Origin of the sequence: Vreelandella titanicae BH1, assembly GCF_000336575.1 — a bacterium.
GTDB lineage: Bacteria > Pseudomonadota > Gammaproteobacteria > Pseudomonadales > Halomonadaceae > Vreelandella > Vreelandella titanicae.
This window is the reverse complement of the sequence record NZ_AOPO01000001.1, coordinates 344724-460066: the sequence shown is the minus strand read 5'-3', so window position 1 is coordinate 460066 and position 115343 is coordinate 344724. Positions and strand designations below refer to the sequence as shown.

The following is a 115343-nucleotide window of genomic DNA, read 5'->3' as shown; positions in this document are numbered from 1 at the left end:
GATGCCATGGTGAATGCTGAACAGCTATCAAGCTTCACCCTTACCGGCATGGTCATCAAGGAGTTGCTGATTGGCGTTGTCATCGGGCTTGTCTTTGGTGTTCCGTTCTGGGCCGCGGAAGTGGCTGGCGAACTGATCGACTTACAGCGCGGCTCAACCATGGCGCAGATACTCGATCCCATGGGCTCGACTGAATCCGGCGTTACCGCAACGTTGCTGACCGTGACTTTGCTAGCGCTGTTCTTCATTACCGGCGGCTTCATGCTGCTACTTGATGGCTTTTATCGCAGCTACTCGTTGTGGCCGGCGGTGAATTTCACGCCACTCATGACCAAAGCATCGGCGATGGCGCTACTTGGCCTGCTCGACCAGGTGATGCAGATTGGTGTGTTGATGATAGCGCCGCTGGTCATCGCGCTTCTGGTCGCAGATTTGATGCTCGCCTACCTCGCGCGTATGGCGCCCAACCTACACGTCTTTGACCTGTCACTCCCTATCAAGAACCTGTTGTTTGCATTCTTGATGCTGGTCTACGTCATTTTTCTGATCCCCTTTATGCTGGAGCACCTCGATGCCGCCAATCTCTATATGGAACGCCTGGAAGCCATATTGGGCGCTATGGTGGGAACGCGGTAACAACAGGGGACGCGGGGTACTTTGAAAAGAGGGTATCAAAGCAGCATCACAAAGTTGCCATTAGAGTGTCACGCAGTCTCTTCAGACTGGTTTTCCGTCAGTGAAATTGGGCTTCTCGTTGCCTGCCCCATCAGCTTGCGCTAACCGTGGAGGAGTATTCGATGCGTGTCGATCCAAAAACCAACCCCAAAGCAACACCGTTGACCAGCGCCTTTGGAAATTTTGGCTTTGTCCTCGACCTGGCAAAAAAGGCGGAAGCGGGCAAAGATACTGTGGAAGCGGGCAAAACGCCGTTGATGCCGGGCAGCCAGGATTATGAGGACACGCTGAATTCACTGGCAGTGGATATGGCGGATGGCATCGATATCGACAACCGCAAGGTGTCCGCCCTGAAGGGAGACGCTGCGGATAAGTTCGAGGCGCTGGTCACCGCCGAGCTCAATGCGCAGCGCGCCGATGGCAAAAGCGCTGATCTGTCCAAGGCGATCGACAGCGCCAAGGACGCGCTGTTTGACCGCATCGGGCATGCCCTGGACAACGCAGATCGAAACGCCGACAAGGGCCTCGATGTCTTCGAGGGTTACTGGAAGCGCCATGGTGGTGAAGAGGCTGCGATCAACGCGGGCTATGACGCCTATGATGACTTTCTGGCCGATACCACGCTGACCGACAAACCTAGCTACGAAGATAACCTCAACGCTCTCGCTTCCGGGTTGGCTGGCGGCACGCTGACCGATCAACGCAAGATACTACATCTGGACTCCTCCGATACACTGTCCCAGCTCTATAAGAATCTGATCAAGAGCAAACTGGATGAAGGTGCCACTACTGAGGAAGCGCTGAGCGAGGTCAATGATGAGCTGCGTGACCGTCTCGAAAACGCTGGCGGTAAGAGTGTGGTCAACGTCTTCGATGGCTACTTCAAACGTCACGGTGGTGAAGAGGATACCAAAGCGCTGGCCGAAGAGACTTACCTGACCAATCGCGACGAAGGTGACATCGCCTACGACGATACCCTGGATTCGCTTGCCAGCGATATGGCTGAAGGCATCGACATCGACAACCGCAAGGTGCGACCGCTGACAGGAGACGCCAGCGATCAGTTCAGCCAACTGGTGGAGTACCAGCTTAACCAACAGCGTGAGCGGGGCGAGGCGCCGGATCTACAGGCAGCCATCGACGAAGCCAAGGATGCCCTCTTTGACCGTACCGGCAACGCGCTGACCGATGCTGATAAGGACAGCAAGGACGGGCTCGATGTGCTCAATGGTTATTGGGAGCGTCATGGTGGCAAGGATGCTGCCACCTCCGCTGGCTTCGAGGCCTACGACGACTTTCTCGCCGACACCACCGTGACGGATAACCCGAGTTATGAGGATAACCTCAACGCACTGGCCTCTGGCTTGGCGGGCAGCACGCTGACGGGGTCGCGCCAGATTCTGCATATCGAAAGCTCCGAAACGTTGTCGCAGCTCTATCAGAACCTGATCGACAGCAAGATGAGCGACGGTGCCTCCCTCGAGGACGCCACTGCCCAGGTTAACGATGACCTGCGCGAGCGGATCAGGCACGCTGCCGGAGACGACGGCAAGGCGGTTCAGAATATCTTCGACGGTTATTGGTCGAGGCACGGTGGGGAGACCAACACCCAGCGCCTCGCCGACAATGCGGAGCTGGACACAGCCCGGCGCGATCATGATCTACCGGCCTTCAGCGATGTCGATATTCAGTCAATGGAAACCAGCGAGACAGATCCGGACGACAGCTCACGCAAGCTGACCGTCAGCGAGCTGACCTGGCAGAACCTGATCGAAGAGTGGAAGACGGGGATAGAGGACGGCAGTATCGATAAAAACGATGAGCGCGCCCAGTTCTACCGTGCGCTGCGAGCCCAGGGCGCGCTTGAAAACGGCCTGGATCTGGTCGGTCTCGATATGTCGGAAGGCTTGAGTCTTGACAACGTCACCGGCGAGGATCTCTCATCCATCATCGACGGTGAGAAGCTCGATGAAAGCCTCGGCGAGCTATTCGCCTCCGAGGCGGTGCAGGAGGATTATCAGGCGACCCAGGCAGACGCGATCGACAAAGTCGCCAACAAGGACGCGATCGCTTCGCAACTGGAGGAGACCGCCTTCAGCGAGGAGTACATCAACTACATCAACGACCTGCGCGAGAGCGGCCAGGGGGAACTCGCCGAGCAGGATATCTCGCGAACCTACAATGCACTTTCGGCGCTGTTCCCGGCAACGGAAGAGAGTGACAAGGCAGCCGAGTTCGCCCAGAGCCTGCAGCTCGACTCAATGATCACCGATCTCGACGATCTGATCGCCAATCCCGACAACATCAACGATGCTAACTTGGCCGCTGGCACCCAGGACGTGGTCAAAACGGTGCTGACGGCGCTCAAGCGTGCAGGTATCGATCTCCCGAGACGTACCGTCGAAAGCATTGATAAGTTCGTGCATGAGTTCATGAACAATGAGCAGTCGGCGAAGACTTTCGGCAAGGCACTGCAGGAACTCGGCAACAAGTTCGAGAAAAATGGCAGCCTCACCGAGGCGGATATTAAGAAGACGCTGAGCAAGGATGCCTATACGGCGCTCAACGAGAAGACCAACGGCGGCATGATGTCGCTGATCTCTCACCTCAACGGCAATGGCGCGCTGGGTACCGTTGGCGGTCTGATTTCACTCACTTCCGGCGTCTACCAGCTTGCAGGTGGCCGTGTCGCCGACGAGGCGGAAGCTGGAATCGCCATTACCAAAGAGCTGGTCAGCTTTCTTGGCGCGAGCCAGCATTACGTCAATCTCGGCAGCAATATCAGTGACACTCTCTTCGGCACGAAGGCCAACGAGATGCTGGGGCTGGACAAGACTCTGGACGGCATCTGGAGCACCGACAAGCCAACCCCGGGCGGTAAGGAACCGGATCGCTTTCTGCGCTTGAGCGAGAATTTCCAGAGCATCGTCGATTCGGCGTCCGTCGATGATCAGGGCAAACTCAACAAGATACTGAATCTCACGCCCGAGGAAGCAGAAGCGGTAGTCAAAGGTGTCGACAAAGGCTTCACTCCCAACCCCGAGTTGCCAAAGGCAACGACTACGACACGCAGTGTCAGCTCATTTCTTCGCGTGCTCGATGGTGCTGCCAACTCTGCAACCGGTGCGATGGACATCGCCCTCGGCGGACTGATGATCAAGCGCGGCGTGGACAGTGGTGAGGGCGCTACCATCGCTCAGGGCGCCGTTACCGTCGCGGCGGGTGCCTTCGGTCTTGCCGGTGGAGCGTCATCGCTGGCGGCGCTCAAGGGCCTTGCCGTCGCCCGTGCCGTCACCGGGCCGCTGTTCTGGATATCCGCCGGTCTGACGGTGGCGACGCTGCCGTTCACTATTGTCGAGGACATCAAGCGCACCAACGCGCTGGAGGGTCATAAGGCTGACCTCAAGGAACTCTTCACGTCGCTCGATGAGGATGGCCTACTAACCGAAGATGGCCTGACCCGTTATGAGTTTCTCGAAGCGTACGTCCGTAGCTACGGCCAGCGCGATGCGCCGGACGACGAGAGCATTTTCGACTACCGTAGCAACGAGTATGAGTTCTACGTAGAGGAAGGGCATCTACCTGACTCGACCTGGGACGATTTCGAGCACGAAGATTACGCAGGTGATGGCAACAATCTCGATACGCAAATGGATAAAGGCTCGACAGTAGGTTCATAGGTTCATAGGGTCACAGCAGCGCCATGAGCCAACAGCCCTCTGAAGAGAAATCGCTGCCGCCATCGTCGAAAAAACTTCGCGATGCGCGCAAGAAAGGCCAGGTCGCCAAGAGTGCTGACCTGGTCACCGCGATGGTGATGTTGGCCTGCACGCTTTATATCGCTATCAGCGTGAATGACATCATTGCCCGCGTGCAGGGGTTGATCGACTCAACCGCGCGACTCTATACCGAGCCGTTCGATACGCTGTGGCCACAGTTGATGACCCAGGCAGGCGAAGTACTGCTGCTGTCGGTGCTGCCGCTGGTCGGCCTAACGCTGTTGGTGATCGTGCTGACCAACATTGTGGTATTGCAGGGTTTTGTATTCTCCACCGAACCGGTTCAGCCTAAGCCGGAGAATATTGATCCGGTTCAGGGGGTCAAGCGCATCTTTTCGGTACGCGGGCTGGTCGAGTTTCTTAAGTCACTGTTCAAGATGGTGGCATTGGCCGTCGCGCTGGTGATTGTCTATCGCCTGGGCCTACAGTCGCTGATGGAGTCCTCACGCTGCGGCTACCCCTGCGTTCAAGGTACTTTTCTCGCCTTACTCCAGCCGCTGGTCATCACTGCACTGATTGCCTTCTTACTGGTTGGTGCTTTCGATGTGCTGCTCCAACGCTGGCTATTCGAGCGCGACCAGCGCATGACAAAGACCGAACAGAAGCGTGAGCGCAAGGATCAGGAAGGCGATCCGACAATGAATCAGGCGCGCCGCAAACAGCGGCGCGAAATGCATGAGCTGAACGCCAAGATCGGTGTTCAGTATAGCTCGCTGATGATCGGCACCGCAGACGGTTGGCTGGTCGGCATTCGCTACATTCGCGGCGAAACGCCAGTGCCGTTGGTGACCTGCAAGGCCTCACCCGATCAGGCCGCTAGCTTGTTGGCAAGTGCTGCGCCTCGCCGAGTCCCGAGAGTCGCCGACCCGAGGCTGGCCGAACTCATCGCCAAACGCGCTGGCAATGGCGATCCGGTTCCTGATGGTACCTTTCAGGCGGTCGCCGATATGCTGGTGGCGGCCAAGCTGATTTAGCCATCACTCGGTTGCAATCGTTTGCCATGCCACATGATTCATACGAATGACATTAAACCGAGCAACAATAAACAGGCTGTCCAACCAAACCTCTGCTTGGGAGATATCCGATGTCTACTACAGTGTCACCTACAAGCGTAAACGCCCCCACTCAAAAAACCTCCACCTCATCCTTCGACGACCAGTTGAATATTGCCAAATCCAGTCAGGTTCTAGTGGATTATTTGAAGCAGCAGGGCAAGTCGGCGATCAATGCCGATGAGCTCGCTCAGCTTGCCAACAATTCGTCAGGCAGTGTCCCTGCTGAAGTTTCGGCAGCTGCCTCCTATATGACGCGCCACACCAGTGTTTATACGGCCATCGAGACTCATGATGTCCAGGGTCAAGATGGCCTTTCTGGCGTCTGGAATTTCGAGTGGGCGGCAGACGGTGGCCTCGAAGGCACATCGGTAGAGGCGATGGCGAACATGCAGGATGTCTTTGATCGTGCGATCGCTAAGTCTGCAGAAATTACCAAGTTGACCACAGAGAGCAAAACTGGATTGGATGCCACCAAACAGCGTCCGAGCAACTGAGTTTGCTTGCACGATGAACAACTAGACGCATTAAATCGTTTGTCGAGTGGCGGATAATAAAGGCCTAGGCCTAATAAACCATCGGCGACGTAGCTGCATAAAAAAGCTCTGGTGGGTATACAGTCCTGGTAGGTATAAACCTAGCGGGTATATAGAATACCGTTAGTGATGCTTACCCTGTTCCTGGAGCTGCCTTGGATAGATTCGAAGAGATGCGCGTGTTTGCAGCGGTGGCGCAACTGGAAAGCTTTGCGGACGCCGCACGGCAGCTTGCGCTGTCGCCGCCTCGGGTTACCCGGGCGGTGGCAGCGCTTGAGGCGCGCTTGGGCGTTGCCTTGTTACAGCGCACCACAAGGCAGGTGCGCGTGACGGAGGCGGGGCGCCGGTATCTGGAGGATGCCCAGCAGGTGCTTGCTCAGCTTGTGGAGGCCGAGGCCGCTGCGACCGGCAGTTACCTTACCCCACGTGGCCTGTTGCAGGTGACCGCGCCGGTGCTGTTCGGCGAGTACTTCGTTACCCCGCAGATCGTCGATTATCTGGAGCAATACCCTGACGTGCAGGTGCGCGCTGAACTGATCGATCGACCGGTCAACCTGCAGGAGGAGGGCATCGATGTGGCGGTGCGCATCGGCCATGTGCCCCAGGATTGTCAGCACTTGACCGTGCCAGTCGGTGAGGTGCGGCAGGTAGTTTGTGCAAGCCCCGCGTGGCTGGCCGAGCACAATGAGCCAACGCACCCGCAAGAACTGGAAGCATTGCCTACCGTGGTGGCCGAAGGCGGCAACTTGAGCGGCCACTGGTGGTTCGAGGAGGAGGGCAAACGCATTGAAGTAACGCCCTCGCCACGGCTGCGCATCAGCGCTATTCATGCGGCGTTAACGGCGGTCGAGGCAGGTGCCGGGCTTACTCGGCTGCTGTCTTACCAGGTGGCTGCCAGTGAAGCCGAAGGTCGAGTACGGCGCGTGTTAACGCGTTTCGAACCAGTGGCCATTCCCATCAATATCTGGGTGACAGCGGGCCGTGGGCGTGCCGCCAGTGTGCGTACCTTCGTTGATTTTCTTGCCGAGCGGCTACGTGCCGACCCGGCGCTCGCCTACCGCAGTTAACCATGGCACTCTCCCCTGAATCACCGCTACGCTTTGAGGCCTTAAAGGCGCTTTCCGCCGTTGCCAGGCACGGCAGCGTGCAAGCCGCGGCTGAAGCGTGCAGCCAGTCGGCGGCGAAGCTCCACCGTCTGCTGCGTGCTCAGGAGCAGCATCTGGGGGTTGCTTTGGTCACTACCTCTGCCAGAGGCAGCACGTTGACGGCGGCGGGCGAGCGATTGCGCGCCTACGCCGATACGCTGATCCACGCAGTCTCCGACGCCGACACCAGTGCGCGCCAGGAGCACCGCGAGCTCAACGGCACGCTACGTTTGCAGGCGCCCCAGGCGTTGATGGAGCCACTGCTGGTGCCGTTAGTGTTGCGGCTGCAAGAGCAGCATCCTGCGCTGAAGATCTGCCTGCTGGCTGATGAATATCCCATCCGTATAGAAAGCGATGCACCGGCGCACCTACGTCTGATGCGTGGGCCGCTGCCTGCCTCCGCTTATGCCAGGCCCCTGGGTGATTTGCGCGTTGGTCTGTTTGCTAGCCCCCGTTACTTGGACAAGACCGGGCGCCCCGGTAGCCTGCAAGGCTTGGCCCGTCATGCGCTTATTCACTGCTCCAGTGAAGGACAAGCGCCTGTCTGGCGCTTGGCTGAAGACTACCCGCTCCGTTTTGAGCCCAGGCTTGCCATCAGTACCAGTGCTGCTGCGCTGCGGGCTGCCATTGGAGGTGCGGGTGTCGTGTGTTGCTACCAACTGCAGGCGCGTCGCGCCTGCGAGCAGGGGCTGCTTGAACCCGTTGCTGAACCCCTTTGGCCTGCGGGACACCCTCTGGCGCTCACCTATACCCTTGGCATCCGGGCGCCTGCCAGCGTTATGGCCTTCCTGGAACTGGCAACACCCTGGTTGCGAACGCAGTTGGTCGGCTGATTATTTCATTCAGCGCAATTTTGTATTGTTCAGTATCGCTATTCTTGCACTCCTTGATTTGGCGCAGGATGGGTGATGTCGCTTAACACCTGTGACGTTCATCTATCGAGGCGCTCACTCAAGGAGATAATTACATGCCACACGCTATCAAGGTTTACCGCCACGCTCTTTCCGGCCACTGCCATCGCATTGAGCTGATGCTTTCGCTGCTCGGTTTGCCTGCCACTTTTATCGATGTCGATCTTGCCGCGGGCGAACACAAAGCGTCGCCTTTCCTGAACCTGAACGCCTTCGCGCAGGTGCCGGTGCTCGATGACCAAGGGGTTATCCTGGCGGATTCCAATGCCATTCTGGTCTATCTGGAACGCCGCTATGGTTCTGGGCAGGGTGCTGGTCGCTGGCTACCGGACGACCCGTTGATTCAAGCCCAAGTGCAACGCTGGCTGTCCGTGGCGGCAGGGCCTTTGGCGAACTCCGCGATGAAGGCCAGGCTGGTGACGGTCTTTAATGCCCCTTTCGACCCTGAACCGCTGATTGCCGATGCCCATGAGCTGTTCGCGATTGTCGATGCCCACTTGGCGCATCAGCCCTTCCTGGCGGGTGAGCACGCCACGCTGGCGGAGATTTCGCTCTACAGCTACATCGCCCATGCGCCTGAAGGGAATGTCTCGCTGGAACCCTACCCGCATATCCGCACCTGGCTGCAGCGTATCGAGGCGCTGGAAGGGTTTGTACCCATGAAGGTGACCAAGGTGGGGCTGGTGCGCTAGGCCAGCCGATGCAGCATTTCAAATCGGTGCGGGCGACCTGCTCGCGAGGAGTCGAGGGTGAATAACGACGTCACCAGCAGCCCATGGCATGAAGGCGAGCTTGCCTTGCAGCGCGTGGTCGGCGTGGAAAAACAGATGGTGGAGGTGGGCCGCAAGGTGATGCGCCCCTTTCTAACGCCGCAGCTGCAACACTTCTTTCCCCAGTTGCCCTTTGTGGCAGCAGCAGCGGTGGATCATGACGGTTGGCCTTGGGTCACGCTGCTGGAGGGCGCGCCGGGGTTTGTTCATGCGCCGGACGAGTCACGGCTCGATTTAGCATTAACGCCGCCTGTGGATGACCCTCTTGCACCGCTACTTAACAGCGGCACCAGCATTGGCCTATTGGGCATTGAGCTGCACACGCGCCGTCGTAACAGGGTCAACGGTGTATTGCGGGGCTCAGCAAGCCAATGGCAGTTGGAAGTGACTCACGCCTTCGGTAATTGCCCCCAATACATTCACGACTGGTCGGCGATGAGGCCGGTGCAGCCCCAGACGGGCCCCGTGCTAAGCAAGCGCGACGCGACCCTCGACCAGTTGCCAGAGCCGGTGCTGGCACATATCGACCGGGCGATCACCGCCTTCGTGGGTAGTTACGCGCATACCGACCAGGGCGCCCAGGTGGATGCCTCTCATCGCGGAGGGCAACCGGGGTTCATTCGGCGTCAGGGAAGTGATCTGATTCTGCCTGATTTTGCAGGCAATCGATTCTTCAACACCTTGGGCAACGTGCTGGCCAGCGGACGCGCGGCCCTGGTGATACCGGATTTCACCAGCGGGAATGTGCTGCATCTGACCGGGGAAGCGCGGCTGGTGGACGAGGAGGCCGCTGGGGCGCGTTATCCTGGCGCTGAACGCTACTGGTGCCTAACCCCACGGCATATCGTTTGGCGACCAAGGGCCTTGCGCTGGCGTAGCCATGCCAGTGCAGTGGCCGTTGAGGCGGCGCCCCATGGGCCCTGGCAAGTGCTTGCGCCTTCCTCTCAACAGCGTGTTCAGGTGGCCGCCGTGGTGCAGGAGACACCCGAGATCCGCTCTTTCTATTTGAAGAGTGCCCGACAAGACAAGGCGCTGACGCCCTTTAACGCGGGCCAGTTCATTACGTTACACGTGCCGCGCCTGGATGGCACGGCGCTGGTACGCAGCTATACGCTTTCGGGTGACAGCCAGCAGGCCGGCTATCGCATCAGTATTAAGGCCGATGGTGAGGGCTCGCACTACGTGCACAGCGCGCTTCAGGTGGGTACTGAACTAGCTGTGAGTATGCCAATGGGGTCATTCACGGCAGAGGCTAGCGGCTCAGAGCGTGCCCACTGGGTACTGCTGGGTGGCGGTATCGGTATTACGCCCATATTGAGCCTGGCACATGAATTGACCGGGGCAGGCCGTGGCCCGGTAACGTTAGTGCAGAGCGTGCGCGATGTGGCCGAAGCCCCTTTCGGTGCAGAGCTACTCGACCTTGAGGCGCGAGGGCTGCGTTTGCAGCGGCATGTCACCAGAACTACAACTGCCCTCAATGGATGGATGGCAGGCCGGGTTTCACTGGGGCAGGTGTTTACCGATCAGGTGCTATCAGAAGTACAGCTCTACCTATGCGGCCCCGCCGCCTTTGTAGAGCGCTACCACCAGGAGGCGCTGGAGCTCGGACTTATGCCCGCGCAGATACACACAGAAGCGTTTGGCCCCTCGGCGCTGGCGCAAACATATACAGCCCCCACCGCCGAACAACCGGTAGAAGTCAGCTTTGCCAACCCCAGCGCGGTGGCCCACTGGCAGCCGGGTGAAAGCCTGTTGGAAACCGCTGAAAAAGCGGGGCTTCAACCTGCCTATGGGTGCCGCAGCGGTAGCTGTGGCGAGTGCGCCTGCACGTTGGTGCAGGGGGAGGTTACCTACCCAGATGGCATATCCGCGCCAGAGGGGGAGATTCTGCTGTGCAGCGCTCGCCCAGCGGTAAACTCGGGGAGGGTAGAGATTACGCTGCCTAACGGTTAATCGCGCCTCAATCGATTAGAAGGTTCCTGGGTAGGCACCGCCGTCGAGCAGGATGTTCTGCCCTGTTAGATAACCTGCATGCTCGCTGCACATAAAGGCGCAGAAGGCGCCAAACTCCTCGGCGGTGCCGAATCGTCGGGTCGGTACGCCTTGGGCTCGCTGCTCGCGTACCTGTTCGATAGTTTGCTGACTCTTCTCGGCGACATTTTTGAAGTTGCCGCGCAGGCGGTCGGTATCAAAGGAGCCGGGTAATAGGTTATTGATCGTGACGTTGTGCGAGGCAAGTTGCGGCTGGCGAGCAAGCCCCGCGACGAAGCCGGTTAGCCCACTGCGCGCGCCGTTGGATAACCCGAGAATGTCGATGGGGGCTTTTACGGCGCCCGAGGTAATATTGACCACACGTCCAAAGCCGTTGGCGGCCATACGGTCTACCGTGGCCTTGATCAGCTCAATAGGCGTGATCATGTTGGCATCCACGGCCTGTATCCACTCCTCCCGACTCCAGTCGCGAAAATCACCCGGCGGCGGCCCGCCATTATTGTTGATCAGAATATCGACCTGCGGGCAGGCGGCCAGCAGCGCCTCGCGTACCTCCTCGCGCCCGATATCCCCAGCCACAGGGCGAACCTCGATGGCTGGATTAAGGGCCCGCAACGCGTCGGCGGTCTTGTCGAGCACCTCGGCATTGCGTGAATTAATGGCTAGATTGACACCCTCTTTGGCCAGCGCTTCGGCGCAGCCTCGCCCCAACCCTTTGCTCGCTGCGCATACCACGGCCCAGCGTCCCGCGATTCCAAGATCCATACCATGTACTCCTGTGTGTTCGATATTTGGGCTCAACGTGACGAATAGCCACCGTCTAGCGGTAATAGTACGCCCGTTATAAAATTAGCGCCCGGTGAAGCCAAGAACAGCGCCGGCCCAGCGAGGTCGTCGGGTTTGCCCCAGCGGCCCATGGGCGTGCGCCCGACGAGTTCCGCCGAGCGTTCGCTGTTCTGGGTGAGTGCTGCCGTCAAGTCGGTGGCAATCCAGCCTGGCGCAAGGGCATTGACGCGAATACCATCGCTGGCCCAGGCGATCGCCAACGACCGCGTGAGTTGGGCCACGCCGTCCTCGACGAAGCCACCCGTGAGCAGTATCTGGCTCAATTGACCTTAGAGCCTGTCACACATCTCACCTGCACGACGCTTGAGGCGTTGCGCAATGAACTCACGCTGACGCGAGAACGTGGTTACGCAATCGATGACGAGGAAAATGAACTAGGCATTATCTGTTTCGGTCAGGCAGTTCGCGGCGCCGATGGTCGCGTTGAAGGGGCTATCAGCGTCAGCGTGCCACGCTATCGACCGCCTGATGATGGGCATCAACGTATATTGGAGTGTATCCGTTCGCTATGCAGTGACGCTGGCTTGGTGTAGTGCCTTGGCCTAAGGCGTAATGCGCATTAATTAAATAGAGTGTAGTGCTGTAGGCAAGTCGTGATTAGCTAATTTTATTGCGAAATACCTAAGTCTCTTCTGTAATGGCACTCGCGTAAGCAGTGCCCTCCCAGCGGCGCACTCGGGGAGGTTAAATATCATGATTGCGTAGTCGGTAGCTATGGGGGATAAAAATTCGATTAGCTAGCTAACGTCAGTCTATCATGCTGATTCAATTTTTCGATCCTTACGGCTAGCCCATGGATATACTGGATAAACGTGCTTTCTATTTGTTGGAGGTGAGCAGCTGTGGCGGTATTCGCGCAGCGGCAGAGCATCTGCATATCAACCCTTCCGTGGTGAGCCGTCAAGTACGAGGCCTCGAACGAGACTTGGGTATGGCGCTGCTAGAACGGCAGGGGCGTCATGTCATGCTGACGGAAGCGGGCCAATTGGTGGTGGATAGTTTTCTAGCTCAGCGGCGGTTGAACTCAGAGCTGGGGGATACGCTGTCTCGTCTGCGTAACATGCAGGCGGGGAAAGTGGTGGTATCTGTAGGTGATGGCTTTGTGGATAGCTTCATCAATTACGTGATGCGACGGGTTTCGAAGCAGTATCCAGATGTGCTGATCGAGATAAAAACTGGTATTTACTATCCACGCGAACCCCATGAAATGGTGGCTAACGACGAGGTTGATATTGCTATTACCTATGGTCCAGTTTCTGATCCGAGGCTCATTGTGCACTCTTTTGAGCGAGGGCCGCTGTGTGCTCTGGTTGCACTGTTTCATCCCCTCGCCAGTCAGGAAAGTGTTTCGGTAGCAGAGCTATTAAAGCATAAGCTAATTTTTCTACCGGACGTGTCGGGTTCGCAGCAATTTGTCAATTCACTGTTTAGCGCCGCCGGGCAACCGGCAACGCCCAGCTATCGCTGCAACTTACATTCCGTTTCACGGAGAATGGCGAGTGCGGGTGTTGGGGTGTCATTTATGACGGCGGCGGCTGCGCGCAATGAAATAGAGTCTGGGTTACTTAAAGCGGTTCCCATTCAGCATCCTATGGCTGCCAGCAGTCAGGGCAACCTAGTGCGCCGAGTCGGCAGAAGGCTGTCGCCTGCTGCCGACTATCTGTGGAAACTTATGCTGACAATGCAGTGATGCTTAGCGGCATCAGTTAGCCATCATGTAAACGCCGGGGCCAATCGGCCATCCCATGGCTAGCCAGAACATCAGAAACGCAGACCAGGCGATCAAGAAGCTCAAGGCCAATGGCAGCATGGTGGCGATGAGACTACCTAATCCCATATCAGGTTTGTAGCGCTGCATGTACACCAGGGCGACCGAGAAGTAGGGGCTCATTGGGGAGATGATGTTGGTACTAGAGTCACCGATGCGGAACATCGCCAATACAAAGGCGGGGTCAAAGTCGATCATCATTAGCATGGGCACGAAGACCGGCGCCATTAATGCCCACTGTGCCGAGCCACTGGTCATAAAGACGTTAAGTACCGCGCTCATCGCAATAAACGCACCTACTAGCGGGAGCCCAGTAAACCCGGTGCTTTGCAGAATGTTTGAGCCTTCAATGGCAATGTACTGACCAAGCTCCGACCAACGGAAGTAGGCAATAAATTGCGAAATGGCAAAGAACAGCACGAGGGTGGGTGCCAGATCGCTAGCTGACTCGGCCATGTGTTTGGGCACGTCACGGCTACTGGTGATCTTGCTGGTAGTGATGCCATAAACCAGCCCAATAGTGACGAAGTAGATAAACATAAGCGGCACCAGCGAGCGTAGGAACGGCGATGGAATCAGGCCGCCCTCTTCATTACGCAGTGGAGATGCCTCCGGTACCACGGCTATTAACACCAGCGCGAGATAAAGCAAAGTGGCAATGCCGACACGCTTGAGGCCTCGCTTTTCTGCCTCGGTCAATTCTGGTTTGACGATATCAGTTTTAAAGTCCTTGCCCATCGGCAGTGTACGTTGAAGTCTGGGTTCCACTATTTTATCGACAATCAAGGTGCCCACAGTCGCAAGTACAAATACTGAGCAGGCCACGAAATAGTAGTTATCGATCGGTGACACATAGGCTTCAGGGTCAACTAAACGCGCAGCGTCAGTGGTAATGCCGGCAAACAGTGCGTCCCCTACGGTAATGAAGAGGCTAGCATCAAACCCCGCTCCAGCGGCAGCGTAGGCAGCTGCTGCACCGGCAATCGGATGTCGCCCAACCGAGTAGTACACCATAGCCGCTAAGGGAATTAAGATTAGATAGTTGGCGTCTGATGCGATGCTGCCGCAAATACCGGCCATAAATACACAGAAGGTAAGCAGAGAGGGCGGCGCTTTCGCCACACTGACCTGCATCAACGTTGACATCAGGCCGACCTTATCCGCCAAGCCAATGCCAAACATGACGACTAGAATCAGTCCCAGTGGGGGGAAGTTGACAAAGTTACTGACCACACTGGTCAGCATGAACTCGATCCCATCCGATGAAAGCAGGCTGCGAACGTAAACCTCTGCATCGGTTTGGGGATTAATTGCAGAAACACCCAAGGTAGCGAGTATGGTGGAAATCACCACGACAATAGCCGCTAGAATGGTAAACAAAATAAAAGGGTGGGGCAGCTTATTGCCCACTCGTTCTATAGAAGAGAGTACGCCTTGCATAGTTTTGATCCTTATTTTTAAACGTTATTTTTAAACCTAATGGCTTAGTAAAGGACTATTGGTAAGGGGGTTTTTAGTACTTTGTTAGCAGTTCTTTGACTAGGGCTACGAACATTCCGCCTGCCACTGGTAGGATTTGATCATTGAAGTCATAACGCTCGTTGTGCAGGTAAGCACCTTCGCCGTTGCCGACAAAAAAGAAGCAGCCAGGTACTTCCTGGAGGTAAAAAGCAAAGTCCTCCGCGCCCATGGTGGGCATATAGTCCAACTGCTGAATATCATTGCTAACGGTGTGCTTGGTGGCTATAGACAGCACTAGTTCAGACCAGCCTTGATCATTGACTAGCGGGGGGACTTGGTGCAGGTGCTCCATATGGTAATAAGCACCATGCGCTGCACAAACACCTTGGGTCACTTGCTCAAGTTTTCCCGCCAGTGCTTCTCGGGAAGAGGGTCGGTCGCTACGAATATTAACCAGTAGCTCGGCGTGGCCGGGAATAACGTTGGCAGCATCGCCAGCATGGAAGGAAGCTACTGTAATAACGCCCGCTTCCAGTGGCGATTTATGACGTCCTGCCAGCCCCTGCAACTGTTGCACCAGCGATGAACCTATATAAATAGGATCTACCGCCAGGTGCGGCATGGCTGCGTGGCCAGAGACGCCTTCTATAGTGACTTTATAAGTGTCGTTTCCTCCCATCGCGGGGCCAGGCTTAACGAACAGCTGACCAGCGGGAAAGCCAGGGCGATTATGATAGCCAAACACTGCGTCCACTTTCGGATTCTGTAGCACACCCGCTTTGACCATTAAATCGGCACCGTTTCCACCTTCTTCGCCCGGCTGAAACAGCAGTTTGATATGGCCGCACAGCTCGTCCCGCATTGCCATAATAGCTTCTGCGGCAAGCAGCAGTGTGGCGGTATGTCCATCGTGGCCGCAGGCGTGCATTAGACCTTCTCGCTGGGAACGGTGGGCAAAGGCGTTGGTTTCATTAATCGGCAGTGCGTCCATATCGGCGCGAAAAGCAAGCACGGGTCCTTCCCGACCTGTATCCAGTTCCGCCATGACACCAGTGGTGGCGATGCCTTCCGTTACTTGATAACCAAGTTCGCTAAGCCGCTTGGCAACGAGTCTCGCAGTATCGTTTTCTTGGAATTTAAGCTCTGGGTTCTGGTGAAGCTTATGCCGCAGTTCGGTGGCTTCATGCAGTTGCTGTTTTGAAAATACTTGCTCTGAAAACATGTCCTGTCCTTGCCGTTATCGATGTATTTTTTGGCGCTTTTACGTTAAGCGACTTGGCAGGCAGAAAAGAGGCAGTTGAGTAACGAGTTTGTTGCTTTGAAAGCAACAGTGGCGGTATTTCACAACCAAAAAATTGAATTTAGGTAGGCAGTGCCTGAAATGGCGCAAGGTATGCCGAGCCAGTTCAGATAGGACTAGGACGTGTCACGTAACCAGCATTCCCGAAGCAATACCGACGACAAGGCGACCACCTTGTCGCTGGCTCATTCATTATCGCTATTAAATGGCGAGTGAATCATCGAGCAATTAGCTCGGCAATTCGCTGGGCAGCTGCTTTTACTTCCGTGATAGCGGTCTCTTTATCTAGATCCTCCATGGCCACCACGCCCACACAGGCCTCAATGGTAGGGCGAAACGATGTGGACGAGATAGCGCTGGCCACGCCTACTGCCCCGCGTTGTAGCTGCCCATGAGTCAGGCTGTAGCCGTCGAGTCGTGCCTGCTTTATCGCCTCACCTTCTTCCGGGTGAGAGGGCCGTTCGGCAAGGATGGCAATACCGGCAGCGCCCAACGTCAACGGATGGCGGCTACCCACTCGGTAGCCGATTTGCAGAGGCATTTCTCCTGACTCTGCCACCATTAACACAACGCATTCCTCCCCCTGAGCGACAGAGATGAAAGCGGTGGCGCGGGTGGCTCTGGCTAGTGCTTGCAAGAGTGGCTGGGCAATAGCGCGTAGATGAGGTTCAAAGCGAGACGCAAGCAGTGCCGTACCAGCACCCAGGCGAATGGGGCCTTCGGGGCTGCGCGTAATCAGCCCATGGCTGGCCAGAGTGGTCACGATGCGGTAGGCAATGGCTCGATGAATATCGAGGCGTTCAGCTAGATCGGCAATGGAAATGCCATCGCTATGCTCGGAGACAATTTCCAGTGCCTTGAGTCCGCGATCAAGCGTTTGCAACGTGTTGTTAGCCATAGAAAGGCACCTCGGTATTAGGGTTCGGTAAGTGGGCGCGATAACAGGACTCAATAGTTAGCCAAGCGATACAGACTAACGCAGCTACGCTGAGGAGTTGACTCGCCGACAGAAACTGCCTACCTTCATTGTGCATTAAAAGAAACTAAGTGTTCGATAAAAGTAAAACAAATACGAGCCACTTAATTTTACGGAGCCCTTCATGGCATCAGTGTCTCACCGTTCTGGTAGTGCATCAGGCGAGTGCCCTTTTCAACCATCACAGGCGTCCGTGGCATTATCGCCTACCGGTTGCCCAGTCTCCCCTGAAGCGGCCGAATTCGATCCCTTCGATGCGCCTTATCAGCTTGACCCCGCTGAGGCGCTGCGTTGGTTCCGCGAACAGGAGCCGGTGTTCTACAGTCCCAAACTCGACTACTGGGTCGTGAGCCGCTATGAAGATGTAAAGGCGGTTTTCCGTGACAACGTCACCTTCTCGCCCTCTATCGCGTTGGAGAAACTAACCCCCGCACCGCCCGAGGCGACGAAAATTCTCGAGGGCTACGGTTTCGCAATGCGTCGTACCATGGTCAACGAGGATGAACCGGATCACATGGAACGCCGCCGCCTACTGATGGATGCCTTCCTGCCCGAGAACCTTGAGAAGCATGAAGCGTGGGTACGTGAGTTGGTGCGTGACTATATGGATTGCTTCATCGACAAGGGGCGTGCGGATCTGGTGGGCGAGATGTTTCGGGAAATTCCCATGACCGTCGCACTGCGCTTCCTGGGTGTTCCCAATGAGGATGCCAAGGAACTTCGCAAGTTCTCGGTTGCCCACACGCTGAATACCTGGGGCCGCCCATCCCCGGAGCAGCAACTGCAGATTGCCGAGGATGTGGGTCAATTCTGGAAAACCGCACAAACTATCCTCGACCGCATGTGTGCCGACCCCAGCGGCGAGGGATGGATGTACGACTCAATCCGCATGCACAACCGGCATCCTGACATTGTGCCGGAGAGCTATTTGCGCTCGATGATGATGGCCATTCTGGTGGCGGCCCATGAGACCACCGCGTTCGCCACCACCAATGCCTTTCTTACTCTGCTATCAAACCGGGAGTCATGGAACGACATCTGCGAGAACCCTGCTTTGATCCCCAGCGCCATCGAGGAGTGCCTGCGCGCCGCTGGTTCGGTCGTGGCCTGGCGGCGTATCGCTACCGAAGACACTCTGGTAGGGGGCAAGAAGATTCCGAAGGGGGGTAAGTTGTTAATCGTGCAGGCGTCGGCCAACCGCGATCCGAGACACTTTGAAAATCCTGACGAGTTCGATATCTACCGCCATAACTCAGCGGAGCACTTTACTTTCGGCTACGGTGCGCATCAGTGCATGGGGAAAAACATTGCCCGCATGGAGATGCGCATCATCCTTGATGAATTTGTCCGTCGGTTACCCCATATACGCCTGGTCGAGGATCAATCGTTTGAGTATCTGCCCAACACCTCTTTTCGTGGGCCCACGTCGCTATGGGTGGAGTGGGAGCCTGCGCAGAATCCTGAACGGCGACACCACGCTGTGTTGGAGAACCCTACGCTTTTCCATATTGGTGCACCTATCAAGGAGGATATCGTGCGTCGGGTCGTGGTCGCCGAGGTGAAGCGTGAAGCTGAGTCGGTGATCCGTGTTGGTTTGGTGGATCCCCATGGGCGTGAGTTACCCGACTGGACCCCCGGTTCGCATATAGAACTGGTATCGGGAGAGTGGCGCCGCTACTACTCACTGTGCGGGACACGCGATGACCGTAACCGTCTTTCCATCGCCATCCTACGAGAACCCGAGGGGCGCGGCGGCTCGGTGCACTTCCACGACACGGTCAAGCCGGGGGATGTACTGCATATCGCTGGTCCCAAGAACCATTTCCACCTGGACGAGACGGCAACGCGCTATACCCTGATAGCCGGTGGTATTGGCATCACGCCGATTATTGCCATGGCGGATCGACTCAAGGCTCTCGGCAAGCCCTATGTACTCCACTACTGCGGTGCCGGACGGCGAACCATGGCCTTTTTGGAGAGAGTCGAACGTGACCATAGCGCCGCGCTAACCCTCCATGCCGGTGATGAAGGGTGTCGCCTTGATCTACCGAGTGCACTTAGCAGCCTAGCCGAAGGTGAACAGGTCTACGCCTGCGGCCCTGAGCGCCTGCTGGAGGCGCTTGGGTCGCTGGCGGAGAAGTGGCCCGAGGGTACCTTGCACGTTGAGCACTTCACCGCCCGCTCCAACATCCTCGATCCTGAGAACGAGCACGCCTTCGAAGTAGTGCTGGCGGACTCCGACCTGACGCTGCAGGTCGGTAACCACCAGACCCTGCTTGAGGCGCTAACCTCGGCGGGGGTGGATGTACCGAGCGACTGCTGCGAAGGCCTGTGTGGTACCTGCGAAGTGGCTGTGATCGAGGGGCATATCGATCACCGAGACCTAGTGCTCAGCCGTACTGAGCGCGACGCCAATGATCGCATGATGGCCTGCTGCTCGCGGGCAGCGGGCAAGCGCCTGACTCTGGCGCTCTAAACGCTAACACCCTTAAAAGAACCTCTGTTTTACACTGGCACCATCGGGTACATGAACCATCAAAAAGGATAATCACAATGAAAAAAATGGCGACTTTGACCACCTTTTCAGCCCTGATGCTCTTGAGCTCTTTTCAAGGCGCGGCAGCGGCCGATACCGTGCTTCAAGTGAGTACCTGGGCGGGCCCTAACCACGGCGTTAATACCATCGTCTGGCCCACATGGGGGAAATGGGTTGAAGAGGCGACCGATGGTCGCGTCAGTGTCAATGTGACCCACGACCTTGGGCCGCCTAACGCGCAAATGGAGTTGGTGGCAGACGGTGTCGCCGATGTCACCTGGCTCTTCCACGGTTTAATGCCAGGGCGCTTTGAGCTGACCAAACTACCGGAATTCCCCACCTTTGAAGACTTTTCATCAGAAAATGCCTCCGTGGCTTACTGGCGTACTCACCAAGAATACCTAAGCGATGCCGGAGAGCATCGCGGCGTAGAAGTCCTGGGTTTGGGAGTGCATGGCCCTGGGGCGCTCTTCCTGGCTGAACCGATCGAAAGCCTTGACGATTTGCAAGGTAGACGGGCGCGTATAGGGGGCGGCGTGATGGCAGATATTTCCAGCGCGCTAAGCCTCACCGGTGTCGCACTACCGCCAGGTGGGACATACGAAGCAGCCACGCAAGGAGTGATCGACGGTGCAATGCTAACCCTTGAGGGACTTAAGAGCTTTCGATTAGCCGAGGTATTGCCCTACACGGTACAAATGCCGGGCGGCTTCTATCGTGGCAGCTTTTCCCTGGTCATCAATCCCGATACCTGGCAGTCGCTTTCCGAGCAAGACCGTAACGCCATTATGGATGTCTCAGGCGAAAAGTTGTCCCGCCTGTTTGGTTTCATGATGGATACCGTCGATGTGCGTGGCGTTGAGTTTGCCAAGGAGGAGGGCAACACCTTTATCGAGTTGCCTTCTGAAGAGGTCGAAAACTTCATGCAATTGGCGGCCAGCCTCCCCAGCGACTGGTTTGAAGTGGCCGCTGCGAAAGATGTTGATGGAGAGGCCGCCCGCGCATTCTTTCTCGAACAATTGCAGGTTGTCGCAGGCGACGATGAAGGCCTGAGCGCTGACGATGTGGTTGATCCTGACGCCTAAACTACGTGTTTTAATGTGCTAACTCGTATTCAGTCAATGCTGCCTCGCTTAGAGAAAGAGATATTGGCAAAACGTATCGGAATGAGGGAGTCTTGATCTAGGCAGTAATAGGCTTTTGGTGAGTATAGCGTTTCTGAGGAGCTGTATTGCTCATAAGCGAACTCGTTGAGTTCGCTTATGATGTGGCTGAATAATTGTGGGTTATTTATTCGATCTGGCCATGGTTGTCAGGTTTTTAACTAGAGATAAAAATAAGTTAGAACTTATGAAGTGATACTGTTAAGGCTCTCTATGCTTTATGCATAAGTTGCCTGCTAAGTCTTCAACGACAGGTATGGCGTCAAGTTTGTCACAGTCGCCTGTTAAGCAGTCTCCCGTTTTAATGTCAAACGCCGCCCCATGCGCACTGCATAGAAAACGGTGGCCATCTGATGAAATGATACTGTCCGACCGATAGTTTAAAGGTAAATATTGGTGAGGGCAGGCATTAACGTAGCAATAAATCGTGCCATTTATGCGTGTTGCAATAACCGGGAAAGATCCATTGCTGCTCATTACTTCCACGCAGCGTGCTTTGCCTTCTGGTATAGCGCTAGAAGGGCAAATAACAGCCCCCTCTTGGGGGGCATTTTCATAGTTACGCCAAGCGTCATGCACGGTGTGCCCTTTTACTATTCAGCGGTACTTTGCAACACGCCGCGGTTAATCTGATCCTCTTCGATGGACTCGAAAAGTGCTTTAAAATTGCCCTCTCCAAAACCATCATCGCCTTTACGCTGGATGAACTCGAAAAAGATGGGGCCAATCACCGTTTTGGAGAAGATTTGTAGCAAAATTCGGGTTTCACCGCCGCCCACGACACCTTCGCCGTCAATCAAAATGCCACGGCTGCGCAGTTTATCGAGAGGCTCCTGGTGGTCTTTAACACGCTCTAGCGACTTTTCGTAGTAGATGCTCGGCGGGCCAGGCATAAATTCGAGACCTGCATCAGCGATTAAGTCAGTACCGGAGTAGATGTCGTTTGTGGCAATGGCGATATGCTGAATGCCTTCGCCGTTATATTCGCGCAAGTACTCTTCAATCTGACTGTGATCGTCGGCACTTTCGTTAATGGGTATGCGAATTTTACCATCTGGAGAAGTCAATGCACGGCTGGTAAGACCTGTCATTTTACCGGTGATATCAAAGTAGCGTATTTCGCGGAAGTTAAAGGTGTCATGGTAAAACTTATACCATGTGTCCATATTGCCGCGAATAACGTTATGAGTGAGGTGATCAAGATAGTAAAAACCAAACCCCTTAGGATTAGGATCTACCTCATCGAACCACTCAAATTCGTTTGAATAACAGCTGCCTTTTTCGCCATACGTATCAATAAAGTAAAGCAGCGAACCGCCTATGCCAATAACCGCAGGCGCATCGATGGACTTATTACCTGTGAACTCTTCTGCACCCAAGTCGACGGCACGTTTTAGCGCATGCTGAGCATCAACGACGCGCCAAGCCATTGCTGGAGCACAGGGGCCGTGCGCCTCAATAAATGCTGACGCATGCGAGTTAGGCTCACTGTTAAGAAGGTAGTTGATATCGCCTTGTCGATAAACGGTGATCGACTTGTCACGATGTTTTGCAACGGGAACGAAACCCATTTGCCGAAATAAACTATCTAGTTTTTCCGGCTCGGGGTGTGCAAATTCAACAAACTCGAAGCCATCTGTGCCCGCTGGGTTTGCATCATTTATGGTTGCTTTGGGTGCGTCATGAGGGAAGGGGCCCATCGTTGTCTCTCCTTTATTGTCTTGTTGGGTGACAAGTTCAGTATAGGGAAGAGCCGGTACAATTAGGTTGCAAACTAACCTAAGATGCAGCCAAATAGTGCATAGAATGTGCGCAAAAGGAGTGCTGTATGCACGGAATTTCATTGGATCGTTATGATCTTGCAATTTTGTCAGCATTGCAAAAGAACTCAGCCCTCACCAATTCAGAGCTGGGTGAGCGAGTCAGCCTGTCTCCCTCTCAGTGCTCCCGACGCAAAGCGCGGCTAGAAGCCGAAGGTGTGATTAAGGGCTATTCGGCTAGGCTTGATGCTACTAGCCTAGGGTTTGGGCTGCGCGCTATCACCAGGGTTAATCTCAAAGCTCATGGTGAAAGCATGGATGATGATTTTGTGACATTACTGACGAAGCACGCCATGGTTCGTGAGGCCTATTCTGTGTCGGGAGACGCAGACTATGTGTTACATATCATCGCCAAGGATCTAACAGCGTTTTCGGACTTTATTCATCATCATTTATTACCTCATCCTAATGTCACCCAGGTTCGCTCTGAAATAATACTGCGTAGTATGAAAGAGGAGCAGGGGTTGCCGGTGGAAGGTGGCTAAGTAACTGCGTTTGTTTTGTGCTGTGAGGGTTCTATGCGTCTTAAATTTCACTGTCAGAATCGAATCGGCATTCTTCGCGATATTGTGGCCCAATTTGCTGACTACAGAATTAATGTCGCGCGAGGTGAAGTGGGGGGCGATCACGGCAGTACCATCTATCTACATGTCCCACAATTACTTAATGCTCAGTTGAGTACGCTTAAACCAGTATTGGAAGGCATTCCCGGTGTGTTTGGCGTTAAGCGCGCCAGCTTGATGCCCAGCGAACGGCGCCATTTGGAGTTGGATGCGCTGCTATCCTCGCTTTCTGACCCAGTGATGTCGATAGATATGCAGGGTCGGATTGTGGCGGCCAACCGTATTGCTGTCCAGGTATTGGGGGTGCGTGTTCAAGAAGTACCAGGGCTCTCGCTGGATCGTTACCTTGATGAGGTAGATCTTCCCGATTTAATTCGCCGTAACAACTCACGCATCAATGGGCTGCGAATCAAGCTGAAAGGCGATACCTATCTTGCTGATATAGCTCCCCTGCACACCGAAGACACGAATGTAGATTCATTAGCCGGAGCGGTTGTGACGTTACATCGTGCTGACCGCATCGGTGCCCGTATTTATCAAGTACAGCGCCAAGAGCTGCGTGGCTTTGAAGCCATCTTTCAATCGAGTTCGCGATTGGAGGCCGTGATCAACGAAGCGCGTCGCATGGCGCCATTGGATGCACCGCTACTGATTATGGGTGAAACGGGAACCGGGAAAGAGCTGGTGGCCAGGGCCTGTCATTTGGCCAGCCCCCGTGGGCAAGCGCCGTTTGTGGTGCTTAATTGTGCTGGGCTTCCTGAGTCGATGGCCGAAACAGAGCTTTTCGGTTACGCACCCGGTGCCTTCGAGGGCGCTCGCCCGGAAGGAAAGCTTGGCCTTCTGGAGCTTAATGCAGGCGGTACGGTCTTTCTTGATGAAGTCGGTGAAATGAGCCCTCGGCTGCAGACGAAACTGTTACGCTTCCTTCAGGATGGCGGATTCCGTCGAGTTGGGAGCGACGAAGAAACCTTTCTTGATGTGCGGGTGATCTGCGCCACTCAGCAAAACCTACCTCAGCTATGTAGTGAAGGTCTGTTTCGGCTAGATCTTTATCACCGTCTCAATGTGCTCTCTCTACAGGTGCCCCCTTTGCGTGAATGCCTGGACGGCATCGAAGACTTGGCGGCCTATGTGCTTGATCGTGCGGCGCGTCAGATAGGCTGTCCTTTACCGGAGCTTTCGACTGCTGCGTTGGAAAAGATAACCGGCTACGACTGGCCGGGTAATGTGCGTCAGTTGGAAAATGTGCTGTTTCAGGCGGTGTCATTATGCGAAGAGACGGCCATTCAGCCAGCGCATTTGCGCCTTCCGCCGAGCGAAGTGTCGCCTGCGCTTACTGGCATTCCCTTAGAGGGAAGCTTGAGCGACATGTTAGGGGAGGTGGAAAGAAATATCTTAAGTACGTTGTATCAACAGTATCCTTCCAGCCGCCAGTTAGGAAAGCGGTTGGGCGTTTCGCACACCACTATTGCCAATAAGCTCAAGCGTTACGGCATTGGTGCTCAAGAAGATTCTTAAAAAGTCCCATGGCAGGTGAATTAACTGTCACGATTTGTTTACGGGGTGTCAGAAAAACGCAACGGCAAGACCCCTGCCCTCGGCATATCCTCTTAAGCGTAACGATTAGTTTACAGTTGCACCTCTCTTATGTGGGTAGCATCGCGCCCAATGCGATGTGACCCCATTCCTGCCCTATCGCTATCCCCATAGACTCTTTATAGATTGCTCTTGATGACTGGTTGATCACAGTTGGTTGGCTTTTATAAGTAGCTAATCGCTCTTAAGTAGCTGTTCTAGCTGCTCATAAATAAATAGCCTAAAAACAATATAAATTTATAAGGTTTCCCAATGACAACGACAAATACGCCTCCCAATACGCTGTGGCTGGGCCGCTGGGGATTTGTACTGGCAGCCACTGGTTCTGCAGTGGGACTCGGTAATATCTGGAAGTTTCCTTACATCACGGGCGAGTTCGGGGGTGGCGCTTTCGTGCTGGTCTACCTGGCCTGCATATTGGCGGTAGGCGTCCCCATCATGATGGCTGAAATCAGTTTTGGCCGCCGCGGGCGAGGAAGCCCGGTTGACGCTATCCGTCGGGTGGTGCATGAGTCGGGCCATGGTAGTTTTTGGTCGATCTTTGGCTGGATGGCCATGCTCTGTGGTTTCATGATTCTGTCGTTCTACGTCGTAGTCGCTGGCTGGTCATTTTCCTATCTGTGGAAAATGCTGAGCGGCGGACTGGCCGGTAATAGCGTCGATGACATGGCGGCAATTTTCGCCGCTAATAATGCCAACCCTTTCACGCTAGGTGCTTGGAGTACGCTAGTGACGGTGCTGACCATGTTCATCGTCGGCAAAGGCGTACAGGCTGGCATTGAAAAGAGTGTCAGCTGGATGATGCCAGGCATGGTGATCATGCTGGGTATATTGATCGGCTACGGTGCTTTTTCCGGTGGCTTTGCTGAAGCATGGTCTTTCCTGTTCTCTTTCAATACCGAAGGGTTAAGCAGTGAAGGATTATTAGCAGCGCTGGGGCATGCCTTCTTTACCTTGTCGCTCGCATCGGGTGCGATTCTTACCTACGGCTCTTACCTGCCAGAAGGGCACTCCATCGCGCGCACGACATTCAGCGTGGCCATTGCCGATACCGTTGTTGCACTAATGGCAGGCTTGGCTATTTTCCCGATTATTTTCGCAAACGGAATGAATCCCGGCCAAGGGCCAGGATTGATCTTCATGAGCTTGCCATTGGCCTTCCAAGCGATGCCGTTTGGTACGCTGTTTGGCGTTCTGTTCTTTGTCATGCTGTCGATGGCTGCGCTTACGTCGTCGATTTCGATGATTGAGGCGACAGTCGCCTGGCTTGTTGCAAGCAAAGGGCTGACGCGTAAACGAGCATCGTGGGGTGTGGGTATCGTGCTGTGGTTGGTGAGTACCTTGGCAATGCTGTCATTCAACATGGGCGCGGATTGGACGTTTGCAGGTCGCACTTTCTTCGATTGGCTGGACTACTTGACCTCCCGCTGGATGATGCCGTTAGGCGGTTTGGGTATGGCGCTAATGGCAGGTTTCCTGCTGCGTACTGAAATATTCAGGGCGGAGCTAGGGCTCTCCCGTACCCAGCATGCACTGTGGCTATTTATGGTGCGTTACGTCAGCCCATTAGGCATCGTGTTAATTTTCATTGATACGCTGGGCCTAGCGACACTCCAGATAGGTACTCAGTGGCCGTGGTTGCTAGCACTGCTGGTGCTGATCACCGTGGTAGGAGAGTTCGCTAGCCCGCGATTACGTCAACCGGCTTCCTGAAGCTTTTCAGGAACAAGTGCTCAATAGATCTGAATAGAGAGATTGAAGCGCTCCCATCCACAGATGGGGGCGCTTTACGTTAGAGGGATACAATGAGCCGGTTTGCCTGCTGCAAGTTGCCTTGCCACTTCCTGCTCAAAGTGTGGTTCTAGCGGTTTCTCCAGGTCATTGACGAGTGCATTGAGCGTAGCGCCTGCTTCCTGCTTTAAGTTGTGGGCTAACGTTGCGGTTGACGTTACATAGCAGCGTTTTGTTAGCGAATCGGAATAGCGGTCTCTTCTTTGATATTACGTAGCACGAAATTGGAATTGACCTGGGAAATGCCATCCAAGGTGAAGAGTTTCTCATTCAGAAAGCGGTCATAAGCCGCCATGTCTTCGATAACCACTCGAAGCACGAAATCCGCGTTGCCGGTAGTGGCATAGCACTGCAGCACTTCTGGGTATTGCAGGATGCGGTTTTCGAACTCGACGGTGTTGTCGATGTGGTGGCGAACCAACGTCACCATCACCAATGCCGACAGTGGCTGGCCCACCAGGCTGGGTTCCACCAACGCCGCAAAGCGGCGGATCACGCCACTATCTTCCAAAGCCTTTACACGTCGCCAGCAGGCGGCGGGGGATAGCCCGATCTGTTCGGCGAGCTCATTGTTGGTAATGCGCCCCTGTTGCTGAAGCAGGGTAAGAATGCGCTGATCATGCCTGTCTAAGGTGATTAGTTTGGTCGCTTCTTTCATAGTGCCATTTCATTTGTTTGTGGTTTGTTGAATATCATTGCGTTAAATCTCAAAAAATGAAAGTAATGATCAATAACCAGGCTTTTGAAGAGTGAATTAGCAAGCACCTTTAGTGCGCTCTTGGCTAGACTCAAGCGTATTACAACCATAACTCTTCAACCGTACTGGTGAACTCCCATGACAACCCCCTCGATCGCTGAGCAGGCGGGTTCTATTGCCCAGCCTCTCGATATTGCACTCGATGACAATCTTCTCGATGACTATGCGCTGGCCGATCGCTATACCCGCGGAGAAGGCCGTGTCTTTCTCACCGGCACCCAGGCATTGGTGCGTATCGCCTTACGCCAAGCCGAGCTTGATTGCCACAATGGCCGCCACACGGCAGGACTCATCAGCGGCTATCGAGGCTCGCCCTTAGGCGGTGTAGACCAAGAGATTTGGCGGGCGAAAGCCGCCATGGAAGAGCACCGCATCGATTTTGTCCCTGCGATCAACGAAGACCTGGCCGCCACCATGATGCTGGGCTGCCAGCAAGTCGAGACAGACCCCGATAAGCAAGTAGATGGCGTGTTTGGCATGTGGTACGGCAAGGGGCCTGGCGTTGATCGCGCGGGCGATGCCTTAAAGCACGGTAATGCCTACGGTAGCTCGCCGACTGGCGGTGTGCTGGTGGTCGCCGGGGATGACCATGGGTGTGTGTCGTCCTCCATGCCACACCAGTCTGATGTCGCCTTTATGGCGTGGTTCATGCCGGTAGTGAGCCCTGCATCATTGGCGGAATACGAGCGCTTTGGGCTGTGGGGCTATGCTCTTTCACGCTTCTCGGGTTGCTGGGTGGGTTTCAAAGCCGTTTCTGAAACCGTAGAGAGTGGCGCGTCGGTGGACGTGCCTCCCTTGCCAGAATATGTAACGCCCGATTTCGATATGCCGGAAGGCGGGCTGCACTACCGCTGGCCCGACTTACCTGGGCCCCAGCTTGAGACTCGCCTTGAGCACAAGCTGGCCGCCGTTCAGGCGTTTGCCACGGCCAACCCGATTGATCAGTATTTATTTCGCCAAGAACAGGCGACGTTTGGGCTGGTGACCACAGGCAAGGGACACCTGGATTTACTTGAATCGCTGCGTTTATTGGGGCTGGATGAAGCGAAGCTGCGTGAGCTGGGAATCGAAATATACAAAGTCGGGATGGTGTGGCCTCTCCATCGCCCCAGCATTCTTGAGTTTATTCATGGCAAGCGCGAGGTGCTGGTCATTGAAGAGAAGCGCGGCATCATCGAAAGCCAGTTGAAGGAGTACATGTCGGAACCCGATCATCCAGGCGAGGTCATCGTTACCGGCAAGCAGGATGAAACCGGCAAACCCTTGATTCCCTTTGTTGGAGAGCTGAGCCCGCGTCTCTTGGCAGGCTTCGTGGCAGAGCGTTTAGAGCGCTTTTTCAAGATCGATTTTAGCGACAAGCTGGCAACTGTTGATGCCTGCCGCGCTGGTGTTAAAGAGCTCGGGGGTGTACGCCGCATGCCCTATTTCTGCTCCGGTTGCCCACACAACAGCTCGACCAAGGTGCCTGAAGGCAGTAAAGCCCTGGCGGGGATCGGTTGCCACTTTATGGCTTCGTGGATGGATCGCAGCACTGAATCGCTAATTCAGATGGGTGGCGAAGGTGTTAACTGGGTGGGCAAGAGCCGCTTTACCGGCAATGGCCATATTTTCCAGAACTTAGGCGAAGGCACCTGGTTTCACTCGGGCTCAATGGCCGTGCGCCAGGCAGTGGCTGCCAACGTTAATATTACCTATAAAATTCTGTTCAACGACGCGGTTGCCATGACGGGCGGCCAACCTGTAGATGGGCAAATCAACGTGCCCATGATTGCCCGGCAATCGCTGGATGAGGGCGTTCGCCGAGTCATGGTGGTCAGTGACGAACCGGAGAAGTACCGGGGGCATGAAAAGGAATTCCCTAAAGAGGTTACCTTCCATAGCCGCGAAGAGATGGATACGCTGCAGCGTGAGCTGCGCGAAATTCCAGGCTGTACGGTGTTGATTTATGATCAGGCATGCGCGGCTGAGAAACGTCGTCGGCGCAAGCGCGGTCAGTTGGAAGACCCTGCCCGCCGGGTGTTTATCAACCACCATGTTTGCGAAGGCTGTGGTGATTGTTCCGTACAGTCCAACTGTTTATCGGTGGTGCCTCGCGAGACCGAGCTAGGTCGCAAGCGCAAAATCGACCAGTCCTCCTGTAACAAGGACATGTCCTGCGTCAGTGGTTTTTGTCCCAGCTTTGTCACTGTAGAAGGTGGCGGGCTGCGTAAAGGCCAGGGCGTTGCGGCAGATAATGCCTTTTGGAAACGTATAGCGCATTTGCCTAGTCCTGCTATCGCCCCTTTGAATGCTCCTTATGACCTGCTGGTAGGGGGCGTTGGTGGCACGGGGGTGGTGACCGTCGGGCAACTGATCACCATGGCGGCACACCTGGAAGGCAAGGGCTCCAGCGTGCTCGACTTTATGGGGTTTGCGCAAAAAGGTGGGGCAGTACTGAGCTATGTGCGCTTGGCATCTCAGCCCAGTGAGCTTAATCAGGTACGTATCGAAGCGGGGCAGGCCGATGCGATGATCGCTTGCGATATGGTGGTGGCGAGTTCTCAGAAAGCGCTGAATGTGCTGCAGCCGACCACGCGTATTGTGGCGAATCTGGCCGAGCTAGCCACAGCGGATTATGTGCTTTATCGCGATGCGGATATGCAGCCCAGCAAGCGTCTTAACATGTTGCGTGAAGCGGTAGGAGATGAACGCTTTGCTTCTCTAGATGCCAATCGCCTAGCTGAACAGCTGCTAGGGGATACCGTATTCTCCAATATGATGATGCTCGGGTTTGCCTGGCAGCAAGGGCTGGTGCCGCTTTCTGAGCCTGCGCTGCAGCGTGCTCTAGAACTCAATGGCGTCGCAGTGGAAAAGAACCGCCAAGCATTTGCCTGGGGGCGCTTGGCAGCGGTGGAACCCGATTACCTCCAGCAGCACCTGGATAAGATGCCACTGTCCGCGAATGCCACACTGGACGAAGTGGTAGCGCGTAATCGTCGCCACCTGGAGCGCTATCAGAACCGAGCCTGGGCTGAACGTTACGTGACCCAGGTGACTAAAGTGCGTGAAGCAGAAACAGCGCTAAAATGTGGCCAATCACTGAGTGAGGCCGTTGCTCATCAGCTCTATCGTTTGATGGCGTATAAAGATGAGTATGAAGTGGCACGACTTTACACCCAGAGCGATTTTCTGGATGAGATCAAAGCAACGTTTTCTGGTGATTACCAGTTAACCTTCCACTTGGCGCCGCCGCTTATAGGTGGTCGTAAGGATGCTCAGGGGCGTCCAGTGAAGCGCCGCTTCGGCCCCTGGATGCTGAAGGCAATGGGCGCGTTGGCAAAGATGCGCGGTTTGCGCAACACGGCTCTCGATCCTTTCCGCTTCAGCGCCGACCGCAAGCTCGACCGCGCCTTATTGGCTGATTACGAGCAGCTTATCGATGAGTTAGTGGCTCGTCTTGATGGCACTAATCATGGGACTGCCTTGGCGCTGGCTAAGCTGCCGGAAGAGATTCGTGGTTTCGGGCCAGTCCGCGAAGCTGCCGCCGAGAAAGCCAATGAGCGCCGTGAGACGTTGCTGGTGGAGCTACGCGAAGGTCACTCGAAGACCATCGCTGTCGAAGCCGCTTGAGTTGACTCATATAGGTAAGAACAGGCCACGTAATGCGTGGCCTTTTGCTATGCATCTATACAACGACCCACTAAGCCTCTTTTCGGCGGCGTACCAGCAGCCAGTGGCTTAGCAAGGCGAGTAGCCCCATCAGCCCGATCGTCAAGGCCATGGTGCGCGAGCTGCCGTCGTGGAATTGCCCGACTAATCCACCTACCACAGCGGCAATTGTCATTTGCAGAAAACCAAACAAGGAAGATGCCGCGCCTGCACATTGAGGGTTGGGCGCCAGTGCGCCGGCCATTGTTTGTGGCATCAAAATGCCCACCCCCAGCATAAACACTATATGGGGGCCCACCACCGCCCAGGGGTGATGGACGCCAACGGCAGCCAAGCCCGCCATGACGACACCCCCAGTTGCGCAGATTACGGTGCCTAGGGTAATGAGGCGATCACGACCCAAGCGGTGGCTATATCGGCCGCTGACCAGCGTCCCGACGAAGAAGCCCGCGACAATCAGCGTGAACAGCACGCCATACAGGGTAGGTGCGGCGCCCATGTACTCGATGAGCACAAAAGATGAGCCAGAAAGGTACGCGAATAACCCGGAGAACGCGGCAGCATTCACCAAGGTGTAGCCAATAAAGGCACGCTGAGTCAGTAGTAAGCGAAAGTTAGCCAGTACGGATTTCGGGTGGATCGATTGCCGCCGCTCCTTCGCCAACGGCTCGGGCAGCATAAGTATCAGCACCGCCAGCATCACTGCCGCGTAGAGCGCCAGCACCACGAACACCGATTCCCAGCCAAAAAACAGCAGTAACCCCGCGCCTACCACAGGGGCCAGAGCAGGGGCGAGCGCCATGGTACTTGCCATATAGGCGAGGATACGTCCGGCCTCGATGGGGCCATGAATATCACGTACCGCTGCCCGTGCTAATACCGGTCCAGCAGCACCGCCGAAGGCCTGCAAAAAGCGGCCTGCCAGTAACCACTCGACGCTAGGCGCCCAGGCACACAGTAGGCTCGCAGCGAGAAACAGCGATAACCCTGCGATCATCACCGGGCGGCGGCCAAAGCGATCAGAGATTGGCCCGCACAATAGTTGGGCCAGAGCGAATCCAGCCATATAGAGGCTAAGGGTCAGCTGTATTCGGTCTGGGCCAGTATTCAGTGCTTCTGCCATGGCGGGCATGGCTGGCAAGTACATATCCGTCGCCAGCGGGCCGAGTGCAGTCACCGCGGCTAGGGCCACGACGGTGGCGGTAGAGGGCAGCTTTAGCACCCCTTAACTCCTTATGGTTGGACGTGATGCCCCTTCGGACACGAGGCGGGCGCCTTCCCGAATGGAAAGACGCCCGCTTATGTTAGCCTGCTTAGTATAGCTTGACTTAGCTGGCGTCAGGCTGCACCTCTGGTGCTGCCTTTTCGAAGGCTGGCAGTGAACGACAATTGGCAGCGATACGCTGAATCGTCGGATAGGCTGACAAATCACACTCGAAACGTTCCGCGTTGTACACCTGGGGAATCAGGCATATATCCGCAAGCGTTGGGGTGTCACCATGGCAAAAATCTCCGCTGCTGGGGGCATTGGAGAGCGTTGCTTCCAGGGCGGTGAAACCCTGGGCAATCCAGTGGTGGTACCAGGCTAGCTTAGCCGCTTCATCCGCTCCCATTCCTCTCACTAGATACTTGAGTACCCTCAGATTGTTGAGTGGGTGAATCTCGCAGGCCACCGACTGAGCGAGCGCACGAACCCGAGCCCGCTCTAACGCGTTAATCGGCAGCAGGGCGGGCTCTGGGTGCACTTCATCGAGATACTCGCAGATCGCCAGTGATTGGTTAATCACCGAGCTATCGTCCAACACCAGGCTAGGCACTAGCCCCTGAGGGTTGCGCATCAGGTGGTCGTCACCCCGTTGCTCACCTTTCACCAGGTTGACCGGGATCTGGTCATAATCCAGTCCCTTAAGGTTTAAGGCAATACGCACCCGGTAAGCAGCCGACGAGCGGAAATAGCCGTAAAGCGTCGTCATGTTGCCATCCTTTATTTGGGCTGGTACTGCACTACTTGCTGATCGATCGTACCAAATATGTTGTTGCCATTGCGGTCAAACATCTCGATACGAACCCGGTCGCCAAAGCGCATAAAGGGAGTTTTTACCTGGCCGTACAGTATCTGCTCCACCATGCGCACTTCGGCTAGACAGCTATAGCCAACGCCACCGTCAGCCACCGGCTTTCCAGGGCCGCCGTCGGGGTCTGGGTTGGAAACGGTGCCTGAACCAATGACAGCGCCGGCACCGAGATAGCGGGTCTTAGCCGCATGGGCCACCAGCTGTGGAAAGTTAAAAATCATATCTGGCCCGGCTTCAGGCTCGCCAAACTTCTCGCCATTCAAGTGCACGGTCAGTGGCAGGTTCACTTTACCATCCTGCCAGGCATCGCCCAGTTCATCCGGGGTCACCGCAATGGGCGAGAAAGAAGAGGCGGGCTTTGCTTGGAAAAAGCCGAAGCCCTTTGCGAGTTCACCTGGAATCAGACCACGCAGACTCACGTCGTTGACCAGCATCACTAGCTTAATGTGCTTGGCGGCTTCCACGGGGGATACTGCCATCGGTACGTCACCCGTAATGACCGCGATCTCGCCTTCAAAGTCGATGCCATGCTCTTCACTAACCGCCTCGATATCGTCGGTGGGTGCCAAGAAGCAGTCGCTACCGCCCTGATACATGAGCGGGTCTGTCCAGAAGGTGTCAGGCATCTCGGCATTGCGCGCCTGGCGTACCAGCTGGACATGGTTCAGATAGGCGGAGCCGTCAGCCCACTGATAGGCACGCGGTAAAGGGGAGTGCAGCGCACTCTGATCAAGCTTAAACGCGTTTTCAGCACCACCTTTATTAAGCTGAGCATAGCGCTCTTCAAGCTGAGGGCTAACCGCTTCCCAGTTCTCGAGGGCAGCCTGAAGTGTGGGAGCAATATCAACGGCGCTCACAGCGCGGGAGAGGTCACGCGAGACGATGATGAGTTCTCCGTCGCGGCCCTTCTTAAGTGTTGCCAGTTTCATAGTGATTCAATCCTTGTCGTCAGGGTGGTATAGGGTTCAGGGCTGGCTTGGGTTGAAGTGGGAGCGCAGCGTCGACCAAACATCCACATAATCACGTTGACGGAAGTCAGCATTCAGTGCCGCAGGGGTCGGGTGAAAGAAGTAGCGGCTTTCAAACATGAAGGCCAGTGTATCGCCTATGAAGTGGGGCTTAAGCTCCGCGTTGGAGGCCTTTTCAAAGGTCTCAGCATCGGGGCCGTGGGGCGACATTGAGTTATGTAGACTGGCGCCACCAGGGGTGAAACCTTCCGCTTTTGCATCGTACTCGCCATGAATAAGCCCCATAAACTCGCTCATTAGATTGCGATGGAACCAGGGTGGCCTAAAGGTATTCTCGGCAACCATCCAGCGTGGCGGAAAAATCACAAAATCAATATTAGCCATTCCCAGTGTATCGGAGGGTGATGTCAATACGGTGAAGATTGACGGATCCGGATGGTCGAAGCTCACCGTATTGATGGTGTTAAAGTTGGCGAGATTATATTTATAAGGCGCGCAGTTGCCGTGCCACGCCACCACATCTAACGGTGAGTGGTCGAGTTTGCTCTCCCAGAAACGACCAGAGAACTTAGCCACTAGGCGGTAGTCGCCCTCCAGGTCTTCATAGGCCGCCACAGGGGTTTGGAAGTCACGCGGGTTTGCTAGGCCGTTAGCCCCGATAGGGCCGAGGCCGGGCAGCTCTAAAGGACTACCGTAGTTCTCGCAAATATACCCCCGTGCAGCCTCAACACCCTGAGCTTTACGCACTTGGAATTTCACACCGCGAGGAATGACGGCAATTTCACCGTTATCGATCTCAATGTCACCAAATTCGGTACGTAGACGAATGGCCCCCATTTGCGGAACGAAAAGCAGTTCTCCATCGGCGTTGTAAAAAAACCGCTCGGTCATGTCCTTATTAAAGGTGTAGACATGCACGCCCACGCCCGCTTGAGTACCCGCATCGCCGTTCACCGCAATGGTAAACAAGCCATCGATAAAATCAGTCGGTTCATTAGGTAATGAAACGGGATCCCAGCGCATCTGGTTAGGATCCGCCGCTGGCTTGTCTAACGGGGCCGTGTGTACGTTGTTATTTTCTAGTGGCTGGTAAGCGCTCTGAACGACAGAAGGGCGAATGCGGTAAAGCCAACTGCGAAAGTTTTGATGACGTGGCGCTGTGAATGCGGAACCGGTTAGTTGTTCAGCGTACAAGCCATAAGCACAGCGTTGAGGTGAGTTTTGCCCAATCGGCAGTGCACCCGGCAGCGCTTCGGTTGAAAAGTGATTATGAAATCCATTTTGATATTTCAATTGTTCATTCATTGTTAAGACCTGCTTTATTGGAACGTTATTTTGATAAAGCTATATTTTGATAAAACTGTATGTTGATAAACCAAGGGGCGCGGCTATTGATCGCCATCACCAACCGCATGGGAAATCGCTTCTTCAAGCACGGTTTGATCGCCGATGTGATTAGCAAGTAAGAGAATCAGGCGTGCATTGATGCGCTCGCTCTCTGTTTCGCTGCGGTCGCGATGTAGCGCCGTGAGCGCAGCGTAAAAGGCGTCTGGATCAGTGAAGTTCGAATTCAGCTCAAGCCTTGGCATGGCAGCTTTCCTGGAAGGTAGTGTCAGCGGCACCCGCAAGATAAACGCCCAGCGCGCGGTCTAATGCGTCTTCAACCCTGCGGGCCATGATGGCGTGCCAGCGGGCAGCAACGTGTTGATCAGGGCGAATAAGGTACCCGCCACCTGCTTTCAGGCCATATCGTTGTGTCACTAGCCCCTCGGAATCGTCTACGATGGTTGTGCGCGGTAGAGCGCTAAGCTCATCCGTTGCTGGGCCAACGACCACCAGGCTTAAATCAGTGCGACGGCCTAACAGCTCTTTCAACGGCGCGGCAAGCGTGTCGGTGTGTCCATCCTCAAAGCGGCCGTCGAGTAACAACACAAAGCCATCGCCAAATTGATTGAGTAGCCAGGCGTTCTCTTCTCTCAATCGAATGGGAGCGTCCTTGGCCGGGCTGCCGGGGCGCAGTTCTCTCGGGCCACCATTAACATCGGGTGTATTGAGCGGTGAGGTGTCATAGCGGCAGGGCATGGAAAGGCGACCGCTGTTGACCAGGCTACGTGCGAAGGCATGTTTCTCAGCCAGCTCCAGCGTCACATCTCGGAACACTTGGCTGATATGGCTCTTCGGGGTAATAAAATCAGTGGCGCGGGTCGAGTTAAGGATGTTCTCTGCCGCGCCATGCTGGCGCTCAGTGTTGTAGGTGGACAAAAGCGTTTTTGGCGCCTGCTGTTTGAGAACGCGGGCTAGTTTCCACACTAAATTATCCACACCCTGTAGGGCACCATTGGCGCCCCTGGCGCCAAAGGGGGATACCTGATGAGCCGCGTCACCTATGAATATCACGCTATGGTGAATGAAATTATCCATCTTACGGCAGCGGAAGGTGTAGACACTGGCCCACTCAAGCTCGAACTCCACGTCTTGGCCAAGCATTGCCTGAACTCGTGGGCGAATGTTCTCTTCTTTCTTTTCTTCTTCCGGGTCAGCATCACATCCTAATTGAAAGTCGATACGCCACACATTGTCCGGTTCTTTGTGCAGCAGGACTGACTGATTGGGATGAAAGGGCGGGTCAAACCAAAACCAGCGTTCTGTAGGGAAGTCGGCCTTCATCACCACATCAGCAATCAGGAATCTGTCCTGAAATACTTGGCCTTTGCACTCAAGGCCCAGTATGTCTCGGATTCGGCTGTTAGCTCCATCCGAGACGAGGAGGTAGTCACAAGTCAGCTGGTAATCACCGTCTTGGGTAGAGACCTTGATGGCGGAGCACTCAGGCTGAGCATCGACATCAATGACCTTATGTTTCCAACGAAGGTCAATTTGCTCTGGAAAGTCGTGAGTGCGGTTGACCAGAAACTCTTCAAAGTAATACTGCTGTAAGTTAATAAAGGCGGACATACGGTGGCCGTCTTCTGGCAGCAGGTTGAAGTCATAGACCTCGCGATCCTGGAAGAAGACGCGACCGTGCTGCCAGGTGACGCCTTTTGCAAGCATCGGCTCGACGCAACCCAGGCGGTCTACAATTTCCAGCGAACGTTTAGCAAAACACAGGGCCCGCGACCCCACGCTAACGGTGTTGTTATCGTCCAGAAGAATCGAATTAACGCCTTGGTGAGCCAAGTCGATGGCGGCGGCGAGGCCGCTAGGTCCCGCTCCGACAATCACTACCGGATAGTGGCGAACTTCTTGAATATCGAGTTCAGGCGGGCGCCGATAAGGATAGACAGGATTTTTATAGGTTGTTGGCATCTATTTGCTCCCGTTCAGCGTCGGGTGCGTGACACCCGACTGCTGGGCATGATCAGTGGGTGTCACTGGTGGCACTTACTGATTTTCGACGGCGTCCTGTAGCGAGTGCCACATAGCGGTATCGCGTTCTGCCGTCCAGATGCGGGGATCCGGGTACTCGCCGCCTGCTTCGTCGTAGCAGCGAGTGATATCGAAAGGCACACAGTGATCGAAGATGACCCAGTGACCATACTTCAGCTTAAGTACCGCGTAGGTCTCGGCGTAACACTCGGAGAGAGACTTGCCCGCCGCCTTGCCCGCTTTAACACTTCCATACATATCATTTAGGAAGTCGCGAGTGCCCTGAATGGCTTCCTGGCACTGTTCGGCAGTTTGCAGTGCATCACCGCGGCCGGGCACCAGCTTTTGGGGCTGCATGGATTGCAGGCGATCAAGCGTGGCAGGCCAGTCCTCGTGGTAAGCGTCACCGGTGTAAGGGGTGGCGCCATACTCAACGAGGTCACCGGAGAACATTACTTTTTCCTGAGGTAACCAAACGATGGTATCGCCCTTGGTATGTCCGCGGCCTAGGTGAATGATTTGTACCTCACGCTCACCCATGTAAACCGTCAGCTTTTCTTGAAAAACTATGTTTGGCCAGGTTAAGCCAGGCACAGAATCCACACCCTTGAACAGGCGAGGGAAACGACCGACTTCTGACTCATAGTCTTGCTGACCACGCTCGTTGATCAGGTCATAGGTGTTCTGGCTAGCGTAGATATTCTCTGCATCGTATGCGGAAGCGCCGAGAACACGCACGGCATGGTAATGGGTCATTACCACATGCTTAATCGGTAGGTCAGTCACTTCGCGGATACGGCGGATGACATCCTGAGCCATGACGGGCGTTGCCTGGGTGTCGATAACCATCACGCTGTCATCGCCAATCACGATGCCCGTATTGGGGTCACCTTCAGCAGTGTAAGCATAGAGCCCTTCTGCCAGCTTGGTGAAGCTGATCTTCTTCTCTTCGGTATCGGCATGGGACGCGAATTTCTTGCTCATGATATCTCCGGTGCTATCAGGGTGATTCAGGTATTCATTGAATTGTTGTGTGCTTGAAGGATAGTTTCTAATGAAACTAAATGTCCAATGTTTCATGGACGAATCACTCTGTCTTTTGCATCGTATTGACGATAATTCTTAATAAATCAGGTGATTATTGCAAATTAATACTTAAGTATAATAAATAAAATCGTTAAATTAGTTGCAAGGGAGAGTATCTGTCGGCACTGTTCCACCTTATGATAGGTGCATTGCTGGAGCCTACATTCCCAGCTATCGTGCGGATTTTGGTCATCACCACTTCTGATAAACGGTGGCTTTAGGAGAAACAAAATGACGATGGATAAAGCAGACGGCGATGTGTCACTGGAATCTTCAGCCAGGGTAGAGCTGGATCTCAACCAATTTTTACCCTATCAGCTTAACCGTTTAGCTGACCGAATCAGCCAGGCGTTAGAGAAGCTTTATGCCGAGTCTTATGAACTCAATATTGCCCAGTGGCGTGTGCTTGCCTGGCTTAGCCACTGTGATGATTTAACCGCTAAGAAGGTCTGCGCTTACACCAATATGGATAAGGCTCGCGTGTCTCGCGCTATTCAGTCACTGGAAGACCGTGGACTGATAAGCCGCACGCCCTCACAGCAGGATCAGCGACTACATGACTTGCAACTGACGGACGCCGGACAAGCGCTACTCAATAAGTTAGTGCCCGAAGCCCAGGCGTGGGAGGCCGGCCTGGTGTCGACCCTGAGCGTTGGTGAATATCGTGATCTGCTTAATACAATGCGCAAGCTTGAACGGCAACTGGAGAGAATTGGCTAGAGGCTTGATGCTGGGAAGTCGAGCCCAGGTGACAAATCGCATTTTTGCCGGTGGTGTGTCGTTAGTGTATTGATAGATAAGATTTGTGTAACAAAAGAATGGGCGAAAAATAGCCCCATATAGCCATTGATAGTCACTCGAAGAAACAATGCTTTTGGTGTAAGTGGTTGTAGTTTAAGTTAATAATGTAAATTAATACTTAAGTATTAGAATCTATTAGTTGATGGATCGTTGCATGATCCACGTATCTAAAGGCATTGTGATAAATAACGTGATTCGTATAATTTCTATATTTTAATAATAAAGTATCACGTTAGGCGCAATGAGTGATTAACTAGCAATCTCACCCACCGCACGCATGGCTTATCAACATCATTCAACAAAAACGATGAGCGCTTTACCCAGTTCGTGACGACCAGAGGAAAGAGAAGTGAATAAAACAACAAACCTGATGATCGGCGCTATTGCCGCCGCAACGCTGAGCACCTCCGCCTTTGCACAAACGACAATCACCGTGAGTACCTGGGCTGGTCCCAATCACGGCATCAACACCATGGTATGGCCAACGTGGAAAGCGTGGATTGAAGAAGCCACTGACGGGCGCGTGACCGTTGACGTTGTGCACGACCTCGGACCTCCCGCCTCCCAGATGGAGATGGTCGCCGACGGCATTGCTGATGCTACTTGGGTATTCCATGGCTATAACGCAGGGCGTTTTCTGGCCACTCAGTTACCCGAATTTCCTACCTTTGAAGACTTCTCCTCGGAGAACGCCTCTGCTGCTTATTGGCATACGCATCAGGAGCATTTAGCCCAAGCTGATGAGCATCGCGGCGTTGATGTGGTGGCTGCGGGGGTACATGGCCCGGGTTGGATCTTTAGTCGTGAGCAGTACCAAACTCTTGCTGATTTAGAGAACGAGCGCATTCGCGTCGGCGGCGGGGTCATGGGAGATCTCTCTAATGCCCTTAATCTGACCGGCGTGGCTTTGCCGCCAACCGGGGTCTATGAAGCTGGCTCTCAGGGCGTTATTGATGGCGCTATGCTGGTGCCGGAAGGCCTTAGAAGCTTTCGGGTAGCCGAGGTATTTCCCTATACCTTGACGGTGGATGGGGGCTTTTATCGAGGCAGCTTCACCATTGTAGTGAATCCGAGTATCTGGGATGAGATGTCTGCAGAAGATCGTGCCGCTGTGGAAGACGTCTCGGGTGAGCGGTTATCGCGACTGTTTGGCTACATGATGGATGTATCCGATGAGCGGGGCGTCGAGTTCGCCGAAGAGCAGGGCCATACCTTTACAGCCCTCGGCGACGAAGATCTTGAGACGCTGCGCGGTATCAGTAGTGATCTGGTTGACACCTGGTCCGAGAACGTAAGTGAACGGGGTGTCGATGCGCAGGCGGCGCTCGATTACTTCCACCAACAGCTTGAAGAAGCTGCTACACAAGAGAGCGTGGCATCCTTAGTGCCACAATCATAATTACCCTTCGCCAAGTGGAGGGCGACTATGCAGATCCTGACGTCTCGCTGGTCAAATGTCGGTAGGGTCATGCAGCTGGCGCTGGAGGGGGTGGCGGGTGCCACCCTCTTTGCCTTGATGCTGCTGACGACTGCTGATGTAGTAGGCCGTTATTTCTTTAATTTACCTATCCTTGGAACCGTCGAGTTGACCCAGCAGATGCTGGCCGCTGTGGTGTTCTTGTCACTGCCAGTAGCATGCTGGCGTGAAGAGCACGTTAGCGTGGATCTCTTGGATGCCATATTCCCTGTGCGCTGGATATGGCTGCGCCAGATGATCGTCAACTTAATTATCGCCGTGGCTTTATGGGTGATCGCTACACGGGTTTGGGCACTGGGCGTGCGTGCTTTCGAGTGGGGCGATGTCACTGAGTTTCTACGCATTCCCGATGGTTACCTTATTTACCTGATTGCCATCATGCTGTTTCTTTCCGCTCTACTCACCCTCGGTCGAGCGGTGAGTTACCTCCTAGAAGGCGTGGGTGTGATTAAGTGCGGTGGCCCAGTCAGCCAGGGAGATAAGCATGATTGAAGCACTTTATGGGTTTGCAGCGCTGTTGATATTGGTATTCCTGCGCATGCCTCTGGCTTTTGCCATGGGGATCGTGGGTTTTGTGGGCTTCTACTACCTGACCGGTAACTGGAACGCGGCTGAAGCCATGGCGTCGCGCCGGGTAGTCGACACCGCTAGGGACTACGGTCTATCGGTGATACCACTGTTTATCTTGATGGGTAACTTGGTGTCCCATGCTGGGCTCTCTGATGCGCTATTCCGGGCCTCCAATGGTTTTCTTGGACACCGTAAGGGCGGTCAGGCGATGGCCACCATCGTGGCTTGTGGTGGTTTTAGTGCTATTTGTGGGTCGAGTCTTGCGACCTGCGCCACTATGGGGCGTGTTGCCATGCCCCAGATGCGCAAGTACGGCTACAAGGACTCGCTGGCGGCAGCCTCCATTGCAGCGGGCGGAACCCTTGGGATACTGATTCCTCCCAGCGTGATGCTGGTGATCTACGGCATCATTACTGAGACCAGTATCCGTGAACTGTTTGCAGCGGGCTTTATTCCCGGCATATTGGGCATTGTGATGTATCTCGGCGCGGTTAAGTGGGTTCTGTGGCGTGATCCCAGCGCTGGGCCAGCGGCCGAAAAAGTACCCTGGAACGAGCGCCTTGCGGCCCTAAAAAATGTGGGGAGTACCCTGGCGCTGTTCGTATTGGTTATCGGCGGCATCTATTTGGGTATATTCACCCCAACGGAAGCGGCGGGTATTGGCGCAATGGGTGCCTTTGTGATTGCGCTGCTCAAGCGTGCTTTGACGTCGACTATACTCATGAATGTCCTGATGGACACTGTGCGAACAACAGCGATGCTGTTTGCGGTGGTGTTGACGGCGCTAATCTTTGCTAATTTCATTAACCGCGCGGGGCTTCCCAATGACCTCCTGGCGTTAGTCACCGGGCTGAACGTGGCCCCCTTCGTGGTTATTCTCGTCATCTTGGCCATTTACGTACTGCTAGGCTGTGTATTCGAAAGCATGTCCATGATGCTGCTGACCGTGCCAGTCTTCTTCCCGGTCGTGGCGGGGCTTGGCTATGATTTGGTGTGGTTCGGTATTCTGGTGGTTATCGTCATTGAGATCAGTTTGATAACGCCTCCTGTCGGTATGAACGTGTTCGTACTGCGTGCCGTATTACCGGACGTATCGACAGGCACTATCTTCCGCGGCGTCACCCCTTTCTGGGTCGCCGGTACCATACGCGCACTACTGGTGCTTATATTCCCAGCGATCGTGCTTTTCCTGCCGCAGTTACTGTATTAAAACTACGCTATTAATACGGTTCTATTAACGTCCTTGCTAAACAAACGGATGACAGGGTTAAGTGCCTTGTCATCCGTTTTTTTGTATTACATTTTTGTCTGGTTGTATCGGCTGGGGCGTTACTGCCGCTTCGCGACCAGCGTTAAAATGTCGTAGCTGGCGACCAGTTCATCATGTTGATTGGTCACCGCTACGTCCCACATCACCACGCCTTGTGGGTGCCCATCGGGAGAAGTTCGGCCCTGATCAATCTTGCGCTTGCAGGTTAGGCGGGCGCGGATAGTGTCGCCGACCAACACAGGTGTAATAAAGCGCAGTGTATCCAGGCCGTAGTTAGCCAGTACGGGGCCTTCGCCTGGGTAAACGAATAGACCCGCAGCGGCAGACAGCACAAAGTAGCCGTGGGCAATGCGCTGGCCGAACTGGGTCTCTTTGGCGGCAATGTCGTCGAAGTGCATATAGAAGTGGTCGCCGGAAAGGCAGCCAAAATTGACGATGTCGGCTTCAGTGACGGTGCGGCGGTGGGTTAACAGTGACTCCCCAACCTGCAGGTCGTCGAAATGGCGGCGGAACGGGTGGACGTCAGTCTCGATCACCTTGGCGCCACGCACATATTCCTTTGTGACTGCCGCGAGCATGCTCGGAGAGCCCTGGATGGCGGTGCGCTGTAGATAGTGGTGAACCGCACGAATGCCGCCGAGTTCCTCGCCACCGCCTGCGCGGCCGGGCCCGCCATGCTTGAGCATCGGTAGCGGAGAGCCGTGGCCAGTGGATTCCTTTGACGCCTGAGCATCCAGAATCTGCAGGCGGCCGTGATGGGCGGCCAGAATGGGGATCATTTCAGCCGCAATGGCAGGGTCTTTCGTGGTCAGCGTGGTCACTAAGCTGCCCTTGCCCTTGGCGGCGATGGTCAGGGCTTCGTCGATGCCGCTGTAGGGCATTAGCGTCGCGACGGGGCCAAAGGCTTCAATGTCGTGAGCGCCGCCGTCGTTCAACGGGTTACGATTGATCAGCAAGTGGGGAGTAATGAAGGCGCCGTTTTCAACACCCTGGCCGACAGGCTTAAAGCTGCCGTCTCTGCCGAAGACGCACTCACTAGTCTCTAGCAGTTGTTCAATTGCGTGGTTAACGTCTCTCAATTGGTCACGGGAAGAGAGCGCGCCCATGCGTACGCCTTCTTCATGAGGATCACCGACCACAATGTTGGCAAGCCGCGACTTAAGTGTGTTCGCCAATGCATCCAGATGCTCGGCAGGCACTAAAATTCGGCGGATCGCGGTACATTTCTGACCTGCCTTGGCGGTCATCTCCTTGACCACTTCTTTGGCAAAGATTTCGAACTCTTCGTCTTCCGGGCTAACATCCGGGGCCATGATGGCGCTGTTGAGCGAGTCCGCCTCGGCGTTGAACGGGATGCTCTTCGCCATGATGTTAGGGTGGCTTTTTAATTTGAGAGCGGTGTTTGCCGAGCCGGTAAAGGTGACAAAGTCCTGCTCTTCCAGGTGATCCAGTAAATCACCGGCCCCGCCGATAACCAGTTGCAGCGCCCCTTCCGGCAGAAGGCCTGAGTCGTTGATGACACGCACGGCTGCTTCGGTCAGGTAGCTAGTGGCGGTTGCCGGTTTGAAGATACACGGCATGCCTGCCAAAAAGGCAGGCGCGAACTTCTCCAGCATGCCCCATATGGGAAAGTTAAACGCATTGATGTGCACAGAGACGCCGCGGCGGGGCACCAGAATATGGGTGCCATTGAAGTGGTTATCCTTACCTAGTTGGGTCACCGGGCCTTCATGGGCCACATTGCCGGAGGGCAGTTCTTTGCGGCCCGTGGAGGCGTAGGTAAATAGGGTGCCGAAACCGCCGTCGATGTCGATCCAGGAGTCGGCCTTGGTGCAGCCAGTGTGGTGAGAGATGGCATACAGCTCACGCTTACGCTCTTGGATATAGGCGGCCAGCGCTTTAAGAATGGCGGCCCGCTGCTGGAAATCCAATGCCAGCATATTTCTCACACCGGTGTTGCGGGCATACGCCACCGCTTCACGGAAGTTGATCTCTTCTTGGTGAGTATGCGCAACGGTTGTGCCGTTAATGGCGCTAATCAGTGCTTTGGACTCGGTCTTTCCGAACCACTGGCCTGCGATGTAACTCTGTAAAACTGGCATTGAGCGTTCTCCCGCAAAACATAGACTAAGCCGACGCGGTCGCCGGCCTGGAAGTAGGTGGGTTAGGGTTTATACCTCGTCATAGTCAAGCACCACCCTGTCGCTGATCGGATAGCACTGGCAGGACAGCACGTAGCCGGCATCGATTTCGTAATCTTCCAGGGCGTAATTGGCGTCCATTTCCACCTCGCCTTCGATGACCTTTGATTTACAGGTAGAGCACACCCCAGCCTTGCATGAGAAAGGGATATCCGCGCCGTGCTCGTTACCTGCGTCCAGAATGCTCTGGGTATTGCGGGGCAGCTCGTATTCAATGGTGCGGCCGTCGATGATCACTTTGATATGCGAGGTTTCTGCTTTCACCTGGGCCGCTTTCGTCGCCTGGCGGCGCTTGGCGCCTGCTGTCGGTAGCCCGGTAGTAAACAGCTCGAAGTGCACTTTTTCCTTCGGCATTCCATGTTGGGTCAGAACACCACGCACGATCTCGGTCATTTCTTGCGGGCCACAGATAAACGCGGCGTCGAGCTTGGATACGTCTACCCAGCGGTCAAACAGGGCGTTGCATTTGTCGGCGTCGATCCGGCCGTTGTAAAGATCGATTTCCTGTTGTTCGCGGCTGAACACATAAATGATGTTGAGGCGTTCCAGGTAGCGATCCTTGAGATCCTGAAGGCGTTCGCGAAACAGCGTCCCCGTGGTAGAACGGTTGCCATAGATTACGGTAAAGCGGCTCTTTGGCTCGCTTTCCAGGGTGGTGGAAACAATCGACATGATCGGTGTGACGCCACTGCCAGCGGTCACCGCCAAATAGTGTCCTTCACGGCTGGGGTCGAGAGGCACGAAGAACTTGCCCTGGGGCGGCATCACTTCCAGGCTGTCGCCGGGCTGCAAGTGCTGGTTGGCAAAGGTGGAGAAACTGCCGCTCGGCACCAGCTTGACGGCGACTCTCAGCTCATGTTCGTGGACACCGGTGCAAATCGAGTAGGAACGACGGACATCCTCACCTTCGATGTCGCGACGTAGAGTCAGGTACTGCCCTTGGGTAAAGCGAAAGGCGTCCAGCAGGTCATCGGGAACGTCGAAAGCAATGGAAACGGCATCATGGGTTTCCTTGCGAACATCCTTGACGGTCAGGGCGTGAAATCGGCTCATGGGAAATGGTCTCGTCGTTTTACAGACACTTGAAATAATCGAAAGGCTCCAGGCAATCGCGACAGCGGTAGAGCGCCTTGCAAGCCGTAGAGCCGAATTCGCTGACGCGTTCGGTCGCGTTGCTGCCACATAAAGGGCAGGGCACTACCGGGTCAGACTGGCCGGTCAGGCTGCGCTTGCTAGCACTTCCTACAGGTGGCGCGATGCCGTAAGCACGCAGGTTTTCGCGACCGGCGTCCGTCAACCAGTCGGTAGTCCAGGCGGGTGATAGGCGGCGCTGGATCAGCGGGTCTGCGTAGCCAGCGGCCACCAACGCTTCATGGATATGCTGTTCGATAACTTCTGTGGCCGGGCAGCCGGAGTATGTTGGGGTTACATTGACCACCAGCCGTCCATCAAGCCAAGTGATATCGCGCACAATGCCCAGCTCAACCACACTGACCACAGGCACTTCTGGGTCGGGCACTTCCTGTAGTACAGCCAGCACGGCGTTGACATCGCCTTCGTCACCGGCGGGCGGCAGCCCGCTGCGGTCGCTGCCGATCAAGTCGCTGGAAGGCCAGTCATCGGTAAGCCTGTCATCGCTAGACGCAGACGGATGGTTACCAGACGGTCGCATCGGGATATGCCCTCGGCAGATATTGCATTTCCGCCAACAGAAAGCCCAGGTGCTCGGTGTGATGTCCGACTTTGCCGCCGGTATACATCCAGGCGTCGTAAGAAGGCCGCTCCAGCGTGGCTTCTTCAAGCACCTCTTCCACGGTGGCTTTCCAGCGAGTGGCAACGGTTTCCAGGTCAGGCGCGATGCCAGCTTCTAACATGGCCTGATCAATCTCGTCGCCCTGCAGTAGCTCACCGGTGAACTGCCAGAGGTTGTCGAGCGCTCGCTGCATGCGGGTGTGGCTCTCTTCCGTGCCATCGCCCAGGCGAATCACCCATTCAGAGGAGCGACGTAGGTGGTACGTTGCTTCCTTAAGCGACTTGGCGGCCACTTCAGCAATGCGTGGGTCGCTGGCGTGAGTCAGCCCATCAAGCAGGTGTACGTGCCAGGCATCGAACAGGAACTGGCGCCCCATGATGTCGGCGAAGTCACCGTTGGGCTGTTCGACGAGCAACAGGTTACGGAAGTCCTGAGCGTCGCGGCGAAAGGCCAGGTGGTCGGCATCGATCTTGTCAGCCACTAGTTCAGATGCCATCAGTTCAGCAGCCAGCAGTTCAGACACATAGCCCAGCCAGTTGCGTGCCTGACCGAAGAGGTCGAGACCCACGTTCATTAAGGCCAGCTCCTCTTCCAGCGCTGGTGCCTTGCCACACAGTTGTGCGTGGCGCTGGCCGAGTACCAAGGCGTTGTCGCCAAGGCGCAGCAGGTAATCGATCAACGGGGGTTGTTTCTTTTGAGCCATGTTTTGCATCACAGCCTCCCTTACATGTGGCCGACTTCTTTCGGAAGTTTGTAGAAGGATGCGTGGCGATAGACCTTATCGTTAGACGGGTCGAACAGCGGCTCTTTCTCATCGGGAGACGAGGCGGTGATTTCGCTGGCCGGAACCACCCAGATGCTCACCCCTTCATTGCGACGGGTGTACAGCTCACGGGCGTTTTCGATTGCCATGCGGCGGTCGGCTGCATGCACACTGCCGACGTGCTTGTGGTTAAGGCCGTGTTTGCTGCGTATAAAAACTTCAAAGAGGGGCCAGTCAGCCATGAGAAAAGCCTCAGTGGTCAGAGGAGTCTCGTCTCGCAAGACTCCATGTTGTTTTAAAAGATAGCGTTTTAAAAATAGGGTTCTAAAAATTGAGTTATTGCTTTTCATTGGTGCCCAAGCAGGCGAGGCCGGTTCAGGCTGCTCGGTGCTGACGCTTGGCTGCGTGGGCCACGGCGGCTTCACGTACCCAGGCGCCGTTATCGATGGCGCTGCGGCGTGCTTCGATGCGCTCGCGGTTGCAGGGGCCGTTGCCCTTGACCACATCGAAGAACTCTTGCCAATCGATTTCACCGAACTCGTAGTGGCCGGTCTCTTGGTTATATTTGAGATCCGGATCAGGAGCGGTGCAGCCCAGCAGCTCTAGCTGCGGTACGGTTTGGTCGAGGAAGCGCTGGCGCAGCTCATCGTTGCTGTGGCGCTTGATCTTCCAGGCCATCGACTGGGCACTGTTAGGAGAGTTTTCGTCGGACGGGCCGAACATCATCAGTGCTGGCCACCAGAAGCGGTTAATAGAGTCCTGCACCATGGCTTTCTGGTCGTCGGTGCCCTCTTGCATCATGGTCAGCAGAATCTGATACCCCTGGCGCTGGTGGAAGCTCTCTTCCTTACACACGCGAATCATGGCGCGTGCATAGGGCCCGTAAGAGGTGCGCTGTAGCGGTACCTGATTGACGATGGCAGCGCCATCGACCAGCCAACCTATGGTGCCCATATCAGCCCAATTGAGTGTTGGGTAGTTGAAGATGCTGGAGTACTTGGCGCGGCCATCGTGGAGTTTGTCGATCTCTTCGTCGCGGTCGGCACCCAGGGTTTCCATAGAGCTATAGAGGTACAGGCCGTGCCCTGCCTCATCCTGAATTTTGGCCATTAGCTGCAGCTTGCGCTTGAGGGTTGGCGCCCGTGTCAGCCAGTTACCTTCCGGCAGCATACCGACGATTTCTGAGTGGGCGTGTTGCGAGATCTGGCGGATCAAGGTCTTGCGGTAGGCGTCCGGCATCCAGTTCTTGGGTTCTATTTTAATTTCATCATTGATGCGCTCCTGGAACTGGCGTTCCTCAGGGCTCATCTCATCGAGCGTTTTGAGTTTGTTAGAACCGGTTTCAACGAGCTGCGCGTACATAGAGACCTCCGCGGCGTCGATATATCAGGGAGTGTGGCTTATTTTTCCTAAAGTATAGTGATACGAAATATTTTATCAATAGGTATTTTTATGTATCACTTTAATACTTTGTGATAATAGATGTAGATAGGGCTTGGCCTTAAAAGGAAAAAAATAGCTAAAAAAAGTGATTCAAAAATGCCTGCAGAGGGAAAAATTATTTACGCTAATATGCAGAACCTCTTTTGTGGACGCTAGGTGCGGCCTGAACAGTCGGATCGAAAGTAAGGCTCTAACAAGGGCTGGCGCTGCCGTTACTTGTGGCGCTAAATTTCAGTGGAATACTTGCCTGGCTGCTTTGAATTTCCAGCCCTTTAACGTGGGGGACGGCGTAGACTCGTGATCAATTCACGGCGGTGGGAGCCTGGTATCGTCAGGTCTATAGTGGTTGCCAGGATGTTGCATGCTGTGTCACTTCTGTTGGTAAAACAGAAAGTGAGTCAGCGCTGCTAACCTGTTGTGAAATGCTCTTCGCCGATGCGGGTCATTGCAATGAGAAAAACAAGGTAGCTGTATGCTCGAAACACAACAAGATATTAAGAAATTCTTTAAACATGATTTGAAGCTCAGACACCTCCGGATCATTGCCATGCTTGCCCAGTTGGGGCAGGTCAGTCATGTGGCGAAAGCAATGAACGTGACTCAACCGGCGATTTCTAAGCAAATCGGTGAGATTGAGCGTTCCCTGAACAGCCCAATCATTCAAAGGCAAGGTAACCGCGTTGTTTTCACCCCTATCGGCGAAAGGTTGGCAGCCCATGCGACTGAAATCGTACAATTAATTGAAAGGGCTGAATTTGATGTCGATGCTGTCCACCGGGGGTTAGGAGGCCACGTTGTAGTGGGTGTGGTCGCCTCACTTGCACCGACACTGTTGCCAGAGGCCATTAAGCGGCTCAAGGTAATTGCTCCTTCTGCAGTCGTTTCTATCACTGAAGGCCACTTTAATCAGCTATTACCTCTGCTGGAAAATGGCAATCTAGATATCTTGATAGCTCGGGCATGGGAGCCTTTCTTTCGCGAGGGTATCAGTAAAACCTCGATATTAAAGGAACCTATCCTGGTGGTAGCCGGCTCTCAGCACCCGCTTGCGGTGCGAGCAACAATCGAATGGAAAGACGTTGTAGCTTGGCCATGGATTAGCCCCGCAGAAGGGTCATTAGCGAGGCAGGCCGTTGACACATGCCTTGCCAAAGCCGGTTTAGCATTCCCTTCCAGTTATATCGAATCTACATCACTACTGCTCAACTTTGAGCTGATGCGGATCGCTCCGTTCATCAGCCTCATGCCTGAGTGGTTGGCCAGACATCATGCGGGAAAGGGAGATCTAAGTATCCTGCCGTTGCAATTTGATGAAATTCTTTCGGAAGCCTACTGCTATTGGAGAAGCAATTCCTCTAATGCAACTAGCAAGCTATTTCAAGAATGCCTGGAGCAGGCAAGCCACCAGTCTCGTTTTACTTCCCATTGAGTCAGAATAAAGTGAAGCGCTCTCTTCGTATTACTGTTTGGTTATACGAAGAGAGTAATTTGTCATTTGTCTGCCTTCACATCACTGAGTATTCTCAAATAAAGACAAGTATAAGTTCTGTTAGTAGCAACGCCTTCGGAGCCTTGTATGGCCTATGCTATCGTAGCTTTTTGTGTATTCCTGTTTTCGGGTACAGCATTCGCTTATCTAGTAGGTGCCACTGCGGTCATCGCATTTTTGACGACTGGCTATCCGCAATACATAGCGATACTTCCTCAACGTATCTTTGCTCAGTTAGATGTCTTTGCTTTTATGGCTATGCCCTTGTTCATACTCACCGGAGAGCTGATGAATCGTGCTGGTGTGATGGGGTCTCTGATCGATTTTGCTATGGCTCTGCTTGGTCGTTTCAAAGGTGGTCTGGGGCATGTCAATATTATGACGAGCCTATTCTTTTCTGGTATATCAGGTTCCGCGGTGGCCGATTCAGCAGCTGTATCCAACTCTTTGATTCCAGCTATGCGCGAACGTGGTTATCCACCATATTATGCAGGAGCACTAACCGCCGCTTCATCAATGATTGGGCCGATTATTCCGCCTAGCATCATTATGATCATTTACGGAGGGCTAACAGGCACCTCCGTAGCAGCGCTTTTTGTGGCTGGCATTTTGCCTGGTTTGCTACTGGCCTGTTTGCTCTTCGCATTTAATGCCTGGATAGCACATCGAGACGATCATCCCGGTGGTAGCACTATTGATATTCCTCCACTGTTCGCTAGCTTTAAAAGAGCGTGGCCTGCTTTATCTATACCCATCATTATCCTTGGCAGTATCGTCTTTGGGCTTACAACTCCAACTGAAGGCGCAGCACTTGCTGTTATTGCGGCTATATTAGTAGGTTGGTCGATGGGAGGGATGTCTTGGAAAGTGCTCTATTCAGCCGTGGAGGCGACAGCACGTTTAACAGGCTCTATCTTTATTATCATTTGCTCTATCGCAGTACTTAGTTATCTTGCAGGACTGCTGGGTTGGCCTCAATTATTGGCAGGCTGGATAGCCTCAATGGGGCTTGCCGGAAATAATTACCTTTTGTTACTTATTTTTGTGCTTCTTGTTGCCGGTATGTTCATGGACACACCTGTGGCACTCACATTACTCGTACCATTGCTTGTGCCTACAGCGCTGTTACAAGGTTTCAATCCGGTACATCTAGGTATTATGGTTTGCTTCAACCTTTGTATTGGATTGATAACACCTCCTTTTGGGAAATGTTTAATTGTGGTTTCGGGGATTGCGAAAATAAATTACTGGAACCTTGCTAAAGCAACACTACCCTTTATTGGAATACAGTTAGTAATATTGTTGATAATTGCCTTTTTTCCGAATATTAGTCTCTTGCTTCCACGGATATTCGGGTTCAACGTGCTCTAGATTAAAAAAATCACAACTTCTATCGATAACAAGCATAATGGAGACACTGTATGAAATTGCTAAAGATTCTCGCAATGGCGTCAGCCCTAATTGCATTTCCTATGTCGGTTCTTGGTAGCGAAATCAAGGTTGCTCTGGATAGTCCAACGGACTTAGAAAGGTCAGGCTCCTATGTTTGGGCACATAATTTTACTGAAGCTCTCAAAGAGCGCGGCTTAAATGCTCGAGAAATACCTCGAGATGCTATGGGGGGAGAGGCAGAAAAACTCGACCAACTTTCAATGGGCCTGCTAGAAGTATCTTTGTCGGACGTAAATTCAGTCGCACGCATCGATCCGTTTATTTTCGGCGTACGTTTGCCTTATCTTTTTGATGGAGTGAGCCACATGGATCGAGCTCTCACTGAAGGTGATGTTCTGTCACGCATCAATGAAAATATTAAGCATGCTGGGGTTCGTTTATTGACGCTCGCACCGCTTGGCCCTCCCTCCGGTATTATCACAACACGCAAGGCTGTCACTCAGCCTGAAGACATGGCCGACCTGCGGATGCGTGCCATCGACGATGTACAAAACGCGCTCTATAGAGCTTGGGGCGGAAGCGGAACAATTGTTGCCTGGGGAGAGGTGGCGGCAGCAATGCAGACAGGTATTGTCGATGGCTATATTAATACTTCACTTGTCCCAATTATGTTTGGACAAACGGACATCATAAGCTATTACACTGATACTAATGTTATGAACGCTTTACGTGCGGTTCTGGTTTCTGACGACTGGTACCAGGGTCTGAGTGAGCAGGAAAGAAGTATTGTCGATGAATCCGTTGGTATTGCTAATCAGGCCAACCGGGCATGGCTTCAAGATATTACACCCAAGGTTTTAAACGAGCTTAGGGAAAATGGTGTGGAAGTAACAAAATTGTCGGCAGAATCGCGTGATAGATTTCGTGAGTTATCTCGCTCGGTTTACGATCAGACGGAGCTGACACCCGCACAAGTCGAGACGTGGACTGATCTTGCCGAAAAGACGCGCTAAATCCAGCTGTTAGTTGCCCTATCCAGTTATATTAACCTGGATGCAGGGGGGCTTTTCTAGTGATTATGCTGAGCGTAAGGTGTATACAATATGTGCCGTTCAATAGTTATCCTCAGTGATTGTCTAGATTGGCTTGCTCGCCGAGTATCAGTATTGTGCTTAGTGTTGATGCTGCTATTCGTAGCAATCCAAGTGGTGGCTCGATACGCTTTTAACGCACCGCCATCATGGACAGAAGAAATGGCTCGTTACATGATGGTGTGGGGCGGGCTGCTCGGCGCTACGCTTTCTTTTAAGTCGAAAGATGACCCTGCGCTTTTTCAGGGGGCCATGCACTTTAAGAGCTTTTCATTGAGGCTTTTTTCGGCACTGTTGCGCGGTGTGGCAGTGCTCATCTTTTTTGTTCCTATTATCTATTTCAGTATCTTGGGGTCTGGAATGGATCCGTCACGTGGTTTTATCGCACGTCAGTCACAGATTAGTGCAGATACGTTGGGATTTCCGATGTCATGGGTGGTGTTATCTGTGCCAATTTGTGCAGCTATTATTTTGGTGCATCTGCTTGCTCGTGCTTGTGAATCGAAAATCAGCAAGGAAGGATCTACTTTCTATCATTAATGATTTTCTATTAATTGTTAAGTGGAAATGTGGTTTTTTTAACTTTCTTACCCATGTTTTAAATGATCGTTGAGATAGTATTTTGATGTCAGTCATGCTGAAAAAGATAAAAGTGACGTTCTATTGGTGATTGTTTTATGTATCGTAAAGATTTTTGTCATTGTTAATGATGGTGGCTATTGTTTTTAATAAAAACCTGGTTTTAGTGGGTATGTCTTTTAATAAATTACATAAAGGAAGATGTTTGAATGATACCTTGTGATTTGAGTGCTACTCAGGCTCGTCGCCTGCTTTCTTCAAAACAGCTCTCTGCTGTCGAACTTGCTGAGAGCTGTATCGCCCGAGCGGAAGCTGTGAACCCGGCAGTAAATGCTTTAGTTAGCTATAATCACGACTTAATGCTTACTCAAGCTCGCGATGCTCAAAGGGAAATCGACCAAGGTAAGCCTCTTGGTGTACTGCACGGTCTGCCATTGTGTGTAAAGGATATGGTCGATGTAGTTGGTTTTCCTACAACTTATGGTAGTGAGTTATATGCCGATAATATAGCTACGTCAGATGACCCGATGATCACCCAGCTACGCCAAGCAGGTGTCGTCATTATGGGTAAGACAAATAACCCTGAGTGGAGTGCTGGAGGAAATACTCGAAATGCGGTGTATGGCGTCACTGCGAATCCCTTTGATTTATCTCGTTCTGCAGGTGGTTCATCGGGAGGCTCGGCCGTGGCTGTTGCCTGCGGCATGGCACCTTTGGCGACTGGTTCGGATACCGGCGGTAGCCTGCGAAGCCCAGCGGCATTCAATGGTGTTGTTGGCTTTCGTCCCTCGCCTGGCGTAGTTCCTGGATCGCAGCGTTCATTAGCACTGCTTCCTTTATCTACCAGCGGGCCAATGGCACGGACTGTAGCTGACACCGCACTCATGCTATCAGCCATGATTAGACCTGACCGAAGAGATCCATGGGTATCGGTAGTTGAGGAAAAAAGCCACCATAACCCTGACTCTTACACGCATTTACCCTCTTCTGATCTGAGTAGTGCTAGAGTTGCGGTTACCCATGATTTTGGTTTTGCGATAACAGAGTCGCTTATTGCTGAAACCTTCCTTGATAAATTACATCGGTTCGGTCATGTATTTGCTTCCTTAGAGCACACCCACCCGGATTGCCATGGTGCAGATAGGGCTTTTTCAGTTTTAAGAGGATTGTTGTTTTCCGGCCATCATCGTGAGTTGGTTAGAAACCATCCAAGTAAGGTGGGCCCGAATATCAAGGCCAATGTTAAAGAGGGGGCTTCATTCTCTGCGTTAGATGTCGTGGAGGCCATGAATTTGCAGACCCAAATATACCGGCGCTGGCAAACATTTTTCGAACGGCATGATTTTATTATTGCGCCGACTACGACTATTAGTCCACGAAACTGGCATGAGCTTTACCCCAGTGAGATAGACGGAAAACCGATGGAAAGCTATTACCATTGGCTTTCAATGGCTTATGCGTCGACGTTGGTTGGCCACCCATCTATTACGTTACCTGCCGGACGGGATCTAAATGGTCTTCCTTTTGGTTTGCAGATCATTGGCCGCCGTGGCGAAGACCTGGCTACGCTTGCTTTTGCTCAGGAACTAGAAGCCTTGTTCAATACTGTTCCAGAGCTCTCACGTCCTCAGGTCGATACTAAATCGCTTTGCAATGCCCAGCCACTGAGCTTCTCTGAAGGCTTCCTCGGCTTCGGTTAATTGATTTTCAATAAGTATCAGGAGATACGCTATGAACATGCCATTTTCTAAGTTTCGCGAAGTCAATGATCTGGTCATGCTTTCCGGAGAAGTTCCTTTAGATGAAGAAGGAAGAATTCCGGAGGGAATTGTTGCGCAAACTGATCTAGTAATGAAGCGCATTTCTTCAACACTGGCCCAGAGTGGTCTGGGGTTAAGTGAGATTGTATCAGTCACTGCCTATCTCACTGATAAAAGTGATTTTGAGCTTTTCAACAGTACTTATAAGAACTATTTTTCTGCGCCTCTGCCGGTTCGCACTACTATAGGTTGTGAGCTTTTTATCGATGCTAAGGTAGAGCTAACAGTGGTAGCCGCTCGTTCACTTTCAGCTTCACAAGCCTAAAGCTTAAAAGCCATGAATAATAAGTATTCGGGGGCTGATATCATTGCTCTAGGCTCTGTCTGAAAAGAGTTAACGCACGTCTTTGACCCGCTTGGCCTTACCCATCGAACGCATAACACTCTCTACCGGGCACACCTCGACCTGGGTGCTGATACCAATGTGCGTCTTGATGGAATGCTGGAGCTGTTTCGCGGCTTCTTCACAAGCCACAGGGTCGCGGGCGATGTCATGATGATTCGCCTCTACACGAACAAGCACCATGTCCATATTGCCTTGGCGGCTGACTTCGATCTCGTAGTGGGGAGAAAGCGACGCGATCTTGAGTAGTTGTTCTTCGATCTGGGTGGGGAACACATTCACCCCGCGAATGATCAGCATGTCGTCGCTGCGGCCAGTGATCTTGTCGATGCGTCGCATAGGGCGCGCGGTGCCCGGCAGCAGGCGGGTCAGGTCACGGGTGCGGTAGCGAATCACCGGTAGGCCTTCTTTGGTCAAGGTGGTGAACACCAACTCGCCGTATTCGCCATCTGGCAGGGCGTCACCACTGACTGGGTCGATGATCTCGGGGTAGAAATGATCTTCCCAGATGGTCGGGCCATCTTTGGTCTCCAGGCACTCCATGCCCACGCCGGGGCCCATCACTTCAGAGAGGCCATAAATATCGAGGGCGTCAATACCCAGGCGCTGCTCTAAGGCAGTGCGCATGCTATCGGTCCAGGGTTCGGCACCGAAAATGCCGGTGCGAAGGGGCAGCGTGCGCGGGTCGATGCCCTGGCGATCCATCTCGTCCGCGATGTTGAGCATATACGAGGGGGTGACCATGATGATGTCCGGCTCGAAATCACGGATCAATTGAACCTGTTTCTCGGTCTGGCCGCCCGACATGGGGATCACCGCGCAGCCCAGGCGTTCGGCACCGTAATGCGCGCCCAGCCCACCGGTGAATAGACCATAGCCATACGCCACATGCACCTTATCGTTGCGGCTGCCGCCGGCGGCGCGGATCGAGCGCGCCATCACATCGGACCACACATCAATATCGTTCTGGGTGTAGCCTACCACCGTCGGTTGCCCGGTGGTGCCGCTGGAGGCATGGATGCGAACGATCTCGCTCATCGGTGTGGCCAACATGCCGAACGGGTAGTTGTCGCGCAAATCTGCCTTGGTGGTGAAAGGCAGTTTGGCGAGATCCTCCAGCGTCTGGATATCGTCGGGATGCACTCCAGCCTTGTCGAAGGACTGGCGGTAGAACGGCACATTGTCGTAAGCGTGCTTCAGGCTCCACTTCAGGCGCTTGACCTGAGTGGCGCGCAGCTCGTCGACGCTGGCGGTTTCCAGGGGATCGAGCGTTGCAGTATCGATACGCGTTGCGGGCTGATTCATCAGGGGTCTCCGATCAAGCTAGTTGTTATTGGACTAGTTTCTAAGTGCGCCATGGTCTATGGAGTGGCTTTAGTAATGGGCTTATAAGCGCTCAATGATCAGCGCCTCTTTCATTGGTTATCTCCAGCAGCGGTGTCTTCCAGGCGGCGTACGCTGCCGCGAATTTTGTAGGAACGCCCGCGGAACAAGGCAACGGTATCGCCGTGCTGATTGCGCAATGTAATGTCGTAAATGCCGGTACGCCCGCGGCGGCTGCGCTCCTCGGCGGTGGCGGTGATCTCGTCGCCCAGCTGGCCGGGGCCGAGATAGTCGATACTGCAACCGGAAGCTACTGTGGCTTCGTCGTAGCTGTTGCAGGCAAACGCGAAGGCTGAGTCAGCCAGGGCAAACAGAAATCCGCCATGGCAGTTGCCGTGCCCCTGCACCATGTCCTGACGCACGGTCATGGTCAGTTCGGCGAAGCCGGGAGCCACGCGAGTAATGCGCATCCCCAGCCCTTGGCTGGCATGGTCGCGGGAAAACATTGCCTCGGCGCAGGCTTCCGCCAGTTGCTGCGGGGTCAGTTGGGAATCATGCATGGAAGCTTTCCTCGTATAGGGCTTCGAGCCGAGCAAACACCTGACGCTTGGCCCCAAGGTTCTCGACGATAGCCTCGATAACCAAACGGCTATCGGTCAAGGCATTAATTGCGCCTGTGCTGATGATGCTAATAGTGGCGGTAGAGAGAATGGCTGGCATATCACTCTCCCTTGAAGGTGGGGCGACGTTTTTCCATAAAAGCGCTAACGCCTTCGCGGTAATCTTCGCTGCGCCCAGCAAGGCGCTGAAGGTCGCGTTCCAGGTCGAGCTGTTCGTTGAAACTGTTATCGCTGCTGGCATGTAGGGCGCGCTTAATCAGTGCCAGACCGCGGGTGGGTTGAGTGGCCAAATGGCGCGCCATGCTCATGGCCTCTTCTTGGAGCGCCTCATCGTCGACGCAGCGCCAGATCATGCCCCACTGTTCGGCGGTCTCGGCGGGGAGCTTATCGCCCAGCATCGCCAGGCCCTTGGCGCGAGCCATGCCCACTAAGTTAGGCAATGTCCAGGTGCCGCCAGAGTCTGGAATCAAACCGATCTTACAGAAGGCCTGAATAAAGCTTGCCGAGCGCGCGGCCAATACGATGTCGCAGGCCAGGGCGATGTTGGCACCGGCACCTGCGGCCACGCCGTTCACCGCACAAATGGTCGGGAACGGCATGTCTTTAAGGGCGCGCAGCATGGGGTTGTAACGTTTCTCAAGCGACTCGCCGAGGTCGGGGGCTTCTGCGCCGGGCGCGACGCTACGGTCGGAAAGATCCTGACCAGCGCAGAAGCCTCGGCCGTTGCCCGTCAGTAACAAAGCGCGAACGCTTGAGTCTTGGCGCACGGCTTTTAGCACCTTGCGCATCTCGGCATGCATTTCGTTATTGAAGCTGTTCAAGTTTTCGGGGCGGTTCAGCGTGATACAGGCGACGCCGTCTTCCACGCTGTAAAGCAGGGGCGCTTGGCTCATGGGTAATGTCCTTGTGTCAGTGCCCTTGAAAAGTGGCAGGTCGTTTTTATTGGAAGGCGCATGCCCTTTTCGCGGTCGGCGGTGCCCGCCAGTGACCGTTCGGCCTGTGATCCACAGGATGAATCTCTGCCGAGTATAGATTTATTTTGATACACATCAATATTATATGGGTGATTATAATGTGTCGCTTGTTGGTGTTGTTGGTAGTTTGTTATTTATTAACAATAACTTGTGTGAATTTTTTGCGAATATAAGATAATTGTTAGACGATGGTATAAAAAAACCAAGGTCGTCTAAAAAACTGACTTACAGCAGGGTGCGTCGAGTTTTTAGATAGCGGTGTGCCCATTCTTCAGTAGACGGCGACAGGTAAAGTGTTTGATGTTTTGTTACTTAAAATATAATCTTAGTTGATATTGCGTATCAAGATAGATTGAGCGCAGGAGCGCCCCATGACGCAATCAGCGCAGCAAAGGCGCGATAACCCTAGGTGGCTACACAACTGATGGGGCAGGGGCCGAACAGTTCGAAGAGCGGGCGATGGGGGCAGCACCCCACACGGCCAATCAAGCTAACGGAGAGTGTTATGCCTTACTATCGACTTGAAGGGGTGACGCCGGTGGTACACCCGACCGCCTATGTCCATCCTACTGCGGTGTTAATTGGCGACGTAATCGTGGGCCCCAACTGTTATGTAGGCCCCGGCGCGGTGATGCGTGGTGATTTCGGGCGGCTGGTGCTGGAAGAGGGGTCTAATCTTCAGGATACCTGTGTGATGCACGGCTTCCCTGGCTGTGTCACCAAGGTTGAGAAGGATGGTCATATCGGCCACGGCGCGGTACTGCATGGCTGCGTGATTGGGCGTAATGCCATGGTTGGCATGAACGCCGTAGTGATGGATGGCGCCAACATTGCTGAACGCTCTATCGTTGCGGCGGCAGCGTTCGTTAAGGCGGGCTTCGAGTGTGAGCCCCAGTCACTTGTGATGGGGGCACCCGCAAAGGTTAAGCGCGCGCTGAGTGATGAAGAGTTCGACTGGAAACAGCAGGGTACCCAGGAGTATCAGCGCTTAGTGGGCCGTTGTCGGGACAGCCTGGAGCCCTGTGAACCGCTGGCAGAACTCGATGCTGACCGCCCAACCTTGCTGGCTGGTGATACTCAGCCTAAACAGCAGACGCTGGATCAGTCGCCACAGCCATAAGGTGCGTTATGCTCGATGTGACGACTGATTAAGCAGTCTCGTTAGGCGTTCAATCCAGCCCGCCGAAGCGCTGGTAGAAGCTGGGGCCAGGGGCGGGTAGTGGGCCCTCGGCGGTTTCCAGATGTTGATCCAACCAGCGTTCTGCACGTTCGTAGAGCAAACGATAAAGGTTGCGGCAGAGCTGATGGGCGTAGCGTCCTTCCCACGCCGTGGGGAGTAGTTCCTCAGGCAGGAGGGGGTCGCGTAATTGAACCTTGCGATACTCATGAATAAGCAAAGTGCGGGCAATGAAGCACTCTTCCTGCCCCAAATGGTTCTCTGCGTTGAGCGCGTTCCAGAGTGGGCGAAACTTAACGAGAAAGCGTTGGTAGAGCTCGGCTAATTCGTCGAGGTTCCAGCTCTCTCTGACTTGGAGACGCAGCGGCTTACTGGTCATGGGCTCCATTGCCTGCGTTTGCATTACAATCGTATCGTCTGCTGCATCTAGTTCTTGCAAGGCCGCCATGGTCTCTGCACATGACAGCGTTGGATGCGCCAGCACGCCCTGAGCAAAACTACCAAAGCCTAGCCATTCGAGCTCATCACGAATCTGCTGGCGCCGGTCTGGGGGAAGCTGTGTCAGCAATACCAATGTCCACTGTCCCGGCCAGGCTGGCTGGGCGCCGTGATAGACACGCTTGAAGGCTTGTTCGAAACGACGCCGACCAGGGCCACTCAACCGATAGTAGCTGCGACGACCGACCTTTTCACCCCGTAGCCAGGTTTCATTGGTCAGCCGGTAAACCGATGTACGCACCAGCCGCTCATTGATACCGATGGGCTCCACCAGTTTCGATAGACTGCCTAACCACACGGTACCGCCCCGAGGAACGATAGAGTCGCCATAGACGGTAATAATCAATGAGCCGGCGCGAATTGGCCGACGCTTTTGGAAGTCATCAATAAGCGTAGCGACGCAGTCTTTAGCTGACGACATGGTGAAAGTTGATTCCCTTTGCGGTGAGGTTGTCGCTAAAAACGACAGAAAATATGACGAATAAAAAAGATTATCGTATCACGTTTTTTTGTCGTTTGGCCTGAGTCGACCCTCTCTTGATAGGAAGTCGCTGCGCCCGCTTCCTGGCGTAAGAGCGCCTATGAGCGCTGTATTGCTTTGCCAATTCAGGTTTTAAGGTAACCGTCCAATGTGTACATTATCACTGGAAGAATTGTGAAAAGTACCATGGCTATGACTAATAGCAGGGACGGTGTGTTTAATGCGATAAAGAGCCGCTTAGTTATAGTCTTCCGAAGGGGGTATGTGAAAGCTGAGGGCGCCCTGAATAGACCCTCTTTATGTGGATTAAGTGGGCGAAGAAAATAGCTGACTTAATCATGAGCTAGCGGAGCCAGCTCACTCTTTATCGCGACTTATCGGTGGAATTGCTTTTCGCGTTCGGGCTGCCAATAAATAGCATCGATGCGGAGCCGTGCTTCGGTATTGTTGGGTAACGGCCATTCGATGATGTCGCCCACTTTAAGGCCGATCAATGCAGCACCAATAGGTGCCATGACCGAAATGCCATCCGCAACGCTTTCCAGGGAGTGCGGATAGACCAAGGTGCGAATCATCTTAAGCCCGCGGGTGAGGTCGGTGAAGCGAACCTGGCTATTCATGCTGACCACGTCATCTGGAATATCCTCCGGATCACAGACTTCACCTCGTGCTAGCTCTTCCTCAAGTAGCTGAGCCACGGCCATGTCTTTCTCGGATGCATTGTCGATCAAGCGCTGGAGGCGTTCGGCATCAAGACGGTTAATAATAATAGCAGGACGTTGTCCCATGATTACTCTCCTTAGAAAGCAATAAGTTTAAACCAATAAAAAACAGCCCTTCCCCAATAAAGGAAGGACTGCGTGCTTTTTATAGTATAAGCGATTTATAAAATAAAGACGATCAGGTGACCCCTTGTTCAATCATGGCATCAGCCACCTTTCTGAAACCTGCAATATTGGCGCCTAGTACCAAATTGGTTTTATCACCAAACTCCTCGGCAGTGTCGGCGCACTGGCGGTGAATATTGGCCATAATCTGTTTTAATTTTTGGTCGACTTTCTCCAGTGGCCACTGCTCCATGCTGCTATTTTGTGCCATTTCTAACTGACTGGTAGCAACGCCACCTGCATTGGCCGCTTTGCCAGGCCCATAGGCAATTTTAGCGTCTAGAAACAGGTCGACGGCCTCTTTGGTAGAAGGCATGTTGGCCCCTTCACTAATACACGTTATGCCATTAGCGAGTAGGATTTCCGCATCGCTTTCGGTCAGCTCATTCTGCGTCGCGCAGGGGAACGCAACATCGGCTTGAATACGCCATATGGCATGCCCGCCCTGGGGGTAGTCACGTGCAGAAATGTAGTGCGCGTCAGGGTGCTCGTGTAAGTAGGCTTCTAAAGAGGTGCGCTGCACTTCTTTGAGCTGTTTGAGTAAGCCTAAATCAATACCGTTTTCATCGTGAATGGTGCCACGTGAATCGCTGCAGGTGACTGGTCTAGCCCCCAGTTCGTATAACTTCTCAATGGTATAGATGGCTACATTGCCAGCGCCGGAAACGAGGCAGGTCTTGTCGCGCAGCTCTTCTCCCCGGGCAGCCAGCATGTTTTGTGCAAAGTACACTGCACCGTAGCCGGTGGCCTCTTTACGGCCTAGCGAGCCTCCCCAATTCAGCCCCTTACCTGTTAGCACGCCCTCATAGTGGCCAGTGAGTCGTTTGTACTGACCAAAGAGATAGCCAATTTCACGCGTACCGACACCGATATCGCCTGCAGGTACATCGCAGTGAGGACCAATATGGCGGTAGAGCTCGCTCATAAACGCCTGACAAAAGCGCATGATCTCGTTATCTGATTTTCCTTTGGAGTCAAAATCGGCGCCGCCTTTACCGCCGCCGATTGGCAAACCGGTTAACGCATTTTTGAAAATTTGCTCAAAGCCGAGAAATTTGATGGTGCCCGAGGTAACGCTGGGATGGAATCGTAAGCCACCCTTGTAAGGGCCAAGGGCAGAGTTGAACTGAACGCGATAGCCTTTGTTGACCCGCACTTTCCCAGCATCATCTACCCAGCTTATCCGGAACATGATTTGTCGTTCGGGCTCGACTATTCGCTCAATAATGCTGTGGTGATGATAGTAATCACTTTGCTCAAGTAGCGGGCGCAGGCATTCGAGCACTTCTTCAGTGGCTTGATAAAATTCTGACTGTGCAGGGCTGCTTTTATTAAGGCGTGTCAGCGTATCGTGAACGTAGGGCATCGGAACATATCATCATAGTTATTCAACAGAGTATTGGCTGGCCAGAGCGTTAGAATATTTAACTGGCAGCATGCTTCTGTGCATAGCCTATGCCGGTTCGGTATGGGTAAATATGATGGGGGGTTTAGACTAAAGTATGCGTTTGAAAGGTTCGCCTCGCTTATTTTCCACAATCTAATAAACGATGGATAAACGTTTTGAATTGGTTGATATTTTTGTATAGCGTCTAGATAGATGTGCTACCGGCCGGAAACCTGGTCAATCCCCATTTCTTCGCGGCAGCCTTCTATCGAAATAGCTATCAACAGCAGCGTAGACTCTTTTCGAACTATAATTAATTTAATAGAAGCGCTTTATCTATCGCTATAAACTCACTGGCCGCATTTATTAGCGATGCTGCCGTCAGTTGGGGAACGCCATAAACTTCGACTTTTTTGCCATGCTTAGCACGGATTTTTTGGACTAGTAGATCAAAATCACCATCGCCGGATACCAGCACGATCACATCTGCCTGTTCTGCGTACTCCATGGCGTCAAGCGCGATGCCTACATCCCAATCGCCTTTTGCGGAACCGTCTGACCGCTGAATAAAAGGCTTTAATTTCACCTCAAAACCAATCGCTCTGAGTATGTTTTGAAACTCTCGCTGCTTTTGGTCACCTCGATCGATGGCATAGCAAACAGCTTTAATAACCTCTCTGTTAGCGGTTACTCGTGCCCAGAATTTGTTGTAATCAAAGTTTTTGCCATATGCTTCGCGCACGGTGTAATAGACGTTTTGAATGTCAACAAATACGGCAACGGTGGTCATCAATTCGCCTTTTCAGGAACATATTAGAAGAAGCCGGGTTAGCTAACACCAGTCTAACACTCAGCCGGTTGTCGCCCTTCATCCATTGGGCGCAAGGCTATAGAAGATCATTTTTGTACAATTATCGGTAGCTTTTGTATGAGTTTTTTGATTTTGAATGTCGTCATATGTTGACCTATGCCAACCTCTACCTCGTATGCGCTAAAGCGGCTTTGTCTCATTTAGTGAGATGAACTCGTGAATTTGTCTTGTTATGTTTTAGCTCACATAGACAAATAACGATAAACATAATGCCGGTAAATGAAAGCATCACCTCATCAGGCCCTACCACTCTCGTTCATGCCATGCAGATATTGCAGGTTACTGCACGTGGCGGCCACCGGGGTGCAAGTGTAGACGATTATCTGAATGAATTGAGTTTCAGCCGTCCTACGCTCTATCGGTTGTTAAAAGGTCTCAAGCAGCAGGGATTTTTACGATCTTCTCCCATTCGTGGGCGTTACCTGCTGGGTTATGAGCTGCTGGTGCTTGGCGCCCAAGCGGGAAATGGTGCCGGGTTGCGTGATTTGGCCCGACCAAGGTTGCTGACACTCGCGCAGCGCTGGGGAGACAGCTTCTATCTGTTCGCTCGCGATGGCGTCAATGCCGTTTGCCTGGAAGTGCAGAACGGCGCTTATCCCGTGGGCAGCTTCGTTAGGGCGACGGGTGGACGTTTGCCGCTAGGCGTTGGCCAAGCGTCGATTGCCTTACTTGCCTACCTGGGGGCTGATGAGCGAAGCGAAATACTCAACCATAACGCTGAGCGTCTGATAGACGAATACTCGATTGCCATCGCCGACATCGAAGCCGAAATTTCCCACCAACTGAAACATGGTTACGCCCGTGGCGTAGAAGGCTCTTTGCTTCCGGAATACAGCGGCCTGGCCATTCCTATCCTCGATCATAGCGGCCACCCCCTGGGTGCCATGAGTTGTTCGATGCTCAAATCGCGTATGACGAAGAGCCATAAGCTGGAAGTACTCCAAGGCATGCAGGAAGAAGTGGCTGCCATGGTCAATCAGGCCCATGGCCTGCTGTATCTGGATTAACTCTCTATGCCACACACTACGCACCCAAGCCATCAACGCCCTTGCGGCTGGAACGCATGGCTAACCGAGCGCCAGCCGCGCCCCGCCTTAAGTGGTCAATCTGAGGCAGATGTCGTCATCATCGGGGCTGGTTATACCGGTTTTGCGGCAGCCTCGGCCTGGCAGCAAGCGCGCCCTGAAGACCGCATCAAAATCCTCGAAGCTGACCAGATAGGTGAAGGGAGCCCAGGGCGTAACTCGGGCTTTATGCTGGAAATTGCTCTGGCCAACGATGCTCGCCCCGAAGAGCTTGAGCGCATGGAGAAGCTGAACGCATTAAGCCGACAAACCATGGCGTTACTGCGCGAGCGCGTCGAACGCCTAGGCATTGACTGCCAACTCGAGCGTAGCGGCACCTATCGCGCTGCCCGTAGCACGATAGGCCAACGTGCCTTGAGCCAGTATGAAGCGTTTCTTAAGGCTGCCGGTCTGTCTTACCAGACCTTGAACGGCAGCCAACTCGCGGAGCGAATCGGCACGCGCTACTACACACAGGGTATTTATTCACCGGACTGCTATCTCGTCCAACCTGCAGCATTGATTGTTGGTTTGGCAGATTCATTGGAAGCCGGCATCGAGCTGCATGAGCACTCGCCCGCGACTCAAATAGTGTCTGATGGCAAGAAGTGGCGTGTGACTACACCCGAAGGCGAAGTAACGGCTGAACAGGTGATTCTGGCCAATAACGCTTTTTCTAGGGCTTTGGGTGCAGACCCTTCGCGGCTAACCGCTATTTATACCTATGCCGCTATTACCGAGCCTTTACCGCAGCCCGAGCGCCAACGCATCGCCGAGACGACCTGGGGACTGCTACCCGCACACCGCTTAGGCTGTACGTTGCGCACCACCGCTGACGGACGTTTGATGATCCGCTCGCGTTACAGCTATGAGCGCGAAGCCGATAACGCCCGTATCGAGGCCGAACTGAAAGTGAGCCTTGAGGCCCGCTACCCCGAACTTACCCCAGTGCGCTTCGACAAGGTTTGGGGAGGTACCACCGGGCTGACTCATAACGGTGCTCCGCTCTGGGGCGAGATCCAGCCCGGGTTATATGTATCAGCGGGGTGCAATGGCGGCGGTATCGTCAAGGGTACCTTCCTGGGGGATGCTTTAGCTCGCTACGCGCTCGGCCAACCGGTTGAGGATATTGCATCTTTATTCGGCAAAGCGAGCTGGATGCCGCCCGATCCCGTACGTCGGTTGGGTTTTTACCTGACCAGTGAAATGGAGCGCCGTAAGGCAAAAAACGAAACCTGACTCCACCCACCACTATAAAAAAAGAGAGATGACAATGGATCCTCAAGATCATATAGGGCTGCTGTCCGTCATGCCGGCGGCATTGGCCATCGTGCTGGCATTTGTCACCCGTAATACGGTTTTCTCGCTGGCTGTTGCTTGTTTCGTTGGGGTGATTACCCTGGGCAATGGATTGATGGGGTTTCCGACGCTGCTCAAGGAAACCCTGGGCACCACCAGCTTCTCCTGGATACTGCTGTTGGAGCTATTCATTGGCACGGTGATCGCGTTTTTTCAACGCACTGGGGCGATTCAGAACTTTACCGCCTGGGTGGAACGCCGTGCCTTATCGCGGGTGCGGGTTCAACTGGTTGCCTGGGTGATGGGCATGTTCGTTTTTTTCAGCGACTACTTCAGCCCTCTGTTTGTCGGCAGTACTATGCGTGGACTGACGGATCGTTACCGGGTCTCGCGGGAAAAGCTGGCGTATATCGCTGACTCCACCTCGGCCCCGGTGAGTGTAATGGTGCCTATCACTGGCTGGGCAGTGTTTATCTCCGGTTTGTTGATCGGCATGGGCCCCATCGAAAATGCTGCCCAGGCGATGGGGGTATTTCTGCATGCCATACCTTTCAATCTCTATGCATGGCTATCGGTGTTGGTGGTCGGGCTGGTGATCGTGGGCGTCATTCCGCTCTTCGGGCCGATGCGTGAAGCTGAGCGTCGGGCTCAGGAAGAGGGCAAAGTGCTACGCGATGGGGCAGAACCGCTGGTGGGTGAGGAACTGACGGAAATTCCGCCTTATGAAGGAGCACGTACCAGCCTGTTTTGGAATTTTTTCGCCCCGGTGCTGGTAGTGATCGGCGTTGCGGTGGGCACCTTTATCGTGATGGACTCGGCCAAGACCATGGAGGCATTTCTGGCGGCTTCCGTGTTTCTCGGTATCGTTATGCGCCTTCAGGGCATTCCCTTCAACGACATTATGAAAACCTCGATGGCAGGGATGAAGGGAGTAATGCCAGCCATTATCATTCTGGCGTTAGCCTACTCGTTGAATCAACTTTCCAAAGACATGGGCACGGCCAACTATATCGTCGAAGCCACCGCTGGCTGGCTAACACCTGCTTTGCTTCCGGCCATGACGTTCCTTATTGCCGCCGTTATCGCTTTTTCCACCGGCACTTCATGGGGCACTTTCGCTATCATGATGCCACTCGCCGTGCCGCTCGCCTTTAACTTTAGCGGCGATATGGTTACACCGCTGGTGTATGCCACAGTGGCCGCTGTGGCGGGGGGCGGTGTCTTTGGGGATCACTGCTCACCCTTATCGGATACCTCTGTGCTCGCCTCGACCGGGGCCGCCTCTGATCATATCGACCATATCAAAACGCAAATTCCCTTTGCGCTAGCCGTCGCCTTGCTTTCCCTGGCCATGTATCTGTTGCTCGGCCTTACCCTGTAACCCTCTCCGCCCTGCGATAACAGAGAGAAGGCGTTGTCGTAGGGCTAACACCAATTTGATACTATCCTGCCGGGCGGCGCATCACGATCATCAATATCCTTGGTCTGTCTACTGGTACGCAGCTGGATGCTATGGCAGCAAGTTAGTAAGTCGACCTAGCTGGCTAAATTAATAGAGAGGGAGTGGCGAAAGCCTCGATGGCAGTTCTTAAATAAGCATTGATGGCTTAAACAGTTCCGTACGGTCGATGGATCGACCCGACAGCATGAACTCTCCCATACCCCGGTAGTGCAGCGATTCTTCCTCATCTGCCGAAGGCGCTGCGTGGGCTTTAACGACCTCAAAAATAAACAGGTTGTAGCGTTCAATCATGGCGTCATCGTGCAAGCGGCACTCGAAAGACGCATAGCATTCCTCTATCCGTGGCGCCCCGACCTTTTCTGACTTGCCTGGGGTTAGCTCAAACGCTTTGAACTTGTCGATCTCGCTTCCTGAACAGTTACCGATACCCACGACCTTATCGACAAGTGATGCCGAAGGAATATTGATCACGCATTCACCGCTGTTGCACACCAGCGCATGGGAGTGATTCCCGGCATCAATAACGCAGCCTAGGAGTGAGGGGGAGAACGCCATGACCATGTGCCACCCCATGGTCATGATGTTGGTGTGTTGTTGCCATTGTGATGACACCAGCACAATGGGGCCAGGTTCAAGAAAGTGCCTGACGTTGGAAACAGGAAAGTCCTTCTTTGCTATCGGGTGTGGCATAAATAACCTCCGATTAGATTAGTTAGAAAGTCGGACGGCGCATTAAGGTCATCAATACCCCCGCGCCAATCAAACTACCGGCACCGCAGCGGTGTAGCAGGCGGCGAAACTTGGCGGTCATCAGCTGTCTGCTAGTGGTCGACAGCAGTGTGTAGCCGAGATCTGAGATGACACCGATCACAAGAAACGTAGCAAACAGAATCGCCAACTGGGGCGCCAGAGGTTGGGTTTGGTTAATAAACTGCGGCATGAATGCCATGAAGAATAGAATGCTTTTGGGGTTTAGCAGCGTCACCCAGAATGCTTTTGCGGTGCTTTGCTGAACGTTCACCCCAGAGGCTTCCAGGTCATTCAATTGGCCGGATTCACGCCACATCTTGATGCCTAGATAAAGCAGATAGAGAACCCCTAGCCATTTAACCATGGCGAATAGCTCCGCCGATGCCATCAGCAGCGCGCCTACGCCGGCAAACGAAAGTGACATTGCCACCAGGTCACCCAAGAAAAAGCCAGGCAACATCGCCAGAGCAGCTTTGCGGCCTTGATTGATACCGGTCACTATCAGTAGAGCAACGGCGGGGCCAGGGGACGCGATGAACAAAAATGAAGCCAACACAAACGATAGCCAAAGCTCAATCGACATAGCGTTAATCTTCCTGTTGTTGAATTATTAACTTTATCTTGCCGTATAGTTGTAAGCCCTGGAACGCCGCGTGGCAATTATGTTCAGTGGTCATTCTCTCGCCTATGTGAGTGAGGGAAGATATGGCTGGTAGTCCTTGGTGGAGGCTTCCGTAAGCCTGAAAGCGGACATTCAACAAAGGCTGCCTGCTTAACTCCACTTATCGTTCTGATGATCACTGGAGATTACCCGCTACCTGTTCAAAATCTGCATTGCTCATCGCGGAAGTTGCGAAGACAATGCTCATAGCGACCTTGTATACATGCAGCCAATGGCAGTGGAGGACTCCGCATGAAAGCGTTGTCGAACATGGGGTTTGCCCTATTTGGAGCCGCGCTGGTGGCGATCAGTTACGGGCTTGCACGTTTTGCCTTTGGTCTGTTTGTACCTTCTATCAGTGCCGAGCTTTCGCTGACGTCTTACTTGGTCGGCATTATCGGGGCGCTGCCGTTTATTAGCTTTGTGCTTTCCACACTGGTCGCGCCGCTTGCCGCTGATCGGCTCGGTGCGCGCAACTTAGCCATTCTCTCAGGGTCTTTCGGTGTTGGCGGTTTAGCATTGATCAGCCAGTCGTCAGACGCGCTATCGCTTGGTATTGGTGTGTTTATCTGCGGGGTCTGCACTGGTTTAATGATGCCCGCGCTGACCGCTGCGATGCAGGCGCTGGTGAGCCGTGCAATGCATGGGCGCGTCAGCTCGATTATGAATGCCGGTACTAGCATCGGTATTATCGTGGCGGTACCGACCGTTGTGTTCTTGTCGGATGCATGGCGACTGACCTACACGATATTTGCTGCTCTTACCGCTATGGGGGTCGTGGCGGCATGGTACTTCATCCCTTCAGTGTCACGGGTCATTCCAGCTAATGCTGCACCACCACCGCCCATCACTAGGTCGCAATGGTCGCGCCTCATTCGGCTTACGATTTTTGCCTTCGCAATGGGCTTTGTATCTGCGCCGTACTGGCTTTTTGCTCCCGATCTGGCGGTTACCCTTGGCGCGCTCTCTCCAGGGCACACCGGTTGGCTATGGTTCGCGGTAGGTATCGCCGGGCTCGGCGGTGCCGTGATAAGTGATTTGGCCGACCGTAATAATCCACCCATCACCCAGGCGTTGATGTTGATGATGCTGTCTTCAAGCTTGGCGTTGCTGGCCGCTAGCCCTAGCCAATTAGCGCTGGCGATATTTTCCGCGATGGTTTTCGGTCTCGCTTACATGAGCTTAACGGGGCTGTACCTGATGACCGGCATCCGACTGCTGCCTGGGCGGTTATCGATGGGGCCGGTATTACCCTTTATGGCCTGCGCGCTTGGGCAGGCGGTGGGCTCGCCGGTGATTGGTGTGCTGGTCGACAGGCTTGGGTATGCGGATGCGTTTTCGATCTTTTCGGTGGTCGGCATCCTGGTCGCGGTGCTATCACCGCTTTATCCGGGCCACATCGACTATTTGACAGAAGAAGAGCCGCAACCGACAGAGGTTGAAGATACTGGCCTTCAGGCCGCTTACGATCATCAACTGCTGGATGAAAACGGTGACCCCATCAAACCTGTTGCTGAAGATGCCGAGGCCCCTTAGCTGAGTAAGCTACTAGCCAGCTTAGGCGCTTGGCGAGAGGCTGCATTGCATTATCCTCCGTGACCTTACAAAGGTTTCGGAAACGACCTCCAGTGTTGCATTTGCGACGGAGAGCCAAGTTCGCGCAATCGTTTTGTCGCTATCCGCCCTATTCGTGCCAATATACGACCAAAGAGCAATGCCACCCCTGAACTAGTGAGTATTCACGCTAGTAAAGGGAAACTAAAAGACGCCAGCGACGCCTACATACTAATAAGAAAAAAAAAGATGATTAAAAGGTGACGGAGGGTAAAACCATGACATCAAATCTAGCAAAAGACCCGGCAGCAAATACCAATCGTGCGGGCGAACCGCAAACCCTTGGTTTTCTACTATTAGATAATTTCACACTGATTTCCCTGGCGTCGGCGATAGAACCTTTACGGATGGCCAATCAACTGGCCGGTCGTGAGTTGTATCGCTGGTTTACCCTGACCCAAGACGGTCTGCCCGTACGCGCCAGCGATGGGCTGCAGGTGACTCCTGATGCCTCTATGCAGACCCCGCTCTCGCTTGAGTGGGTGGTCGTTTGTGGCGGGGTAGGTCCGCAGCACAGTGTTACCCGTGACCACATACGCTGGCTTCAGTCGCAGTCACGCCAGTTAAAACGATTAGGCTCGGTATGTACGGGCAGTTGGGCGCTAGGGCAGGCCGGATTGCTGGATCACTATGAAACCAGTGTGCACTGGGAGTGTCTGGCCTCCATGCAGGAAGCGTTCCCCAACGTTATTCTGACCCCGCACCTTTTCTCTATTGATCGTGATCGATTCACCGCTTCAGGCGGCACAGCGCCGCTCGATATGATGCTCAACCTGATTGCTCACGACCATGGGCGCGAGCTTTCGGCAGGCATTTCCGAGATGTTTATCTATGAACGCGTGCGTAACGAGCAGGATCAGCAGCGGGTACCTCTTAAGCACGTGCTGGGCACCACTCAGCCTAAGTTGTTAGAAATTGTGGCGTTGATGGAATCCAACCTTGAAGAGCCCATCGAGCTCGATGAACTGGCAAGCTATGTGAATGTTTCACGGCGCCAGTTGGAGCGGTTGTTCCAGCGCTATTTGCTTTGTTCACCGTCTCGCTATTACCTCAAGCTGCGTTTAGTGCGCGCTCGGCAATTGCTCAAGCAAACGCCTCTGTCGATTATCGAGATTGCTTCTGTTTGCGGTTTTGTGTCCACGCCCCATTTTTCCAAGTGTTATCGTGAATATTTTGGTGTGCCGCCGAGAAATGAGCGCTTGGGTGTGCACGACCGCCAAGGAAATAACCAAACTAAGTCGACATCGTTAATTCAGCGATGGGGGGGCGAGCCTTATAAAAGCGAACCTCTTTCGAGTGCCCAGCAGGCGCTTGCCCATGCCCAGGGTGAGCCTACCTTTGCCAGCGTGCCGCTACTGAGCTGATAGGTACTTCGTCACCACTATTCCAAACCTGCTGCTTACCTCCGGGCAGCAGGTTTTTTAGTAGCCGCTATCATTAAAGTACTCCCCCTTCTTTGCAAAGGTCAGCGGATACACGGGTAGTTGTCGTGTTCACGACACGATGACGCTTTTGGAATTTCCGCCGTCGTTTCCAAGAGCAGCTAAACCCAACGTCAGCGCTATGCTCGCTACATTAACCAATGTTGGAGCTTAGCTATGACCCCCTCTGAACTGCACAATGACGCCATCGTCATTGATGGTCTGATCATCGCCAAATGGAATCGTGAGCTGCTTGAGGACATGCGTCGCGGCGGTCTTACCGCTGCCAACTGCACAGTCTCCGTGTGGGAAGGTTTTCAGGCCACGGTCGATAATATCGTCAAGTCTAACCAGTTGATGGCGGAGTGTAGTGACCTGGTGCGCCCTGTTCGCACCACCGCTGACATCACTCGCGCGAAAGAAGAGGGCAAGACAGGCATCATCTTCGGCTTCCAGAATGCCCATGCCTTTGAAGACCAAATTGGCTACGTTGAGATCTTCAAGCAGCTGGGCGTGGGTATCGTACAGATGTGCTACAACACCCAGAATCTGGTGGGGACCGGCTGCTACGAGCGTGACGGCGGCCTGTCTGGCTTTGGCCGCGAAATCGTTGCCGAGATGAACCGGGTTGGCATCATGTGCGACCTCTCTCACGTCGGTGCCAAGACCTCCGAAGAGGTCATTCTTGAGTCCAAAAAGCCAGTCTGCTACTCACACTGCCTGCCCTCCGGCCTCAAAGAGCATCCGCGCAACAAATCTGATCAAGAGTTGAAATTCATTGCCGACCACGGCGGTTTTGTGGGTGTCACCATGTTTGCGCCGTTCCTCAAAAAGGGCATCGACTCAACCATCGAAGACTACTGCGAGGCGATCGAGTACGTCATGAATATCGTCGGTGAGGACGCTATCGGCATCGGTACCGATTTCACCCAAGGGCATGGTCAAGAGTTTTTCGAGTGGTTGACCCATGACAAGGGCTACGCCCGTCGCCTCACTGACTTTGGCAAGATCATCAATCCCAAAGGAATTCGCACCATTGGGGAGTTCCCCAATCTCACCGAGGCACTCCTCAAGCGCGGCTTAAGTGAGACCCAGGTGCGCAAGATCATGGGCGAGAACTGGGTGCGTGTGCTTAAGGATGTGTGGGGCGCCTGAGGATACCGCCATAGCAAGGGACGGGCGCCAGAGGTAAAGCCGCAGTAGTGCCCTGACACGCGGCTTTACCGGCGATAGGCCTACGAGGGGGCGCTGTGAATCCCTCCCTGGACGCTACTTTTGCCATCCATGGCAAAAGACCCCCTCTACGGCCTATCCCCGGCGCCGCTTCCCTTGCAGAACGGCTGCTTAGCTACTTCATAACAATCAGCAAGATTTGAGGAATACAACCGTGACCAAACTGGCCCCCGCACTGCCCATCGAAGTGGATAGCGAAACAGGCGTCTGGACGACCGATGCGCTGCCTATGCTCTATGTACCACGGCACTTTTTTATCAACAACCATGTGGCCGTCGAAGAGGCGCTGGGTGCCGAGAAGTATGCCGAGATTCTCTATCACGCCGGCTACAAGAGTGCTTGGCACTGGTGTGAAAAAGAGGCCGAATGTCACGGCATCGAAGGTGTGGCCGTCTTCGAGCACTACATGAATCGTCTCTCCCAGCGCGGCTGGGGGCTTTTCCTTACTGAGCAGATCGATCTCGACTCGGGCACTGCCCAAGTACGACTTGAGCACAGCGCTTTTGTTTACCAGCTTGGCAAAACCGGGAACAAGGAAGAGTACATGTTCACCGGTTGGTTCGCCGGGGCCATGGATCAAATCCTCGCTGCCTGCGGAAGTTCACTGCGTACCGTTGCCGAGCAGACGCAGAGTGCAGCCGAGCCTGGCTGTGATGTAGGCATCTTCGCCGTCCAGCCGCTGACCGACGCTGCCCGCTAACTGGGGTACGAGGAGAGACAAACATGGCATTCGACGCAATTTTCGAGCCGATCGAGATCGGTAAGCTGACCATCCGCAACCGTGTGGTCAGTACCGCTCATGCTGAGGTGCATGCCACCGACGGCGGCATGACCACTGAGCGCTACGTGAGGTACTACGAGGAGAAGGCCAAAGGTGGTTGTGGTCTATGTATTTGCGGTGGCTCATCGGTGGTGTCCATCGATAGCCCTCAGGGCTGGTGGAGCTCGGTAAACCTGTCCACTGATCGCATTATTCCGCACTTTCAGAATTTGGCCGATGCTGTGCATAAGCATGGCGGCAAGATCATGATCCAGATTACCCATATGGGGCGCCGCTCCCGCTGGGACGGTTTCGACTGGTCGACCCTGGTATCCCCCTCCGGTATCCGCGAGCCGGTGCACCGCTCGACCTGTAAGACCATTGAGGAAGAAGAGATCTGGCGTATTGTCGGCGACTTTGCCCAGGCCGCGCGCCGGGCAAAGGAAGGGGGCCTCGACGGTGTTGAGCTCTCTGCCGTGCACCAGCATTTGATCGATCAGTTCTGGAGCCCACGGGTCAACAAGCGTGAGGACGAGTGGGGCGGTAGCTTCGAGAACCGTATGCGCTTCGGTATGGAAGTGCTTAAAGCCGTACGTGCTGAAGTGGGTAACGACTTCTGCGTCGGCATGCGCATTTGCGGCGACGAGTTCCATCCGGATGGTCTTTCTCACGACGATATGAAGCAGATCGCCGCCTACTACGATGCCACCGATATGGTGGATTTCTTCGGTGTTATCGGTTCTGGCTGCGACACTCACAACACCCTGGCTAACGTTATTCCTAATATGTCCTACCCGCCGGAGCCGTTCTTACATCTGGCGGCGGGGATCAAGGAAGTGGTGAACGTGCCTGTGATCCACGCCCAGAACATTAAGGATCCCAATCAAGCCCAGCGTATCCTCGAAGGGGGCTACGTAGACCTGGTGGGCATGACCCGGGCACATATTGCCGACCCTCACCTAATTGCCAAGATCAAGATGGGCCAGATCGATCAGATCAAGCAGTGCGTGGGCGCTAACTACTGCATCGACCGACAGTACCAGGGCCTTGACGTACTGTGTATTCAAAACGCCGCTACATCCCGTGAATACATGGGGTTGCCCCACATCATTGAGAAAACTGAGGGCGTCAAACGCAAAGTCGTCGTGGTGGGCGGTGGCCCTGGTGGCATGGAAGCGGCGCGCGTCGCCGCCGAGCGTGGCCATGACGTCACGCTGTTTGAGGCCGCTGACTCCTTGGGTGGGCAGATCACGATTGCCGCCCAGGCACCCCAGCGTGACCAGATCGCCGGTATCACCCGCTGGTTCCAGCTGGAGCTGGCGCGGCTAAAAGTCGACCTGCGTCTGGGCACCCGCGCCGATGAGGAAACGCTGCTCGATCTGCGCCCGGATATCGTGGTGCTTGCCACCGGTGGCCAGCCCTTCCTTAGCCAGCACCCCGAGTGGGGTTACTCGGAGAATGCTGAGGAGAGCCTGGTAGTCAGCACCTGGGATATTCTCTCTGGCAAAGTGGCACCAGGTAAAAACGTGTTGATTTATGACGCCATCTGCGAGTTCTCCGGCGTCTCGGCGGCGGATTTTATCGCCGATAAGGGCGCCAAGGTGGAGATCGTCACCGACGATATCAAGCCCGGCGCGGCGGTGGGCGGTACCACCTTCCCCACCTACTACCGCAGCCTCTACGAGAAGGAGGTGATCATGTCCTCCGACCTGATGCTGCATAAGGTTTACCGCGAGGGCGACGGACTGGTAGCGGTGCTCGAAAATGAGTACACCGGTGCTTTGGAAGAGCGCGTGGTGGATCAGGTGGTGGTGGAGAACGGTGTACGCCCTGATGAGGCGCTTTATTACGCGCTTAAAGAGCAGTCCCGCAACAGAGGGCAGGTGGATCTGGAAGCACTCTATGCAATCCAGCCGCAGCCTTGTCTGAGCGAGTCAGGAGATGGTTTCCTGCTGTTCCGGCTAGGCGACTGCACGGCACCGCGTAACACCCATGCGGCCATTTACGACGCCCTGCGAATCTGCAAGGACTTTTGACTTAGGCGAAAGCCAACAATAATGCGGGGCGCCAGAGCAGCCCCGCCGCCGAAGCCAATGGCACCAAAGATGAGGTGAGCACCATGCTCGAAACGCTCTTGCCGATACTGATTTTTACTGCCCTGGCCCTGGCAGTAATCGGCGCTGTACGCCGTATACGCCTGTGGCGTCAGGGGCGCCCATCGCGGGTGAACCTGTTCAAGGGGCTGGTGGCCCTGCCGCGCCGCTATTTGGTAGATCTGCACCATGTAGTGGGGCGTGACAAAATGATCTCCAACACCCACGTGGCCACCGCCGGTGGCTTCGTGGCCGCCGCCGTGCTGATGATCCTGGTGCACGGTCTGGGGATCGCCAACCCATTGCTAGGCGGATTACTGCTACTGGCGAGCGCCTCCATGTTCGTCGGGAGCCTCTTCGTGGCGCGGCGGCGGCTTAACCCCCCAGCTCGGCTCTCCAAAGGCCCCTGGATGCGCCTGCCCAAGAGTCTGATGGCGTTCTCGATAAGCGTCTTCCTGATCACTCTGCCCACGGTAGGTCTGCTGCCCGAAGGTTTGCTTGAAGGGGGCAGTAGCTGGTTGCTGGCGCTGGTATTAGCGGGCGTCGTGGCCTGGGGCCTGGGGGAAATGTTTTTTGGCATGACCTGGGGCGGGCCCATGAAGCACGCCTTCGCCGGTGCCTTACATCTGGCCTTCCATCGCCGCGCCGAGCGCTTCTCCACGAAAAAAGGCGGCGCTGGTCGCTCAACGGGCCTCAAGGCGCTAAACCTTGAGGATGAAGCGGCGCCCCTCGGGGTAGAAAAGCCTGCCGACTTTACCTGGAACCAGCTGCTGGGCTTCGATGCCTGCGTACAGTGCGGTCGCTGCGAGGCAGTATGCCCGGCGTTTGCCGCCGGTCAGCCGCTCAACCCCAAGAAGCTGATCCAGGACATGGTCGTGGGTATGGCGGGGGGCAGCGATGCCGCCTATGCCGGCTCCCCGCACCCTTCACAAGGGCTTGGGGGCAAGCCGGTAGGTGAACACGCAGGCTCTCCCCATGGGCCCATCGTGGCGCTGGAAGGAAAGGCGTTGGTTGACGCCGATACCCTGTGGTCGTGTACGACCTGCCGTGCCTGCGTGGAAGAGTGTCCGATGATGATTGAGCACGTGGATGCGATTGTCGATATGCGCCGCTACCTGACTCTGGAGCGTGGCAAAACGCCCAACAAAGGCGCCGAGGTGCTCGACAATTTGATCGCCACCGACAATCCCGGCGGTTTCGATCCTGGCTCGCGGCTCAACTGGGCGGCGGATCTTAACCTACCGCTCATGGCAGATCTTAAGCAGGTCGATGTGCTGTTGTGGCTGGGGGATGGCGCCTTTGATATGCGCAACCAGCGCACCTTGCGCGCACTGGTCAAAGTGCTGCGCGCCGCTGAAGTCGATTTTGCGGTGTTGGGTACCGAAGAGCGTGATAGCGGCGACGTGGCCCGGCGTCTGGGCGATGAAGCGACGTTCCAATCCCTGGCGAAGCGCAATATTGCCACCCTGGCTCAGTATCGCTTCCTGCAGATTGTTACCTGCGATCCCCACAGCTTTCATGTGCTGGGCAATGAGTACGGCGAGCTGGGCGGTCATTATGTGGTACGTCACCATAGTACCTTTATCGCCGAACTGTACGACGCCGGTCGGTTGACCTTTGCCCCTTGGAAAGGCGGCAGCGTCACCTATCACGACCCGTGTTACCTGGGGCGCTATAACGGTGAATACGAGGCTCCGCGCAACGTGCTTAAGGCGCTGGGTATCGAGGTTAAGGAGATGGAGCGCTCCGGCTACCGCTCGCGCTGCTGCGGCGGCGGCGGCGGGGCACCGATTACCGATATTCCCGGCAAGCAGCGGATTCCCGACATGCGCATGAATGACGTCAAAGAGAGCGGCGCCGAACTGGTCGCAGTGGGCTGCCCTCAATGTACCGCCATGCTGGAAGGCGTGGTGGATGCCAGCGCCGAAGTGCGCGATATCGCCGAACTGGTGGCCGATGCGCTGGTTGAGCGTTCCGCTGACGATGTGACCGGCGCATCCCGCCGAACCACTGCATCGACGACTGCTGAAGAGGTGATCGTATGAGTGAGATTATTCGCCGCGACCCACGTCGTGAGTGGATCGCCCGAAATCGTCTGCACCCCGACAACGCCGCGGTGCTGGCCGCCCTGGGTGTAAACAGGGGCGGCGGAGCGGTCAGCGAATGGATGGGCCCCAACGGCGTGGTGCGCAAGGATCCTCGTGCCATCGGCTTTATCGGTCCCAATGGCGTCAAACGGATTGATCGTAGTGGCCTCCAACAAGGGGGGCAGGCCACCGCGACCACCACGGCGGCCCGCGATAGCCGCCGCACGGTGACCATTGATCAGCCCGCCTTCCTGGTGGCCGTGGTGCCCGACCTGACCGGCGGGCGTCTCTCCGGACATGACAAGGATCTGCTGGGCCTGGCCCGGCGTGTGGCGGATGCCGACGCCGAACAGCCCGGCGCTGTGGTGGCGATCCTATTTGGTGAGTATAAGGGCGAGGGTGGCGGCGAGCTTAAGGAGCAGACGCTGGGCGAAGCCGGGATCGATCGCGTCGTGCATCTTGATGATGAGTTTTACGCGGGGTTTGCGCCTGAAGCGCGTCTGGCGGCTTTAAGCGCCGTTGAGCGGGAGATGACGCCGCGCTTCTGGCTGTTTCCGGACTCACCCCTGGGCGGAGCCGATCTGGGGCGGCGGCTTGCCTTACGCCTGGGTGAACGCGCTGCCACGGGGGTGTGGCAGGTGGAGGCTGATAATGAGGCCTCTTTGGGTTGGCGCTGCACGGCCCGTGGCGCCGCTGGAAGCCTGGATATCCAGCGCCCTCTGCCGCGGGTTGCCCTGGCGCTGGCCGAGTGCGCCGAACCGGTGGACGAGACGCGGCATGCGGCCGAGCACCTGACCCTAGCAGCGTCAATTCCCACCACTCTATCGCGTATTGAAGATCTGGGGCAGGTGGCAGTGGATCCCGCCGGCGTGGCGCTGGCCGAGGCTGAGTTCATCCTATCCGGCGGCAACGGCGTCAAGCAGTGGGATGCCTTCCACCATGCCGCGAAAGTTCTCGGCGCTACCGAAGGGGCCTCGCGTGTCGCGGTGGACGACGGCTTTATGGCCCGTGATCGTCAGGTGGGCGCGACCGGCACCTGGGTAACCGCCCGAGTCTATATGGCGGTGGGTATTTCAGGCGCTATCCAGCACCTGCAGGGCATTCAGCGCTGCGACAAGGTAGTGGCGATCAATCTCGATCCGGGGTGCGACATCATCAAGCGCGCCGACCTGGCGGTGATTGGCGACAGCACGCAAATTCTGGCCGCGTTAGTGGCCATGGTGGAACAGCAGCGGGGAGGTCAGCGCGATGCAGCCTGATCTACACCAAAAGCAACAACAGGGAATCGACGTGGCGGTGCTGGTCTCCATCGGCCGTCACCCTACCACCGGCCGTGCGAGGCGTGCTGAACAGGACGCACGGGGCCTGGAGCTTGCGCTGGCCATAGAGGCCGAGCTGCCGGGCACCCGGATCAGCATGCTCCACGCGGGTTCCCAGGACGATAGCAGCGAAGCGGCTCTGCGCGGCTACCTGGGCATGGGGCTCGAGTCCATGACCCTGCTCGAACAGCCCGAGGGCAGCGATGCCATTCTGCCCCTGGTAGAACATTTAGCCGCTACCTCGCCTCAGCTCGTGATCACCGGCGCCCGGGCAGAGCGCGGTGAAGGCTCTGGGCTTTTGCCCTATGCGTTAGCAGAGCATCTCGGTTGGCCATTGGTTAATAGTTTGGCGTCGGTAGAAAAGGTGGAAAATGGCGTGGTAACGCTGCTTCAGGCGTTGCCAAGGGGCCAGCGTCGCCGTCTCAAGGTGCGCCTGCCCGCCATCATTAGCGTGGATGAGGCAGCGCCCGTGGCGCGCCAGAGCGCCTTCGGCCCGGCGCGCCGGGCCACCTTTGCGATCACGACCACTACCTCCGAAGCCGACAGCGAGCTGGCCCAGTGGCATCTGTCCCCTGCACGTAAACGGCCAAAGCGTCTGAAAATTGTCAAAGCCGCTTCGGCCAGGGATCGCTTCAAGGCGGCAGCTTCCAAGTCGGAGGGCAAAGGCGGGCAGGTGCTCACCGATGTGTCCCCCGAACAGGGCGCCGAGGCGATCTACAAGCTGCTCAAGGAGGAGGATGTGCTGCGCTGAACTAGCCTGCGCATCACGCCGCTAATCATCACTCAAGCCCACCTTTGTCAGGTGGGTTTTTCTATTGACCGGTAAAGCCCGGATAAAGCCGCAGGCGCTGTCTTTCCAGACGCAAGCCTATCCAGGCATGCACTACCAACACCAAAATAACCACGCCACCGCCGACCAGCGTCGAGGTCGTAGGGGTTTCTCCCAATAACCACCACACCCACAGCGTGCCCAATGCCGTTTCAACCAGATAAAACAGCGCCACTTCCGTTGACGACAGATAGCGGGTGGCGCTGTTGATCAGCACCGTGGCCAAGGGCATCTGTACCAGCCCCATTAGTGCCAGTACGCCATAGCGCTGGGCATCCAGATCCAGCGGCGAGGCCATGGGCAGGGCAACCGCCGCCGAGAGCAACCCACCACCGGCAATCACCGTCATAGGATCAATCGCTGGATAGCGGCGCAGCAGGGTCAGGTTGCCGCCGATAGCTGCCGCGGCCGCCAAGGCATACAGGTTGCCTACCAGCATCCCCATGGCCCCCTCGCCCATGAACACCAAACCCATGCCCAGCATGCAGACAGCAATGGCCACCAGCGTACGCAGCGCGACGTTTTCGCCCAGGAAAATCCGCGAAAACAGCGCCGCAAACAGCGGCGCCGTACTTAGAATCACTACTACATTGGCCACGTTGGCGTTCATCACCGCCAGCACAAACAGACTGGAGATCAGGCCCAGCAGCAGCGCCGAGGCCAGTGAGGAGAGCGGGTTGCTGCTCAGTGTTGCCAGCCGCTTGCCTGCCCAGCATAAAAGCCCCAGCACGCAGAACATCAATAGACCGCGCCAGAACACGATGGTCCAGCCGTCGGCGCGCGCTAGGCGGATCAGCAACCCGTCGAAGCTGAGAAATATGACGCCCAGCACCACCATGAGCAGACCGCGCTGGTAAGGGCTTGACTGCATTGTCTTACTCCCGGCTGACACAAAAGGAAACCGCCCGCCGGATAGGCGGGCGGTTTAGCGTTGATTAGCTCGCGATTCTGGGCACCGCGTTGAGCTCGCGCCACTCTTTGTGGAGCCCCCTATAGAGGCTAAAACACATCAGTAACAGCACCAGCGTAAAGGGGAGTCCCGTAGCGACTGCGCCCGCCTGCAGGGCGCTGAGTGCTGTGCTCCCTCCGCCATACAGCAACACACCCGCAATAATACCCTCCAGCGTCGCCCAGAACACTCGTTGACTCTTGGGTGCATCTGTCTTGCCGCCGGCGGTGATGCTATCAATCACCAGCGAGCCGGAGTCTGAAGAGGTGATGAAGAACACCAGCACCAGAATGATCGCCAGCGTCGAGGTAATGCTGGTCAGGGGGAGTTGCTCCAGCATGTGGAACATGGCGAGTGAGACGTCGCCAATGCCGTTGGCCAACTCGCCCACGCCGTTTGAGGCTTGAAAAAGTGCCGTGCCGCCAAAAGCACTCATCCATACCAAGGTGACCAGGGTGGGTACCAGCAGTACGGCGATAAGGAATTCACGCACCGTGCGTCCCCGGGATACGCGGGCAATGAACATGCCGACAAACGGAGACCAGGAGATCCACCACGCCCAGTAAAAGATCGTCCAGCCGTGGTACCAGGTATCGTCCTCGCGGCCAATCCAGTTCGACAGCGGCAGAAGGTGGCCCACGTAGTCCAGAGCCGTGGTGCCAATGCCTGTCAGAATCATCAAGGTAGGCCCCGCTATAACCACAAACAGAAGCAGCGCCGCCGCAATGACCATGTTGATATTCGAGAACAACTTAACGCCACCGTCGATTCCCCGCCATACCGAGAACAGCGCGATCACCGTGACCACTAGGATTATCGCCAGCTGTGTGCCGATGGTATTGGGAATGCCGAACAAATAGGCGAGGCCTCCAGCCGCTTGGGTAGCGCCAAAGCCAAGCGAAGTGGCCAGGCCAAAGATGGTGGCCAGCACGGCAAGAATATCGATGATATGGCCTGCCCAGCCGCGGGTTCGCTCGCCAAGGATCGGGTAAAAGGCGGAGCGAAGCGTCAGTGGCAGGCCTTTGTTATAAGCAAAGAAAGCGAGTGAGAGTGCCACCACGCCATAAATGGCCCAGGGGTGCAGTCCCCAGTGGAACATGGTTGCCCCCATGGCGGCGCTGGCGCCCTCCGGCGTTCCCGCTGGCGTATTCAAGGGGGTTCCATACCAGTCGGTATAATAGGCTACTGGTTCAGCAACGCTCCAGAACATCAGGCCGATCCCCATGCCCGCCGCAAACAGCATGGCGAACCAGGAGGTGCGTGAGTATTCCGGTTTTGCATCCTTGCCGCCTAGCCTAATCCGCCCGAGTGGCAAGCAGATCAGCACAAGACAAAACACCACAAAAATATTGCCAGCAATCATAAACAGCCAGTCGAAGTGTTCAATCGACCAGTTCTTGGCAAGCCCTAAGTGAGTATTAGCAGCATCTGGATAGACCAGCGCGTAGATAATAAACAGTAGGATGGCTAGAGCAGAAAACGGAAAGACGGGGTTATGAAAGTCCAACCCCAAGATCTGAGTATTGTCCTGTCCGGGCGACAGAACCGGGTCGTCGTTGTTATTCATCAGGTTTCCTTGGTGGCTCTTGTTAGACGTCGGGTATGCATCACATCGCCGACTCTAGGCTTTGTACGAAAACTGCTTGCGCTCGCCCATACGTTGTTAAAAGTCGGCTCAAAATACTCATTTACACTCCGTAAACTCCGTTTTTTCGCCGATTTTTGCCTAGTCTGGCCTTCGCTCAGCGACTTTTCGTGCAAACCCTAGGAATTGTTGAGCCTGTTGCAAAGGAGGAGTGTCGTGAAAGCGACCTCTATCTATCCATCTTGGTTAGGATGTCTTGAATAGATACGTGAGTGCCTTTTTGGGGTAAGTCTCCAGGCGCGGAGGGGATAGGGTGGGATAGCGCAATCAACCATCATGAACAGAACAATAAGCCACAGGAGCCAGCCATGAATGCAGCCAACCGCGGAGTGGTCTACAAGGGGCCGGGAGAGGTCGCCGTTGAGTCCATTGCCTATCCTGAACTCGCCATCGGCAATCGCAAGTGCGATCACGGCGTGATTCTCAAGGTAGTTACTACCAACATCTGTGGCAGCGACCAGCATATGGTACGCGGCCGCACCACCGCACCATCGGGCCTGGTGCTTGGTCACGAAATCACCGGCCTGGTCGTCGAGTGCGGTCGCGACGTCGAATTTATTCAGCCCGGCGACCTGGTTTCTGTGCCGTTCAACATTGCCTGTGGTCGCTGCCGCAACTGTAAAGAAGGCCGCACCGGTATCTGCCTCAACGTCAATCCAGCCCGTCCTGGCGCCGCTTACGGCTACGTGGATATGGGCGGCTGGGTCGGCGGCCAGACAGAATATGTCATGGTTCCCTATGCCGACTTTAACCTGCTGAAGTTCCCGGATGCCGATCAGGCCATGGAGAAGATCAAGGATCTGACCCTGCTCTCCGATATCTTCCCCACAGGGTTCCACGGCTGCGTAACTGCCGGTGTCGGCCCCGGCAGCACTGTTTATATTGCCGGTGCTGGCCCCGTAGGTCTGGCGGCCGCGGTTTCCGCTCAGCTGCTGGGTGCGGCCTGCGTGATCGTTGGCGATATGGTCGAAGAGCGTCTGGCCCAGGCGCGCAGCTTTGGCTGCGAGACCATCGACCTGACCCAGGACGGCGACATGGCCGATAAGATCGAGGTGATCCTCGGTGAGCGTGAGGTCGACGCCTTTGTCGACTGCGTCGGTTTCGAAGCCCACGCCTGTGGCTGCAACCACGGCAAAGAAGCGCCCGCGACCGTGCTGAACTCGGCGATGTCGTTGACCCGTGCAGGTGGTCAGATCGGTATTCCGGGCCTCTATGTGACCGAAGACCCGGGTGCGGAGGACGAGGCCGCCAAGCAGGGGGCTCTGAGCATGCGCTTTGGTCTTGGCTGGGCCAAGTCCCACAGCTTCCATACTGGACAGTGCCCGGTGATGAAGTACCATCGACCACTGATGCAGGCTATTCTGTTTGGCAAGGTCAATATTGCCGATGCGGTGAATGTCCAGATGATCACTCTGGATCAGGCACCCCAGGGCTACGCCGACTTCGATGGCGGCGCTGCTAAGAAATTCGTTATTGACCCCCATGGCAGCGTGGCTTAATAACTTATTTGATAAGTACTGAGCAACAAGACCTAATCCCTGCCTGAGGGCAGGTTAGTGCGACCCTAGACGGCGCCCCGAGGGGTGCCGTTTTTGTTCATCCGGTATAAAACCGATCAAGATAATAATGAGTACCCCATGACCGTCCAGACCGTGACCCCCAAGCGCCGCTTCCGCGGCAAGCCCCGCGGCCGTGATCTCGATCCCAGTCTTCTTGAGGGGTTGCGTGAACTGCTGGGTGACGAACGCCAGAACGCCACGCTGCGCCGCCGCGACCTACTCATTGAACATTTACACAACATTCAGGACACCCGGGGCCATCTACTGCTGGCGGATTTGCGTGCCCTGGCTGCTTACATGAACCTGCCCATGGCGGCCGTTTACGAAACGGCCACTTTCTATGCCCACTTTGACGTCATCCACGACGATCAACTGCCGCCGCCAGCAGTCACCATTCGCGTTTGCGATTCCCTCACCTGCCAGTTGGCCGGTGCTGAGGCGCTTAAGGCACAGCTTGAAGCGAACGTGGATATTGAGCAGGTACGGGTGCTGCGGGCGCCCTGCATGGGACGCTGCGACACGGCGCCGGTAGTCGAAGTAGGCCACCACCATGTGCCGTTCGCCACCCAGGCGCGGATCGCGTCGGTGATCGAAAAGGGCCACTTTCACCCCGATCCCGTCGACTGGCAGCGATTGGACAACTATCGCCGCGAGGGCGGTATGGCGTTGCTCCAGGCCTGTCACGACGGCAGCGTTACAGTAGAAGCGCTCATGGAGGCGATGCAGCAGGCCAATCTGCGTGGCTTGGGTGGCGCGGGTTTCCCTACCTTCAAAAAATGGACTTTCGTGCGCCAGGAGGCCGGCCCCCGGTACTGCGCTATCAACGCCGACGAAGGCGAGCCCGGTACCTTCAAGGATCGCTACTACCTGGAGCGCTCGCCCCACCAGTTTCTTGAAGGGGCCTTAGTCAGCGCCTGGGCGGTAGACGCCGAGGCGCTGTATATCTATCTTCGCGATGAGTACCCAGCGTTACATAGCGTGGTGCGCGAGGCGATTGGCGAGCTTGAGGCTGCTGGCCTAGTGGCGCCGGGTTACATCGTGCTGCGCCGCGGCGCGGGCGCCTATATCTGCGGCGAAGAGTCGGCGATGATCGAATCTTTGGAAGGCAAACCGGGCAAACCCCGCCACCGCCCGCCGTTTGTGGCTCAGAAGGGGCTCTTTGATCGGCCGACGCTGGTCAATAACGTCGAGACCGTCTACTGGATTCCCATGATCTGGCAGCGCGGCGCGGAGGCCTTCTCCAGCCAGGGCCGCCATGGCCGCGTGGGGCTGCGCAGCTTCTCGGTTTCAGGCCGGGTCAAGCGTCCTGGTGTGTATTTAGCGCCCGCAGGGATCACGCTCAACGAATTGGTTGACGAGTATTGCGGCGGCATGGCCGACAGCCACCGCTTGGCGGCCTACCTGCCCGGCGGCGCCTCCGGTGGAATTCTGCCCGCTGCCAAGGCCAATATTCCCCTCGACTTCGACACCCTTCAGGAGCACGGCTGTTTTATCGGTTCCGCTGCGGTAATCGTACTCTCCGATCAGGACGATCTGCGCGGGGTCGCGACCAATCTGCTGGCCTTCTTTGCCGATGAGTCCTGTGGCCAGTGCACACCCTGCCGGGTGGGCACGGAAAAAATGCTCACCCTGCTTGAGCGCAACGAGTGGGACGCCGGGCTGATGACGCAGCTCTCCCAGGTGATGATAGATGCCTCTATTTGCGGGCTCGGCCAAGCGGCACCTAATCCGGTGCTGGGGCTGCTCAAGGATTTCCGCGGCGAGCTGGCCGCCCAGAACGTAATCGTCAAGGGGTAGGGGGATGAACATGAGCATGAGCGAACAAAACCCAGGCAAAAGCTTTACCCTGACGCTGGATGGCGTTGAGGTGAGTGCAACTCCCGGTGAAAGCCTCTGGCAGGTGGCCAAGCGTGCCGGCGAAACCATTCCCCATCTCTGTTTTAAGGACACAAGCGGTTACCGCGCCGACGGCAACTGCCGCGCCTGTATGGTGGAAATCGAGGGCGAGCGCACCCTGGCCGCCAGCTGTCTCCGTGAGGCAGCCCCTGGCATGGTGGTCAAAAGCGCCAACTCCGAAAGGGCGCATACCGCCCGCAAGATGGTCATGGAGATGCTGCTGGTCGACCAGCCTGAGCGGGAAGAGAGCCCCGACAGCTCAAGCCATTTCTGGGCCATGGCTGACCAGTTGGCCATTGATGCCACGGCGGTGCGCCGTAAGCTGCCCAGGCGCGAAGAGCGCGAGATGCCCACCGTGCATCATGTGGCTTCCCGGACGGATAGTTTGGCGCAGGACAGCAGCCACTCCGCCATGCGCGTCAATCTTGACGCCTGCATCGAGTGCAACCTGTGTGTGCGTGCCTGTCGCGAAGTACAGGTTAACGACGTGATCGGACTGGCTCACCGGGGGGCGGCGTCCAAGATCGTGTTTGATTTCGACGACCCTATGGGGGATAGCACCTGCGTGGCCTGTGGCGAGTGCGTTCAGGCCTGCCCCACCGGCGCCCTGATGCCCGCTACCCTGGTCGATCAGGCGGGCCACGGCGATTCTGCCGTCGCCGACCGTAAGGTCGACTCGGTATGCCCCTACTGCGGGGTGGGTTGCCAGCTCACCTACCATATCAAGGATGATGAGATCCTTTATGTGGAGGGGCGCGACGGCCCCTCTAACGAGAACCGGCTATGTGTTAAAGGGCGCTTCGGCTATGACTATCCGCGCCATCCATCCCGGCTTGTTACCCCGCTGATTCGTCGCGAGGGTGTCGCAAAGGGAATCGACCCGGACTTCGACCCCGCCAAACCTCTGACGCATTTCCGCGAGGCGAGCTGGGATGAAGCCCTGGAGGCTGCCGCCGGCGGGCTTGTGAACCTTAAAGCGGCCCATGGCCCTGATGCCCTGGCGGGGTTCGGCAGCGCCAAGTGTTCCAACGAAGAGGCGTGGCTGTTCCAGAAGTTGGTGCGTACCGGCTTTGGCTCCAACCATGTGGATCACTGTACCCGCTTGTGCCACGCAAGCTCAGTGGCGGCACTCATGGAGTGTATTGGTTCAGGCTCGGTAACCGCCTCCTTTATGCAGGCCAGCCAGGCCGACGTGGTGATTCTTACCGGCTGTAATCCCGCGGTAAACCATCCGGTGGCGGCCACCTTCTTTAAACAGGCCGCCAAGCGCGGTACCAAGATAGTGATAATCGACCCCCGTGGTCAGTCGCTGGATGCCTACGCCCACCTGAGCGTGCGCTTTTCACCGGGCGCCGACGTGGCCCTCTTTAATGCCATGCTGAATGTGGTCATCAGTGAAGAACTTTATGATACGGCTTATATCGCCGAGCATACCGAGGGCTTCGAGGCCCTGAAAATTCATACCGTCGACATGACCCCCGAAGCGATGAGCGGCCTGTGCGGCGTTGAGCCCGAGACCATTCGCGAGGTGGCTAGGCTCTATGCCAACGCCGAGCGGGCAATGATTTTCTGGGGCATGGGCATTTCCCAGCACACCCACGGTACCGATAACGCCCGGTGCCTGATTTCGCTGGCGTTGGCCTGCGGCCAGACCGGTCGCCCTGGCACCGGCCTGCATCCTTTGCGGGGGCAGAACAACGTTCAGGGGGCTTCTGATGCCGGGCTGATTCCCATGGTCATGCCCGACTACCAGCCGGTCAATGATGATCAGGTTCGTGCGGCGTTCGAAGAACTGTGGAATACCAAACTGGATCCCACGCCGGGTCTCACCGTGGTGGAAATTATGGACGCTATCACCGCGGGCACCATTCGCGGCATGTATATCCAGGGCGAAAACCCGGCGATGTCCGACCCGGATCTGGCCCATGCCCGGGCCGCACTGGCCAAGCTGGAACATCTGGTGGTACAGGATCTGTTTGTCACTGAGACTGCCCAGTTTGCCGATGTCATCCTGCCTGCCTCCGCCTGGCCTGAGAAAAACGGCACCGTCACCAACACCAATCGGCAGGTGCAGATGGGGCGTGCGGCGTTGCCGCTACCGGGCCAGGCCAAGCCGGACTGGTGGATTATCCAGGAAATCGCCAAACGCTTTGGCCTGGACTGGGATTACCAGCATCCGCGGGACGTCTTCGCCGAGATGAAGCAAGGCATGCCCTCACTCGACCATATCTCCTGGGAGCGTCTGGAGCGCGAGCAGTCGGTGACCTATCCCTGCCCAGCAGAGGACGCGCCGGGGCAAGACGTAGTCTTCAGCGATGCCTTCCCCACCGCCAGCGGCCGGGCGAAATTCGCACCCACGCGGCCACTGCCACCGGATGAGCCGGTAGATAACGACTACCCAACGGTGCTGACTACCGGGCGCCAATTAGAGCACTGGCATACGGGTTCCATGACCCGCCGTGCCAAAGTACTCGATGATCTGGAGCCGGAAGCCGTGGCGAGCTTGGCGCCCGCTGAGCTTATCCGGCTGGGGATGGCGCCAGGCGATGACCTGACGATCACCACCCGGCGAGGAGCCATCACCCTCAAAGTGAGGACGGATCCGGGCATGCCAGAGGGTATGGTCTTCGTACCCTTTTGTTACGGGGAAGCAGCAGCGAATCTATTGACTAATCCAGCGCTGGATCCCTATGGCAAGATTCCGGAGTTCAAATATGCGGCCTGCAGCCTCGCATCTGCCGGAAAGTTGCCCGCTGATGGTGGAACTATATAGGTAGTGGATCGGCGGGTTGTATTAAAGGTCTTTGACCAACCTGAGCGCGTCGTAGATGGCCGCGTGGGTGTTCCGGGACTCGACGGCATCGCCGATCCGGAACAGCTGGAAGCGACCATCCAGGTTGCTAGTCACGCTCTGGGGGGTGCCCACGATCAGGTCGTCGTAATTCACCTCGCCACGGTTGCTGGCGTGCGGTTTTAGCTCGAAATAGATATCGGCCAGCGGTGTGATGCCGTAGTTGACCACCACTTGGTCGATACGCCGCTCATGCCCACTATCCTGCTGGCCATGAATGGCATAATCGCTGGTGATTTCGGCGAGCAGTTCACTGCCGTCGCGCTGCACGGACTTCAGCCGGTAAGTCGGCGTGAAGGTGACGTTGGCACGCTGCAGGGAACGCATGTAGGGCACTAGGTTCATGGCCATGATCTCTGCGGAGAAGGTGCGATCCGGCGTCATAATCTCGAGCTCGGCCCCCGCGGCGGCAATGATCTCAGCCGCCTGCAGGGCTGCGTGGTCGCCTGCATCGTCGAACAGCAATACCCGTTTGCCCGGCGGCACGTGCCCGGAGAGTATGTCCCAGGTATTGACGACTAAGTCGCTGCCGACTGCGGGCTGGTCTTCCATGGGGTAGCCGCCGGTGGCCACGATCACCACATCCGGCTTTTCGGCGAACACTTCCTCGGCTTCGGCCCAGACGTTGTAGCGGATCTCGACGCCGAGTGCCTCACAGCGCGCCAGGCGCCAATCGATGATGCCCAGCATCTCGCGACGCCGCTCACTCTGCGCCGTAAGACGTATCTGCCCTCCAGCATCGCTGGCGGCTTCGAACACCACCACCGAATGGCCACGCTCACCGGCAACACGAGCGGCTTCCAACCCTGCTGGCCCTGCGCCGATAATCACGACTCGCCGTTGCTGTGCCGCCTTGGGAATGGTGTGGGGCATGGTGGTTTCGCGCCCGGTGGCGGCGTTATGGATGCAGTAGGCGGCACCGCCTTGATAGATGCGATCAAGGCAGTAGTTTGCGCCAACGCAGGGGCGGATCTCTTCCTCCCGCCCTTCGGCGATCTTGCGCACGATGTGCGGGTCGGCCATGTGGGCACGGGTCATGCCGATCATGTCGACCTTGCCTGAGGCGATGGCATAACGGGCAGTGGCGACATCCTGGATTTTGGCGCCATGGAAGGTGGGGAAGTCGATCTCGCGACGTATTTCGCCGGCAAAATCCAGGTGCGGGGCGCTGGGCATGCCCTGGATGGGAATCACGTCGGTGAGCCCTGCATCGGTGTCGATGTGGCCGCGAACCACGTTGAGGAAGTCGACCAAGCCGCTACTCTTCAAGCGTCGCGATATCTCCATCCCATCGCCGGAGGTCAGCCCGCCCGGCAGCATCTCGTCGCCGGTGTAGCGCACGCCTACGATAAACGCTTCACCCACCCGCTGGCGAATAGCGCGCAGCACGTCGAAGGTGAAACGTAGTCGGTTATCGAGATCGCCGCCATAAGGTTCCTCAAGGGTATTGGTCAGCGGCGACCAGAACTGATCCATCAGGTGACCATAGGCCTGTAGCTCGATGCCATCGAGACCGGCGGCGTGCATACGCTCGGCGGCATCGGCGTAGTCACGGATCAGGCGCTCAATATCCCAATCCTCTACCTGCTTGGGAAAAGCGCGGTGGGACGCCTCACGACGATGCGAAGGCGACACCGCTGGCAGCCAGTCGCCCTTATCCCAACGGGTGCGCCGGCCCAGGTGGGTGAGCTGGATCATCACTGCGGTGCCGTGCTCGTGACAGGCGTCGGTCAGCTCACGCATCCAGGGCACTACTTCATCCTTATAGGCGAGAATGTTGTTGAACACGGGTGGGCTGTCCTTGGCTACCGCCGCGGATCCGGCAGTCATGGTCAGACCAAGGCCTGCCTTGGCGCGCTCGACGTGATAGGCCCGGTAGAGTGCCTTGGGCATCCCATCCTCAGGGTAAGCGGGCTCATGGGCTGTCATCATAAGCCTGTTTTTCAGGGTGAGATGCTTGAGCTGGAAGGGCTGCAGCAGCGGATCGTTAACCATGGGTAGCGCTCTATTTTATTGTGTATTTAATAAATCTAGGCGCTAATGTTCATTGTTGTCAATTAAATGTTCAATGATGTACATTTCGAAGCGAACATGTTTAACCGCTGGCACGGCTGGGAGGTAGGTGGTGTTAGCCGATCAGGCTTGCTGTGGGCTAGTAAGTACCGGTTGGAGAATAATAACCATGGCGGGCATGGAAGCGTTGCAATTCCCTGGACCCAGGCGGCTGGCCGGTGAAGATTTCGACATAGGCGGGGATGCGCTGCATGCGCACCTCGAGCGGTTCCTGGGTCTTCATCGAGATATAGCCGATCTGGGTTAGATATATGGTGCGGCCACGAACGTTGGCCGCCAGCGGATCATAGCCGTAGCGCTGGAACATTCGCGCCAGTGCTTCGATACGGGTGGCATCAGCTGCATCGATTTCACTCACTACTGACGCTGACTGTAGCGCCCAACTGCGCATGGCGAACTCTAGTGGGGAGTCGAACAGTTTAGGATCCAGCCAGCAGTCGAAGACATTGAGCATCGCCTCGACGATATTCTCGGCATAGGCTTCGGTTTGATGTACTAGTCCTTGGGTATTCTTTTCACGCCAGCGTGCGATCAGTGCCTCCAGCAGTGCCTCGCGATCCTTGAAGAACCAGTAGAAACTGGTTCGAGAAAGCTTTAGTCGCTTGGCCAGGGAAAGAATGCGCACGCTATCGACGCCTGATTCCAGTAGTAGCTCAAACGCCGCATCAAGCCAGACGTCTTGAGAACCCTTGGCAGCGGGAATATCGGTGGATGGCATTGAGCAGGTCTCTAAGAATAGTCTAGGAGTAGTGTGGCAAAGTGTACACAGGTGTCTCTTATGTGTACACGTTGTCAGCTACTCTGGCTAAGTCCTAGTGACGGTAAACGTCGCTGCCTTGATCCTTCAAGTTTTAACCTTGGGCTAAGTGTAACGTCGGCGCATCATATCCTAGGTTCTCGAGCATGCGGGCGGCGTACCAGTCGATAAAGTCGATAACGCCGAACTCATAGGTCTCGGAGTAAGGGCCGGGTTGGTAAGCCTTGGAGTTAATGCCACGCTGGTTCTCTTCGGCGAGTTGGCGATCCTGGTCGTTGGTCGCATCCCATACTCGGCGGAGCTGCTCGGGGTCGTAGTCAACGCCTTCCACGGCATCTTTATGAACCAGCCACTTAGTGGTCACCACGGTTTGCTGCGGGCCAAGCGGTAGCACGCGAAATACCACCGCGTGATCGCCCATGAAGTGATTCCATGAATTGGGCAGATGCAGAATGCGCAGTGAGCCCATATCAGGGCTTGTTAATCGGCCCATTAGTTTCTTACAGCCGGGTTTACCGTCCATTGTCATGGAGACAATGCCATCCAGCAGCGGCGTGCGGGTCAGTCGATTGCGTTTGCCAAGGCGCTTCAACTGATAGGGAACTTGTTCCTCATCCCAATCTGCTTGTTTGCATGCCACCAGTTCCTTATAGGCAGGCGTTGCACGCGGATCCTCGGTGTCATCAAACTCTTGCAATGAGTTCAGCAGCTCAGGATGAGCGCCGTTGCAGTGATAGCACTCGCGGTTGTTTTCGATGACGAGCTTCCAGTTGGCTTGCTCGACGATACTGGACTCGACGGCAACCTTGACGTTGTCCATTTGGTACGGCTCAAGGTAATGCTCAAGCGTTTGCAGAAAATCATCAATCGCAGGCGGTTCATCGCTCAGGTTGATAAAGATGAAGCCTCCGGCTGTATGCACGTTGACCGGTTTGAGGCCAAATTGATCGAGATTGAAGTTAGTGCCCATATCGCTACCGGCAAACAACAAGCGGCCATCAAGTTCATAGGTCCACTGGTGATACGGACAGACGAGCTTTGCAACTTTACCCTTATCCTGTACACAAAGGCGCGAACCGCGGTGGCGGCAAACATTGTGAAACGCATGAATAGCGCCTTCACTGCCGCGCACGATGACGATGGGATTATTACCAATATCCAATGTCATGAAGTTGCCCTTGGTAGGGATCTCGCATGTCATGCCGGCAAACAGCCATTCCTTTTCGAAGACCTCCTGCATATCAAGCGCGAACAGGCGGGCATCGTTGTAAAACGGCTGTGGAAGCGAAAAGGTACGTCCTCTTTCTTGCAGCATCTGAACCGTTGAGTCACGAGCTGCAGCGAGTGGATCATCCATCCGATTAGAAACATTTTTTTCCATTACCAGTATCCTCGTAAACCTCCGCTCCCCCCTCAAGGGCTGCGAATCGGCCGATAGTCAATATTGCGTATCTTGTTGTTCTGTTGCGTAACCTGGCGTTTGATTCAAATGTGGCCTGACGTCAGGCTCCGATTGTGTTGCAGGCGCTGGCCTGCCAATTGTCTGCCCGCGACATTAGATGGCGTAGTGGCGACGAAAAAAGAGGTTTCTAAGCGATAAAGAGTGGCACGAGGTAAGTGCGAGTCGCTGTCAGGTAAGTCGGTCGGCAGGCGCGTCCCCAAAATGCAGCTCAAAGGTGCTGACCGTATCGCAAATACGGTTCGGCGATGCATGGTGATGAAGGCTGGTCAGGCAGAGGCGACAATGACAACTAATTTTTTCAATCCGGTCACGACCCAAACCTGGACCAACGGCCGCCACCAGGTGCGTTGCGTCAAGGTGATTCAAGAAACCCAGGATGTGCGCACGTTCTGCTTCATGGCCGAGCAGCCCGTGCTGTTCTTCTTCAAGCCCGGTCAGTTCGTGACGCTGGAGCTGGAGATTGATAATCAGCCGATCATGCGCTCCTATACCATTTCCAGCTCTCCCTCCATCCCTTACAGCTTTTCAATCACCGTTAAACAAGTGCCAGGGGGCAAGGTATCCAACTGGCTGCATGCGAACCTAAAAGTGGGCGACGAGCTGGTCGTGCATGGCCCGGTAGGCAACTTCAATTCCATTGATTTTCCTGCCGAAAAAGTGTTGTTTCTCTCTGGCGGGGTGGGCATTACCCCATTGATGTCCATGACGCGCTGGCTGTTTGATACCAACGCCGCTGTTGACGTTGAATTTATACACAGCGCCCGTGCCCCTCGCGATGTGATTTATCATCGTGAACTGGTGCATATGTTTTCGCGTATTCCCGAGTTCAAGCTGCATATTATTTGCGAGAACAAAGAGGATATCGGCGAGGCCTGGGCCGGCTACCGTGGCTACCTTACCCAGCCGCTGTTCGAACTCATTGTGCCGGACTTTATGGAGCGGGAGATATTCTGCTGCGGCCCGACCCCTTACATGAACGCCATCAAAAATATTCTTCGTGCCAACAACTTCAACATGGATCACTACCATGAGGAGTCGTTTGGCGCTACGCCGGTTGAGGTACGTGAAGATGTCCTTGAGCTGGCCGAACAGGCAGAGGTTGATGCTGAAAATGTCGACACCAGCGACTTGTTTAGTATCGAGTTTGCCTCTTCAGGGAAAAGTGTGCGTATTCAGCCGGGGGAGACGGTTCATGCGGCGGCGGCCAAGCTGGGTCTGCATATCCCCAAAGCTTGTGGCATGGGGATTTGCGGTACTTGCCGAGTGGAGCTCAAGTCGGGAGAAGTGGAAATGGAGCATAACGGCGGTATTACCGATGAGGATGTCGAAGAAGGCTATATCCTGTCGTGCTGCAGTCGGCCGAAGGGGGATTTAATCGTCGATTTTTAGCCCCGGCAAGCACCTTGCTGCCTAGTTTTAAGCGCCCTAAACGGTTACTTCCCGTCTAGGGCGCTTTGCTTTTTGGGCGGCGTCAGCCGTGTTATTGGCTAAATCTTGCCGATGTCGCAAATACATCGCGTGGTGACGTCGGCAAGCATCTTGGGCCCGGACTCCAACGATAGTATCGCGGTAAGAACGCGTTGATAGGGACTTTGGTTGAAAGCGACCTGGGTTTATCAGCATTAAAGAGTATGTCCAGCACTTAATAAAAAAGTGACTAATGAGGAGGCGGTAATGCTTCAGAATAATTTTTCCCCCAATGCCCGTTTGGCCAATTACGACAGTCTGCTTGCTGAAGCAATCGCTGAAGAAACGGTTCGCCAAGAAGCGCATATTGAGTTGATCGCCTCCGAAAATTATACCAGCAAACTTGTTATGGAAGCGCAAGGTACACAGCTGACCAACAAGTATGCAGAAGGCTATCCAGGTCGCCGTTACTACGGTGGTTGTGAGTTCGTTGACAAGGTTGAAGCCTTGGCCATTGAGCGAGCCTGCCACCTTTTTAGTGCCAATTATGCCAATGTGCAGCCGCACTCCGGGGCCCAGGCCAATGCCGCTGTGTTTATGGCCCTGGTATCGCCGGGCGATACGGTATTAGGGATGAGCCTGGCACACGGCGGTCACTTAACCCATGGTGCCGCCCCCAATTTCTCGGGTAAGCACTACAACGCCGTGCAGTATGGCCTCAAGCCGGAAACCGGCGAGATCGATTACGAAGAAGTCGAGCGCTTAGCTCGCGAGCACCAGCCGAAGATGATCATCGCGGGTTTCTCCGCTTACTCTCGCGTGGTGGATTGGCGGCGTTTTCGCGCCATCGCCGATGAGGTAGGCGCTTGGTTGATGGTCGATATGGCCCACGTCGCTGGCCTGGTAGCCGCTGGCCTCTATCCGAGCCCGCTCCCTTACGCTCATGTGGTAACTACCACCACTCATAAAACGCTGCGCGGCCCCCGCGGCGGCTTGATTCTCTCCGCCGATGGCGACGAAGCGCTGTATAAAAAGCTTAATGGCGCGGTTTTTCCAGGCCAGCAGGGCGGCCCGCTGATGCATGTGATCGCCGCTAAGGCGGTGGCGTTTAAGGAAGCCATGAACCAGGAGTTTGTGCGCTACCAGCAGCAGGTGATCGATAACGCCCAGGCCATGGCCAAAGTGTTTATGGAGCGCGGCTACGATGTGGTGTCCGGCGGTACCGACGACCATCTCTTTTTGGTTTCGCTTATCCGCCAGGGCATTACCGGTAAAGATGCGGATGCAGCCCTTGGCCGCGCGCATATTACGGTGAATAAAAACACGGTGCCCAACGACCCACAAAGCCCCTTTGTGACGTCTGGCCTGCGTATTGGCACCCCAGCGGTCACCACGCGCGGCTTCGATGCTGAGGAGTGTAGCGAGCTGGCTGGCTGGATCTGCGACATCTTGGACGAATTGGCTGCAGGCAAAGACACGGCTTCCATTGAAGCCGAGGTGCAGGCCAAAGTGACCGACGTGTGTGCCCAGCACCCTGTCTACGCTGAGTCCGCCGCTGAAGCCGTCGAATCCATTGCTTGAATCGGCTTGCCGGCAGGGCCCGGCGCGGCTGAACTGAGGAGACCACTATGCAACGCTATTCCGGCTTCGGCCTGGTCAAGCACGCGCTGAGCCACCACGAGAACTGGGAGCGCCAGTGGCGCAACCCCACACCCAAGAAGCAGTACGATGTAATCATCGTTGGTGGTGGCGGTCACGGCTTGGCCACGGCCTACTATTTGGCGAAAGAGTTCGGCGTCAAGAACGTGGCGGTGATTGAGAAAGGCTGGCTGGGCGGTGGTAATACCGCCCGTAATACCACCATTGTGCGTTCCAACTACTTATGGGACGAATCCGCTGCGCTTTACGAACACGCAATGAAACTGTGGGAAGGGCTTTCCCAAGACCTTAACTACAACGTCATGTTCTCCCAGCGGGGGGTGCTCAACCTGGGGCATACCCTGCAGGACATGCGCGATATCCAGCGTCGGGTGAATGCCAATCGGCTGAATGGCATTGACGGTGAAGTTTTAGACGCCAAAGGAGTGCAGGAGCTGGTGCCGATTATGGACTGCTCCAAAAACGCGCGTTACCCGGTAATGGGTGCCTCCTGGCAGCCGCGCGCGGGGGTGGCCCGCCACGATGCCGTGGCCTGGGGCTATGCCCGCGGTGCCGATGCCCACGGCGTGGATATTCTGCAGCAGACCGAAGTCACCGGCTTCAAGATTCGTGATGGCCAGATCTACGGTGTACACACCAACCGTGGCGATATTGAAGCCAAAACCGTCGGTTGTGTGACTGCCGGTAACTCCTCCGTGCTGGCCAAGATGGGCGGCTTTAACTTGCCGTTGGAGTCCCATCCGCTGCAAGCCTTAGTCTCTGAACCGATCAAACCTATTCTCGATACGGTGGTGATGTCGAACCAGGTGCATGGCTACATCAGCCAGTCCGACAAGGGCGACCTGGTGATCGGCGCGGGCATCGACGGCTATAACGGCTATGGTCAACGCGGCAGTTATCCCACCGTGGAGCACACGCTCCAGGCGATCGTTGAAATGTTCCCGATCTTCTCTCGGGTACGCATGAACCGTCAGTGGGGCGGTATCGTCGATACCTGCCCGGATGCCTGTCCGATTATCTCCAAAACGCCGGTGAAGGGTCTGTACTTCAACTGCGGCTGGGGTACCGGCGGCTTCAAAGCCACACCAGGGTCGGGGCATGTATTCGCTGCCAGCCTGGCCAAGGGGGAAATGCACCCCATCGCTGAGCCGTTCTCCATGTTCCGCTTCCATAGCGGTGCGCTGATCGACGAACACGGCGCTGCCGGCGTGGCCCACTAGGGTTCATACGAGAGGAGTATTCGCATGTTCTATATCTACTGCCCCTACTGCGGCGAACACCGTGAGGAAGAGGAATTCCACCCCAAGGGCCAGGCGCATATCGAGCGCCCCAAGGAGCCCGAGGCGTGTAGTGACGAAGAGTGGGGGGATTACCTGTTCTTCCGTGACAACCCCCGTGGCGTTCACCATGAAATGTGGGTGCATGCGGTGGGTTGCCGCAAGTTTTTCAACGTGACGCGTCACACCGTGAGCTACGAGATTCTCGAAACTTACAAAATGGGCGAGCAGCCGTCGATTACTGCCGACAGCCAAAGCCAGGCTCGCGAGGGCGCTGCGGTAAGCCAACAAGAAGGAGTGCGGGCATGAGCCAGTCCAAGCAACAAGTGTACCGCCTTAACACGGGCGGCCGTATCGATCGCTCCCGCACGTTGAGCTTTACCTTTAACGGCCAGCGTTACCAAGGGCACCCCGGGGATACCCTGGCTTCGGCGCTGCTAGCTAACGGTGTGGATATCGTTAACCGCAGCTTCAAATACTCTCGGCCCCGCGGCATTGTCGCTGCGGGCGCCGAGGAGCCCAATGCCATCGTGCAGCTAGGCAGCAGTGAAGCGGCCCAGGTGCCCAATGTACGCGCCACCCAGCAGGCGCTATATGAAGGCTTGGCCGCCAGCAGCACCAATGGCTGGCCGAACGTACAGCGCGACCTGATGGGCCTGTTCGGCAAGCTGGGCGGGCAGTTTATGCCACCGGGGTTCTACTACAAGACCTTCATGGCGCCGGCCTCGATGTGGCTGACCTACGAGAAGTACATCCGCAAGGCGGCGGGGCTGGGTCGCAGCCCCATGGAAGCCGATCCGGATAACTATGATCACTTCAATCAGCACTGCGATGTGCTGGTCGTCGGCGCAGGCGCCGCGGGTCTGGCGGCAGCGCTGGCCGCCGCGCGCAGCGGCGCTCGGGTGATGGTGGCCGATGAGCAGGAAGAGATGGGCGGCTCGCTGCTGGCCAGCCGCGAAACCCTAGAAGGCAAGCCGGCGGATCAGTGGGTGGCCCGGGTGCTGGACGAGTTGGCGAGCTGCGAGAACGTCACGCTGCTGCCGCGTACTACGGCCAACGGCTATCACGATCACAATTTCGTTACCCTGCATGAGCGGCGCACCGAACACCTGGGCGATACGGCACCGGTGGAAAATGGTCACCGTCAGGTACGCGCACGCCTGCACCGGGTACGCGCCGGTCAGGTGATTCTGTCCACGGGCGCCCACGAGCGTCCGCTGGTCTACGCGGGCAATGACGTGCCGGGCAACCTGCTGGCTGGTGCTGTATCGACCTACATCCGTCGCTATGGCGTGGCACCAGGTCGCAAGCTGGTGCTCTCCACCAGCAACGACTACGGCTACCGCGCTGCCCTGGACTGGAAAGAGGCTGGCTGCGAGGTCGTCGCTATCGTGGACGCCCGCGAGGCGCCGGCGGGCGATTGGGTCGATGCCGCTCGCGCCCAGGGCATCAAGATTATTACGGGCAGCGCCGTTATCGAGGCGAAGGGCAGCAATAGGGTTACTGCAGCGCGGGTCGCCAAGATTGATATTGGTGCTTTCAAAGTCAGCGGCCCGGTTCAGGAGTTGGCCTGCGACACCATCGCCAGCTCCGGCGGCTACAGCCCGGTGATTCACTTGGCGTCCCACACCGGCGCGCGGCCTACCTGGCGCGACGATATTCTCGGCTTCGTGCCGAGGCTGGTGAAGGGCGTTCAGGCGTGTGGCGGTGCCAACGGCTGCTATGCCCTGGGTGACGTGCTGGCGGAAGGTGTCGAGGCGGGCATCAAGGCAGCGGCCGCCATGGGTCATGCCGTTCAGACGGTCACTCTGCCGAGCGCCGAACGTCTGCAGCAAGGGTCTGCGGTGGCGCTCTTCCAGGTGCCTCACGAGAAGCCCACGCTGCGTGGTCCCAAGCAGTTCGTCGACCTGCAGAACGACGTCACTGCGGCGGGCATCGAGCTGGCGACCCGGGAAGGCTTCGAGTCCATCGAGCACATCAAGCGCTACACCGCGATGGGCTTCGGTACGGATCAGGGCAAGCTGGGCAACATCAACGGCATGGCGATTGCCGCCCGTTGCTTGAATCGCTCCATTCCCGAGGTGGGCACCACGGTGTTTCGCCCCAACTATACCCCGGTGACCTTCGGCGCCATCGTCGGTCGCCACTGCCGTGATTTGTTCGATCCCGAACGCTACACCGCGCTTCACCAGTGGCACGTGGAGCGTGGCGCCGAGTTCGAGGACGTTGGCCAGTGGAAGCGCCCCTGGTACTACCCACAGAAGGTGAATGGCAAAACCGAGACGATGCACGAGGCAGTGGCTCGCGAGTGTCTGGCAGTGCGCGAGAAGGTTGGTATTCTTGATGCCTCGACGCTTGGCAAGATCGATATTCAAGGGCCAGATGCGCGTGAGTTTCTGGCGCGGATTTATACCAACAAGTGGGAGAAGCTGGCAGTCGGCAAGTGCCGCTACGGCCTGATGTGCAAAGACGATGGCATGGTCACCGATGACGGCGTGACCAGCTGTCTGGCTGAAAATCACTTTTTGATGACCACCACCACCGGTGGCGCGGCGGCCATCCTCGAGTGGCTGGAGTTGTGGCATCAGACCGAATGGCCGGAACTGGATGTCTACTTCTCTTCAGTGACTGACCACTGGGCCACCATGACGATCACCGGCCCGGAAGCGCGCAAGCTGCTCGCTGAGATCAGTGATCTCGATCTTGACCGCGATAGCTTTAAGTTTATGGATTGGCGATCCGGGAAAGTGGCGGGGGTGCCTGCACGGGTCTTTCGCATCTCCTTTACCGGCGAGCTGACCTTCGAGATCAACGTTCAGGCAAACTACGCCATGCATGTGTGGCAGACCCTGTTCAAGCATGGCGAGAAGTACGGCTTGACGCCATATGGCACCGAAACCATGCACGTTCTGCGCGCTGAAAAGGGCTTCATCATCGTGGGTCAGGAAACCGACGGCTCGGTTACGCCGGAAGACCTGGGCATGCAGTGGTGCGTTGGCTACGACAAGCCCTACTCATGGATTGGTAAGCGGGCCCTTACGCGCAGTGATACCAAACGTGAGAACCGCAAGCAGCTGGTGGGGCTCCGGCCCAAGGATCCGAAGGTGATCCTCGAAGAGGGCGCTCAGATCGTGCTTGATCCCAAGCATGCGATTCCTATGCCGATGGTGGGCCATGTTACCTCCAGCTACTACAGCCCGATTCTGGATTCAGGGTTTGCGCTAGCGGTGGTTAAGGGTGGCCATCAGAAGTTGGGTGAAACGGTTTACCTGCCCATGGCGGATGGGCAAACCCATGAGGCTGAAATCGTCAGCACCATTTTCTACGACCCCAAGGGAGAGCGCCAGCATGTCTAACGCGGCCACTTTCGACACCCGTACTGATACCGCTATCCCGGTAGAATCCCCGTTAGCCTATAGCTATCGTCGCAGCGGTGCGCCCCAGGCCGGCGGCCCAAGCCGGCTTCAGCTACGCGAGCGGGCAATGCTTGGGCATTTGATCCTACGGGGTGGTGCCATCGTGCTCGACGAGGCGGTGCGCGACGTGCTGGGAATCAGCTTGCCTGGGCAACCCCAGGCGTTGGTACAAGATGCCAGCGGTGAACGTTCTATCCAGTGGCTCTCCCCGGACGAGTGGCTGGTCATCGTGCCAGGTGGCGAAGAGTTTCCACTGGAGACCAAGCTGCGCGAGCAATTGGGCAGTGCCCACTTCGCGATTAGCGACGTCAGCGGCGGCCAGACGCTATTAGAGCTTTCCGGCGAAGCAGCCCGAGAGCTATTGATGAAAACGGTGATCTACGATGTTCATCCCAGCAATTTCCCGGTGGGGAAAGGTGTCACTACCGTCTTCGCTAAGGCGACCACTATTCTTCGTCGTCCCAGTGACGAGCGCTGGGAGTTAGTGGTGCGGCGCAGCTTTGCCGACTACTGCTACCGCTGGTTGCTGGATGCCGGGGCAGAATTCGGCATTAACGTACAACAATAAGCGGGCAGGCCGGAGCGCTGTTCCGGCCGCTATGATCTTCCGCAACGGTCTGCCGCTAACTGAGAAGCATGCACTATGAGCCGAATGAGCGATACCTGGATACTTGCCGCCCAATGCCCTAGTCGCTTGGGAACGGTGGACGTCGTCACCCGCTTTCTAAAAGAGCAGCAGTGCTATATCACTGAACTCAACTCTTTCGATGATCGGCTCGGCGGGCGCTTTTTCATTCGCGCCGAGTTTCGCCCAGAGCAAGATGAGTTTCATGAAGAGCGCTTTCACACCGATTTTTCAGCGCGGGCAAGCGAATTCGATATGCAGTTCGAATTGACGGCCCCTGGCAAACGCACCGGCACTGTGATTATGGTCTCCAAGGCCGATCACTGCTTGAATGATCTGCTCTACCGTTATCGGACAGGGCAGCTTCCTCTGGATATCAAAGCGGTGATTTCCAATCATCCTGATCTGGAGCAATTGGCAGCATGGCACGATTTGCCCTACCACTACCTGCCGATCACGCCCGAGACGAAATTGCAGCAGGAAGCCCAGGTACGCGAAATCATCGCGGATACCGACGCTGAATTGGTGGTGCTAGCAAGGTATATGCAGGTGCTTTCCCCCTCTATGTGTGAACTATTAGCCGGACGGGCGATCAATATTCACCACTCGCTGCTGCCCGGTTTTAAAGGCGCCAAGCCTTATCATCAGGCATATGAGAAAGGGGTTAAGCTGGTCGGCGCAACGGCGCACTACATTAATAATGACCTTGATGAAGGGCCGATTATTGCCCAAGGTGTCGAGCCTGTGGATCACACCCATTACCCGGAGGATCTGGTTGCCAAGGGGCGTGATATCGAGTGCCTCACCCTGGCTAGAGCGATTAGCTATCACTTAGAACGCCGCGTGTTCTTTTATTCAGGGCGCACAGTCGTTTTTGGCAACTAGTTTTTTGGTAACCAATGCTTTTTGCCTAATGCTGTTGTTAATAAACGCAAACAGTTTGAGCGCGCTTTTATAACTGGGTTGCTGTCGTTGCTAAGCTTTTGCCAGAGCGATACGTAACCATTTGTTTTTTTTGATAAATCGTGCCTAAAAGTATCATTTTATAAATATAAAAATATCATCAATAAAAGATAGATTAGTTTTATTTATCATCACATCAATAACTTATTGAAATTGTCAGGCACCGCCTGACTTTCCCCTGTTTATACGTCAAGAGGTGCTCCAATGCCTATCAGTGTTTTCGACCTTTTTAAGATTGGAGTAGGCCCCTCCAGTTCCCATACCGTCGGGCCCATGCAGGCGGCTTTTAAGTATGTCACAACCCTGCGCGAAAACAGCCTGCTTGATGAGGTAGGGCATCTTGAAGTCCATCTTTATGGCTCGTTGTCCGCCACGGGTATCGGACATGCCACCGATAACGCAATTATTATGGGATTGATGGGTGAGCGCCCTAGCACAATAGATCCCTCGATTATTGAGCCAGCCATTCAGGCGCTTAAAGAGAGCCACTCATTACAGCTTGGCCGCGAAAAAGAAGTGACGTTTGTTTGGGAGAGTGACCTCTATTTTCATGAAGAGAGCTTGCCTCACCACCCTAATGCCATGAAGCTGGCGGCTTTTACGCATCAGGGCGACTTGGTGTATGAAAATACCTATTACTCGGTGGGCGGCGGCTTCGTGGTTGAACAGGCCCAGGTGGATATGCCACTGGACGATTTGGGTGGCGTTACCATTCCTTACAACTTCGATACGGCAGACGAGCTCTTGGCGCTATGTAAAAAAGAGCAGCTAAGTGTCAGCCGGCTGATGCTGGAAAATGAGAAAGTCTGGCGGACGGAGGAGGAGGTCAGAAACGAACTGTGGCGTATCTGGAAAGTGATGTGTGAATGCATCGACAATGGATTAACCCACGAAGGGGTACTGCCGGGGGGGTTAAACGTTAAGCGCAGGGCTAAGCTGCTTCACCAGCATCTTCAAGCGGCAGAGCAGAACGATTGCCTGATCGCCTCAACGTTCTCAGCGATGGAGTGGGTGAACATTTTTGCCCTCGCCGTTAACGAAGAGAATGCCGCAGGGGGGCGCATGGTCACGGCGCCCACCAACGGCGCCGCAGGCATCATCCCCGCCGTCTTACACTACTATATGAAGTTTCAGCCCAATGCCTGTGAGAAAAACGTGGTGGATTTTTTGCTGGCGGCAGGCGCCATTGGCATTCTGTGTAAGAAAAATGCTTCGATCTCCGGCGCCGAAGTAGGCTGCCAAGGAGAAGTCGGGTCGGCATGTGCCATGGCGGCAGCTGGCTTGGCTGATGTGATGGGGGGCACGCCCGAACAAGTCGAGCATGCGGCCGAAATCGGCTTGGAGCACAATTTAGGATTAACCTGTGACCCTGTGGGTGGGTTAGTTCAGATTCCCTGTATCGAGCGCAACGCCATCGCAACGGTAAAGGCGATCAATGCCGCTCAAATGGCATTACGCGGCGATGGCACTCACTTTATATCGCTAGATAAAGTGATTCGTACCATGCGCGATACGGGGCGAGACATGTTGGATAAGTATAAAGAAACATCCAAAGGTGGGTTAGCGGTTAATGCTATTGAGTGTTAACAAGCCGCTGTTGAAGTAGATGTAAATGCTGGATCCTTGCTGAGAAAGGATTCAGCATTTTCTTTTTGAGCTATGGGTGCAAAAGAGGTGGTTAGCTGGTCAATCCCGTCATTCCCATCACAAACTTAAGTCCCAATGAAATCAGCAATAGAACACCCACACTCGCAAGCCAGATGGTGACTAACCAGCCCAGGCGCTTGGTGAGAGGCTTCATTGTCTTACTCCTCAATACACAGGGGATAGGGGGTTAATGATAAGCGTCGCCAGATTTTACCTTGCCGCGAAAGACGTAGTAACTCCAGGCGGTGTACATCAAGATAATCGGCAGAATAAACAGCGTGCCTACTAAGGCAAAGCCTTGGCTTTGGGCGGGGGCGGCGACCTGCCAGATAGACGCATCGGGCGGTATAATCGTTGGCCACAGGCTAATGCCCAGACCGCTGTAGCCTAAAAATACCAGCGCCAAGACCAACACAAAGGGCAGGGCGGTGTCTTGAAAGGTGATAGCACGCCATAGCCACCAACCTACCAGCATGACTAACAGCGGTACCGGTAAAAACCACAGCAGGTTGGGTAGCGAAAACCAGCGGGCGGCAATATTCGGGTAAGCCAGCGGTGTCCATACACTGACCAGGGCGATCATCACCAGCAGCCCGAGCATCAACGGTTTGGTGATCCGGTACATCCGCTGTTGCAGGGCGCCTTCGGTTTTCATAATCAGCCAGGTGCTGCCCAGTAGCGCATAGGCAAACAGCAGGCCGATGCCGCAAAACAGCGAAAAAGGCGTGAGCCAGTCCAACGCGCCACCGCTGAAGTGAACGCCATCGAAGGCGATACCCTGAATATAGCCGCCCAAGGCAACCCCTTGTGCAACGGTCGCTAGCAGCGAGCCGCCAATAAAGGCTTTGTCCCACACATGGCGCCGCTCGGGGGATGCTTTGAAGCGAAACTCAAAGGCGACGCCACGAAAGATCAGCCCCAACAGCATCACGATCAGCGGAATTGCCAGCGCTTCCAGCACCACCGCATAGGCGAGGGGGAAGGCGGCGAATAGCCCCGCACCGCCAAGCACCAGCCAGGTTTCGTTGCCGTCCCACACCGGGGCAACCGTATTCATCATAATGTCGCGCTCCGGCTCGTCATGCACGCGCAGAAAAAGCAGGCCAATACCTAAGTCAAAACCATCCATGACTACATACATCATCAAACCAAACAGGATGATAATGGCCCAGGTGAGCGATAGATCGATTCCCATAATGCACCCCTCATATCTATTAGTGAGTCGTCTGCGTTTCGTTAGCCGCCGAGAGAGGCCGGGCGGGTGTGCGGTGATGGCCTGGGCCACCTAAGGCGGGCGCAGAGGGATCGCCAGGGCCTTTATTCACCAGGTGCATCATGTAAATAACACCGGTACCGAAGACCGCCAGATAAACCACCACAAAGGCGGTTAAGCTAATGCTGAGGTGGACGGCGCTGTGCGCTGAAGCCGCATCGGCGGTTCTTAATAACCCATAAACCACCCAGGGCTGGCGGCCCACTTCGGTGGTAAACCAGCCCGCCAGCAGTGCCACTAGCCCTGCTGGCCCCATGCATAACGTGAAGAGTAGAAAGCGGCGAGACTCAAATAGCCGCCTTTTGACGCGCAGAGTATTGCCCACGATGGCAAGCACAATCATCAACACCCCCAGCCCCACCATCAGTCGGAAGCTCCAGAACACGATGGTCGAGTTGGGGCGATCTTCTGGGGCGAACTCCTTAAGCGCGGGAATTTGTTCGGTCAGGCTGTGCTGTAATAGCAAGCTGCCCAGCACGGGGATTTCCAACTTGAAACGGGTCTCTTCACCCGCCATATCGGGCCAGCCGAACAGAATGAGCGGAGTGGGTTCGCCGCTGCTGTTATCCCAATGCCCTTCGATGGCGGCAATCTTGGCGGGCTGGTGCTCCAGGGTGTTGAGGCCGTGCAAGTCACCCACCACGGCCTGCAGTGGAGCAGTGATCGCCAGCATGAGCAGTGCCATGGAGAGCATGGTGCGCGCTTCAGGGGACGGTCTACCTTTTAGCAACAGCCAGGCAGCAGAGGCCGCGACAAACAGCGCCGTGCTTAAAAAAGCTGCTAGCGCCATATGGGCCAGGCGGTATGGGAAAGACGGATTGAAGACAATCTTCATCCAATCAACGGGGATCACCACACCGTTGACGATGTCGTGGCCTTGCGGGGTTTGCATCCAGCTATTGGAAGAGAGAATCCAAAACATCGACACGAGGGTGCCGAGTGCGACCATGCAAGTCGCAAAAAAGTGCAGGCCTCGGCCGACCCGCTCCCAGCCAAAGAGCATGACGCCCAGAAAACCGGCTTCCAAAAAGAAGGCCGTGAGCACTTCGTAGGTGAGCAGAGGCCCCGTGACGCTGCCCGCAAAGGCGGAAAAGCCGCTCCAGTGAGTACCGAACTGGTACGCCATCACAATGCCCGAGACCACGCCCATGGCAAAATTGACGGCAAATATTTTTGACCAGAAGTGGTAAAGGTGACGATAGGTATCCCGCTGGGTCTTTAACCATAGCCCTTCCAACACGGCCAGGTAGCTGGCTAAACCGATGGTGATGGCGGGAAAAATAATATGAAAGGAGATGGTAAAGGCAAACTGCACCCTGGCCAGATCAATGGCCTCAATTCCGAGCATGGCGCTTCCTCCGATGACAGCCACTTGTGCGCTTTAACGCTTTTGCGGGCTGGTATAGCCGCTGTGTGGCTTCATCGGAATAGTTTAGCGATTGCTGTGCTGCATAACAGGCTCAGTTTTTAACTAAAAAACCGGATCAGTCGAAAGGAGATGGCGTTTGGAATACCCGCTAAAAGAGGCTTAATAACCTGCCTAGTGTTTCCATGCCGCGCTCACTGCTAGGTGTCCAGGGGTGGCCGTAACTCAGGCGCACGCAGTGTCGAAACTGCTGGGTCGCGGAAAAGATCGGGCCCGGCGCTAAGCTAACGCCATGGTCGAGCGCCGTATTGAATAGCCGCAGCGAATCTACCTGCTCGGGAAACTCCACCCATAAAAAGTAGCCGCCCGCAGGACGGGTGATGCGAGTATTGGCAGGAAAGTAGCGATCCGCCGCTGCCAGCATGTTGCCTTGTTGGGCTTCCAGAGCATGGCGGAGCTTACGCAAATGACGGTCATAACCGCCATGCTGCAAATAGTCAGCGATGGCCGCCTGAGCGGGCACGGAAGGCGAGATCGTCGTCATTAGTTTTAGCCGCGAGATGGCCTGAGCATAGCGACCGCCCGCTACCCAGCCCACCCGGTAGCCCGGCGCTAAGCACTTTGAGAAAGAGCTGCAGTGGATGACCAGACCCTCATCATCGAAGGCTTTTACGGGCACGGGCGGCGTGCTGCCAAAATACAGCTCGGCATACACATCATCCTCTAGCATCGGCACTTGGTGCTGTTTTAGCAGCTGATAAAGCGCTTGTTTGCGCTCTTTACTCAGGCTGGCTCCGATTGGGTTTTGCAGATGGCTCATAAACCAGCAGGCTTTGATCGGAAGCGTCCCTAGTCGCTCTGCCAGTACCTCCAGGTCGATACCCTCCCGTGGGTGAACGGGTATCTCCACCGCGCGCAGTTTCAAGCGCTCCAACACTTGCAGGCTGGCATAAAACGCTGGGGACTCGATCGCCACCAGGTCGCCCGGCTCGGTAACGCACTGCAGGGCTAGATTAAGGCCCTCCATCGCGCCGTTGGTAATCACCAGCTCTTCCATCGGCAGTTGAATGCCGCCCAGCATGTAGCGCAGGGCAATCTGCCGACACAGATCGGTATGCCCGGTGGTCATGTCAGCCACCACCTGTTGGGGCGAAAGCGCCCGTAACCCCCGCGTCATACTGATACTCAAGCGCGAAAGCGGAAACAGCTCAGGACTGGGAAAGGCCGATCCAAAGGGCACCGTGCGGTCATCCTGAAGCGAGCCAAGCACCGAGAACACCAACTCGCTGACTTCTACCTCTGCTGGGTCGGTGGGCTGCAGCGTTACACGCGGTTCGTCCAGCAGGCGCCGGGCGTGTTCACGCACAAAATACCCCGAGCGTGCCCTTGCAGTGATAAGCCCACGGTTCTCAAGTAAATAGTAAGCCTGGAACACCGTAGAAGGGCTAATGCCGTGATGGCGGCTAGCCTGGCGCACCGAGGGGATTCGTTCCCCTGGGCCAAGCACACCTTGGCGAATCAGCGTCGCTATCTCATCGGCAAACTGTTCGTAGCGTTTCATGGGATAAACCGTCGGTGTATTGATTAAAACGCCCGAATGCTCCATCACAGTGTTAGCTGGCACAGCGCGGATCTCTGCTTATAGAAAGCACCACTGTGCCGCATGTGCGAAGCGTAAAACAGACTCAAATATAGTAATAAACAGCATATCAGAAAGCAGCGGTGTGAGAGGCTAGTGCTAACTGATACGCCTTATTTCTCTAAAACTGCATCTGTTTGTGTCATCTATGTATGAGCATAGTAGCGGCTAACTTAAAAGTCGCGCCTTCTAACAAATGCTTAATCATCTACCCCGCGACGCCCCTCGACCGCATAAGCCTCCATTCTTTCTTTTTTGGATATCGGTATGACGCAACGCATTCCACTGCAAGACATGACTACCGAGGCGGCGGTTGAACACCATACGCCTCCGTCTAAGTCGCCCAATTCTCAGTCTCCCAGTAGCAAGCCACCGAAGCTCGGACATATTTATGTGCGAGAAATAAGCGGTTTTTTTCAGCGTATCCGGCGCTTTTCTAACTGGCTGTTGATGGCGCTCTATTTCGGCTTGCCGTGGATCAATTGGGGTGATCGGCCGCTGGTGTGGTTTGACCTCTCTGCCCAAGAGTTCCACCTGTTTGCGGCGACGTTTTATCCACAGGACTTTATCTTGCTCACCTGGATTCTGGTGCTGTGCGCTTTTGGGTTGTTTTTGATCACGGTAGTGGCTGGGCGAGTGTGGTGTGGCTACAGTTGCCCGCAAAGCGTGTGGACGTTTCTGTTTATCTGGTTCGAGCATCGCCTGGAGGGGCCGCGGCACCGGCGCATTCGGCGTGATAAAGCGCCAGGTAGACTGGATACGCTATGGCGCAAAACCGCCAAACATGCGGCTTGGCTGCTGATTGCGGTGGCAACGGGAATAGCCTTCGTTGGTTACTTCACGCCGATAAGAGCGTTAGTGGTGGATATGTTTACCCTGGACATGCACCCTTTAGCGCTGTTCTGGATCGGTTTCTTTACCCTGTTTACCTACTTGAATGCCGGCTGGCTCCGCCATCAGGTATGCCTGCATATGTGCCCTTATGCGCGCTTCCAGTCAGCGATGTTCGACGCCAATACGCTGATTGTTTCCTACGATGCCGCCCGCGGCGAGCCGCGTCGGAACTCTCCTCAAAAGGGTGTTGAGGCAACTCGGATCGGTGACTGTATCGACTGCGAACTCTGCGTTCAGGTGTGCCCTACCGGCATCGATATTCGCGATGGGCTGCAGTACGAGTGTATTGGTTGCGCGGCCTGTATCGATGCTTGCGATAGCGTGATGGCGCGGATCAATAAACCGCTTGGTCTGATTCGTTACACCACCGAGCGCGCGTTGGCAGGTAAAACGACCCGCTTTTGGCGTCCTCAGTTATTTGCCTATGCAGCGGCGCTACTCGCCATGGTGGTGTTGCTCATTGGCTTCTTGAATGCCCGTGTGCCCCTTGATGTCGATATTGCACGGGATCGACAAGCGCTGTTTGAAAGCACAGCAGAAGGTCGACTGATCAATTACTACAACGTGACACTACGTAATCAAGATGGCCAAGCACATCATTACGCGGTATCAGCCGCGGGGTTGCCAGGGCTTCGTCTGCAGGGAGTGGATACCTTAGAGGTGGCGGCGTTTGAAACACGCAGCCTGCGTCTAGCACTCACCACCGATGCGGACAATCTTTCACAACCTAGCCATCCCATCGAACTGCGCTTTATCGCATTAGATGACCCTTCCATCACGAAGGTCAGTGAAACACGTTTCCTGGGGCCTTCAGGGGAGTAGTGGGTACGGGTAGCTGATTTTTGCTATCCGTAGTCTGATCCGGCTTTTTTGAGGCTTTCTGAGCCTGTACTTGTCAGCTGTGCGCAGGCATAGTCGTTAAGTTAGTTTGAACGCTAACAAAGCTGTTTTTCGCCTAGCAGGTTCGGTTTTGTTTAGGAGGTGTCTGTTAATATGTTGATATACATTGTCTTTTTTATGATTTTTGTGGGTGTGACCGTTGCTTTATATCAGGTATACGAAATTCATTACAATATAAACGTCGGCAATGATAAGAAGTTGTCGAAGGCCGATAAAAACCGCTTAAAAACGCTTTCTGACCAAGCTAAAACCACCCAACAGAACCATGCATGGGCAGATTTCGATCAAGTGGCGGCCAATGCCTTGGGCCCTGAATTCAATCGGGATATCGCCTTGGCAGCGTTTTCTGAAGAGGAGGCAGGCAGCTATGCAATCCCCTTACTGCGGCGTAAAAAAAGATTGAGCTTTAACGGCGTTAGAGAAGGTGCGGAGAGAAACCGCATAAAAGTACGCCATTTGCCGTTTTGGAAAACAACGCTGCCGAATGTGAATATACGAGCAGCGTTGATTACCCTGGTGATTGTTAATTGTTTTCTGGTTCAGCTATTAGCGGCCATGACTGTCTACACGATCAGCTATCCGATATCGATTCCTTTTCTGGCCTGGCTTAACGAACCCTTGATCGTCATGCTAGTTATTTATGCCTTTATCTTTATGTCACTGCTTGTTTCAAAGTTTGATAGGTATATGCACGACCTTTATCAACTTGGAAAGCTATTTAATAAAAAAGCAGTTTAAGAAAGACGCTGTTTAGGCATCGGTGCAACGCGCAATCTCATTAGCCAGCTGTTCCAGTAGCGCATCGTAAAGGCCAGCATCCAGCGTCAGACCCACGCCCAAGGGATCCATGGCGCCGATATAAGCCGACGTATCCCAAACACGTTATTGACCATTTGCGGATTGAACTGAGGTGCACTGAAAATGCTGATCGGTGTGGTAAAGCCCTAGTCGGGTCAGGTGATCATTACCTCGCAGCAGCGCATCGGCTGTGTACCCCAGAGGCTTCACCTGGATCCCACCCTGCTCATGACGCGGTGGCGCGCAGTGAGTGGAATTGGTAAATGTGTTTGGTCTCGCCTGGTAGATCGGAGACGAACGATTGTTGGCCTTCCCCGCAGCGCTTGTTTAGGATCAATAACGAACCTCAATAAAAACTAGCGAGCCGCACTCATGAAGCCAGAAACCATTGCCCTCCACCATGGCTATTCGCCTGATGCACAAAACGCCGTGGCGGTGCCGATTCATCAAACCACGTCGTTTTCGTTCGATAACGCGCAGCACGCGGCGGATCTCTTTGATCTTAAAGTCGAAGGAAACATTTACTCGCGCATTATGAACCCGACCTGCGCCGTGTTGGAGCAACGGGTAGCCGCGTTGGAAGGCGGTATCGCTGGGCTAGCGGTGGCATCGGGAATGGCAGCGATCACCTATGCGATTCAGACCATTGCTGAAGCGGGCGATAACATTGTCTCGATCAGCGAGCTGTATGGCGGTACCTACAACCTGTTTGCCCACACCTTGCCGCGCCAAGGCATTCAGGTGCGTTTTGCCGACAAAGACGATATTGATGGCATCGAAGCGCTGATCGATGAGCGTACCAAAGCGGTTTTCTGCGAAAGCATTGGTAACCCCTCTGGTGGCGTGGTCGACCTAACAAAGCTCGCCGAAGCGGCGCATCGTCATGGGGTGCCGGTAATAGTTGATAACACCACGGCGACGCCGTTCTTATGTCGGCCGATTGAGCACGGGGCGGATATTGTCGTCCACTCGGCGACCAAATATATCGGCGGCCACGGCACCACGGTGGGCGGTGTGATTGTTGATTCAGGCACCTTTCCCTGGGCCGAGAATGCCAGCCGCTTTCCGCTACTCAACGAGCCTGATGTCTCCTATCACGGTGTGAGCTATACCCGTGATGTGGGCGATGCGGCCTTTATTGCCCGCGCCCGGGTGGTGCCGCTACGTAATATGGGCGCGGCGCTTTCTGCTCAAGCGGCCTGGAACCTGCTCCAGGGATTGGAAACGCTGTCACTACGGATTGAGCGTATCTGTGCCAATGCCTTAGCGGTTGCCAAGCATCTGGAAAGTCATCCGTTGGTCACCTGGGTGCATTATGCTGGCTTGGAAAACCATCCCGATCATGCGCTGGCCCAGCGGTATATGAACGGTCATGCCTCGGGGATTCTTAGTTTTGGCATTGAAGGTGGGCAGGCTGCTGGTGAGCGCTTCTACGATGCGCTGGCGCTGATTCTTCGCCTGGTGAATATCGGCGATGCCAAAAGCTGTTCTTCCATTCCCGCCTCTACCACGCACCGCCAACTCAACGAGCAGGAACTAAAAGCCGCTGGTGTCACGCCGGATATGGTGCGCCTATCGATCGGCATCGAGCATATCGACGATCTGCTGGCGGATATTGATCAAGCGCTGGCGGCCTCTCAAGGGTAGCGCAGAACTGATTCAAAACCCGTCCAATAACAAGTGGCGTTAGGTGTAGGCCTAGCGTCATGTTGTTTACGACATCAGCTTACAATAGTTAGAATCATTAAGCTGGCTTAACCTCCGCAATCAACTCTGCCTAGCGCTAGCATCTGCTCGACTGCGACCAGTATCTCAAGCCAGTTCTGCTCGTTTTAGCATATGTACAATGCTTATTGCGACGTTTGAGTTGATGAAGTTTCTTTCGGTGCTGAATTCGAACTAATGGCCAGTACTTCAAACGAGAAAGTTGTAGCGGAAGAGCTGCGCGGTTTCGAGATGACTGTTAATTTACAAGGAGAAATGCCATGAAAAAGCTACCTTCGTACTGCGGGATGCTGCTTGCTAGTGCTTTGGTGCTGCCCGTATCGACTGTCGCGGTGGCCGATGAGGTCGTCGAACAGATCGAGTTGGGTCTTGAACTCTATCAGGAAGAGGATTATGGCGGCGCCCTCACCGAACTCGAGTTCGCGATAAGCGACATTCGCAAACTGCAGTCGAACCGTCTCGCCGAGACCTTCCCCACGCCGCCTGAAGGTTGGGAGGCTGAGGATGCCGAATCCGATGGCGGTGGCGCCGCGGCTATGATGGGCGGCGGAGCCATGCTTGAACGCCAGTACAGTGAAAGCGATGGCAGTGGCCGGCTTAAGGCAAGCCTAATGATCGACAACCCCATGGTTCAGGGCATGGCTGCACTGTTCAACAACCCGGCCATGTTGACCGCCCAACCTAATACCGAGCGGGTTCGCATGGGCCGTGAATCGGCCATCGTCAAGTGGGAGCCCAACCGCTCTCAAGCTGAGGTCACCATGTTGCTTGATGGGCGCATTCTGATCCAGGTGGAGGGGGAGAACTTGGCATCCCAGGATATGGCGGTGGAGCTAATGCGCAGTTGGGATATCGACGCAGTGCGTGAACAAGCCGGTCGCTAGCATTGCTGAGGCGATCGATAACCCAATAGCAGGTGCTAGAGCACTAATGGCGCCCTTTACGTTCAGCCATCAAGCGCTCTTAGATGCTGCCAGCGTATACAAAAATTCCAGCCCTAATGTCGCGGCGGCAAGCGAGGTAATGTCGCCGTGATCGTAGGCGGGGTTCACTTCCACCACGTCCATACCGACCAGTTCCATGCCTACCATGCCACGGATCACTTTCAGCATCAGGTCGGTGGACATGCCGCCGCACACCGGTGTACCGGTACCAGGGGCGTAGGCGGGGTCGAGGCCGTCAATATCCAGGGTAACGTAGGCCGGGTGATAACCGACGCGGGCACGAATGCGCTCAAGCACGGCCGCGGCACCGTGGTCATTGACCCAGTCCGCATCCAGCACCTCGTAAGGGTGGTTGTGGCGGTCGTAGCTGGTGCGAATACCTATTTGCAGCGAGTGCTCAGGCACCACCAAGCCTTCTTTTAAAGCGTGGTGAAAAATAGTGCCGTGGTCAAAGCGCGTGCCTTGCTCGTAGGTGTCTGTGTGGGCGTCAAAATGGATCAGCGCCAGCGGGCCGTGCTCTCGGGCGTGGGCACGCAGCAGCGGCAGGCTGATGTAGTGGTCGCCGCCCAGGGTAAGCATCTTTTTGCCCGCCTTTAACCAGCGGTTGGCGTGGGTTTCCAGGCTATCGACCAAGCTCTCCGGTTCGCCATAAGCGTAATCAACGTTGCCTGCATCGCACACCTTGAGGCGATCTTCTAAGGCGAAGTCCCAGGGCCAGCGCTTGCCTTCCCAGATCAAGTTAGCGGTACTTTGACGAATAGCATTCGGTCCCATGCGGGTGCCTGAACGGCCCGAACATGCAAGGTCAAAGGGAACGCCACTCACCACAACGTCGGCGTCGGTTGCCTTAGGATCCGTTGCTTTTGCTACGCCCATAAAGGTAGAAATCACATCGCCATAAAGGCTGGGCATGGTTGGTGCGGACATAGCTTGTGGGTGGGTCACCGGTGTGCTTCTCCTTGAGTGCTGGATTATCGCTGATAGTCGCTGGTGGGCGAATGAGAGGCAGACAATAAGCAATTCCTGGTGATAAATTAAATGAATGTTTAGAATTTAATCATTCGTGATATGAATAATGAGAAGCTATGCGCTCGCTACGCCATTTCGACCTGAACTTGCTGCTGGTATTTGAGGCGCTGATGCGCGAGCGTCACGTCACTCGCGCGGCAGAAACGCTGCATTTAAGCCAACCCGCCTTGAGCCATGCCTTAAAACGGCTGCGTGAATCGCTGGATG

The 115343-nt window shown here is 55.3% G+C and carries 95 protein-coding genes (2 of these 95 cut by a window edge); 54 read left to right on the top strand and 41 right to left on the bottom strand.

The window, feature by feature from the left end; translation table 11 throughout:
- From sctT to HALTITAN_RS01865, 8 genes are all read left to right on the top strand, one after another.
- On the top strand, nt 1–636 hold the 3' portion of the coding sequence (sctT, locus tag HALTITAN_RS01900; protein ID WP_009286087.1) for a type III secretion system export apparatus subunit SctT. Its footprint begins 192 nt before the window's first position; 636 of the gene's 828 nt are visible here — the last part of the coding sequence; its start codon lies off the left edge, out of view; it ends in the stop codon at nt 634–636.
- 161 nt (nt 637–797) lie between these two features.
- Nucleotides 798–4355 (top strand): hypothetical protein, encoded by a 3558-nt coding sequence (locus HALTITAN_RS01895; RefSeq protein ID WP_039857491.1) that lies wholly within the window; start codon nt 798–800, stop codon nt 4353–4355.
- Between the two features lie 23 nt (nt 4356–4378).
- Entirely contained in the window at nt 4379–5428 is a 1050-nt protein-coding gene (locus HALTITAN_RS01890) for an EscU/YscU/HrcU family type III secretion system export apparatus switch protein (RefSeq protein ID WP_009286085.1), read from the top strand.
- 110 nt (nt 5429–5538) lie between these two features.
- Nucleotides 5539–6003: a hypothetical protein gene (locus HALTITAN_RS01885; RefSeq protein WP_027958370.1), complete on the top strand. Its 465-nt coding sequence runs from the start codon at nt 5539–5541 to the stop codon at nt 6001–6003.
- A gap of 194 nt (nt 6004–6197) precedes the next feature.
- A complete protein-coding gene (locus HALTITAN_RS01880) occupies nt 6198–7109 on the top strand; it encodes a LysR family transcriptional regulator (protein WP_009286084.1) in 912 nt (303 codons plus the stop codon).
- Between the two features lie 2 nt (nt 7110–7111).
- A complete protein-coding gene (locus HALTITAN_RS01875; RefSeq protein WP_009286083.1) occupies nt 7112–8020 on the top strand; it encodes a LysR family transcriptional regulator in 909 nt (302 codons plus the stop codon).
- A gap of 134 nt (nt 8021–8154) precedes the next feature.
- Nucleotides 8155–8790, top strand: a complete 636-nt coding sequence (locus tag HALTITAN_RS01870; protein WP_027958369.1) for a glutathione S-transferase family protein — start codon at nt 8155–8157, stop codon at nt 8788–8790.
- 57 nt (nt 8791–8847) lie between these two features.
- A complete protein-coding gene (locus HALTITAN_RS01865; protein WP_009286082.1) occupies nt 8848–10821 on the top strand; it encodes a 2Fe-2S iron-sulfur cluster-binding protein in 1974 nt (657 codons plus the stop codon).
- A 15-nt stretch (nt 10822–10836) separates the two neighbouring features.
- Here the strand turns inward: HALTITAN_RS01865 and HALTITAN_RS01860 are convergent, their stop codons facing one another.
- Both HALTITAN_RS01860 and HALTITAN_RS01855 read right to left on the bottom strand, forming a co-directional pair.
- Nucleotides 10837–11625 carry an SDR family oxidoreductase gene (locus tag HALTITAN_RS01860; RefSeq protein WP_027958367.1) on the bottom strand — a complete coding sequence of 263 codons (789 nt, stop codon included), beginning with the start codon at nt 11623–11625 and terminating at the stop codon, nt 10837–10839.
- Nucleotides 11626–11657: 32 nt separating this feature from the next.
- Nucleotides 11658–11927 (bottom strand): SDR family NAD(P)-dependent oxidoreductase, encoded by a 270-nt coding sequence (locus HALTITAN_RS01855; protein WP_236614914.1) that lies wholly within the window; start codon nt 11925–11927, stop codon nt 11658–11660.
- Here HALTITAN_RS01855 and HALTITAN_RS01850 point away from each other — a divergent pair.
- Nucleotides 11919–12239 (top strand): IclR family transcriptional regulator domain-containing protein, encoded by a 321-nt coding sequence (locus HALTITAN_RS01850; protein ID WP_161609164.1) that lies wholly within the window; start codon nt 11919–11921, stop codon nt 12237–12239. The genes HALTITAN_RS01855 and HALTITAN_RS01850 overlap by 9 nt on opposite strands.
- Nucleotides 12240–12499: 260 nt before the next feature.
- Nucleotides 12500–13396, top strand: coding sequence for a LysR family transcriptional regulator (locus tag HALTITAN_RS01845; protein ID WP_009286081.1), 897 nt, complete (start codon nt 12500–12502; stop codon nt 13394–13396).
- 12 nt (nt 13397–13408) lie between these two features.
- On the opposite strand, the gene HALTITAN_RS01840 is transcribed toward HALTITAN_RS01845, so the two are convergent.
- From HALTITAN_RS01840 to HALTITAN_RS01830, 3 genes are all read right to left on the bottom strand, one after another.
- Entirely contained in the window at nt 13409–14914 is a 1506-nt protein-coding gene (locus HALTITAN_RS01840; RefSeq protein ID WP_009286080.1) for an AbgT family transporter, read from the bottom strand.
- A gap of 73 nt (nt 14915–14987) precedes the next feature.
- Nucleotides 14988–16157: a M20 metallopeptidase family protein gene (locus HALTITAN_RS01835; RefSeq protein ID WP_009286079.1), complete on the bottom strand. Its 1170-nt coding sequence runs from the start codon at nt 16155–16157 to the stop codon at nt 14988–14990.
- A 295-nt stretch (nt 16158–16452) separates the two neighbouring features.
- The gene (locus tag HALTITAN_RS01830) at nt 16453–17133 is read right to left on the bottom strand and encodes an IclR family transcriptional regulator (RefSeq protein WP_039857486.1); all 681 of its coding nucleotides are present in this window, start codon (nt 17131–17133) and stop codon (nt 16453–16455) included.
- Nucleotides 17134–17335: 202 nt separating this feature from the next.
- Between HALTITAN_RS01830 and HALTITAN_RS01825 the strand changes: the two genes are divergently transcribed.
- Entirely contained in the window at nt 17336–19687 is a 2352-nt protein-coding gene (locus HALTITAN_RS01825) for a cytochrome P450/oxidoreductase (protein WP_009286078.1), read from the top strand.
- 77 nt (nt 19688–19764) lie between these two features.
- Nucleotides 19765–20832 carry a TRAP transporter substrate-binding protein gene (locus HALTITAN_RS01820; RefSeq protein WP_009286077.1) on the top strand — a complete coding sequence of 356 codons (1068 nt, stop codon included), beginning with the start codon at nt 19765–19767 and terminating at the stop codon, nt 20830–20832.
- A 279-nt stretch (nt 20833–21111) separates the two neighbouring features.
- On the opposite strand, the gene HALTITAN_RS24645 is transcribed toward HALTITAN_RS01820, so the two are convergent.
- Both HALTITAN_RS24645 and hppD read right to left on the bottom strand, forming a co-directional pair.
- Complete coding sequence (locus HALTITAN_RS24645) at nt 21112–21489, bottom strand: Rieske (2Fe-2S) protein (protein WP_081742564.1); 378 nt, start codon at nt 21487–21489, stop codon at nt 21112–21114.
- Between the two features lie 14 nt (nt 21490–21503).
- Nucleotides 21504–22610, bottom strand: coding sequence for a 4-hydroxyphenylpyruvate dioxygenase (hppD, locus tag HALTITAN_RS01815; protein ID WP_022521422.1), 1107 nt, complete (start codon nt 22608–22610; stop codon nt 21504–21506).
- A gap of 128 nt (nt 22611–22738) precedes the next feature.
- Between hppD and HALTITAN_RS01810 the strand changes: the two genes are divergently transcribed.
- The 3 genes from HALTITAN_RS01810 (at nt 22739) to HALTITAN_RS01800 (ending at nt 26602) form a co-directional block, all read left to right on the top strand.
- On the top strand, nt 22739–23215 hold the full coding sequence (locus tag HALTITAN_RS01810; protein WP_022521423.1) for an Lrp/AsnC family transcriptional regulator: 477 nt from the start codon (nt 22739–22741) through the stop codon (nt 23213–23215).
- A gap of 33 nt (nt 23216–23248) precedes the next feature.
- Complete coding sequence (locus tag HALTITAN_RS01805) at nt 23249–24811, top strand: sigma-54-dependent transcriptional regulator (protein WP_027958354.1); 1563 nt, start codon at nt 23249–23251, stop codon at nt 24809–24811.
- A 330-nt stretch (nt 24812–25141) separates the two neighbouring features.
- Complete coding sequence (locus HALTITAN_RS01800) at nt 25142–26602, top strand: sodium-dependent transporter (protein WP_009286074.1); 1461 nt, start codon at nt 25142–25144, stop codon at nt 26600–26602.
- Between the two features lie 253 nt (nt 26603–26855).
- Here HALTITAN_RS01800 and HALTITAN_RS01795 read toward each other — a convergent pair whose 3' ends face one another.
- On the bottom strand, nt 26856–27338 hold the full coding sequence (locus tag HALTITAN_RS01795) for an Lrp/AsnC family transcriptional regulator (protein ID WP_022521426.1): 483 nt from the start codon (nt 27336–27338) through the stop codon (nt 26856–26858).
- A 177-nt stretch (nt 27339–27515) separates the two neighbouring features.
- Between HALTITAN_RS01795 and HALTITAN_RS01790 the strand changes: the two genes are divergently transcribed.
- The gene (locus tag HALTITAN_RS01790; protein WP_009286073.1) at nt 27516–31046 is read left to right on the top strand and encodes an indolepyruvate ferredoxin oxidoreductase family protein; all 3531 of its coding nucleotides are present in this window, start codon (nt 27516–27518) and stop codon (nt 31044–31046) included.
- A 70-nt stretch (nt 31047–31116) separates the two neighbouring features.
- Here the strand turns inward: HALTITAN_RS01790 and HALTITAN_RS01785 are convergent, their stop codons facing one another.
- The 7 genes from HALTITAN_RS01785 to HALTITAN_RS01755 all read right to left on the bottom strand — a co-directional run bounded on the left by HALTITAN_RS01785 (nt 31117) and on the right by HALTITAN_RS01755 (nt 38478).
- Nucleotides 31117–32307, bottom strand: coding sequence for a multidrug effflux MFS transporter (locus tag HALTITAN_RS01785; protein ID WP_009286072.1), 1191 nt, complete (start codon nt 32305–32307; stop codon nt 31117–31119).
- Between the two features lie 106 nt (nt 32308–32413).
- Entirely contained in the window at nt 32414–33058 is a 645-nt protein-coding gene (maiA, locus tag HALTITAN_RS01780; RefSeq protein WP_009286071.1) for a maleylacetoacetate isomerase, read from the bottom strand.
- Nucleotides 33059–33069: 11 nt separating this feature from the next.
- Entirely contained in the window at nt 33070–34089 is a 1020-nt protein-coding gene (locus tag HALTITAN_RS01775; protein WP_027958351.1) for a fumarylacetoacetate hydrolase family protein, read from the bottom strand.
- Nucleotides 34090–34125: 36 nt separating this feature from the next.
- Nucleotides 34126–35433 carry a homogentisate 1,2-dioxygenase gene (gene hmgA, locus HALTITAN_RS01770; protein ID WP_009286070.1) on the bottom strand — a complete coding sequence of 436 codons (1308 nt, stop codon included), beginning with the start codon at nt 35431–35433 and terminating at the stop codon, nt 34126–34128.
- 83 nt (nt 35434–35516) lie between these two features.
- Nucleotides 35517–35717 (bottom strand): DUF2783 domain-containing protein, encoded by a 201-nt coding sequence (locus HALTITAN_RS01765; RefSeq protein ID WP_027958349.1) that lies wholly within the window; start codon nt 35715–35717, stop codon nt 35517–35519.
- Nucleotides 35704–37434, bottom strand: a complete 1731-nt coding sequence (locus HALTITAN_RS01760; protein WP_009286069.1) for an FAD-dependent oxidoreductase — start codon at nt 37432–37434, stop codon at nt 35704–35706. The genes HALTITAN_RS01765 and HALTITAN_RS01760 overlap by 14 nt, the downstream gene beginning before the upstream one ends.
- Nucleotides 37435–37509: 75 nt before the next feature.
- The gene (locus HALTITAN_RS01755; RefSeq protein WP_027958348.1) at nt 37510–38478 is read right to left on the bottom strand and encodes an MBL fold metallo-hydrolase; all 969 of its coding nucleotides are present in this window, start codon (nt 38476–38478) and stop codon (nt 37510–37512) included.
- A gap of 333 nt (nt 38479–38811) precedes the next feature.
- On the opposite strand from HALTITAN_RS01755, the gene HALTITAN_RS01750 reads away from it, so the two are divergent.
- The 4 genes from HALTITAN_RS01750 to HALTITAN_RS01735 all read left to right on the top strand — a co-directional run bounded on the left by HALTITAN_RS01750 (nt 38812) and on the right by HALTITAN_RS01735 (nt 42638).
- Nucleotides 38812–39300, top strand: coding sequence for a MarR family winged helix-turn-helix transcriptional regulator (locus HALTITAN_RS01750; RefSeq protein WP_022521435.1), 489 nt, complete (start codon nt 38812–38814; stop codon nt 39298–39300).
- Nucleotides 39301–39730: 430 nt separating this feature from the next.
- Nucleotides 39731–40780, top strand: a complete 1050-nt coding sequence (locus tag HALTITAN_RS01745) for a TRAP transporter substrate-binding protein (RefSeq protein WP_009286067.1) — start codon at nt 39731–39733, stop codon at nt 40778–40780.
- 27 nt (nt 40781–40807) lie between these two features.
- On the top strand, nt 40808–41350 hold the full coding sequence (locus tag HALTITAN_RS01740) for a TRAP transporter small permease (protein WP_022521436.1): 543 nt from the start codon (nt 40808–40810) through the stop codon (nt 41348–41350).
- Nucleotides 41343–42638, top strand: coding sequence for a TRAP transporter large permease (locus HALTITAN_RS01735; protein WP_027958347.1), 1296 nt, complete (start codon nt 41343–41345; stop codon nt 42636–42638). Before HALTITAN_RS01740 ends, HALTITAN_RS01735 begins: the two co-directional genes overlap by 8 nt.
- A gap of 119 nt (nt 42639–42757) precedes the next feature.
- Here the strand turns inward: HALTITAN_RS01735 and paaZ are convergent, their stop codons facing one another.
- The 6 genes from paaZ to paaA form a co-directional block, all read right to left on the bottom strand.
- Nucleotides 42758–44800, bottom strand: a complete 2043-nt coding sequence (gene paaZ, locus HALTITAN_RS01730; RefSeq protein ID WP_009286065.1) for a phenylacetic acid degradation bifunctional protein PaaZ — start codon at nt 44798–44800, stop codon at nt 42758–42760.
- 69 nt (nt 44801–44869) lie between these two features.
- A complete protein-coding gene (gene paaE, locus HALTITAN_RS01725) occupies nt 44870–45952 on the bottom strand; it encodes a 1,2-phenylacetyl-CoA epoxidase subunit PaaE (protein ID WP_039857483.1) in 1083 nt (360 codons plus the stop codon).
- Between the two features lie 19 nt (nt 45953–45971).
- On the bottom strand, nt 45972–46571 hold the full coding sequence (gene paaD, locus HALTITAN_RS01720; protein WP_083868658.1) for a 1,2-phenylacetyl-CoA epoxidase subunit PaaD: 600 nt from the start codon (nt 46569–46571) through the stop codon (nt 45972–45974).
- Complete coding sequence (gene paaC, locus HALTITAN_RS01715; protein ID WP_083868656.1) at nt 46555–47364, bottom strand: 1,2-phenylacetyl-CoA epoxidase subunit PaaC; 810 nt, start codon at nt 47362–47364, stop codon at nt 46555–46557. The genes paaD and paaC overlap by 17 nt, the downstream gene beginning before the upstream one ends.
- A gap of 11 nt (nt 47365–47375) precedes the next feature.
- Entirely contained in the window at nt 47376–47657 is a 282-nt protein-coding gene (paaB, locus tag HALTITAN_RS01710) for a 1,2-phenylacetyl-CoA epoxidase subunit PaaB (protein ID WP_022521442.1), read from the bottom strand.
- A 133-nt stretch (nt 47658–47790) separates the two neighbouring features.
- Complete coding sequence (gene paaA / locus HALTITAN_RS01705) at nt 47791–48777, bottom strand: 1,2-phenylacetyl-CoA epoxidase subunit PaaA (protein WP_039857481.1); 987 nt, start codon at nt 48775–48777, stop codon at nt 47791–47793.
- 553 nt (nt 48778–49330) lie between these two features.
- On the opposite strand from paaA, the gene HALTITAN_RS01700 reads away from it, so the two are divergent.
- From HALTITAN_RS01700 to HALTITAN_RS01675, 6 genes are all read left to right on the top strand, one after another.
- Nucleotides 49331–50287 (top strand): LysR family transcriptional regulator, encoded by a 957-nt coding sequence (locus HALTITAN_RS01700; protein WP_022521444.1) that lies wholly within the window; start codon nt 49331–49333, stop codon nt 50285–50287.
- A gap of 147 nt (nt 50288–50434) precedes the next feature.
- A complete protein-coding gene (locus tag HALTITAN_RS01695) occupies nt 50435–51718 on the top strand; it encodes a TRAP transporter large permease (RefSeq protein WP_022521445.1) in 1284 nt (427 codons plus the stop codon).
- Between the two features lie 50 nt (nt 51719–51768).
- Nucleotides 51769–52752, top strand: coding sequence for a TRAP transporter substrate-binding protein (locus HALTITAN_RS01690; protein WP_009286064.1), 984 nt, complete (start codon nt 51769–51771; stop codon nt 52750–52752).
- A 90-nt stretch (nt 52753–52842) separates the two neighbouring features.
- A complete protein-coding gene (locus HALTITAN_RS01685) occupies nt 52843–53370 on the top strand; it encodes a TRAP transporter small permease subunit (protein ID WP_039857479.1) in 528 nt (175 codons plus the stop codon).
- 248 nt (nt 53371–53618) lie between these two features.
- The gene (locus HALTITAN_RS01680) at nt 53619–55109 is read left to right on the top strand and encodes an amidase (RefSeq protein WP_009286063.1); all 1491 of its coding nucleotides are present in this window, start codon (nt 53619–53621) and stop codon (nt 55107–55109) included.
- Nucleotides 55110–55140: 31 nt separating this feature from the next.
- Nucleotides 55141–55494 carry a RidA family protein gene (locus HALTITAN_RS01675; protein WP_039857476.1) on the top strand — a complete coding sequence of 118 codons (354 nt, stop codon included), beginning with the start codon at nt 55141–55143 and terminating at the stop codon, nt 55492–55494.
- Between the two features lie 69 nt (nt 55495–55563).
- On the opposite strand, the gene paaK is transcribed toward HALTITAN_RS01675, so the two are convergent.
- From paaK to paaG, 4 genes are all read right to left on the bottom strand, one after another.
- Nucleotides 55564–56877, bottom strand: a complete 1314-nt coding sequence (paaK, locus tag HALTITAN_RS01670; protein WP_009286062.1) for a phenylacetate--CoA ligase PaaK — start codon at nt 56875–56877, stop codon at nt 55564–55566.
- A gap of 110 nt (nt 56878–56987) precedes the next feature.
- Nucleotides 56988–57455: a hydroxyphenylacetyl-CoA thioesterase PaaI gene (gene paaI, locus HALTITAN_RS01665; protein WP_027958340.1), complete on the bottom strand. Its 468-nt coding sequence runs from the start codon at nt 57453–57455 to the stop codon at nt 56988–56990.
- Nucleotides 57448–57615, bottom strand: a complete 168-nt coding sequence (locus HALTITAN_RS25890; protein WP_022521452.1) for a 3-hydroxyacyl-CoA dehydrogenase NAD-binding domain-containing protein — start codon at nt 57613–57615, stop codon at nt 57448–57450. The genes paaI and HALTITAN_RS25890 overlap by 8 nt, the downstream gene beginning before the upstream one ends.
- Before the next feature lies 1 nt (nt 57616).
- Nucleotides 57617–58408, bottom strand: coding sequence for a 2-(1,2-epoxy-1,2-dihydrophenyl)acetyl-CoA isomerase PaaG (gene paaG / locus HALTITAN_RS01660; protein ID WP_009286061.1), 792 nt, complete (start codon nt 58406–58408; stop codon nt 57617–57619).
- A gap of 586 nt (nt 58409–58994) precedes the next feature.
- Between paaG and paaY the strand changes: the two genes are divergently transcribed.
- A complete protein-coding gene (gene paaY / locus HALTITAN_RS01655; RefSeq protein ID WP_039857474.1) occupies nt 58995–59609 on the top strand; it encodes a phenylacetic acid degradation protein PaaY in 615 nt (204 codons plus the stop codon).
- Between the two features lie 49 nt (nt 59610–59658).
- Here paaY and paaX read toward each other — a convergent pair whose 3' ends face one another.
- The 4 genes from paaX to HALTITAN_RS01635 all read right to left on the bottom strand — a co-directional run bounded on the left by paaX (nt 59659) and on the right by HALTITAN_RS01635 (nt 63709).
- Nucleotides 59659–60585 carry a phenylacetic acid degradation operon negative regulatory protein PaaX gene (gene paaX / locus HALTITAN_RS01650; protein WP_009286059.1) on the bottom strand — a complete coding sequence of 309 codons (927 nt, stop codon included), beginning with the start codon at nt 60583–60585 and terminating at the stop codon, nt 59659–59661.
- Between the two features lie 434 nt (nt 60586–61019).
- Nucleotides 61020–61433, bottom strand: a complete 414-nt coding sequence (gene rnk, locus HALTITAN_RS01645; RefSeq protein ID WP_022521456.1) for a nucleoside diphosphate kinase regulator — start codon at nt 61431–61433, stop codon at nt 61020–61022.
- A 112-nt stretch (nt 61434–61545) separates the two neighbouring features.
- Entirely contained in the window at nt 61546–62898 is a 1353-nt protein-coding gene (gdhA, locus tag HALTITAN_RS01640; protein ID WP_009286058.1) for an NADP-specific glutamate dehydrogenase, read from the bottom strand.
- 334 nt (nt 62899–63232) lie between these two features.
- Nucleotides 63233–63709, bottom strand: a complete 477-nt coding sequence (locus HALTITAN_RS01635; RefSeq protein ID WP_022521458.1) for an NYN domain-containing protein — start codon at nt 63707–63709, stop codon at nt 63233–63235.
- 290 nt (nt 63710–63999) lie between these two features.
- Between HALTITAN_RS01635 and HALTITAN_RS01630 the strand changes: the two genes are divergently transcribed.
- From HALTITAN_RS01630 to HALTITAN_RS01620, 3 genes are read left to right on the top strand one after another with little or no spacing between them, the layout of a single operon-like run.
- A complete protein-coding gene (locus HALTITAN_RS01630) occupies nt 64000–64797 on the top strand; it encodes an IclR family transcriptional regulator (protein WP_152419211.1) in 798 nt (265 codons plus the stop codon).
- A 6-nt stretch (nt 64798–64803) separates the two neighbouring features.
- Nucleotides 64804–66093 carry an NAD(P)/FAD-dependent oxidoreductase gene (locus HALTITAN_RS01625; RefSeq protein WP_039857472.1) on the top strand — a complete coding sequence of 430 codons (1290 nt, stop codon included), beginning with the start codon at nt 64804–64806 and terminating at the stop codon, nt 66091–66093.
- 34 nt (nt 66094–66127) lie between these two features.
- Nucleotides 66128–67534: a Na+/H+ antiporter NhaC family protein gene (locus HALTITAN_RS01620; protein WP_022521461.1), complete on the top strand. Its 1407-nt coding sequence runs from the start codon at nt 66128–66130 to the stop codon at nt 67532–67534.
- Between the two features lie 207 nt (nt 67535–67741).
- On the opposite strand, the gene HALTITAN_RS01615 is transcribed toward HALTITAN_RS01620, so the two are convergent.
- A complete protein-coding gene (locus HALTITAN_RS01615) occupies nt 67742–68305 on the bottom strand; it encodes a flavin reductase family protein (protein WP_009286056.1) in 564 nt (187 codons plus the stop codon).
- A 22-nt stretch (nt 68306–68327) separates the two neighbouring features.
- Complete coding sequence (locus HALTITAN_RS01610; RefSeq protein ID WP_009286055.1) at nt 68328–68948, bottom strand: LysE family translocator; 621 nt, start codon at nt 68946–68948, stop codon at nt 68328–68330.
- A gap of 330 nt (nt 68949–69278) precedes the next feature.
- Between HALTITAN_RS01610 and HALTITAN_RS01605 the strand changes: the two genes are divergently transcribed.
- The 8 genes from HALTITAN_RS01605 (at nt 69279) to etfB (ending at nt 80304) form a co-directional block, all read left to right on the top strand.
- Nucleotides 69279–70562, top strand: a complete 1284-nt coding sequence (locus HALTITAN_RS01605) for an MFS transporter (protein WP_009286054.1) — start codon at nt 69279–69281, stop codon at nt 70560–70562.
- Between the two features lie 296 nt (nt 70563–70858).
- Nucleotides 70859–72004, top strand: a complete 1146-nt coding sequence (gene gbdR / locus HALTITAN_RS01600) for a choline metabolism transcriptional regulator GbdR (RefSeq protein ID WP_027958330.1) — start codon at nt 70859–70861, stop codon at nt 72002–72004.
- A 234-nt stretch (nt 72005–72238) separates the two neighbouring features.
- Nucleotides 72239–73216, top strand: a complete 978-nt coding sequence (locus tag HALTITAN_RS01595) for a dipeptidase (RefSeq protein ID WP_009286052.1) — start codon at nt 72239–72241, stop codon at nt 73214–73216.
- Nucleotides 73217–73448: 232 nt separating this feature from the next.
- Nucleotides 73449–73994: a DUF5943 domain-containing protein gene (locus HALTITAN_RS01590; RefSeq protein ID WP_027958329.1), complete on the top strand. Its 546-nt coding sequence runs from the start codon at nt 73449–73451 to the stop codon at nt 73992–73994.
- A 23-nt stretch (nt 73995–74017) separates the two neighbouring features.
- Complete coding sequence (dgcA, locus tag HALTITAN_RS01585; RefSeq protein ID WP_039857470.1) at nt 74018–76090, top strand: dimethylglycine demethylation protein DgcA; 2073 nt, start codon at nt 74018–74020, stop codon at nt 76088–76090.
- 83 nt (nt 76091–76173) lie between these two features.
- A complete protein-coding gene (locus tag HALTITAN_RS01580; RefSeq protein ID WP_039857468.1) occupies nt 76174–78192 on the top strand; it encodes a (Fe-S)-binding protein in 2019 nt (672 codons plus the stop codon).
- Nucleotides 78189–79493 (top strand): electron transfer flavoprotein subunit alpha, encoded by a 1305-nt coding sequence (gene etfA / locus HALTITAN_RS01575; protein ID WP_039857467.1) that lies wholly within the window; start codon nt 78189–78191, stop codon nt 79491–79493. Before HALTITAN_RS01580 ends, etfA begins: the two co-directional genes overlap by 4 nt.
- On the top strand, nt 79483–80304 hold the full coding sequence (gene etfB, locus HALTITAN_RS01570) for an electron transfer flavoprotein subunit beta (protein ID WP_051051793.1): 822 nt from the start codon (nt 79483–79485) through the stop codon (nt 80302–80304). Before etfA ends, etfB begins: the two co-directional genes overlap by 11 nt.
- Nucleotides 80305–80365: 61 nt before the next feature.
- Here the strand turns inward: etfB and HALTITAN_RS01565 are convergent, their stop codons facing one another.
- Complete coding sequence (locus HALTITAN_RS01565; protein WP_039857464.1) at nt 80366–81253, bottom strand: DMT family transporter; 888 nt, start codon at nt 81251–81253, stop codon at nt 80366–80368.
- Nucleotides 81254–81317: 64 nt separating this feature from the next.
- Nucleotides 81318–82898, bottom strand: coding sequence for a BCCT family transporter (locus HALTITAN_RS01560; protein ID WP_009286048.1), 1581 nt, complete (start codon nt 82896–82898; stop codon nt 81318–81320).
- Nucleotides 82899–83284: 386 nt separating this feature from the next.
- On the opposite strand from HALTITAN_RS01560, the gene fdhA reads away from it, so the two are divergent.
- From fdhA to fdhF, 3 genes are all read left to right on the top strand, one after another.
- Complete coding sequence (gene fdhA, locus HALTITAN_RS01555; protein ID WP_039857462.1) at nt 83285–84475, top strand: formaldehyde dehydrogenase, glutathione-independent; 1191 nt, start codon at nt 83285–83287, stop codon at nt 84473–84475.
- Between the two features lie 138 nt (nt 84476–84613).
- Nucleotides 84614–86332 carry an NAD(P)H-dependent oxidoreductase subunit E gene (locus HALTITAN_RS01550; RefSeq protein ID WP_039857461.1) on the top strand — a complete coding sequence of 573 codons (1719 nt, stop codon included), beginning with the start codon at nt 84614–84616 and terminating at the stop codon, nt 86330–86332.
- 16 nt (nt 86333–86348) lie between these two features.
- Nucleotides 86349–89204: a formate dehydrogenase subunit alpha gene (gene fdhF, locus HALTITAN_RS01545; RefSeq protein WP_039857953.1), complete on the top strand. Its 2856-nt coding sequence runs from the start codon at nt 86349–86351 to the stop codon at nt 89202–89204.
- A 21-nt stretch (nt 89205–89225) separates the two neighbouring features.
- On the opposite strand, the gene HALTITAN_RS01540 is transcribed toward fdhF, so the two are convergent.
- From HALTITAN_RS01540 to HALTITAN_RS01530, 3 genes are all read right to left on the bottom strand, one after another.
- Complete coding sequence (locus HALTITAN_RS01540; protein ID WP_009286046.1) at nt 89226–91277, bottom strand: NADH:flavin oxidoreductase; 2052 nt, start codon at nt 91275–91277, stop codon at nt 89226–89228.
- A gap of 157 nt (nt 91278–91434) precedes the next feature.
- The gene (locus HALTITAN_RS01535) at nt 91435–92073 is read right to left on the bottom strand and encodes a TetR/AcrR family transcriptional regulator (RefSeq protein WP_027958318.1); all 639 of its coding nucleotides are present in this window, start codon (nt 92071–92073) and stop codon (nt 91435–91437) included.
- A gap of 133 nt (nt 92074–92206) precedes the next feature.
- The gene (locus tag HALTITAN_RS01530) at nt 92207–93493 is read right to left on the bottom strand and encodes an aromatic ring-hydroxylating oxygenase subunit alpha (RefSeq protein WP_039857458.1); all 1287 of its coding nucleotides are present in this window, start codon (nt 93491–93493) and stop codon (nt 92207–92209) included.
- A 363-nt stretch (nt 93494–93856) separates the two neighbouring features.
- Between HALTITAN_RS01530 and HALTITAN_RS01525 the strand changes: the two genes are divergently transcribed.
- The 8 genes from HALTITAN_RS01525 to HALTITAN_RS01490 all read left to right on the top strand — a co-directional run bounded on the left by HALTITAN_RS01525 (nt 93857) and on the right by HALTITAN_RS01490 (nt 104508).
- Entirely contained in the window at nt 93857–94963 is a 1107-nt protein-coding gene (locus HALTITAN_RS01525; protein WP_027958316.1) for an FAD-binding oxidoreductase, read from the top strand.
- Nucleotides 94964–95248: 285 nt separating this feature from the next.
- Entirely contained in the window at nt 95249–96562 is a 1314-nt protein-coding gene (gene glyA, locus HALTITAN_RS01520) for a serine hydroxymethyltransferase (protein WP_039857456.1), read from the top strand.
- Nucleotides 96563–96609: 47 nt separating this feature from the next.
- Entirely contained in the window at nt 96610–97860 is a 1251-nt protein-coding gene (locus HALTITAN_RS01515; RefSeq protein ID WP_009286043.1) for a sarcosine oxidase subunit beta family protein, read from the top strand.
- A 24-nt stretch (nt 97861–97884) separates the two neighbouring features.
- Nucleotides 97885–98226 (top strand): sarcosine oxidase subunit delta, encoded by a 342-nt coding sequence (locus tag HALTITAN_RS01510; RefSeq protein WP_022521483.1) that lies wholly within the window; start codon nt 97885–97887, stop codon nt 98224–98226.
- On the top strand, nt 98223–101273 hold the full coding sequence (locus tag HALTITAN_RS01505) for a sarcosine oxidase subunit alpha family protein (RefSeq protein ID WP_039857455.1): 3051 nt from the start codon (nt 98223–98225) through the stop codon (nt 101271–101273). The genes HALTITAN_RS01510 and HALTITAN_RS01505 overlap by 4 nt, the downstream gene beginning before the upstream one ends.
- On the top strand, nt 101266–101901 hold the full coding sequence (locus tag HALTITAN_RS01500) for a sarcosine oxidase subunit gamma (protein ID WP_039857453.1): 636 nt from the start codon (nt 101266–101268) through the stop codon (nt 101899–101901). Before HALTITAN_RS01505 ends, HALTITAN_RS01500 begins: the two co-directional genes overlap by 8 nt.
- 75 nt (nt 101902–101976) lie before the next feature.
- Nucleotides 101977–102843 carry a formyltetrahydrofolate deformylase gene (purU, locus tag HALTITAN_RS01495; protein WP_009286042.1) on the top strand — a complete coding sequence of 289 codons (867 nt, stop codon included), beginning with the start codon at nt 101977–101979 and terminating at the stop codon, nt 102841–102843.
- A gap of 282 nt (nt 102844–103125) precedes the next feature.
- On the top strand, nt 103126–104508 hold the full coding sequence (locus HALTITAN_RS01490) for an L-serine ammonia-lyase (RefSeq protein WP_009286041.1): 1383 nt from the start codon (nt 103126–103128) through the stop codon (nt 104506–104508).
- Between the two features lie 91 nt (nt 104509–104599).
- On the opposite strand, the gene HALTITAN_RS24635 is transcribed toward HALTITAN_RS01490, so the two are convergent.
- The 4 genes from HALTITAN_RS24635 to mapR all read right to left on the bottom strand — a co-directional run bounded on the left by HALTITAN_RS24635 (nt 104600) and on the right by mapR (nt 108768).
- The gene (locus tag HALTITAN_RS24635; RefSeq protein WP_083868654.1) at nt 104600–104722 is read right to left on the bottom strand and encodes a DUF2474 family protein; all 123 of its coding nucleotides are present in this window, start codon (nt 104720–104722) and stop codon (nt 104600–104602) included.
- 33 nt (nt 104723–104755) lie between these two features.
- Nucleotides 104756–105763 carry a cytochrome d ubiquinol oxidase subunit II gene (gene cydB / locus HALTITAN_RS01485; RefSeq protein WP_039857451.1) on the bottom strand — a complete coding sequence of 336 codons (1008 nt, stop codon included), beginning with the start codon at nt 105761–105763 and terminating at the stop codon, nt 104756–104758.
- A 19-nt stretch (nt 105764–105782) separates the two neighbouring features.
- On the bottom strand, nt 105783–107189 hold the full coding sequence (locus HALTITAN_RS01480; RefSeq protein WP_039857448.1) for a cytochrome ubiquinol oxidase subunit I: 1407 nt from the start codon (nt 107187–107189) through the stop codon (nt 105783–105785).
- Between the two features lie 169 nt (nt 107190–107358).
- The gene (gene mapR / locus HALTITAN_RS01475; protein ID WP_039857446.1) at nt 107359–108768 is read right to left on the bottom strand and encodes a GntR family transcriptional regulator MpaR; all 1410 of its coding nucleotides are present in this window, start codon (nt 108766–108768) and stop codon (nt 107359–107361) included.
- Between the two features lie 345 nt (nt 108769–109113).
- Between mapR and ccoG the strand changes: the two genes are divergently transcribed.
- From ccoG to HALTITAN_RS01455, 4 genes are all read left to right on the top strand, one after another.
- Nucleotides 109114–110562, top strand: a complete 1449-nt coding sequence (gene ccoG / locus HALTITAN_RS01470) for a cytochrome c oxidase accessory protein CcoG (RefSeq protein WP_039857445.1) — start codon at nt 109114–109116, stop codon at nt 110560–110562.
- Nucleotides 110563–110733: 171 nt separating this feature from the next.
- Complete coding sequence (locus HALTITAN_RS01465; protein WP_039857443.1) at nt 110734–111378, top strand: hypothetical protein; 645 nt, start codon at nt 110734–110736, stop codon at nt 111376–111378.
- Between the two features lie 432 nt (nt 111379–111810).
- The gene (locus HALTITAN_RS01460) at nt 111811–113085 is read left to right on the top strand and encodes an O-acetylhomoserine aminocarboxypropyltransferase/cysteine synthase family protein (RefSeq protein ID WP_009286037.1); all 1275 of its coding nucleotides are present in this window, start codon (nt 111811–111813) and stop codon (nt 113083–113085) included.
- Between the two features lie 338 nt (nt 113086–113423).
- On the top strand, nt 113424–114047 hold the full coding sequence (locus HALTITAN_RS01455) for a hypothetical protein (RefSeq protein WP_009286036.1): 624 nt from the start codon (nt 113424–113426) through the stop codon (nt 114045–114047).
- Between the two features lie 69 nt (nt 114048–114116).
- Here the strand turns inward: HALTITAN_RS01455 and speB are convergent, their stop codons facing one another.
- On the bottom strand, nt 114117–115019 hold the full coding sequence (speB, locus tag HALTITAN_RS01450; protein WP_039857950.1) for an agmatinase: 903 nt from the start codon (nt 115017–115019) through the stop codon (nt 114117–114119).
- A gap of 173 nt (nt 115020–115192) precedes the next feature.
- On the opposite strand from speB, the gene HALTITAN_RS01445 reads away from it, so the two are divergent.
- Nucleotides 115193–115343 carry the 5' end (the start) of a LysR family transcriptional regulator gene (locus HALTITAN_RS01445; RefSeq protein WP_009286034.1) on the top strand. Its footprint extends 773 nt past the window's final position, so only the first 151 of its 924 coding nucleotides appear in the window; the start codon lies at nt 115193–115195; its stop codon lies off the right edge, out of view.

Bases quoted from the DNA above. Each gene is read 5' to 3' on its own strand.
- HALTITAN_RS01605 (WP_009286054.1), top strand. From the start codon at position 69,279: ATGAAAGCGTTGTCGAACATGGGGTTTGCCCTATTTGGAGCCGCGCTG.
- HALTITAN_RS01595 (WP_009286052.1), top strand. From the start codon at position 72,239: ATGACCCCCTCTGAACTGCACAATGACGCCATCGTCATTGATGGTCTG.
- speB (WP_039857950.1), bottom strand. From the start codon at position 115,019: ATGCCCAGCCTTTATGGCGATGTGATTTCTACCTTTATGGGCGTAGCA.
- HALTITAN_RS01505 (WP_039857455.1), top strand. From the start codon at position 98,223: ATGAGCCAGTCCAAGCAACAAGTGTACCGCCTTAACACGGGCGGCCGT.
- etfA (WP_039857467.1), top strand. From the start codon at position 78,189: ATGAGTGAGATTATTCGCCGCGACCCACGTCGTGAGTGGATCGCCCGA.
- HALTITAN_RS01875 (WP_009286083.1), top strand. From the start codon at position 7,112: ATGGCACTCTCCCCTGAATCACCGCTACGCTTTGAGGCCTTAAAGGCG.
- paaG (WP_009286061.1), bottom strand. From the start codon at position 58,408: ATGAGCCAAGCGCCCCTGCTTTACAGCGTGGAAGACGGCGTCGCCTGT.
- HALTITAN_RS01685 (WP_039857479.1), top strand. From the start codon at position 52,843: ATGTGCCGTTCAATAGTTATCCTCAGTGATTGTCTAGATTGGCTTGCT.
- HALTITAN_RS01885 (WP_027958370.1), top strand. From the start codon at position 5,539: ATGTCTACTACAGTGTCACCTACAAGCGTAAACGCCCCCACTCAAAAA.
- etfB (WP_051051793.1), top strand. From the start codon at position 79,483: ATGCAGCCTGATCTACACCAAAAGCAACAACAGGGAATCGACGTGGCG.
- cydB (WP_039857451.1), bottom strand. From the start codon at position 105,763: ATGGGAATCGATCTATCGCTCACCTGGGCCATTATCATCCTGTTTGGT.
- paaA (WP_039857481.1), bottom strand. From the start codon at position 48,777: ATGTACGCGCAGCTCGTTGAAACCGGTTCTAACAAACTCAAAACGCTC.
- ccoG (WP_039857445.1), top strand. From the start codon at position 109,114: ATGACGCAACGCATTCCACTGCAAGACATGACTACCGAGGCGGCGGTT.
- HALTITAN_RS01680 (WP_009286063.1), top strand. From the start codon at position 53,619: ATGATACCTTGTGATTTGAGTGCTACTCAGGCTCGTCGCCTGCTTTCT.
- HALTITAN_RS01755 (WP_027958348.1), bottom strand. From the start codon at position 38,478: ATGAGCAAGAAATTCGCGTCCCATGCCGATACCGAAGAGAAGAAGATC.
- HALTITAN_RS01550 (WP_039857461.1), top strand. From the start codon at position 84,614: ATGACCGTCCAGACCGTGACCCCCAAGCGCCGCTTCCGCGGCAAGCCC.
- HALTITAN_RS01740 (WP_022521436.1), top strand. From the start codon at position 40,808: ATGCAGATCCTGACGTCTCGCTGGTCAAATGTCGGTAGGGTCATGCAG.
- gbdR (WP_027958330.1), top strand. From the start codon at position 70,859: ATGACATCAAATCTAGCAAAAGACCCGGCAGCAAATACCAATCGTGCG.
- fdhF (WP_039857953.1), top strand. From the start codon at position 86,349: ATGAGCGAACAAAACCCAGGCAAAAGCTTTACCCTGACGCTGGATGGC.
- HALTITAN_RS01455 (WP_009286036.1), top strand. From the start codon at position 113,424: ATGAAAAAGCTACCTTCGTACTGCGGGATGCTGCTTGCTAGTGCTTTG.
- HALTITAN_RS01775 (WP_027958351.1), bottom strand. From the start codon at position 34,089: ATGAAACTGGCAACACTTAAGAAGGGCCGCGACGGAGAACTCATCATC.
- HALTITAN_RS01625 (WP_039857472.1), top strand. From the start codon at position 64,804: ATGCCACACACTACGCACCCAAGCCATCAACGCCCTTGCGGCTGGAAC.
- HALTITAN_RS01695 (WP_022521445.1), top strand. From the start codon at position 50,435: ATGGCCTATGCTATCGTAGCTTTTTGTGTATTCCTGTTTTCGGGTACA.
- HALTITAN_RS01580 (WP_039857468.1), top strand. From the start codon at position 76,174: ATGCTCGAAACGCTCTTGCCGATACTGATTTTTACTGCCCTGGCCCTG.
- HALTITAN_RS01765 (WP_027958349.1), bottom strand. From the start codon at position 35,717: ATGCCAAGGCTTGAGCTGAATTCGAACTTCACTGATCCAGACGCCTTT.
- HALTITAN_RS01825 (WP_009286078.1), top strand. From the start codon at position 17,336: ATGGCATCAGTGTCTCACCGTTCTGGTAGTGCATCAGGCGAGTGCCCT.
- HALTITAN_RS01890 (WP_009286085.1), top strand. From the start codon at position 4,379: ATGAGCCAACAGCCCTCTGAAGAGAAATCGCTGCCGCCATCGTCGAAA.
- HALTITAN_RS01800 (WP_009286074.1), top strand. From the start codon at position 25,142: ATGACAACGACAAATACGCCTCCCAATACGCTGTGGCTGGGCCGCTGG.
- HALTITAN_RS01795 (WP_022521426.1), bottom strand. From the start codon at position 27,338: ATGAAAGAAGCGACCAAACTAATCACCTTAGACAGGCATGATCAGCGC.
- HALTITAN_RS01675 (WP_039857476.1), top strand. From the start codon at position 55,141: ATGAACATGCCATTTTCTAAGTTTCGCGAAGTCAATGATCTGGTCATG.
- hmgA (WP_009286070.1), bottom strand. From the start codon at position 35,433: ATGAATGAACAATTGAAATATCAAAATGGATTTCATAATCACTTTTCA.
- HALTITAN_RS01750 (WP_022521435.1), top strand. From the start codon at position 38,812: ATGACGATGGATAAAGCAGACGGCGATGTGTCACTGGAATCTTCAGCC.
- HALTITAN_RS01510 (WP_022521483.1), top strand. From the start codon at position 97,885: ATGTTCTATATCTACTGCCCCTACTGCGGCGAACACCGTGAGGAAGAG.
- HALTITAN_RS01490 (WP_009286041.1), top strand. From the start codon at position 103,126: ATGCCTATCAGTGTTTTCGACCTTTTTAAGATTGGAGTAGGCCCCTCC.
- HALTITAN_RS01635 (WP_022521458.1), bottom strand. From the start codon at position 63,709: ATGACCACCGTTGCCGTATTTGTTGACATTCAAAACGTCTATTACACC.
- paaE (WP_039857483.1), bottom strand. From the start codon at position 45,952: ATGAGCCGATTTCACGCCCTGACCGTCAAGGATGTTCGCAAGGAAACC.
- HALTITAN_RS24635 (WP_083868654.1), bottom strand. From the start codon at position 104,722: ATGAAGCCTCTCACCAAGCGCCTGGGCTGGTTAGTCACCATCTGGCTT.
- HALTITAN_RS01790 (WP_009286073.1), top strand. From the start codon at position 27,516: ATGACAACCCCCTCGATCGCTGAGCAGGCGGGTTCTATTGCCCAGCCT.
- HALTITAN_RS01540 (WP_009286046.1), bottom strand. From the start codon at position 91,277: ATGGTTAACGATCCGCTGCTGCAGCCCTTCCAGCTCAAGCATCTCACC.
- paaD (WP_083868658.1), bottom strand. From the start codon at position 46,571: ATGCGACCGTCTGGTAACCATCCGTCTGCGTCTAGCGATGACAGGCTT.
- HALTITAN_RS01630 (WP_152419211.1), top strand. From the start codon at position 64,000: ATGCCGGTAAATGAAAGCATCACCTCATCAGGCCCTACCACTCTCGTT.
- HALTITAN_RS01870 (WP_027958369.1), top strand. From the start codon at position 8,155: ATGCCACACGCTATCAAGGTTTACCGCCACGCTCTTTCCGGCCACTGC.
- HALTITAN_RS01760 (WP_009286069.1), bottom strand. From the start codon at position 37,434: ATGCCAACAACCTATAAAAATCCTGTCTATCCTTATCGGCGCCCGCCT.
- HALTITAN_RS01860 (WP_027958367.1), bottom strand. From the start codon at position 11,625: ATGGATCTTGGAATCGCGGGACGCTGGGCCGTGGTATGCGCAGCGAGC.
- rnk (WP_022521456.1), bottom strand. From the start codon at position 61,433: ATGGGACAACGTCCTGCTATTATTATTAACCGTCTTGATGCCGAACGC.
- HALTITAN_RS01560 (WP_009286048.1), bottom strand. From the start codon at position 82,898: ATGAATAACAACGACGACCCGGTTCTGTCGCCCGGACAGGACAATACT.
- HALTITAN_RS01460 (WP_009286037.1), top strand. From the start codon at position 111,811: ATGAAGCCAGAAACCATTGCCCTCCACCATGGCTATTCGCCTGATGCA.
- dgcA (WP_039857470.1), top strand. From the start codon at position 74,018: ATGGCATTCGACGCAATTTTCGAGCCGATCGAGATCGGTAAGCTGACC.
- HALTITAN_RS01735 (WP_027958347.1), top strand. From the start codon at position 41,343: ATGATTGAAGCACTTTATGGGTTTGCAGCGCTGTTGATATTGGTATTC.
- HALTITAN_RS01535 (WP_027958318.1), bottom strand. From the start codon at position 92,073: ATGCCATCCACCGATATTCCCGCTGCCAAGGGTTCTCAAGACGTCTGG.
- HALTITAN_RS01610 (WP_009286055.1), bottom strand. From the start codon at position 68,948: ATGTCGATTGAGCTTTGGCTATCGTTTGTGTTGGCTTCATTTTTGTTC.
- HALTITAN_RS01820 (WP_009286077.1), top strand. From the start codon at position 19,765: ATGAAAAAAATGGCGACTTTGACCACCTTTTCAGCCCTGATGCTCTTG.
- HALTITAN_RS01615 (WP_009286056.1), bottom strand. From the start codon at position 68,305: ATGCCACACCCGATAGCAAAGAAGGACTTTCCTGTTTCCAACGTCAGG.
- paaX (WP_009286059.1), bottom strand. From the start codon at position 60,585: ATGTCGTCAGCTAAAGACTGCGTCGCTACGCTTATTGATGACTTCCAA.
- HALTITAN_RS01840 (WP_009286080.1), bottom strand. From the start codon at position 14,914: ATGCAAGGCGTACTCTCTTCTATAGAACGAGTGGGCAATAAGCTGCCC.
- glyA (WP_039857456.1), top strand. From the start codon at position 95,249: ATGCTTCAGAATAATTTTTCCCCCAATGCCCGTTTGGCCAATTACGAC.
- paaK (WP_009286062.1), bottom strand. From the start codon at position 56,877: ATGAATCAGCCCGCAACGCGTATCGATACTGCAACGCTCGATCCCCTG.
- HALTITAN_RS01810 (WP_022521423.1), top strand. From the start codon at position 22,739: ATGCACGGAATTTCATTGGATCGTTATGATCTTGCAATTTTGTCAGCA.
- HALTITAN_RS01565 (WP_039857464.1), bottom strand. From the start codon at position 81,253: ATGCAGTCAAGCCCTTACCAGCGCGGTCTGCTCATGGTGGTGCTGGGC.
- purU (WP_009286042.1), top strand. From the start codon at position 101,977: ATGAGCCGAATGAGCGATACCTGGATACTTGCCGCCCAATGCCCTAGT.
- hppD (WP_022521422.1), bottom strand. From the start codon at position 22,610: ATGGGCCCCTTCCCTCATGACGCACCCAAAGCAACCATAAATGATGCA.
- HALTITAN_RS01525 (WP_027958316.1), top strand. From the start codon at position 93,857: ATGACAACTAATTTTTTCAATCCGGTCACGACCCAAACCTGGACCAAC.
- HALTITAN_RS01620 (WP_022521461.1), top strand. From the start codon at position 66,128: ATGGATCCTCAAGATCATATAGGGCTGCTGTCCGTCATGCCGGCGGCA.
- HALTITAN_RS01805 (WP_027958354.1), top strand. From the start codon at position 23,249: ATGCGTCTTAAATTTCACTGTCAGAATCGAATCGGCATTCTTCGCGAT.
- paaB (WP_022521442.1), bottom strand. From the start codon at position 47,657: ATGGCTGACTGGCCCCTCTTTGAAGTTTTTATACGCAGCAAACACGGC.
- paaI (WP_027958340.1), bottom strand. From the start codon at position 57,455: ATGCATGATTCCCAACTGACCCCGCAGCAACTGGCGGAAGCCTGCGCC.
- HALTITAN_RS01515 (WP_009286043.1), top strand. From the start codon at position 96,610: ATGCAACGCTATTCCGGCTTCGGCCTGGTCAAGCACGCGCTGAGCCAC.
- HALTITAN_RS01700 (WP_022521444.1), top strand. From the start codon at position 49,331: ATGCTCGAAACACAACAAGATATTAAGAAATTCTTTAAACATGATTTG.
- paaZ (WP_009286065.1), bottom strand. From the start codon at position 44,800: ATGCCAGTTTTACAGAGTTACATCGCAGGCCAGTGGTTCGGAAAGACC.
- HALTITAN_RS01830 (WP_039857486.1), bottom strand. From the start codon at position 17,133: ATGGCTAACAACACGTTGCAAACGCTTGATCGCGGACTCAAGGCACTG.
- HALTITAN_RS01465 (WP_039857443.1), top strand. From the start codon at position 110,734: ATGTTGATATACATTGTCTTTTTTATGATTTTTGTGGGTGTGACCGTT.
- gdhA (WP_009286058.1), bottom strand. From the start codon at position 62,898: ATGCCCTACGTTCACGATACGCTGACACGCCTTAATAAAAGCAGCCCT.
- HALTITAN_RS25890 (WP_022521452.1), bottom strand. From the start codon at position 57,615: ATGCCAGCCATTCTCTCTACCGCCACTATTAGCATCATCAGCACAGGC.
- HALTITAN_RS01480 (WP_039857448.1), bottom strand. From the start codon at position 107,189: ATGCTCGGAATTGAGGCCATTGATCTGGCCAGGGTGCAGTTTGCCTTT.
- maiA (WP_009286071.1), bottom strand. From the start codon at position 33,058: ATGACGACGCTTTACGGCTATTTCCGCTCGTCGGCTGCTTACCGGGTG.
- HALTITAN_RS01690 (WP_009286064.1), top strand. From the start codon at position 51,769: ATGAAATTGCTAAAGATTCTCGCAATGGCGTCAGCCCTAATTGCATTT.
- HALTITAN_RS01835 (WP_009286079.1), bottom strand. From the start codon at position 16,157: ATGTTTTCAGAGCAAGTATTTTCAAAACAGCAACTGCATGAAGCCACC.
- HALTITAN_RS01530 (WP_039857458.1), bottom strand. From the start codon at position 93,493: ATGGAAAAAAATGTTTCTAATCGGATGGATGATCCACTCGCTGCAGCT.
- paaC (WP_083868656.1), bottom strand. From the start codon at position 47,364: ATGCAAAACATGGCTCAAAAGAAACAACCCCCGTTGATCGATTACCTG.
- mapR (WP_039857446.1), bottom strand. From the start codon at position 108,768: ATGAAACGCTACGAACAGTTTGCCGATGAGATAGCGACGCTGATTCGC.
- HALTITAN_RS01500 (WP_039857453.1), top strand. From the start codon at position 101,266: ATGTCTAACGCGGCCACTTTCGACACCCGTACTGATACCGCTATCCCG.
- HALTITAN_RS01895 (WP_039857491.1), top strand. From the start codon at position 798: ATGCGTGTCGATCCAAAAACCAACCCCAAAGCAACACCGTTGACCAGC.
- fdhA (WP_039857462.1), top strand. From the start codon at position 83,285: ATGAATGCAGCCAACCGCGGAGTGGTCTACAAGGGGCCGGGAGAGGTC.
- HALTITAN_RS01845 (WP_009286081.1), top strand. From the start codon at position 12,500: ATGGATATACTGGATAAACGTGCTTTCTATTTGTTGGAGGTGAGCAGC.
- paaY (WP_039857474.1), top strand. From the start codon at position 58,995: ATGCCTTACTATCGACTTGAAGGGGTGACGCCGGTGGTACACCCGACC.